This window comes from Actinoallomurus purpureus (assembly GCF_024055795.1).
Taxonomy (GTDB): domain Bacteria; phylum Actinomycetota; class Actinomycetes; order Streptosporangiales; family Streptosporangiaceae; genus Actinoallomurus; species Actinoallomurus purpureus.
On sequence record NZ_JAMXMY010000022.1, the window covers coordinates 56,196 to 171,538 of the forward strand.

General features: G+C 70.5%; 99 protein-coding genes and 1 tRNA gene. 32 read left to right on the top strand and 68 right to left on the bottom strand.

Translation table 11 applies throughout. From position 1 onward, the window contains the following. The first annotated feature begins 165 nt into the window (after positions 1-165). The 4 genes from NE236_RS33035 (at position 166) to NE236_RS45300 (ending at position 4,128) form a co-directional block, all read left to right on the top strand. Positions 166-1,308, top strand: coding sequence for an FAD-dependent monooxygenase (locus NE236_RS33035; RefSeq protein ID WP_252846149.1), 1,143 nt, complete (start codon positions 166-168; stop codon positions 1,306-1,308). After that, entirely contained in the window at positions 1,308-2,876 is a 1,569-nt protein-coding gene (locus tag NE236_RS33040; RefSeq protein ID WP_252846150.1) for a hypothetical protein, read from the top strand. Before NE236_RS33035 ends, NE236_RS33040 begins: the two co-directional genes overlap by 1 nt. Before the next feature lie 32 nt (positions 2,877-2,908). Next, entirely contained in the window at positions 2,909-3,835 is a 927-nt protein-coding gene (locus NE236_RS33045; protein WP_252846151.1) for a carbohydrate kinase family protein, read from the top strand. A 170-nt stretch (positions 3,836-4,005) separates the two neighbouring features. Continuing rightward, positions 4,006-4,128 (top strand): FAD-linked oxidase C-terminal domain-containing protein, encoded by a 123-nt coding sequence (locus tag NE236_RS45300; protein ID WP_372494471.1) that lies wholly within the window; start codon positions 4,006-4,008, stop codon positions 4,126-4,128. Positions 4,129-4,168: 40 nt separating this feature from the next. Here NE236_RS45300 and NE236_RS33050 read toward each other — a convergent pair whose 3' ends face one another. The 3 genes from NE236_RS33050 to NE236_RS33060 all read right to left on the bottom strand — a co-directional run bounded on the left by NE236_RS33050 (position 4,169) and on the right by NE236_RS33060 (position 6,010). Further along, on the bottom strand, positions 4,169-5,134 hold the full coding sequence (locus tag NE236_RS33050; RefSeq protein ID WP_252846152.1) for a DUF8094 domain-containing protein: 966 nt from the start codon (positions 5,132-5,134) through the stop codon (positions 4,169-4,171). 151 nt (positions 5,135-5,285) lie between these two features. Beyond that, complete coding sequence (locus NE236_RS33055) at positions 5,286-5,468, bottom strand: hypothetical protein (RefSeq protein WP_252846153.1); 183 nt, start codon at positions 5,466-5,468, stop codon at positions 5,286-5,288. Between the two features lie 92 nt (positions 5,469-5,560). Then, on the bottom strand, positions 5,561-6,010 hold the full coding sequence (locus NE236_RS33060; protein WP_252846154.1) for a carboxymuconolactone decarboxylase family protein: 450 nt from the start codon (positions 6,008-6,010) through the stop codon (positions 5,561-5,563). Positions 6,011-6,093: 83 nt separating this feature from the next. On the opposite strand from NE236_RS33060, the gene NE236_RS33065 reads away from it, so the two are divergent. After that, positions 6,094-6,972, top strand: a complete 879-nt coding sequence (locus tag NE236_RS33065) for a sigma-70 family RNA polymerase sigma factor (protein ID WP_252846155.1) — start codon at positions 6,094-6,096, stop codon at positions 6,970-6,972. Here the strand turns inward: NE236_RS33065 and NE236_RS33070 are convergent. After that, complete coding sequence (locus NE236_RS33070) at positions 6,955-7,182, bottom strand: hypothetical protein (RefSeq protein ID WP_252846156.1); 228 nt, start codon at positions 7,180-7,182, stop codon at positions 6,955-6,957. The genes NE236_RS33065 and NE236_RS33070 overlap by 18 nt on opposite strands. A gap of 2 nt (positions 7,183-7,184) precedes the next feature. Next, positions 7,185-7,448, bottom strand: a complete 264-nt coding sequence (locus NE236_RS33075) for a hypothetical protein (RefSeq protein WP_252846157.1) — start codon at positions 7,446-7,448, stop codon at positions 7,185-7,187. Between the two features lie 189 nt (positions 7,449-7,637). Here NE236_RS33075 and NE236_RS33080 point away from each other — a divergent pair, with 189 nt between their 5' ends. The 4 genes from NE236_RS33080 to NE236_RS33090 all read left to right on the top strand — a co-directional run bounded on the left by NE236_RS33080 (position 7,638) and on the right by NE236_RS33090 (position 10,491). Further along, positions 7,638-8,465: a helix-turn-helix domain-containing protein gene (locus tag NE236_RS33080; protein WP_252846158.1), complete on the top strand. Its 828-nt coding sequence runs from the start codon at positions 7,638-7,640 to the stop codon at positions 8,463-8,465. 2 nt (positions 8,466-8,467) lie between these two features. Continuing rightward, positions 8,468-8,602 carry a DUF397 domain-containing protein gene (locus tag NE236_RS45305; RefSeq protein WP_372494472.1) on the top strand — a complete coding sequence of 45 codons (135 nt, stop codon included), beginning with the start codon at positions 8,468-8,470 and terminating at the stop codon, positions 8,600-8,602. A 217-nt stretch (positions 8,603-8,819) separates the two neighbouring features. After that, positions 8,820-9,398, top strand: a complete 579-nt coding sequence (locus NE236_RS33085) for a DUF6879 family protein (RefSeq protein ID WP_372494469.1) — start codon at positions 8,820-8,822, stop codon at positions 9,396-9,398. Positions 9,399-9,750: 352 nt separating this feature from the next. Next, positions 9,751-10,491, top strand: coding sequence for a methionyl-tRNA formyltransferase (locus tag NE236_RS33090; RefSeq protein ID WP_252846160.1), 741 nt, complete (start codon positions 9,751-9,753; stop codon positions 10,489-10,491). Here NE236_RS33090 and NE236_RS33095 read toward each other — a convergent pair. The 18 genes from NE236_RS33095 to NE236_RS33180 form a co-directional block, all read right to left on the bottom strand. After that, positions 10,488-11,540: a tetratricopeptide repeat protein gene (locus NE236_RS33095; RefSeq protein WP_252846161.1), complete on the bottom strand. Its 1,053-nt coding sequence runs from the start codon at positions 11,538-11,540 to the stop codon at positions 10,488-10,490. The genes NE236_RS33090 and NE236_RS33095 overlap by 4 nt on opposite strands. A gap of 25 nt (positions 11,541-11,565) precedes the next feature. Further along, a complete protein-coding gene (locus NE236_RS33100) occupies positions 11,566-12,750 on the bottom strand; it encodes an NB-ARC domain-containing protein (RefSeq protein ID WP_252846162.1) in 1,185 nt (394 codons plus the stop codon). Positions 12,751-12,898: 148 nt separating this feature from the next. Continuing rightward, positions 12,899-13,564: a DUF6879 family protein gene (locus NE236_RS33105; protein ID WP_252846163.1), complete on the bottom strand. Its 666-nt coding sequence runs from the start codon at positions 13,562-13,564 to the stop codon at positions 12,899-12,901. Next, on the bottom strand, positions 13,557-13,826 hold the full coding sequence (locus NE236_RS33110) for a hypothetical protein (RefSeq protein ID WP_252846164.1): 270 nt from the start codon (positions 13,824-13,826) through the stop codon (positions 13,557-13,559). The genes NE236_RS33105 and NE236_RS33110 overlap by 8 nt, the downstream gene beginning before the upstream one ends. A gap of 665 nt (positions 13,827-14,491) precedes the next feature. Then, positions 14,492-17,161 (bottom strand): family 78 glycoside hydrolase catalytic domain, encoded by a 2,670-nt coding sequence (locus NE236_RS33115; RefSeq protein WP_252846165.1) that lies wholly within the window; start codon positions 17,159-17,161, stop codon positions 14,492-14,494. A gap of 11 nt (positions 17,162-17,172) precedes the next feature. Further along, a complete protein-coding gene (locus tag NE236_RS45310) occupies positions 17,173-17,388 on the bottom strand; it encodes an alpha-L-rhamnosidase C-terminal domain-containing protein (protein WP_372494473.1) in 216 nt (71 codons plus the stop codon). Then, a complete protein-coding gene (locus NE236_RS33125) occupies positions 17,360-20,287 on the bottom strand; it encodes a family 78 glycoside hydrolase catalytic domain (RefSeq protein ID WP_252846167.1) in 2,928 nt (975 codons plus the stop codon). The genes NE236_RS45310 and NE236_RS33125 overlap by 29 nt, the downstream gene beginning before the upstream one ends. A 14-nt stretch (positions 20,288-20,301) precedes the next feature. Continuing rightward, entirely contained in the window at positions 20,302-22,806 is a 2,505-nt protein-coding gene (locus NE236_RS33130) for a beta-L-arabinofuranosidase domain-containing protein (RefSeq protein ID WP_252846168.1), read from the bottom strand. Then, positions 22,803-24,848 (bottom strand): alpha-L-rhamnosidase-related protein, encoded by a 2,046-nt coding sequence (locus tag NE236_RS33135; RefSeq protein ID WP_252846169.1) that lies wholly within the window; start codon positions 24,846-24,848, stop codon positions 22,803-22,805. The genes NE236_RS33130 and NE236_RS33135 overlap by 4 nt, the downstream gene beginning before the upstream one ends. Positions 24,849-25,143: 295 nt before the next feature. Further along, positions 25,144-26,553 (bottom strand): L-fucose/L-arabinose isomerase family protein, encoded by a 1,410-nt coding sequence (locus NE236_RS33140; RefSeq protein ID WP_252846170.1) that lies wholly within the window; start codon positions 26,551-26,553, stop codon positions 25,144-25,146. A gap of 66 nt (positions 26,554-26,619) precedes the next feature. After that, entirely contained in the window at positions 26,620-29,814 is a 3,195-nt protein-coding gene (locus NE236_RS33145) for a family 78 glycoside hydrolase catalytic domain (RefSeq protein ID WP_252846171.1), read from the bottom strand. 99 nt (positions 29,815-29,913) lie between these two features. Beyond that, a complete protein-coding gene (locus NE236_RS33150) occupies positions 29,914-31,953 on the bottom strand; it encodes a bifunctional aldolase/short-chain dehydrogenase (protein WP_252846172.1) in 2,040 nt (679 codons plus the stop codon). A 1-nt stretch (position 31,954) separates the two neighbouring features. Continuing rightward, positions 31,955-33,118 (bottom strand): L-rhamnose isomerase, encoded by a 1,164-nt coding sequence (rhaI, locus tag NE236_RS33155; protein ID WP_252846173.1) that lies wholly within the window; start codon positions 33,116-33,118, stop codon positions 31,955-31,957. Between the two features lie 20 nt (positions 33,119-33,138). Beyond that, positions 33,139-33,459: an L-rhamnose mutarotase gene (locus tag NE236_RS33160; protein WP_252846174.1), complete on the bottom strand. Its 321-nt coding sequence runs from the start codon at positions 33,457-33,459 to the stop codon at positions 33,139-33,141. A 58-nt stretch (positions 33,460-33,517) separates the two neighbouring features. Beyond that, on the bottom strand, positions 33,518-34,588 hold the full coding sequence (rhaS, locus tag NE236_RS33165) for a rhamnose ABC transporter substrate-binding protein (RefSeq protein WP_252846175.1): 1,071 nt from the start codon (positions 34,586-34,588) through the stop codon (positions 33,518-33,520). Between the two features lie 25 nt (positions 34,589-34,613). After that, positions 34,614-35,657: an ABC transporter permease gene (locus tag NE236_RS33170; protein WP_252846176.1), complete on the bottom strand. Its 1,044-nt coding sequence runs from the start codon at positions 35,655-35,657 to the stop codon at positions 34,614-34,616. After that, positions 35,647-36,666 (bottom strand): ABC transporter permease, encoded by a 1,020-nt coding sequence (locus tag NE236_RS33175; RefSeq protein WP_252846177.1) that lies wholly within the window; start codon positions 36,664-36,666, stop codon positions 35,647-35,649. Before NE236_RS33175 ends, NE236_RS33170 begins: the two co-directional genes overlap by 11 nt. Further along, positions 36,667-38,178, bottom strand: a complete 1,512-nt coding sequence (locus NE236_RS33180; RefSeq protein WP_252846178.1) for a sugar ABC transporter ATP-binding protein — start codon at positions 38,176-38,178, stop codon at positions 36,667-36,669. Between the two features lie 230 nt (positions 38,179-38,408). Here NE236_RS33180 and NE236_RS33185 point away from each other — a divergent pair, with 230 nt between their 5' ends. From NE236_RS33185 to NE236_RS33200, 3 genes are all read left to right on the top strand, one after another. Continuing rightward, positions 38,409-39,443 carry a LacI family DNA-binding transcriptional regulator gene (locus NE236_RS33185; RefSeq protein ID WP_252846179.1) on the top strand — a complete coding sequence of 345 codons (1,035 nt, stop codon included), beginning with the start codon at positions 38,409-38,411 and terminating at the stop codon, positions 39,441-39,443. A gap of 166 nt (positions 39,444-39,609) precedes the next feature. Beyond that, complete coding sequence (locus NE236_RS33195; protein ID WP_252846180.1) at positions 39,610-41,037, top strand: rhamnulokinase; 1,428 nt, start codon at positions 39,610-39,612, stop codon at positions 41,035-41,037. A 199-nt stretch (positions 41,038-41,236) separates the two neighbouring features. Continuing rightward, positions 41,237-42,001, top strand: a complete 765-nt coding sequence (locus tag NE236_RS33200) for a S1 family peptidase (RefSeq protein ID WP_252846181.1) — start codon at positions 41,237-41,239, stop codon at positions 41,999-42,001. Here the strand turns inward: NE236_RS33200 and NE236_RS33205 are convergent. From NE236_RS33205 to NE236_RS33250, 10 genes are all read right to left on the bottom strand, one after another. Then, a complete protein-coding gene (locus tag NE236_RS33205) occupies positions 41,988-43,292 on the bottom strand; it encodes a cytochrome P450 (protein WP_252846182.1) in 1,305 nt (434 codons plus the stop codon). The two genes, NE236_RS33200 and NE236_RS33205, sit on opposite strands and share 14 nt — an antisense overlap. Before the next feature lie 518 nt (positions 43,293-43,810). Then, complete coding sequence (locus NE236_RS33210; protein WP_252846183.1) at positions 43,811-44,152, bottom strand: cupin domain-containing protein; 342 nt, start codon at positions 44,150-44,152, stop codon at positions 43,811-43,813. Between the two features lie 35 nt (positions 44,153-44,187). After that, the gene (locus tag NE236_RS33215; RefSeq protein WP_252846184.1) at positions 44,188-44,793 is read right to left on the bottom strand and encodes a TetR/AcrR family transcriptional regulator; all 606 of its coding nucleotides are present in this window, start codon (positions 44,791-44,793) and stop codon (positions 44,188-44,190) included. Then, entirely contained in the window at positions 44,793-46,010 is a 1,218-nt protein-coding gene (locus NE236_RS33220; protein ID WP_252846185.1) for an acyl-CoA dehydrogenase family protein, read from the bottom strand. Before NE236_RS33220 ends, NE236_RS33215 begins: the two co-directional genes overlap by 1 nt. 902 nt (positions 46,011-46,912) lie before the next feature. Then, positions 46,913-48,232, bottom strand: a complete 1,320-nt coding sequence (locus NE236_RS33225) for an alanine racemase (RefSeq protein ID WP_252846186.1) — start codon at positions 48,230-48,232, stop codon at positions 46,913-46,915. A gap of 77 nt (positions 48,233-48,309) precedes the next feature. Continuing rightward, positions 48,310-48,717, bottom strand: coding sequence for a RidA family protein (locus NE236_RS33230; RefSeq protein WP_252846187.1), 408 nt, complete (start codon positions 48,715-48,717; stop codon positions 48,310-48,312). Positions 48,718-48,815: 98 nt separating this feature from the next. Next, positions 48,816-49,418 carry a GTP-binding protein gene (locus NE236_RS33235; protein WP_252846188.1) on the bottom strand — a complete coding sequence of 201 codons (603 nt, stop codon included), beginning with the start codon at positions 49,416-49,418 and terminating at the stop codon, positions 48,816-48,818. Beyond that, the gene (locus tag NE236_RS33240) at positions 49,399-49,773 is read right to left on the bottom strand and encodes a DUF742 domain-containing protein (RefSeq protein WP_252846189.1); all 375 of its coding nucleotides are present in this window, start codon (positions 49,771-49,773) and stop codon (positions 49,399-49,401) included. Before NE236_RS33240 ends, NE236_RS33235 begins: the two co-directional genes overlap by 20 nt. Before the next feature lie 6 nt (positions 49,774-49,779). Continuing rightward, on the bottom strand, positions 49,780-50,202 hold the full coding sequence (locus NE236_RS33245; protein ID WP_252846190.1) for a roadblock/LC7 domain-containing protein: 423 nt from the start codon (positions 50,200-50,202) through the stop codon (positions 49,780-49,782). A 19-nt stretch (positions 50,203-50,221) separates the two neighbouring features. After that, entirely contained in the window at positions 50,222-52,642 is a 2,421-nt protein-coding gene (locus NE236_RS33250; RefSeq protein ID WP_252846191.1) for a sensor histidine kinase, read from the bottom strand. 388 nt (positions 52,643-53,030) lie between these two features. On the opposite strand from NE236_RS33250, the gene NE236_RS33255 reads away from it, so the two are divergent. From NE236_RS33255 to NE236_RS33275, 5 genes are all read left to right on the top strand, one after another. Then, positions 53,031-54,062 (top strand): glycoside hydrolase family 6 protein, encoded by a 1,032-nt coding sequence (locus tag NE236_RS33255; protein WP_252846192.1) that lies wholly within the window; start codon positions 53,031-53,033, stop codon positions 54,060-54,062. Positions 54,063-54,353: 291 nt separating this feature from the next. Then, positions 54,354-55,652 (top strand): class F sortase, encoded by a 1,299-nt coding sequence (locus NE236_RS33260; RefSeq protein ID WP_252846193.1) that lies wholly within the window; start codon positions 54,354-54,356, stop codon positions 55,650-55,652. A 104-nt stretch (positions 55,653-55,756) separates the two neighbouring features. Beyond that, the gene (locus NE236_RS33265) at positions 55,757-57,733 is read left to right on the top strand and encodes a WD40 repeat domain-containing serine/threonine protein kinase (RefSeq protein ID WP_252846194.1); all 1,977 of its coding nucleotides are present in this window, start codon (positions 55,757-55,759) and stop codon (positions 57,731-57,733) included. 106 nt (positions 57,734-57,839) lie between these two features. Further along, positions 57,840-58,634 carry an IclR family transcriptional regulator gene (locus NE236_RS33270; RefSeq protein ID WP_252846195.1) on the top strand — a complete coding sequence of 265 codons (795 nt, stop codon included), beginning with the start codon at positions 57,840-57,842 and terminating at the stop codon, positions 58,632-58,634. A gap of 183 nt (positions 58,635-58,817) precedes the next feature. After that, a complete protein-coding gene (locus NE236_RS33275; RefSeq protein ID WP_252846196.1) occupies positions 58,818-60,854 on the top strand; it encodes a beta-galactosidase in 2,037 nt (678 codons plus the stop codon). A 71-nt stretch (positions 60,855-60,925) separates the two neighbouring features. Here the strand turns inward: NE236_RS33275 and NE236_RS33280 are convergent, their stop codons facing one another. The 3 genes from NE236_RS33280 to NE236_RS33290 are packed head-to-tail and all read right to left on the bottom strand — an operon-like array spanning position 60,926 to position 64,184. Continuing rightward, positions 60,926-62,281, bottom strand: a complete 1,356-nt coding sequence (locus tag NE236_RS33280) for an ABC transporter substrate-binding protein (RefSeq protein ID WP_252846197.1) — start codon at positions 62,279-62,281, stop codon at positions 60,926-60,928. Between the two features lie 43 nt (positions 62,282-62,324). Continuing rightward, positions 62,325-63,269: a carbohydrate ABC transporter permease gene (locus NE236_RS33285; RefSeq protein WP_252846198.1), complete on the bottom strand. Its 945-nt coding sequence runs from the start codon at positions 63,267-63,269 to the stop codon at positions 62,325-62,327. Between the two features lie 3 nt (positions 63,270-63,272). Continuing rightward, positions 63,273-64,184: a carbohydrate ABC transporter permease gene (locus tag NE236_RS33290; RefSeq protein WP_252846199.1), complete on the bottom strand. Its 912-nt coding sequence runs from the start codon at positions 64,182-64,184 to the stop codon at positions 63,273-63,275. Positions 64,185-64,430: 246 nt separating this feature from the next. On the opposite strand from NE236_RS33290, the gene NE236_RS33295 reads away from it, so the two are divergent. Then, on the top strand, positions 64,431-65,519 hold the full coding sequence (locus NE236_RS33295; protein ID WP_252846200.1) for a LacI family DNA-binding transcriptional regulator: 1,089 nt from the start codon (positions 64,431-64,433) through the stop codon (positions 65,517-65,519). A 38-nt stretch (positions 65,520-65,557) separates the two neighbouring features. On the opposite strand, the gene NE236_RS33300 is transcribed toward NE236_RS33295, so the two are convergent. Together NE236_RS33300 and NE236_RS33305 are read right to left on the bottom strand one after the other, a co-directional pair. Further along, complete coding sequence (locus NE236_RS33300; RefSeq protein ID WP_252846201.1) at positions 65,558-66,748, bottom strand: methyltransferase domain-containing protein; 1,191 nt, start codon at positions 66,746-66,748, stop codon at positions 65,558-65,560. Continuing rightward, complete coding sequence (locus NE236_RS33305; protein ID WP_252846202.1) at positions 66,721-66,858, bottom strand: hypothetical protein; 138 nt, start codon at positions 66,856-66,858, stop codon at positions 66,721-66,723. Before NE236_RS33305 ends, NE236_RS33300 begins: the two co-directional genes overlap by 28 nt. 158 nt (positions 66,859-67,016) lie before the next feature. Between NE236_RS33305 and NE236_RS33310 the strand changes: the two genes are divergently transcribed. Then, positions 67,017-67,772, top strand: a complete 756-nt coding sequence (locus tag NE236_RS33310) for a phospholipase D-like domain-containing protein (RefSeq protein WP_252846203.1) — start codon at positions 67,017-67,019, stop codon at positions 67,770-67,772. Between the two features lie 101 nt (positions 67,773-67,873). Here the strand turns inward: NE236_RS33310 and NE236_RS33315 are convergent. The 9 genes from NE236_RS33315 to iolC all read right to left on the bottom strand — a co-directional run bounded on the left by NE236_RS33315 (position 67,874) and on the right by iolC (position 76,916). Continuing rightward, positions 67,874-67,947 (bottom strand) — tRNA-Pro (locus NE236_RS33315). Positions 67,948-68,022: 75 nt separating this feature from the next. Next, the gene (locus NE236_RS33320) at positions 68,023-69,183 is read right to left on the bottom strand and encodes a Gfo/Idh/MocA family protein (protein WP_252846204.1); all 1,161 of its coding nucleotides are present in this window, start codon (positions 69,181-69,183) and stop codon (positions 68,023-68,025) included. A gap of 97 nt (positions 69,184-69,280) precedes the next feature. Beyond that, positions 69,281-70,168 (bottom strand): ATP-binding cassette domain-containing protein, encoded by an 888-nt coding sequence (locus NE236_RS33325; protein ID WP_252846205.1) that lies wholly within the window; start codon positions 70,166-70,168, stop codon positions 69,281-69,283. Beyond that, on the bottom strand, positions 70,165-71,220 hold the full coding sequence (locus tag NE236_RS33330) for an ABC transporter permease (RefSeq protein WP_252846206.1): 1,056 nt from the start codon (positions 71,218-71,220) through the stop codon (positions 70,165-70,167). Before NE236_RS33330 ends, NE236_RS33325 begins: the two co-directional genes overlap by 4 nt. Positions 71,221-71,280: 60 nt before the next feature. Beyond that, positions 71,281-72,273: a sugar ABC transporter substrate-binding protein gene (locus NE236_RS33335; RefSeq protein WP_252846207.1), complete on the bottom strand. Its 993-nt coding sequence runs from the start codon at positions 72,271-72,273 to the stop codon at positions 71,281-71,283. A 15-nt stretch (positions 72,274-72,288) separates the two neighbouring features. After that, the gene (gene iolD / locus NE236_RS33340; RefSeq protein WP_252846208.1) at positions 72,289-74,181 is read right to left on the bottom strand and encodes a 3D-(3,5/4)-trihydroxycyclohexane-1,2-dione acylhydrolase (decyclizing); all 1,893 of its coding nucleotides are present in this window, start codon (positions 74,179-74,181) and stop codon (positions 72,289-72,291) included. Beyond that, on the bottom strand, positions 74,178-75,035 hold the full coding sequence (iolB, locus tag NE236_RS33345) for a 5-deoxy-glucuronate isomerase (RefSeq protein WP_252846209.1): 858 nt from the start codon (positions 75,033-75,035) through the stop codon (positions 74,178-74,180). Before iolB ends, iolD begins: the two co-directional genes overlap by 4 nt. Continuing rightward, positions 75,032-75,922, bottom strand: a complete 891-nt coding sequence (locus NE236_RS33350) for a Cgl0159 family (beta/alpha)8-fold protein (RefSeq protein ID WP_252846210.1) — start codon at positions 75,920-75,922, stop codon at positions 75,032-75,034. The genes iolB and NE236_RS33350 overlap by 4 nt, the downstream gene beginning before the upstream one ends. Further along, a complete protein-coding gene (iolC, locus tag NE236_RS33355; protein ID WP_372494474.1) occupies positions 75,912-76,916 on the bottom strand; it encodes a 5-dehydro-2-deoxygluconokinase in 1,005 nt (334 codons plus the stop codon). Before iolC ends, NE236_RS33350 begins: the two co-directional genes overlap by 11 nt. 279 nt (positions 76,917-77,195) lie before the next feature. Between iolC and NE236_RS33360 the strand changes: the two genes are divergently transcribed. From NE236_RS33360 to fumC, 3 genes are all read left to right on the top strand, one after another. After that, on the top strand, positions 77,196-77,948 hold the full coding sequence (locus NE236_RS33360) for a GntR family transcriptional regulator (RefSeq protein WP_252846211.1): 753 nt from the start codon (positions 77,196-77,198) through the stop codon (positions 77,946-77,948). A gap of 122 nt (positions 77,949-78,070) precedes the next feature. Continuing rightward, the gene (locus NE236_RS33365) at positions 78,071-79,825 is read left to right on the top strand and encodes an NAD-dependent malic enzyme (RefSeq protein WP_289851191.1); all 1,755 of its coding nucleotides are present in this window, start codon (positions 78,071-78,073) and stop codon (positions 79,823-79,825) included. Continuing rightward, entirely contained in the window at positions 79,822-81,318 is a 1,497-nt protein-coding gene (fumC, locus tag NE236_RS33370; protein WP_252846212.1) for a class II fumarate hydratase, read from the top strand. The genes NE236_RS33365 and fumC overlap by 4 nt, the downstream gene beginning before the upstream one ends. A gap of 114 nt (positions 81,319-81,432) precedes the next feature. On the opposite strand, the gene NE236_RS33375 is transcribed toward fumC, so the two are convergent. Further along, the gene (locus tag NE236_RS33375) at positions 81,433-81,714 is read right to left on the bottom strand and encodes a hypothetical protein (RefSeq protein ID WP_252846213.1); all 282 of its coding nucleotides are present in this window, start codon (positions 81,712-81,714) and stop codon (positions 81,433-81,435) included. A gap of 579 nt (positions 81,715-82,293) precedes the next feature. Between NE236_RS33375 and NE236_RS33380 the strand changes: the two genes are divergently transcribed. Together NE236_RS33380 and NE236_RS33385 are read left to right on the top strand one after the other, a co-directional pair. Beyond that, positions 82,294-83,517: a helix-turn-helix domain-containing protein gene (locus NE236_RS33380; protein WP_252846214.1), complete on the top strand. Its 1,224-nt coding sequence runs from the start codon at positions 82,294-82,296 to the stop codon at positions 83,515-83,517. A 67-nt stretch (positions 83,518-83,584) separates the two neighbouring features. Then, positions 83,585-84,136 carry a P-loop NTPase family protein gene (locus NE236_RS33385; protein WP_252846215.1) on the top strand — a complete coding sequence of 184 codons (552 nt, stop codon included), beginning with the start codon at positions 83,585-83,587 and terminating at the stop codon, positions 84,134-84,136. Here NE236_RS33385 and NE236_RS33390 read toward each other — a convergent pair. The 7 genes from NE236_RS33390 to NE236_RS33420 all read right to left on the bottom strand — a co-directional run bounded on the left by NE236_RS33390 (position 84,088) and on the right by NE236_RS33420 (position 91,004). After that, positions 84,088-84,762, bottom strand: coding sequence for a M15 family metallopeptidase (locus tag NE236_RS33390; protein ID WP_252846216.1), 675 nt, complete (start codon positions 84,760-84,762; stop codon positions 84,088-84,090). The genes NE236_RS33385 and NE236_RS33390 overlap by 49 nt on opposite strands. 218 nt (positions 84,763-84,980) lie before the next feature. Continuing rightward, the gene (locus NE236_RS33395) at positions 84,981-85,346 is read right to left on the bottom strand and encodes a GntR family transcriptional regulator (protein WP_252846217.1); all 366 of its coding nucleotides are present in this window, start codon (positions 85,344-85,346) and stop codon (positions 84,981-84,983) included. A gap of 188 nt (positions 85,347-85,534) precedes the next feature. Further along, the gene (locus NE236_RS33400; RefSeq protein WP_252846218.1) at positions 85,535-86,122 is read right to left on the bottom strand and encodes a GNAT family N-acetyltransferase; all 588 of its coding nucleotides are present in this window, start codon (positions 86,120-86,122) and stop codon (positions 85,535-85,537) included. A gap of 450 nt (positions 86,123-86,572) precedes the next feature. Beyond that, positions 86,573-87,034 (bottom strand): hypothetical protein, encoded by a 462-nt coding sequence (locus NE236_RS33405; protein ID WP_252846219.1) that lies wholly within the window; start codon positions 87,032-87,034, stop codon positions 86,573-86,575. A 125-nt stretch (positions 87,035-87,159) separates the two neighbouring features. Further along, on the bottom strand, positions 87,160-88,614 hold the full coding sequence (locus NE236_RS33410; RefSeq protein WP_252846220.1) for a GntP family permease: 1,455 nt from the start codon (positions 88,612-88,614) through the stop codon (positions 87,160-87,162). Positions 88,615-88,765: 151 nt separating this feature from the next. Further along, entirely contained in the window at positions 88,766-90,058 is a 1,293-nt protein-coding gene (locus NE236_RS33415) for an enolase C-terminal domain-like protein (RefSeq protein WP_252846221.1), read from the bottom strand. A 13-nt stretch (positions 90,059-90,071) separates the two neighbouring features. Beyond that, the gene (locus NE236_RS33420; protein ID WP_252846254.1) at positions 90,072-91,004 is read right to left on the bottom strand and encodes a 5-dehydro-4-deoxyglucarate dehydratase; all 933 of its coding nucleotides are present in this window, start codon (positions 91,002-91,004) and stop codon (positions 90,072-90,074) included. 141 nt (positions 91,005-91,145) lie between these two features. Between NE236_RS33420 and NE236_RS33425 the strand changes: the two genes are divergently transcribed. Continuing rightward, a complete protein-coding gene (locus tag NE236_RS33425) occupies positions 91,146-91,943 on the top strand; it encodes an IclR family transcriptional regulator (RefSeq protein ID WP_252846222.1) in 798 nt (265 codons plus the stop codon). 33 nt (positions 91,944-91,976) lie between these two features. Here the strand turns inward: NE236_RS33425 and NE236_RS33430 are convergent, their stop codons facing one another. From NE236_RS33430 to NE236_RS33445, 4 genes are read right to left on the bottom strand one after another with little or no spacing between them, the layout of a single operon-like run. Then, positions 91,977-93,281, bottom strand: coding sequence for a pyridoxal phosphate-dependent aminotransferase (locus NE236_RS33430; RefSeq protein WP_252846223.1), 1,305 nt, complete (start codon positions 93,279-93,281; stop codon positions 91,977-91,979). Positions 93,282-93,289: 8 nt separating this feature from the next. Continuing rightward, entirely contained in the window at positions 93,290-94,708 is a 1,419-nt protein-coding gene (gene iaaH, locus NE236_RS33435) for an indoleacetamide hydrolase (RefSeq protein WP_252846224.1), read from the bottom strand. Next, positions 94,705-96,138: an aspartate aminotransferase family protein gene (locus tag NE236_RS33440; protein ID WP_252846225.1), complete on the bottom strand. Its 1,434-nt coding sequence runs from the start codon at positions 96,136-96,138 to the stop codon at positions 94,705-94,707. Before NE236_RS33440 ends, iaaH begins: the two co-directional genes overlap by 4 nt. Positions 96,139-96,169: 31 nt before the next feature. After that, positions 96,170-97,519, bottom strand: a complete 1,350-nt coding sequence (locus NE236_RS33445; protein ID WP_252846226.1) for a GNAT family N-acetyltransferase — start codon at positions 97,517-97,519, stop codon at positions 96,170-96,172. 226 nt (positions 97,520-97,745) lie between these two features. Here NE236_RS33445 and NE236_RS33450 point away from each other — a divergent pair, with 226 nt between their 5' ends. Then, positions 97,746-98,957, top strand: coding sequence for an RNA-guided endonuclease InsQ/TnpB family protein (locus NE236_RS33450; protein ID WP_252846227.1), 1,212 nt, complete (start codon positions 97,746-97,748; stop codon positions 98,955-98,957). A 321-nt stretch (positions 98,958-99,278) separates the two neighbouring features. Here NE236_RS33450 and NE236_RS33455 read toward each other — a convergent pair whose 3' ends face one another. Then, complete coding sequence (locus NE236_RS33455) at positions 99,279-99,866, bottom strand: TetR/AcrR family transcriptional regulator (RefSeq protein ID WP_252846228.1); 588 nt, start codon at positions 99,864-99,866, stop codon at positions 99,279-99,281. A gap of 144 nt (positions 99,867-100,010) precedes the next feature. On the opposite strand from NE236_RS33455, the gene NE236_RS33460 reads away from it, so the two are divergent. The 4 genes from NE236_RS33460 to NE236_RS33475 all read left to right on the top strand — a co-directional run bounded on the left by NE236_RS33460 (position 100,011) and on the right by NE236_RS33475 (position 104,059). Beyond that, entirely contained in the window at positions 100,011-101,027 is a 1,017-nt protein-coding gene (locus NE236_RS33460) for an alcohol dehydrogenase catalytic domain-containing protein (protein ID WP_252846229.1), read from the top strand. Between the two features lie 58 nt (positions 101,028-101,085). Then, complete coding sequence (locus NE236_RS33465; protein WP_252846230.1) at positions 101,086-101,766, top strand: SDR family oxidoreductase; 681 nt, start codon at positions 101,086-101,088, stop codon at positions 101,764-101,766. Positions 101,767-101,816: 50 nt separating this feature from the next. Continuing rightward, positions 101,817-102,809, top strand: a complete 993-nt coding sequence (locus tag NE236_RS33470) for a pyridoxal-phosphate dependent enzyme (protein ID WP_252846231.1) — start codon at positions 101,817-101,819, stop codon at positions 102,807-102,809. A gap of 317 nt (positions 102,810-103,126) precedes the next feature. Next, entirely contained in the window at positions 103,127-104,059 is a 933-nt protein-coding gene (locus tag NE236_RS33475) for a trypsin-like serine peptidase (RefSeq protein WP_252846232.1), read from the top strand. Positions 104,060-104,091: 32 nt separating this feature from the next. Here the strand turns inward: NE236_RS33475 and NE236_RS33480 are convergent, their stop codons facing one another. The 4 genes from NE236_RS33480 to cmk all read right to left on the bottom strand — a co-directional run bounded on the left by NE236_RS33480 (position 104,092) and on the right by cmk (position 108,145). Next, positions 104,092-104,724 (bottom strand): MBL fold metallo-hydrolase, encoded by a 633-nt coding sequence (locus NE236_RS33480; RefSeq protein ID WP_252846233.1) that lies wholly within the window; start codon positions 104,722-104,724, stop codon positions 104,092-104,094. Beyond that, positions 104,721-105,806, bottom strand: coding sequence for an S-(hydroxymethyl)mycothiol dehydrogenase (locus NE236_RS33485; protein WP_252846234.1), 1,086 nt, complete (start codon positions 105,804-105,806; stop codon positions 104,721-104,723). Before NE236_RS33485 ends, NE236_RS33480 begins: the two co-directional genes overlap by 4 nt. A 256-nt stretch (positions 105,807-106,062) precedes the next feature. Further along, entirely contained in the window at positions 106,063-107,439 is a 1,377-nt protein-coding gene (gene der, locus NE236_RS33490; RefSeq protein ID WP_372494470.1) for a ribosome biogenesis GTPase Der, read from the bottom strand. Beyond that, positions 107,432-108,145 (bottom strand): (d)CMP kinase, encoded by a 714-nt coding sequence (gene cmk / locus NE236_RS33495; RefSeq protein ID WP_252846256.1) that lies wholly within the window; start codon positions 108,143-108,145, stop codon positions 107,432-107,434. The genes der and cmk overlap by 8 nt, the downstream gene beginning before the upstream one ends. A gap of 190 nt (positions 108,146-108,335) precedes the next feature. On the opposite strand from cmk, the gene NE236_RS33500 reads away from it, so the two are divergent. Together NE236_RS33500 and NE236_RS33505 are read left to right on the top strand one after the other, a co-directional pair. Then, on the top strand, positions 108,336-108,959 hold the full coding sequence (locus NE236_RS33500; protein ID WP_252846235.1) for a GntR family transcriptional regulator: 624 nt from the start codon (positions 108,336-108,338) through the stop codon (positions 108,957-108,959). A 205-nt stretch (positions 108,960-109,164) separates the two neighbouring features. Then, the gene (locus NE236_RS33505; protein WP_308209185.1) at positions 109,165-110,427 is read left to right on the top strand and encodes an MFS transporter; all 1,263 of its coding nucleotides are present in this window, start codon (positions 109,165-109,167) and stop codon (positions 110,425-110,427) included. Here the strand turns inward: NE236_RS33505 and NE236_RS33510 are convergent. The 4 genes from NE236_RS33510 to NE236_RS33525 are packed head-to-tail and all read right to left on the bottom strand — an operon-like array spanning position 110,360 to position 115,184. After that, positions 110,360-111,427: a prephenate dehydrogenase gene (locus tag NE236_RS33510; protein ID WP_252846258.1), complete on the bottom strand. Its 1,068-nt coding sequence runs from the start codon at positions 111,425-111,427 to the stop codon at positions 110,360-110,362. The genes NE236_RS33505 and NE236_RS33510 overlap by 68 nt on opposite strands. 58 nt (positions 111,428-111,485) lie before the next feature. Further along, the gene (locus tag NE236_RS33515; protein WP_252846236.1) at positions 111,486-112,628 is read right to left on the bottom strand and encodes a substrate-binding domain-containing protein; all 1,143 of its coding nucleotides are present in this window, start codon (positions 112,626-112,628) and stop codon (positions 111,486-111,488) included. Continuing rightward, positions 112,612-113,721 carry an ABC transporter permease gene (locus tag NE236_RS33520; protein WP_252846237.1) on the bottom strand — a complete coding sequence of 370 codons (1,110 nt, stop codon included), beginning with the start codon at positions 113,719-113,721 and terminating at the stop codon, positions 112,612-112,614. The genes NE236_RS33515 and NE236_RS33520 overlap by 17 nt, the downstream gene beginning before the upstream one ends. Further along, complete coding sequence (locus tag NE236_RS33525) at positions 113,721-115,184, bottom strand: sugar ABC transporter ATP-binding protein (protein WP_252846238.1); 1,464 nt, start codon at positions 115,182-115,184, stop codon at positions 113,721-113,723. The genes NE236_RS33520 and NE236_RS33525 overlap by 1 nt, the downstream gene beginning before the upstream one ends. Between the last annotated feature and the right edge of the window lie 159 nt (positions 115,185-115,343).

Below are 115,343 nucleotides of genomic sequence, written 5' to 3' on the forward strand. Positions count from 1 at the left end.
GCGATCTCCCAGCTCGCCCGACCTTCACGCCAGGCGCTGACCGCTCCCCGAACTGCGGCCGACACACATGGACGTATTGGATCTTTCGCCAATAATGGGAGATCCTGCGCAAGCGCCCGAGCGCCGGGGCATACGGTGACGCCGGCGTGCGGGGAAGGGGGCGTCATGACGGGACGTACCGCGGTGGTCGTCGGCGGCGGGATCGGCGGGCTGGCGACGGCGCTGGCCCTGCGCCGCCAGGGCTGGCGGGTCGAGGTCTGCGAGCGGGCCCCGGAGTTCACCGAGATCGGCGCCGGCCTGTCCCTGTGGCCCAACGCGCTACGGGCCCTCGCGGTGCTGGGCCTGGCCGACCGCGTCAGGGAACTGGGGGCGGTCGAGAGCGGCGGCGGCGTGCGCGACCGGGCAGGCCGCTGGCTGGCGCGGACGGACAACGCGGAGATCGAGCGCCGGTTCGGGCTGCCGCTGATCGTGGTGCACCGCGCCGACCTGGTGCGCGTCCTGGTCGAGGCGCTGCCGGAACGGACGCTCCGGCCGTCGGCCACGGTCACCGCACTCCACGATGACGGCGACGCGGTGCTGGTCGAACACGACCGCGGGAGCGTCTCGGCGGAGCTGGTGGTCGGCGCGGACGGCCTGCGCAGCACCGTACGCTCGCTTCGATGGCCCGAGGCGAGGCCGCCCCGGTACGCCGGGTACACCGCCTGGCGCATGATCACGGAGCCGCTGCCCGCCCCGCTCAGCAGTGGCGCCTCGATCTGGGGCCGTGGGGAGCGCTTCGGCTTCACCTCGATGCCGGGCGTCCGGGTCTACTGCTTCGCCACCGCCACCGTCCCCGCCGATGAGAACTCCCCGGACGGGGAGTGGGCGGAGCTGCACCGCCGGTTCGGCGCCTGGGCCGAACCGATCCCGGCCCTGCTGGCGGCGGTGCCCGAGGACGGCGTACTCCGGCACGACATCTACGATCTGCCGCCGCTGCCCGGCTATGCCGCCGGCCGGGTGGCACTGCTCGGCGACGCGGCCCACGCGATGACGCCCAACCTGGGGCAGGGCGCCTGCCAGGCGCTGGAGGACGCCGTCGTTCTCGCCGCCTGCCTCGACCGTACGCCGGACGTCGCCTCGGCACTGGCCGACTACGACCGGCGGCGCAGGTCACGGACCCAGAACGTCGTACGCCGGTCCGCCCGCCTGGGGGCGGTCGGCCAGTGGTCGTGGCCGCCGGCCGCGCTGGCCCGCGACCTGACCGCCCGGCTGACACCGAGCGGGGCGAGCCTGCGGTCCATGGCACCGATTCTGGGCTGGAGGCCCTGATGCCCGACTGGACCTACCAACCGCTGCGCGGAGTCGCGGGCGCCCTGTTCGGCGTGCGGCGATCGCAACGGGCCGCCCTGCGGACGCTGGCGACGCTGAGTTCGCTGCCCGGCGGCCGCCGGCTGATCGTCGGCGCGTTCGGTCACACGCCGCCCCCAGCGGTGCTGGCCGGAACCGTCGCGGGCGTCGAGGTGGCGACACGACTGGGCGCGGTGGTGCCGCCGGAGACGGCACATGACGCCGTCCGCGCGCTCCCGACGCAGGGTGCGGGCCTGATCGTGGTGGCGCCGGTCCGCCGGGACGACGTCGGCCTGGTGCGTGAGGCGGCGGCCGGCCGACGGTGCCCGGTGCTCGTACGGACGGCCGATCCCGAGGTGGCGGCCGCGCTCTCCTCCGACGTCGACGCGGTGCTGACCGACGACGCGGACCTGGTGCGCCCGGCCACCCCGGCCATCGCCGATGCCCTGGCCGCGCTGGGCGATGACACCAAGGCCGTCCTGGCGACCCCGGCGACGCTGGTGGAGGCGGGACCCGGCTGGTTCCAGCGGGTGACCGAGGCGGCCACGCCGACGTACCCGCCGCCGAGCGTGCGCGAGGTCGGCCGCGACCCTCGCCGGTGGCCCGCCTGGTGGTGGGGGCTCTGCGTGGGGATCGGGATGATCTGCGCCGGCCTGGGCGCGGCCGCCATCACCCTCGGCCCGGTCCTGCTCTGGTACGACCGGGACTTCCTCGGCATGGACCTGCACCGGCTGCACGCCATCGACCACCACCTGGTGCACTTCCTGCAGCACGACAGGATCACCATGGCCAGCACGATGGTGGCGATCGGGGTGCTCTACACCGGGCTGGCCGTCGGCGGGATCCGGCGCGGGTGGCCCTGGGCCCGGAACGCCTACCTGGCCTCCGGCGCCATCGGGTTCCCCACCCTGTTCTACTTCCTCGGATTCGGGTTCGTGGAGCCGCTGCACACCGCGGTCGCCGTCGGGCTGTTCCCGATGTTCGTGCTCGCCACCCGCCGGCGCCCCGCCCGCCCTCGGTGGACGCTCACGCCGGAGGGCCCGGAAGCCCAGCGGCGGAGGGCGCTTCTGGGCCAGCTCCTGCTCATCGTCACCGGGCTGGGCCTGTTCGCCGGTGGTGCCATCGTGTCCGTCACTGGGCTCACCCACGTGTTCGTCCCCAGCGACCTGGTCTTCCTCCACACCACCGCCGGCGACCTCCGCGCCGCGAGCCCGCATCTGCTGCCGTTCATCGCCCACGACCGGGCGGGGTTCGGTGGCGCGCTGATGGCCGCCGCCGTGGCCATCACGCTGCTGACCGCCTGGGGGTGGCGTCGTGGCGAGGCGTGGGTCTGGTGGACGCTGACGCTCGCCGCGATCACCGGCTATGTCCCCGCCGTCCTGGTGCACTCCGAGATCGGCTACACCGACTTCTGGCACCTGGCACCCGTCTACGTCGGGATCTGCCTGACCGCGCTCGCGCTGGCCCTGGCCCGCCCGTATCTGTGCGCGGCCCGCGCTGAGGACTCCGCCCCCGCGGACGTGAAAGAGCGTTCCGTCCCGACGCGATAATGGGACACCGCTCGAGCGGGGAGGCGGAACCGGTGGTCCCACAGCAGGCGGAGTACGACGTCGTGGTGGTCGGAGGCAGCGGGGTGGACACCATCGTCCGCGTCGGCTCCCTGCCGGTCCCCCTCGCCGATTCGGTCCACGTCGACCCGATCGAGGAATGGCCCGGCCACACCGGCGGGAACGTCGCCCTCGGCGCCCGGGCACTCGGCCTGTCGGTCGCGCTGCTCGACTACATCGGCGACGACTGGATCGGCGCGCAGGTGCGCGAGCGGCTGGCCGAAGGTGACGTGGAGTTCGCCCCGCTGATCTCCCTCGCCGGCACCCGCCGCGCGGTGAACCTGGTGGACGCGACCGGCCGCCGAATGTCCTTCTACGACGGCCGCGACCCGGCGGACCTGCGGATGCCCCGGGACCACTACCTTCCCTGGCTGCGCCGGGCCCGCCACGTCCACCTGTCCATCATGGGCTTCGCGCGCTTCCTCTACGACGACATCGAAGAGCTCGGCGTGCCCGTCTCCACGGATCTGCACGACTGGGACGGACTGGCCGACCATCACCGGGAGTTCGCCCTCCGCTCCGACCTCGTCTTCCTCAGCGCCGCGGGCGCGGGCGAGGGCATCACCGCGCTGATGCGCGAGATCCTCCGCGAGGGCCGTGCGGAGACCGTGGTCGCCACGGCCGGCGCGGACGGCGCCTACCTCCTCACCCGAGACGGCGGCCCCACCCCGCGGCACGTTCCGACGGCCGTCCCGCCCGCACCGGTCGTGGATTCCAACGGCGCGGGCGACGCGTTCGTCTGCGGCTTCCTGTACGGCAGGCTCGCCGGCCGAGACGTGGAGGACTGCGCGCGCCTGGGCGCGGTCGCGGGCGCCTACGCCTGCACGGCCCCGGGCTCGACCGCCCTGATTTCGGCGGAGGGCCTGCGCACGGCGGATCCCATCGGCGACGACGTGGCATAACCCCTGGGGCGACGTGAGCCATCCGACCGGTCGGGTGCCCCGTGCGGCGGTCGGCGGTCGCCGACGTCGACGGCCGGCACCCGGGCGGGGGGCGCCGCCACGGCGGCCGCTCTTGCGGCAACGGTCACTCGACGTGACCGACCGATGCGATCGACACAGCGCACCGCTTCCTGGCTACCCCGACCTCACAGAATTTCGGAAATCAATTCCGTATAGAAGAATCTGCCGTGCACCGGGCGATCCGGAGCGCCCTCGACCCGGCGGGCATTCTCAACCCGGGCAAGGCCCTCTGAGCGTCCGACCCGAAGGCCGGTCCCTGACGAACGTGTGACGTCAGCTCCCGGTCGCGCTGATCGCGTGTACGCCACTGGCCACGACGGATGCCCGGCCCTGGGGCGGCACATAGGTCGCGAACGTCCACAGCCACTCGCCCCTGAAGCGGTTGTAGTAGCGCTTCGGCCCCAGGCCGTAGAAGTCCGAAGGGGGCTGGTACCACACGTGCGGCTGTATCGCCGTGTAGACCAACGCCTGGACCGCGGGGCTCAGGACCAGCGCGCCGCCGTCGGTGGTCTTCAACGCGTAGACGGGCTGCGTCCGGGCCGCCCACTCGGAACGGCCCCGCCACCGATTGGCGCTGTTGATCTTGTAAACGTCCTTGGCCCAGCGCTGACCGAGCTTCAAGGTCAGCGGACCGGGAGCGAACCCTTCCGGAGCCTTCTGGCGGGCCGCGACGTACGACAGGTACGAGGAGAGCCGGGTGCCGACGCCGAGGGCCGGCCCGGTCGTCACGGCCGTCGCGGAGCCGTCCGCGCCGCGCGCGATCGACGGGAACTTCTGCCCCTTCGCGAGCCAGGATCCCGTGGCCGCCTTGTACTTGCCGCCGCCGGTGTCGGCGAAGACGACGTACTCCTTATCGCTGCTGCTCACCGGCGCGAAGGCGGCGAACCAGGCAGGGCTCACGTCACGCGGGATGAAGAACTGAGCGCTCTTGTAGTGGAACGGCTTGATCTTCGATTCCTGCTTGGCCCGGATGCGCTTGTTGCCGGCCAGGTCGACCTCGAGCATCGGCCCGGTCTCGTTCTGGCGCAGCAGCGCGTCGGAGACCTTCGCGTTCGCCTCGTTGTTCACCTTCTCGTAGTTGGCAAAAATCGCTCGTGCCTGCGCCTCGGTCAGCGCGGCGGCCGCGTGCGACCTGCTCGGTGACGACTGGTGCGCAGAGGTGTTCTTGGTCCCGCCGCCGCCACATCCGGCGACGAGCGAGCCGACGGCGACGGCCCCGATGACGATCCGGTATCGCACTCCAACTCCAGTAAAGAGGCGGCAAAGTGCCCCAGATCATACTGAAAACGCAGGTCATCACCGCACCTGGGGTCCGATCCGGCCGCGGCTTCGCCACTCCGCTTACCAAGGTGACGGCCCGCCGCCGACGCCAGTCAGGTGATCATCACCATCAACGCGACCCAGCCGACGGCGTAGCCGAGCACACCGAGCACCGCCACAGCGCGATGCGCACGGGGCTGGTGAACCCCACCGGGAGTCTCAGGCCGGGGAACCGCGCGCGGGCGACGTCGACCGGGATCTGCTGCTCTGCGTGCTGCCGCCCGTACGGTAGGGCTCGCGTTCTCGTGGTCATCTACCTCGCGCTACTCGGCGCCTCGGTCGGCGGGGCGTCATCCCTTGACTGCGGGGAGGCGCGGCCTCCGGGCGGATGACGCCCCGCCCAGCTCACCAGGTCTTGCCGGCCTGCTCCCGGATCGTGCGGTTGATCCGGTTGAAGAAGTTGGTCAGTGCGATATCCAGGATGATCGCGGACAGCTGCTTCTCGTCGAAGTGGGCGGCGGCGGCGTCCCAGATCTCGTCGGTCACGCCCGGCGCGCCGTCCTGGATCCGGGTGGCGGCCTCGGTCAGCGCGAGCGCTGCCCGCTCCTCCTCGGTGAAGAAGGGCGTCTCGCGCCACGTGACCACGTTGTGCAGCCGCTCCTCGGTCTCTCCGCGCTTCTTCGCCGACGCGACCCCGGCGAACACGCACGGGCTACAGCCGTTGATCTGGCTGGCCCGCAGGTGGACCAGCTCGAGCACGAGCGGGTCGACGCCACCGGCGTAAATCGCCTTGTTGAGCTGCTGGATCGCTGCGATCACCTCGGGATTCCCCGAGCTCTTCATGCGTGCTTCCATCGGTCCCGCTCCTTCGTCGGTTACCTGTGCCCATCCGGGCCCGTCATCACCCATGACGGGACAGATCAAAGGAAGGTAACGACATGTCCGACACCAGCCCGACGGACCCGGTGGCCGAGGCGTTCGAGGCCCAGCGCGACCGGCTGCGCGCGGTCGCCTATCGCATGCTCGGCTCGCACGCCGACGCCGAGGACGTCGTCCAGGAGGCCTGGCTGCGGCTCTCCCGCCAGGACGAGGCGACCATCCACAACCTCGCCGGCTGGCTGACCACGGTGGTCGGCCGGATCAGCCTCGACGTCCTGCGATCGCGCCAGGCCCACCCTGAGGCGTCCTACGACGACCGGCTGCTCGAACTCGTAGTGACGGTCGACGACGGCCCTGCGCCAGAGGACGACGTGGCGCTCGCCGACTCGGTCGGGCTCGCGCTCCTCGTCGTCCTCGAGTCGCTCGGGCCGAGCGAGCGGCTGGCGTTCGTGCTGCACGACCTGTTCGCGGTGCCGTTCGACGAGATCGGCCAGATCCTCGGCAAGTCCACCGACGCCACCAAGATGCTCGCCAGCCGCGCCCGCCGAAAGGTGCAGGCGACCGACCGGCCGACGGTCGTCGGACGGGAGCAGCGAGAGGTGGTCCAGGCCTTCCTGGCGGCGGCTCGCCGCGGCGACTTCGAGGGGTTGCTGCGCGTGCTCGACCCCGAGGTGAGGCTGACCGTCGCCACCCCCGATGGTGTGGTCGTCACCCTCGGCGCCACCGCGGTCGCCTCTGGCGCGCAGTTGTCCGCAGGCGCAGCGGCGCGGGGGCGAGCAGTGCTCGTCAACGGCCTTCCCGGGATCGCGTCCTGGCGCGAGGACGGCGCCCCACTCTCGGTCATCGCGTTCACCGTCGTCGACGGCCGGATCGCCCGTATCGCGGCCGTGATCGACCCGGCCAGGCTCGCGTCGATGGACCTACCGGCTCCGGGGTGAGCCGCTGCCGAGGCGGTCGCCGGGCTCCGCCGGATCCGGTTGAGCCCGTTGTCGGCGCTGCAGGCTCATCCGTGCGGCGGCTGGATACCTCCGGATGAGGAAGTCGAGCTGAAGGAGATCCCTCGCCTCCGACGGCGATCGTGCCGCCAGCGAGTCGACGAGGGCGCGCAGCACCGCAAGCGACCGCAGGAGCTGCTGTTCGGGAGTCATCGTCACATCCCGGTTCGGCGCAGCGGAACGCAAACGACCTTGCTGATCGACCGGATCAGGTCCTGGATGTCGTCGACGCCGAGGAGCCGGGACGAGTCGTCGAGGCGGCCGATCGGCACTCCCCACGACCAGTGCCACCTGAGATGGCCCTGTGCGTCCGGCTTGCAGATGATTCGCTCGCTGAGGTGGTGACTCGCTCCATGAATGAAGATCTCGGCGCCGTACTGCTCGGCGTTCAGCCCCGCCGCCTGACATTCCTGGGTCAACCACTTCGCATATGCGTAGACGTCTTCTGATGTGTACCGATTCATTCCCGGCTCCCGTTGATGTGCCATCCGGATTTCCGATGACCACAATCACAGGATCGGTTACGGTGAGCTACGAACCACCATCCCCCCATACAACACCCATGACAGAAATCATGATCGGTGGGTGTTGAAACTAGGAGACACCCAATGTCACTTCAAGGCGATCGTGACCGCGATCCTCTCCTCGAGACCTTCGCCGATGAGCTGCGCTTTCGACGCGAGACCGCAGACCTGTCCCGAAACAAGCTCGCAGAAGCGCTGGGCTGCACTCCGCAGTGGATCGGAAAGGTCGAGGCCTGCGAGAAGCCGCCCTCCGAGGCCTTCGCTCAGGACCTCGATACCTGCTTCGCCACCGAAGGACTCTTCCACCGCCAGTGGAAGAAGATCAAGAAATACCGTCGCAGCAAGGTACTTCTGCCCGGGTTTCCCCAGTTCGCCGAGCTGGAAGCGCAGGCAGAAATCATTCGAGCGTTCAGCGCGCAGGTCATTCCCGGCCTGCTGCAGACGGAGGACTACATGCGAGCACTCATGAGTACCAGTCAGGGTCCGCGCGCGCTGGACGAGAGGGTGGCAGGCCGCATAGAGAGACAGACAGCAGTCTTTGATCGCGAGACACCGGCGCAGGCATGGTTCGTCATCGACGAGGCGGCGCTGCATCGCAACATCGGTGGACGCGACGCCATGCGCACACAGTTGGCAAAACTCACCCATCTAGCCAGCTCACCGAACGTTCACGTACGGGTACTGCCGTTCGAATCCGTGACCTACGCCGGTCTCGATGGGATGTTCATCTCTCTAACCCTCCCCGACGGTACGGAGATCGCCTATCATGAGGGACCGGGTGTCAATCAGCTCACCCAGGAGTTGACGACGATAAACGAGTACCGCGTGCGCTTCGACCTCGTCATGGGTGAGTCTTATCCGCGGAGCGAATCCCTCAAAATGATCAGCAAAACGTTGGAGAACCTGGGGTGACCATGTTGGACGTGTCGCTTACTGCACTGTGGCGCAAAAGCACCTACACCGGCCAAGGTGGTGCGGATTGTGTCGAGGTAGCCGCACTGTCCCACACGATCAGCACACGGGACGCCCGCTCGGCAGACGACGCGTAGGCGGCCGACTGCCCGCGTTCTGTGCTGTACCGTCACACGAGAGTTTTCCCGCCTGGCGGGACAGCAGAAAACGAGATTCCCGACGGTCCCGGTTGATTCGCGAGCGATGTCTAGTTTTGCCGACTGTCGCCGTAGAAACACGTATGGCCGCCGACGCGGAGAGGGCCCTCCAGATTTCCGGAGCTACGGCAGGAGTCGACTTTCCGGAAGGGTGAATGTGCCACCAACATGGGCACTCGAAGGAAGCACGCGGCTTGATCTTGACGGCTTTGGCGTCGCGTTCGCGAGCGCCTGGTCACGCATCGAGTCGCGATTTTTGAAGCTCGAATGCTGGCAGGCCTACCGGGAGCGGGAAGCAAGCGAGTCGCAAGCAGCGTACGAGCGGGGCGACATCGAGGCCGCCCGCAAGCTGCTGCACCATGAGGCGCAGGCCGACCGTCCCTTGTACGAGGACGTCAAGAAGCGGGAGATCGAGTATGCACGAGTACGCCTCATCCAGGAGCCGCTGACCGCCTACCTGGGGTACGAGCTGCTGAGTTACCGGATCCGCGCCGACATGGGTGAGAACATCGAAGTCGTCGTCTGCGATCCGGCGCTACATCTGCCAGATGAGCGGCGTTTCGACTTCCTTCTCTTCGACCGGCACACCGCCCTCATCCACGACTACGGCTCCAGCGAGGTCGGCCTGCAGACCGGCGGCTGGGTCACGCACGACCCGAAGGTCATCGCCGCACTGGAAAAGACCATCGGAACACTCCGCCAGAAGGCCATCCCGCTCCGCGACTATCTGGTGTAGCGCAGCTCGGTCAGTCCACCTCATCACCTGCCGGCGACAGACGTCCCCGCCATCCGGACTGCTAGCATCATTTCGGCGGTCGATATAGACGGTTATGGCCGCAATCCCCGAGTCGGCCAGCCGGAAAGGCTCTGAGCACCGTCGGGTAGCGGGAGCGCACCTCCCTCGGCAAAACCGCAGCTACATCGGCATTCTCGACATCACAGATTGATCCTGCCGCCACTAAAGCGTGCTCTATACTTCGGGCATGAGCAGAGCCGTGCGGGTGGCGATAGCATCTTCCGGCTCGGACCAGTTCGCCTACCTCGATCAGACTCTGCGAGCAATGGGACATAATCCCATTGTTTATCTTATGAGTCGTTCGATGCGGCCGAATACGCCTCCCGAGCCTGATCTCCTGGAGGGCCTGACGGCAACCGTCGCGCGGCTTCCCGGGGAGGTGGGCCTCCTCCTTCCCGGTGGCCCGGCGGATTTGCGCCCGATGCTCGACGGTTACGCTCCCGAGCTGCTGGTGGTGTTCGGATTCAACTGGAAGATCCCACGCGACATCCTCGACTCCCTGCGATACGGCGCCCTCAATATCCATCCTTCCCTACTGCCGAAGTACCGAGGCCCGTCCCCGATACCCTGGGCCATCCGGAACGGCGACAGAGATCTCGGAATGACGATTCACCGCATGACCGAGAAGATCGACGCGGGTCCGATCCTCGCGCAGGGGACGGTCGGACGAATACCAGAGATGCCCACTCACTCGCACCTGTGGGACCTGATGAAGGGGGATCTTGGAAGGCTGCTCACCCAGGCCGTCTCCGATGTCCTCGCCGGAGCCGAGGGCTCGCTCCAGCCAGAGGAGGAGGCGACCTACGCGGGCTTCCCGCCAGCCGAGTGGAACAAGATCACCTGGAAGCAGCGCCGAGAGGACGCACACAACCAGGTCCGGGTCTTCCGCTTCCTGAACAACGGTTCGGGCCCTGTGGTCGACCTGGACGGCCGGCAAGTGAGAATCCTCCGAACGAGCCCGCGTGAGCACGGCGATCTGACCGTGGAGTGTTCGGACGGCCTCTTGTGGATCACCGAGTACGAATTCGTCTAAGGTCCATCCGCGAGAAGAGCGAGGCGCTCGCGAAGCGCCGCCGCCCGCATGTCGCGGAAAGGCTCGATCAGCTCTAGGGTCCTCGCCGAAAGAGCACAAGAACTCGCATGGTCGCCACGAGACTTCTCGCAGTCGGCCAGGTTCGCCAACGCGAGCGCCGACTGCCAGGCGTCACCGACCGACTCCTGCATTCGCAGAGCCTGACGGTGGAATGAAAACGCGCCGTCGAGATTTCCCAGAGCCTGCAGCACCTCGCCCGCACAGGCCAAAGCGAGGGCTTCTCTTCCCGTGTCACCGATCTGCCGTTGCAGGGACGCGGCCATCGAAGAGCAGCTCATAGCGTCGTCGAGCGCGCCCTCGGCCAGATGGACGCGAGCCGCCTCGATCAGCCAGAACGCCTCCCACATCCGATTGCTGGCCTCTTCCGCGAGGGTAATAGCAGAATGGATCGCCGCCGAAGCCGCGCTGAGATCGCCCCGAAGCCGCTGCCCCCACGCGATCAGCCAGAGCGCGTTCCCCTGCATGGCGGGGTCCCCGAGCCGTTGGAACACGGTCGGGAGTTCACCGACCAGCTCAAGGGCCCGCTCCGCGTCCCCTCCCTCCAGGTAGGCTTCCGCGACGTTCGACAATGCCAAGGACTCCCAGCGGAGATCCCCCAGATCGCGGAATCCGGACGCGGCTCGGCGGAAGAGTCCGGCCGCCTCGTCCAGTTCCCTCGCCCATAGGTGAACCAGGCCCAACGCGTTGAGGGACTCACAGACCGCGCGCTCGTCGTCGTGGTCTTCTCTGATGCGGAGCGCCTCGCCGAGGACCTCGCGCGCCTTATCCAGGCGCCGTCGGCGCAAGAGGTACTTGCCTCTGTTGTCCAGAGCCGTCGCAAGACGGGCGGGGTCCCCCAGCGCCCGAGCCGCATCGACCGCTGCTTCACTCAAAACGTCCCAGTCGTCGAAGACGAAGTGCTGCATGTGGATCGGCTGCGCGGTCATCGCGAGAGACCATGCGCTGTCGAACTGCTCGTCGTCCAGCGTGGCCCGAACGGTCGCGACCACGTTGGGGCGTTCGAGCTCGAACCATTCAAGGGCCGCCAGGGAATCGGCGAACGAACAAGGGAGGCGGTACGTCCGGCTCGTCGATCGGCACCGGTGACACGTCTCCGGGAGTGAGCAGCCGCGCCGCCTCCCTGATCGTCGCGGCGTACCACGCGGTCAGGCGGCGAAGGGCCTGCCGCAGTTCGTCGGACGAGTCTGTCGCGCGCGCCTCGGCGAGCGCGTACGCCTTGAGCAGGTCGTGCAGCCGGAACCGGCCTGGAGCCGACGACTCCATCATGAACGCGCCGACCAGCAGGTCGAGAGAGCGGCGTGTCGTACGAATCGGGGCGCCGGCGAGCGCGGCGGCCCCTGACAGACTGATGTCGCCGCCGGGATTCGCGCCCAGCAGGCGGAAGAGCCGTGCGGCCTCCGCCGAGAGCGCTCGATATGACCAGGTGAAGACCGTGCGCACCGCGTCCGAAGACGAGTCGTCGTCGAGACTCAATGCGTCCCACAGGAGCGAGTCGTCCCTGAGATCTTCGATGAGCTCGGTCAGCCGCATCATCGGCCGGGAGGCCGCACGTTCACCGGCTATCCTCAGCGCGAGCGGGAGCCGGGCGCACAGGCTCGCGAGTTCCCGCAGGTCCCCGTCGCTGTCACGCCGCGTTCCCTGACTCACGGCTTTCAACAGGGCCAGCGCGTCACTTTCCCGCAAGATGTCCAATTGGACCCGGCGTGCGCCGTCCCGGGCCACCAGCGCGGGCAGCGTGCTGCGGCTCGTCACGATGACCAGCGGCCGGGCCGAACCCGGCAGAAGCGGCCTCACCTGGTTCGTTGAAACGGCGTTATCAAGGAAGAGGAGGATTTCGCGGTCGGCCACGATGCTTCTGAGCGCAGCGGAACGATCTTCCGCGTCGGGCGGTATCGCCGTCCCGGGGACACCGAGGGCGCGAAGCATCCGGTCGAGGACGACCGCAGGATCCTGCGGCGGCCCGTCGTCATAGCCGCGGAGGTTGACGTAGAGCTCGCCCGCCGGAAAGCGTGAACGGATGGCGTGGGCCCAGCGAAGGCCCAGGGCGGTCTTGCCGACTCCGGCGGATCCCGAGATGACGATGAGCTTCGCGGAGTGCGAACCTTGCTCGCCCGCGGACTCCAGGAATTCCGCCAGCGCCGTCAACTCGGGCTCCCGGTTGACGAAGTTCGAGACGTCGCCGGGGAGCTGACGGGGCACGGCGTGCTCATGCGCGGCAGGAGGCGAGCCGTAGATACTGATTCCGCCAACGTCGCGAGCCTGGACTATATTGCCCTTGACTCGTTCGGTGTCGGCTCGATTCGAATGGTCCCCGGACTCGTTTTCAGGCGGCTGCATGGGGGCGCGATTACGATCGAATCGGGCCCGGACGTCCTCTCTCCTGGAGATAATCCGGAGGGATCGCCGGACGCGCGGGGCGGGCGGGATGCAGTTGAGTGACCTCCCGAGAAAAGAATTCCCCGATCGGCTCACCCCGCCGATAAAGATCAGCGATGAATTCGCGGCAACGCCGGATTAGAGGCTGATCGTCGAACCGGCGCGCGGCCTCCAGGACGCCCCTCTCATCATAAACCGCCTGGTACATGACCTTGTCGTCCATCGTGTAGATCTCGGGTAGCGGGCCTTGGTCTTCGAGGTCGCGCACACCGTCGGCGGAGAGCACGCGGATGGGGCCGCCGGTCTCGTCCCGTATCTTCAGTAGGTTGAGCTCCCACTGGAGATAGGGCGTGAGAGGAAGGCTCACGATCCGGATCCGGTAGGTGCGCGTCCCGGCGGCCACTGCCTCCCGGTGGTAGTCGATGAGGTCGGCGCGGCGCTTTTCGAGGAGGCGCATCGACTCGTCCCAGTCGCCGCGGTCGAACGCCTCCCAGCTGGCGTCCCCGGGCTCGGCGAACTCCTGGCCGCGCTCAAGCTTCCAGAATTCCCTGGTGGTCGCGAAGTTTCGCTCGAAGTCGGCGTAGTAATCTTCGAGGGACATAGTGCTGCCGACGGCGCCACCCAAGGGCCTACTCATCCGGGATATCCGCCTTCGCCGCCACGATGGTGCTGCGCGGAATCACTACAAGGCTCTCGCCTGGATCCACCGAAACCCCCTCGGGTAGCCGTTCCCGGTATGCCGCCGAGAGTTCCGTGCCGATCACGGCGATGTCGCCATTGTCTAACTCCCAGATGTCGGGACAACTGGCGTTCCCGCCGGTCGTACCCAGTTCATGCGCGGATTTTCCAAGTCGACGTTTGAAGTCGACCGTCGGATCGGCTTTCCATTTATGCGCCATTAAGGAACTCCTGTCCCGTGCCGCTCAACTCGGAGGACAATACTCGGCACCACAGGATAGATCCGAGTTCCGACTACAGTCAACGGCGAGCAGCCCAGACGAATCACACCGATCACCTTGCGTCAGCAGGAGATATGGCAACGTATAACCCTTTTTTGATCAGCTAAACGCCGGTCGTTCCAATCGTCACATCTGCGCCGTGAGCACCGAATCGGGTGCCGATCCACCTACGTCAAGCCGGTTTCTACTGCATTCCTGGACTCAATACGATGTTCCATCCAGCAACGTCGTGGACCGTCTCATCTGACTTCTCGACGCCGAGCCCGCTAGGTTCTTGGGGCTGATCGCGCTGCTCGTTCAGTCGGCGACAATCCGGCCACCGCGGCTTCCGGCACGAAGCCTGCTTCCAGTGTTCCTCGGCCCGGCGTCGATCGTCGTCACGACGCGTTACCGTCGAGGGTTTTCGTCCTTATAACGCCGAAGATCCTCGATGATCAAGGGCCTGCGGCGATCGCACCGATCAGTGAACCGGCGTGATCGGACAGACGCGATCCCGGCTCGAATGGGTCCGGAGGCGAGCGCGGCCGGTGCTCGGCCTCGCGGGCCGGCGGTACGGGACACGCTGGGCGTGCTCCGCACCGCCGGGCCGGCGGAGATGATGAAACTCAGTCCTGCGTGGTGAAGGTGACGCGGCCGGAGCCGGTCTCGTACACCGTGTGGCCGTCGCGTTGGCCTGCGTACGTCGCGTCGCCCTTCACGTTGGCCTTGCGGGTGGTGGGCAGGTCGATCTCGGCCTTCACGTTGACCGGGACGTCGACGGACAGCGTCATTCTGCCGCCCGTCCGGTGCCAGGACACGTGGACGTCGCCGCGCTGGGTCGGCACGGTGCCTGAGGCCAAGGTCAGGCCGGACGCCGGCGGGCGTACGCGGATCTGGGCCGCGCCCGGGGCGGTGACGGTGACGCCGAGCAGGGTCTGCTGAACGTCGATCACCGGGGACGCGCCCCAGCCGTGCGACATGCTGGCGCCGGTCTCCGACGCCTCCCACGACTCCCAGGTGAACGTGCCGCCGGAAGCCAGGATCTTGGCGTAGCCGATGCCGTTCGGGTCGGTCAGCCGGGTGACGAAGTCGGCCGGGCGGGTGGCCAGGGCGGTCATCAGCCAGTGGACGGTCATCGGGCTCATCTGCAGGCCGAGGCTCGCGACGTAGTCGGTCACCTTGGCGTCGGAGGTGAGGCCGTACGCGACGGCGAAGGCGTTGGCGACCTGGGAGGCGTGCGTGCTCTGTGAGCCGTCGGCCTCCAGGCCGTCGATGTAGACGCCGTCCGCGCGGCGCAGCTTGCTGTTGATCGCCGAGGACAGGGTCGCGGCGTCGCGCTGGAAGGCGCTGCCGTCCTTGCCGAGGGTCTGGGCGGCGCGGGCGGTGGCGTTCAGGACGTCGACCGCGAGGATGTTGACGGTCGTCCGGGCGACCGTGCCGGTGTCGTAGCCGTAGCGGTTCGGCCAGTCGATGATGCCGTACTGGTACGCCCCGGAGCCGCCGGCCAGCTTGGTGACCAGGCCGGTGGACGGGTCGATGTAGCGGCGTACGTAGTCGGCGACGGCCGTCAGCACCGGGTAGGCGTCGCCCAGAGTGGCCGCGTCGCCGGACTGCAGGTAGTACTCCCAGACCCAGCCGGGGAACATCTCGGTGTAGTCGGGTATGTCGCGCTTGCCGTCGCCGTTCGGGTAGACCGCGTTGAGGCGGCCGTCCGGCCAGTAGCGCGCCTGGGAGTTGATGAACTCACGGATGGCCTTCCGGGTGAGGCGGCGCTCGCCCCAGCCGGACATGGTGGCCAGGGAGACGTCGACCGAGTCGCCGAGGAACTGCCCCTTCTCCCGCGTCGGGGTGTCGAGGAACTGCTCCTGCGAGTCGTACAGCGCCGACCGCTGCATCAGGTCGTACGCGGCGTCCACGCCGGAGTTCGACGTGTGCAGCCGGGCCCGGGACGGGACGTCGGTGTGCTGCACGACCGCGGCGATGTCGTCGGCGGGCGCGCTGATCTGCAGGTACCGGAAGCCCTCGTACGTGAAGGCGCGGAAGCTCTGGTCGCCGTCCCGTTCGGTGTAGCGGTAGGTGAGGTCGGTCTCCTGGTTGTCGTGCTTGGAGTTGGACACCGTGCCGTCGGCGTTCAGCAGGTAGCCGGCGGCCATGGTCACCGCCGTGCCCTTCGTGCCGTTCCGGAACCGCACGAGCGGCACCGCCGGGATGATCTTGCCGAAGTCGGCGACGACCGCGCCGGAGGCCAGCTTGGTCACCTTGACCGGGCGCGCCGTCTCGTAGGCGAGCGCGGACTCCTGGCCCTGCAGGTGGGTGAAGACGCCCGCCGGGTGGACGCCGACGACCTGCGGCGCCGTCCAGGACGCGTCGTCGAAGCCGGGCCGGTCCCAGCCCAGCGGTTCGGCGGTGGCGTCGACGTCCTCGATGTAGTCGCGGCCGTCGCCGTTGCGGTACGACGCGGCCTTCCACGGGCCGCGGGCGACCTTCCAGGAGCCGTCGGTGACGACGACCTGGTGGGTGCCGTCGGCATGGTCGACGACGACGCGCATCAGCAGGCCGGGCTCGCCTGCCGGGCGTCCCTGGCCGGGGCCGTACCAGTGGTAGAGCGCACCGACGGCGACCGGGCGGCCCGGCCGGAGCAGGCGGGTGACGTCGACCGCCTTGTAGTAGCCCTCGCCCGGGTAGGAGTAGGCGGCGCCCCGGTCGGCGACATGGCCGCCGACGTGCAGTTCGTACTGCTGGTTCCCGGCGACATAGACGCGGGCGCGGACGACCGGGCTGCGGCCGACCGTGAACTCCTTGCGGGCGTAGGTGTAGTCGTCCTTCTCCGCCGTGGTGCGGCGGATCCAGCTCGCCTGCCAGTCGGCGTCGGCCAGGCCGGTGTCGAACGCGGCGGGCCGGGACCACGGCGACGCCTTGCCCGCGCGGTCCCAGGTGCGGACGGTCCAGGTGAAGCCCGCACCGTGCGCGAGGTCACCCGGACCGGGCACGTACGACTGCTGCGACGAGGCGACCTTGCCGCTGTCCCACAAGGTCTTACGGCCGTCGGACACCGTGATCTGGTACGCGGTCTGCACCTCGCCCGGGTCGACGTCGCGGGGCAGCCAGCCGAACGCCGGTCTCCCCTCGACGTTCAGGGGACGGGTCTGGTCGCCGACGGTCAGGCCCGCCGGCGCGAGCGGGGCGTGGTCCACCCCGGCCCACGCCGGGGCGGCCCCTGGCGTCGACAGCAGCGCGGCCACCGCGGTGGTCGCGGCTCCGGCGGCCGTCAGGGCCGCGAGGAGACGGTTTCTCATGAGGGATCCCTTCACTTCGAACGGAACGTCCAGGTGCCGGAACCGACCTGGTGCACCCGGCCGGAACCAGGGACATGCACCTCGGCGGTGCTGCCGGGCGGCACGGTGACCTTCAGGCGGATGCCGTCGGACGTCTTCGTCCAGGACGTACGGGCCTCGCCGTACGGGGTGCGGTAGGTGGTGGAGGCGTGGGTCAGGTCACCGACGACGGCAGGGGCGATGAGCAGCTTGCGGTAGCCGACCGAGTCGGGGGGCCTGCTGGAGGCCGGCGAGCCGCCCGGTGAACCACGAGTCGATCGAGCCGAGCATGAAGTGGTCCTGCGACTGGCCGCTGCCGCCGTCCCAGCCCTCGCCGAGCGTGGTGTTGCCGTGCACGACCTGGTAGCCGTAGCTGGGGCTCTCCGTCTGCGTGGCGATCTTGTAGATGACGTCGTCGGGCAGCACGCGGAACGCGCTGGGCAGCGAGATCTCGCCGAGCTGCAGGTGATACCCGGCCGCCGTGACGCTGCCGACCAGGTGGTCGAGGAGCCGCTGCCGCTGGTCGGCCGGGACGGCGCCCATGTCGAGGGCGATCGCCTCGGCGCCCTGGCCGCCGCCCGCGAACGTGCCCGTGTTCGGGTCGTAGTACTTGTCGGACAGGGCCTTGGCGCCGGCGTCGGCCTTGGCCCGGTAGGCCGCTGCCTCGTCCTTCTCCCCCAGCGCGCCGGCGATCTTGGACATGGTGTCCAGGACTCGCCAGTAGCCGTACGTCCCGGAGACGAATCTCGGGAACGTCCGGTCCGGTGTGATCCAGTCGCCGAGGCTGTAGTCGGTCAGGCCGTTCACCGCCCGGGCTTCCAAATAGGAGGCGTACTTCTGCATCGCCGGGTAGTAGGCGCGCATGGTGTCGGCGTCGCCGTAGGTCAGGTACAGGTCCCAGGGCACGACGACGAACGCGCCGCCCCAGTTCGGGTCGTCGCGGTACGCCCCGGCCAGCACCGTGTAGTCCGGCACCGTGGACGGGATCAGACCGGTGTCGGTCTGCGCCTCGGCCATGTCCCGTACGACCTTGCGGAGCTGGGCCGCCATGTCGTAGTTCGCGGCGAGGCCGCCGAAGACGAGGTGGTCCTGTTCGAGCCAGCCGAGCTTCTCCCGGCTCGGGCAGTCGGTGAGGATGCTCTGCATGTTGTTCTCGATCGCCCGGCGGATCAGGGTGTGGATCCCGTCGATGAGGTCGTTGGACGAGGAGAACGAACCGGCCGAGGGGTTGTCGGCGCGCAGCGCCAGGCCGCGGACGGAGACGGTCGCGCCGGCGGGCAGGCCGCGGACCTCGACGTAGCGGACCGCGTGGTAGGAGAAGTGCGGATGCCAGGTCTCGGCGGCGTCGGTGCGCGTCGTGTACTGGTCCCAGATCGGCGCGCCGACGTTGCTGGTCAGCTGGTACGCCCGGCCGTTCTGCAGGCTCTCGGACGGGTACATCCGCACGGTCGTCCCGGCGGGGGCCGTGATGGTCAGCTCGGGCCAGCCGGCGATGTTCCGGCCGAGGTCGAAGACCTGGTAGCCGTCGCCGGAGCCGATCTGGGCGCCCTGGAGGGTCTCCTGGACGCGGACCGGTTCCTCGATGCGGCCGGCCAACGCGCCGCCGGGGGCGGTCACGGCGGTCGCCTGCTGCCAGTCCTGACGCTTCGCGCCGGGGCTGTCCCAGGCCTGCGGCTCACGGCGTGCGTCGAAGTCCTCCCCGCCGTACCAGTTGGAGAAGGTCGTGCCGCCGAGCGTGGTCCGCCAGTCGGTGCCGCTGACGACGCGGCGCACGCTGCCGTCGGCGAGGGTGACCTCGAGCTGGGCGATCAGCTCCGGGTCGCTCTGGGTGCCGCTGAACTTGCGGTACCGGTCGGCGGTGGAGATGACGTTGGCGGTGCCGTTGCCGAGCCGGACGCTGATGCTGTTGTCACCCCTGCGCAGCAGCCGCGTGACGTCGTACGTCGCGTACGGCACCTGGTCGGTGACGTCGGTGTTGCCCGGTTCGAGCACGGCGTCGCCGACCTTGCGGCCGTTCAGCCCGGCCTCGTAGACGTCGGCGCCGCCGACGTACAGGCGGGCGGAGCGGATGCCGGAGGGCAGCGCGAAGTCCTTCGCGAAGATCGGCATCGCCTCCGGGACCGGTGACCCCGGAGGCTCCTGGCCGGTCACGGTCTGCCGCGTCGTAAACGGCCCGCCGACGTCGTCGGCCGTCGAGACCGAGTAGTCGACGGGCGCGTACGGAACCTTGTCCCCGGCCGCCGGCACGTCGGTGCGCGGGAACAGCAGGACCTGGTCGAACGCCTTGGCGGACTTCAGGTCGATGGTCAGAGTGATCGGCTTCGCGGAGACGTCGTCGGAGGTGTACGCCGAGCTGGACCAGCCGGCGAGCTCCTGGTTCGTCGTCTCGGTGCCGTCCGTCAGGTAGCGCGGGAGCCACTTGTGGTTGACCTGGTTGCCGGTGTCGGAACTGGTCACGGTCGTGTTCGCGGCCAGGTTCGTCCCGGCCTCGTCGCGGACCTCCAGCTCGGCCAGTTGCAGCCGCCACGTCTGGTCCGGCAGGTTCTCCACGAGCGGCAGGCCGAGCCTGGTCACGTTGAGCCGGACGTACCGGGCGGTCGTCTCGGGCAGCTTCACCACGATCGGCGTGGGCTGCTTCTCCTTGAACCGCCAGTCCGGATGGGTGATCCACTGGCCGGACCAGTCCTTGGCCGACGTCAGGCCGGTCTCGAACCACGCCGGGTCGCTCCAGCCGGACGCGCCGCCGGGCGTGGTCCACACGCGCACCCGCCAGTAGACGCGGGTACGGCTGCCGAGCGCCTTCCCCGCGTAGTCGACGCGCTGGCCGGCGGAGGCGACCCGGCCGGTGTCCCACAGGTCGGGCCGTTTGAATTCGTCCGGGCCGGTCGCAGCCTGGATCTGGTAGGCGGCCTGGGCGACGTTCTGCCCGCCGTCACGCAGCCGCCAGGTCAGCGGCGGGGTGGTGTCCTCGATGCCGAGCGGCTCGGTGAGGTCGGCGGCGCGCAGGCCGGTGACGGCGGGGCGTTCGCCGGCGTGCGCGGGTACGGCGGTGCCGAACGCCACGACGAGCGCGGCGACCGGTGCGGCCATCCGTCGCAGCGGACTCATGCGGCCTCCGTCGCTCATGCGGTCCTTCCCTGGGTGTGCAGGGCCGCGACGTCGGCGGCGGTGAGGGCGTGGTTGTAGACGCGGAAGTCGTCGACCTGGCCGTGCAGGTACGGGTGGGTGGGGTTCTGGGAGCGGCCGAGGTAGTTCTGCGTGGTCGCGCCGAGCAGCAGCGGGCTCATCACGAACGCGTCGTTGCGGCCGGACTCGGCGCCGTCAAGGTAGAGGACGCCCTTTCCGCCGACGATGGTCACCGCCACGTGGCTCCAGGTCCCCGCCGGGATGGGGCCGGCGGCGTCGATGAAGTCCTCCCCGTCCATTCCGGCGATCTTCATGGCGAAGCGTGCCTTGCCCGTGCCGGTCCGTACGGCCAGGAACAGGTACGTCATCTTGTGGAAGCCCAGGTCGAAGACGCGGGCGGAGTTGGCGAGCTCCTCCGGCCGCACCCAGGCGGTGAGGGTGAGGGCGTCCAATCCGCTGATCAGCCCGGCGGGCAGGGCGACGTGGCCGTCCTTGCCGTCGAGCGCGACCGCGCCGTCGCCGGTCCAGGTCGCGCCGCCGGTGAGCGTCGCGGCGGGCCAGGTCCTGGTCACGTCGGCCGCCGTCGTGCCGCTCCCCTCGTCGAAGGAGTAGCGGGCGGTCAGACGCGGCCGGGAGTGGTCCGGCGGCGTCGCCCAGTAGACCGAGTAGTGCTGGTGCTGGATCTCCGAGAACGGCATGAGGGTGACGTCGGCGCCGTCCGCCGTCGCGGTGAACCGCAGCGGCGCGCTCGGATCGGCGCGCACGGAGTGGGGCTCGATCGCCGGGATCGTCGTCGGCTTCCGGTCGCCGTACCCGCCGGCCAGCACGACCGGGCCGTAGCCGACCGCCTGCACCTTGGGGTTGTCCGGGGCCTTCCGCCAGGTCAGCGCCATCGGCATCGTGACCTCGACGGTGTCGCCGTCACGCCAGCGCCGCTCGATCGTCGCGTACGTGCCGGGCCGGGCCCGGCCCGCCTCGTGGCCGTTGATCCTGATCCGGGGGTGCCGGGTCCAGCCGGGGATGCGGACCTTCATGGTGAAGCGCCCGTCACCGCGCACGGTCAGCCGGGTGGTGTCCTCCTGCGGGTAGCGCGTCTCCTGGCGGATGTGGACGCCGCGCTCGGCCCAGGTGACCTCCGACGGGATGAACAGGTTGACGTACAGCGTGCCGCCGGTGCGGAAGTAGATGGAGTCGGCGAACTTCGTGTGTGTCTCCATGCCCGTGCCGTGGTCGCAGGAGAAGTTCGTGTAGTCGCTGCTGTAGCTGCCCGGGTCGGCGCCGAGGCCGCCCTTCACCTGCCGCTGCGTGCCGGGCCACAGGCCGGTGTAGTAGGTGCAGAACCCGTGGGCGGAGTCGGGGTCCTGCTCGCCGAGCATCTGGTTGTACAGGGTCCACTCGTAGTAATCCATGTACGCCGGGCTCGGGCGGTGGAAGAACAGCAGCCGCGACAGCTTGAGCATGTTGTAGCTGTTGCAGTTCTCGCAGGTGTTCTCGCCGAGCTGGGAGACGATCTGGTCCGGCGGGCAGAACATCTCCGCGTTGCTGTTGCCGCCGATGGCGTACGTGTGGTGGCGGACGACCGTCTCCCAGAAGAACGCCGCGATGTCGAGGTAGCGCGGGTCACCGGTGGCCTCGTACTCGCGGACCGTGCCAACGATCTTGGGGATCTGGGTGTTGGCGTGCAGGCCGGCCAGCTGGTCCTGCCGGTCGGCGAGCGGCCCGAAGACCGCCTCGTGGTCGAAGCGCTGGGCGGTACGCAGGTGCGCGGGATCGCGGGTCTCGAGGTAGAGGGCGGCGAGCACGTCGTTCATGCCGCCGAACTCCACGTTGAGCAGCGACTGCATCTGCTCGTGGGTCAGCTTGGACGTGCGCGCGTCGGCCCAGGCGGCCATGGCGCGCAGCACGTCGAGGGCCTGGCGGTTGCCGCTCAGCTGGTACTGGTCGAGCAGCCCCGCCATGATCTTGTGGAGGGTGTAGTACGGCGCCCAGGGCCTGCCGCCCGCCTCCAGCTGCTCGAAAACCTTTTCCTCGAACGCCGACAGATATCCGGCCGTGTAGCCCGCTCCCGGCGCCGCCGCCTGGCACTTGGCCAGCTCGCCGACGAGGTGGCGCGCCTTGGCGGCGTAGGCGTCGTCGCCGGTGTTCGCGTGCGCCTGGGCGAGGGCGGACAGCAGGTGCCCGGTGGAGTGGCCGCGCAACTGGACATTCGGGGCCTCCCAGCCACCGCAGGCCTCCGCCGCGGAGGGCAGCCCGACGTTGAGCCGGAAGGTGTGCAGCAGCCGGTCCGTGTCGACGAACTTCAAATAGGAGCAGGTCCGCGCCATGTTGTCGCGGAACCGGCTCTCCAGGAGGGTGACGCCGCGCAACGGGAACGACGCGACGGCCGGGCCTTCGCCGGTCGTGGCGGCGGCCGCCCGGTCCGGCAGGTCCAGCAGGCCGATGGCCGCGGCCGCGCCGCCCGCCACGCCGAGGAACCCGCGCCGGCTGAATGGTGTGCTCATCGCTCCCCCACTCGCTCACTCGTGATCGTGTAGTGGCCCCCGCGCAGGCCCTCGAGGTAGACGTAGTCGCCGTCGGCGTGCGCGCCGTACGCCGTGGCACGGGTGCCGGTCCAGGCGAGCCGTCGGTTGACGAGGACCCGGACCTTGCCGCCGAACGTGGGCACGCCGGCCCGGCCGGTCGTGCCGCGCGGCGCGGTAAGCCGCGCCCGGAACTTCCCGTGGTCGACGCGCCAGGACGCGTCGACGGGTCCGTACTCGGTGGTGATCCGGCCCTCGGTGAACGTCAGGTCCGCCGGGTGCGGGACGAAGTGGAAGGTGCGCCCGCCCGGCGAGTCCGGGGCGACGCCGAGGACGTAGAAGGTCAGCGCGGGGGTCGGGCCGGTCGCCCAGCCGTGCGCGAGGCTGACGTACGTGCTGCAGAACACGCACGACTCACCGGCCCGGTAGGACTCCCAGAAGGTGCTCTGGGTGCCGTGCGGGCTGGTCAGCATGTAGCCCCACTGGCGGCGGATGAGGTCCACGCCGGCCTGGTCGGCCGCCGAGCCGCCCGCGGCGAAGTGCGCGTTGACCTCCATGGAGCCGGAGAAGACGCCCGGGTTGCCCTTGTTCTCCGGAGCGGTGGAGCCGACGTCGTTCCAGTTGCCGGTCAGCGTCTTGCTGATCCGCAGTGCCTTGTCCTGACCCGCCAGGCCGTACCAGACCGCGAGGGCGTTGCCGTCCTGCGGGTGGATCGTCGAGGTCGGGTAGAACTTGTACGCCCCGGCCGCGTCGTCCCAGAAATTCGCGTCGATGGCGGTGCGCAGGGCGGCCGCCCGGCTCGCGTACGACGCGGCGAGCGCCGTGTCGCCGCGCGTCGTGGCCAGTTCCGAACCGGTGCTGAGCACCCGCCACAGCAGGACGTTGGCGATGAGGTTCTCGCCCTTGGCGAGGATGCGCACCGAGTCGGCGGTGCCGGTGATGGACAGCAGCCCGTTGGCGTCGACCTTCGCGCTGCTGTAGTCGACTCCGTGCTTGTAGGCGTCCCACACGCTCGCCAGCCAGGCCGTGTCGCCGGTGTAGCGGTAGTAGTCGTAGGTGGCCGACAGACTCCACAGGTGGTAGGTGTCGGAGCCGTACTTGCTCAGCATCGGCCCCGCGTAGGGCAGCTCACCGGTGTCCCTCTGATGCTGGTAGACCGTGGTGAGGGCGTTGCGCGCCGACACGGTGTCGCCGAAGGCCGCGTACGCCGCGGGGATCTCGATGCCGAGGTCGCCCGGCCACACGGTGCGGTCGCGCTTGGCACCGTCCACCAGGATCGTGTCGCCCACGCCGACGTCGCCGGTGTTGTCCCACAGGTCGGCGGGCGGCTCCCAGACCCGGCCCGTCTTCGGGTCGATCGTGTTGAGCTGCATCGTGTACGCGCCCGCGTACCAGATGCGGTTGAGCAGCGGGTCGCTGGAGTAGAAGTGGTTCGCGTAGTCGGCCGGGTGCTTCATCGCCGGGGCGGCGGTGAAGTGCAGGGACGCGCCGTCCAGGTCGACGCTCCCGGCGGAGTCCAGGAAGACCGTCAGGTAGCGGAACCCGCCGCGCAGGTACTTGGCGGGCATCGTGTAGGTCGTCGGGCCGTCGACGTCGACGTACAGGACACCGTCGCGGCTGCGCGGGCCGCCGGTCGAGGTGTCGGAGTTGGTCCCCACGTAGTCCGGGGACTCGTTGAACGCCAGACCGACCCGCTGCGGACCGTCGGAGCCGGCGAAGTGCAGCGTGACCAGGCCGCTGACGTCCTTGCCGAAGTCCAGCGTGACGTATGACCCGGCGCCGCTGAGCCGGGTGCGCCCGTCGGTGAGCACGGCGGACGGGTCGGTCACGGTGCCGTTCGTGTTGTAGATCGCCACGGGCCGTACGGTCCGGGTCCGGGGCGAGAGGTTGTAGGCGTCCCACGGCCGGGCGGTGCGCCGGGACGGCACGGGGCCCGCGGTGGCGGGTGGGACGGACAGGACCGGCGCCACCAGGGCGGCCAGTCCGACCGCGGTGAGAGGGAGACGTCGCTTCCAGGGGCTCATGCGACCTCGAATCGGGGCTGGGGAGTGCACGTGGATCTCGGGAGTAAGGGCAGGCGGGGCGGGGGAAGGAGGGGCCGGGCCGTGCGCGGGGAGACGGAGGGTCCCCGCGACCGGCCCGGCCGGTCAGGAGGCGGGCGGGTCGGTGGACTCGGTTCGGTGGGATGGCACGCCGGATCCCGGGCAGGGCATCATCCGGCGATCACGGCCTGGGCGTACGGGACGAGGCGGACGGGGCCGATCAGCCCGTACGCCTGGCGGGCGGCACCGCCGTAGACGGTCGGGTCGGACACGGCCCCTACGGGCGTACGTCGATCAGTTCGACCTCCAGGAGGTCCGCGAGGGCGCGTAGGTCGGCGATCCGGTGGCCGGTGCCGAGGGCCCAGTGGTGGGAGATTCCCGTGGCGCTCCAGGCGTCGGTCCACTCCCCCGGGTCGCAGCCGAAGTCGACGCGCGAGGTCGTGTTGCCGATCTGCAGGAGCGGCCCGCCGACGACCTCGCCCTCGGAGGCGACGAACGCGAACCGGCCGTCCCGTCCCTGGCGGATGCCGAACGCCGTCACCGGTCCGTGCTTGACGTCGAACTCGACGGAGACGCCCCAGCCGCGCTTGCCGTGGTAGACGCCGAGGCCGCGCAGGAGCGGCTTGGAATCGCTGATGGCCAGGTGGGCCGGGCCGTCGTGGCCCATCTCCACGTGGCCCCGGTGGAAGTCGAGCGCCTGCAGTTCGGTGAACGAGCCTCCCGCGCCGAGCCGGTCCATGATCAGCATGGCCAGCGAGGTGCGCAGCTCGTACTCGCCGGCGGCCGGGACACCGCGTGCGGTCAGCAGCGACGCGCCGAGGATCATGCCCGCGCCGAGGCGTTCGTGGATCTCACCGTCCAGGCCCCGGTGGTAGTAGGCGAGGCTGTCCAGCGCGAAGTCCTCGACGAGCCGGTCGAGGCCGGCCGCGACCCGCGCGGCCCAGGAGAAGTCCTCGCCGTTGACCGAGTCGGCCAGCTCGAAGATCTCCCCGGCCTCCTTCTTCTTGGCCTCGGCCTCGGCGTCGGTGACCTTCTCGACACGGACCCGCAGGTCGTCGAACTCCAGCACCTCCATGTGGCCGCCGAAGTTGGCGGGCACCAGGGTCAGGTCGGTGGAGACGTCGAGCATGCCCGGGTACAGGTGGCCCATGAGGCCGTGCCGCCCCCGGCGCAGCGCCGCCCGTACGCCCGCCGCCCGCACCCAGCGGCCGATCTTCGCCCACGCCCGCTCGTCCTCGACGTACCCGGACACCGAGCGGAACGGGATGCCGCAGCGCTGGAACGCGTTCGCCATCTCCGGCAGCGGGCAGGCGCCGCAGTAGGCCAGCCACTGGCCGGTGTCGAAGGTCGCGTGGTCCATCGACTCGGTCGGCTGCAGGTTGATCAGGAGCACGGGGGCGCCGCTGCGCTGGGCGATCGGCACCAGCATCGTCGCGGTCATGTACGTCGTGAGGAAGCCGACGATGAGGTCGCAGCCCGCGACCCGCAGCTTCTCCGCGGCCGCGGCGCCCTCCTGGGCGTCGGAGATGAAGCCGACGTCCACGACCTCCGCCCCGAGCCCGCGCATCCGTTCGGACACGCGTTCGGCGGACCGCTTGAGCTGCGGCAGCAGGTCGGGGAACTGCGGCCAGTAGGCGCCAAGCCCACCCGCGACGAGGCCCACCCGGACCTTCGTGTCGACGGTCATCTTCCAACCTCCTTTGGAGACGGCGGGCCCGCGGCGGCCGGTGCCGCGAGCCCACCGTCGGCTTTTTCAGGCTCGGGTGCCGAAGTGCCAGCGGCCCGAGCCGACGTTGAACACGGCGTAGCCGTCCTGCGCGCGCACGAGCTTCGCGCCGTCCTGCGCGACACGGCTCGGGTCCTTCGCGGGCACCCACACCTCGGCGGTCGTGTTCACCGGCACGGTGACGTCCAGGGTGAAGCGCCCCCCGGCCTGCTTCCACCGGGTGACGATGTCGCCGTAGCCGGACCGGTAGCGCGCCGACGCGGACGTCAGCGGCCCGCCCGGACGCGGGCGGATGACCGTCCGCTGGTAGCCGGGTGCGGCCGGGGCGATGCCGCCGACGGTCTGGTACAGCCAGTCGCCGACCGCGCCGAGCCCGTAGTGGTTGAAGGAGTTCATGCCGGGGTCGTTGAAGGTGCCGTCCGGCTTGATGCCGTCCCAGCGTTCCCAGATGGTCGTCGCGCCCCGGTCGATCTCGTAGCCCCAGGACGGGAAGGTCTTCTGGCCCAGGATGCGGTAGGCCACGTCGGTGTGCCCGGTCGCGGTGAGCGTGGGCAGGAGTTCGGCGGTGCCCACGAATCCGGTGGTCAGGTGCCCGTCGTGGGCCTCGACGCCTGCCACGAGCTTGTCGGCTGCGGGCTTGACCTGGTCGTCGGGCAGCAGCTTGAAGGCGAGCGCCAGCACGTACGCCGTCTGGCTGCCCGTACCGACGGTGCCGTCGGCCTTGACGAACCTCTGCTCGAAGGCGTCCCGGATCCGGCCGGCCAGCGTCCGGTAGGACGCCGCCTGGTCGTGGTCGCCGAGGGCGTCCGCCATCTGCGCGACCATGTCGGTCGAGTGCGCGAAGTAGGCCGTGCCGATCAGGTCGAGCGGGGTCCCGTCGTCGACGTTGAGCCAGTCGCCGTAGCCCTGGTTCGGCCGGATCAGGCCGGTGCTGTGGCTCTGGAGGTAGGCGATCCAGGACTTCATCGCCGGGTAGGCGTTCCGGGCCGGCTGCAGGTCGCCGTACCGCTGCCACAGCGTGAAGGGGACGATGACGCCCGCGTCGCCCCAGGCCGCCGTGCCCGAGCCGAGGCTCGCCACGTCCGGCGCGACGTCGGTGAACGATCCGTCGGGCCGCTGCGCGTCGGTGAGGTCGGTGGTGAACTTCGCCAGGAACGTGTCGGCGTCCATGTTGAACGTCGACGTCGGCGCGAAGGCCGCGATGTCCCCGGTCCAGCCGAGCCGTTCGTCCCGCTGCGGGCAGTCGGTGGGGACGCTGAAGAAGTTCCCCTTCTGCGACCACACGATGTTGTGCTGGATCTGGTTCACGAGGGGGTCGGAGGTGGTCAGCTCGCCGCTCGCGGGGGCGCCGGCGTGCGCGACCACGCCCGCGACGGCGCTCTTGTCCGGCGTGCCGGGGTATCCGGTCAGCTCGACGTACCGGTAGCCGCGGTAGGTGAATCGCGACTCATGCGTCTCGGTGCCGCCGCCCCCCAGCGTGTAGTGGTCCGTGTCGGGGGCCCCGCGCATGTTGGTGGTGTAGAGCGTGCCGTCGGGGTTCAGCACCTCGCCGTTTCGGATGGTCACGGTCGTGCCGGCGGGGCCGGAGACCTTCAACCGGTTCCAGCCGACCATGTTCTGGCCGAGGTCGAAGAGGTACACGCCCGGCTTCGGCTCGGTCATCTTCACCGGGTGCAGCACGGAGTCGACCCGGACCGGCGGACCGGACTGGGCGACGAGGTTCGGCTTCAGCCCGGTGCCGACCTTGACCGGCGACCAGGTGCGGTCGTCGAACCCGGCCCGGTCCCAGCCGGTCTGCTCGCCCCGCGCGTCGTAGGTCTCCCCGGCGTAGATGCCGGAGGCGAGGATCGGGCTCGCGGCCGTCTTCCAGGAGTCATCGGTGCCGACGGTCTGGGAGGTGCCGTCGGAATAGTCGACGCGCAGCTGGGCGAGGAGCCAGGGCTGATCGCCGTACACGTGGGACCCGGCGAACGGGATCTGCCCCGCGTACCAGCCATCGTTCAGCAGCGCCCCGATCGCGTTGCCGCCCCGGTGCAGCAGGGAGGTCACGTCATAGGTCTGGTACTGCACGCGCTTGCGGTAGTCGGTCCAGCCGGGCGCGAAGTAGTCCTTGCCGACCCGGCGGCCGTTGATCCGCGCCTCGTACAGGCCGAGGGCGGTGACGTACAGGCGGGCCGCGGCGATCCGCTTGGTCACCGTGAACTCGTGCCGCAGGTACGGCACCGGCGGCGACGGCAGGCCGACCTGGGTCCCCCAGGGGCCGGAGCCGTAGGCGGCCGCGTCCTTGGCGGCGGGCCAGGACGCGTCGTCGAAGCCGGGCTTCTCCCACCCGTCCGGCGCCGTCTGTGCGGCCTTGAACGACCCGTCGGTGATGACGTCGAGCGGGTCCGCGCCGGACCGCTCGACGTGCAGCCGCCCGACGATCCCCGCGGGGCTCTGCGTCGTGTTCACCGCCTTGATCGCGATCGTGTTCGCGCCGGAGTGCAGCGCGGCGGTGACGTCCGCGAGCTGACCCTGTTTCCAGGAGTCCGTGACCTCGGGCGACGAGGCGATCCGCTGCCCGTTGACGTACAGGGTGAAGCCGTCGTCGGCGGTGAGCGTGAACAGCGCACGGGTGATCGCGCCGCCGCCCAGGTCGACGGTGCGGCGGAAGTACCGCGTCGACACCGGCTCGGTGGAGGTCGGGTCGCCCTCGGGGTACCAGATCCAGTGGGCTCCGCTCAGGCTCGGCGTGGTGGCGGGGCTGCCGACCCACGACGCCTTCCAGTCTCCGGCCGCCAGGCCCGTCTCGAAGGACGACACCTTGCTCCAGGCCGTGGCCCGGCCCTGCCCGTCCCAGACGCGGACGCGCCAGTAGTACCGCCGGCCGGGCGCGAGCGCCGACCCGCCGTAGGGCACGTCCAGGGACTGAGGGCTCACGACGCGGCCGCTGTCCCAGAGGCCGGCCGCGCGCGGGGTCGAGCCCACCGTGACCTCGTACGCCTGCTGGAACTGCCCGCGCGCGGTGGAGTCGAGCCGCCAGCCGAGGCGGGGCTTCGCCGCGTCGATGCCGATCGGGTTCGTCTCACGTTCGGTGGTCGTGGCCGTCACCCGCACGGGCGAGGACGCCTGTGCCGCGGACGCCGGCACGACGCCCGTCGTCGTGGTGGCCAGGAGGGTTCCGGTGACGGTCAGGACGGAGATGGGCAGCGGTCGTCGCCGAAAGGCGGGTATCAGTCGCATCCCTGGGCTCTCCCTTTCTGGGATCCGGCGGAATGAGCAACCCCGATGTGGCACGCGTGCGGGCGGGGCGGCGCGTGGCGGCGCGCCGCCCCCCGAGGATCAGCGGAGGAAGGCGGCGGCCACCCCCGCGTCGACCGGGACGTGCAGCCCGGTGGTGTGGGTCAGGTCGCCGCCGGTGAGGGCGAAGACGGCGTTCGCGACGTGCTCGGGCAGCACCTCGCGCTTGAGCAGGGTGCGCTGGGCGTAGTACTCGCCGAGCTTCTCCTCCGGCACGCCGTACACGGCGGCGCGCTTGGCGCCCCAGCCACCGGCGAAGATCCCGGAGCCGCGCACGACGCCGTCGGGGTTGATGCCGTTGACGCGGACACCGTGCTCGCCGAGCTCGGCGGCCAGCAGGCGCACCTGGTGCGCCTGGTCGGCCTTTGCCGCGCTGTAGGCGATGTTGTTCGGCCCGGCGAAGATGGCGTTCTTCGAGGCGATGTAGACGATGTCGCCGCCCATGGCCTGCTCGATCATGACGCGGGCGGCCTCGCGTGAGACGAGGAACGACCCGCGGGCCATGACGTCGTGCTGCAGGTCCCAGTCCGCGACGGTTGTCTCCAGCAGCGGCTTGGACAGCGACAGGCCGGCGTTGTTCACCACGAGGTCGACGCCGCCGAAGGCGAGCACCGCCTCCCGCAGCGCGGCGGTGATCCCCGCCTCGTCGGTGACGTCCACGGCCACCGCGACCGCAACGTCGGAGGCCCGCAGCGCCGACGCGCCGAGTTCGGCCGCGACCTTCTCGGCCGCGGCGGCGTCCCGGTCGGCGACCACGACGCAGGCGCCCTCGGCGGCCAGCCGGCGCGCGGTGGCCGCGCCGATGCCGGAGCCGCCGCCGGTCACGAACGCGACGCGGGTGGCGAGGGGCTTGGGCTTCGGCATGCGCCGCAGCTTGGCCTCCTCCAGCTCCCAGTATTCGATCCGGAACTTCTCCGACTCGGGGATCGGGGCGTAGGAGGACAGTGCCTCGGCGCCGCGCATCACGTTGATGGCGTTGACGTAGAACTCGCCGGCGACGCGGGCGGTCTGCTTGTCCTTGCCGAAGCTGAACATGCCGACGCCGGGCACGAGGACGATCGCCGGGTCCGCGCCGCGCATCGCCGGGGAGTCCTCGGTGGCGTACCGCTCGTAGTAGCCGCGGTACTCCTCCCGGTACGCCTCGTGCAGCTCGCGGAGCCGGGCCTGGACGTCCTCCAGCGGGGCGGTCGGCGGCAGGTCCAGCACGAGCGGGCGGACCTTGGTGCGCAGGAAGTGGTCCGGGCAGGAGGTGCCGAGGGCCGCGAGCCGCGGGTGCTCGGCCCGCGCCAGGAAGTCCAGGACCTCCGGCGCGTCGGTGTAGTGGCCGACCTGCGGCCGGTCGGTCGAGGCGAGCCCGCGGACCAGCGGGAACAGCGCGGCCGCGCGCTCGCGCCGCGCGGCCTCCGGCAGCGCCTCGTGGATCACCGCGCCGAACGGGTCGGGCCGGCCGTGCTCGGCGATGTACGCCTCGGCAGCGGCGATGATCTCCAGCGAGTTGGCCTGGCACTCCTCGCTCGTGTCGCCCCACGCGGTGACGCCGTGGCCGCCGAGAATGGTGCCGATGGCCTGCGGGTTGTCCTTCTTGATCGCCGCGATGTCGAGGCCGAGCTGGAAGCCGGGACGCCGCCACGGCACCCACACGACCCGGTCGCCGAAGACACGGCGGGTGAGCTCCTCGCCGTCGGCGGCGGTCGCGATCGCGATGCCGGAGTCCGGGTGCAGGTGGTCGACGTGCACCGCGTCGACCAGGCCGTGCATGGCCGTGTCGATCGACGGCGCCGCGCCGGCCCTGCCGAACGCGCAGTGGTCGAACGCCGCGACCATCTCGTCCTCGCGCTCCACGCCCGGGTACACGTTCACCAGCGCGCGCAGCCGGTCGAGGCGCAGCACCGCCAGGCCGGACTCCTTCAGCGTGCCGAGGTCGCCGCCCGAGCCCTTCACCCACATGAGCTCGACGTCGCCGCCGGTCACCGGGTCCTCCGTGACGCCCTTGGCGGAGGCGTTGCCGCCCGCATAGTTCGTGTTACGCGGGTCCGAGCCCAGCTCGTGGCAGCGTTTCAGCAGGTCGTCGACGATTCCCAACTCAAGCCCCCCAACCGGCCGCCTGGCCGTCCTTGCGTTCGTCGCGGATCTTCTCGAAGTAACCGGACCGGGCGTAGGCCGCCATCGGGTCCGGGTCCAGGCCCATCTCCTCGCGCAGCTCGGCGAGCAGCGGCCGGACGTCGGTGTTGTAGGCGTCCATGAAGACGGCGTTCGCGCCGAGCACGTCACACGCCCGCTGGGCCGCGCGCAGTGCCTCGACGTCGATCAGGAGCGCCTTGGCCGTGGCCTCCTGCACGTTCATCACCGAGCGGATCTGGCCGGGGATCTTCGGCTCGATGTTGTGGCACTGGTCGAGCATGAACGCGACCTCGTCGGTGTACCCACCGCCCTGGACGACCTCGTGCATGATCCGGAACAGCTGGAACGGGTCGGCGGCGCCGACCATCAGGTCGTCGTCGGCGTAGAAGCGGGAGTTGAAGTCGAAGCCGCCGAGCTTCCCCTCGCGCAGCAGGAACGCCACGATGAACTCGATGTTGGTGCCCGGCGCGTGGTGTCCGGTGTCGACGACCACCTGGGCCTTCGGACCGAGCTTCAGGCAGTGCGCGTACGACGTGCCCCAGTCCGGCAGGTCGGTGGTGTAGAACGCCGGCTCGAACAGCTTGTACTCCAGCAGGAACCGCTGGTCGTCGCCGAGCCGCTCGTACACCGCGGCCAGGGCCTCGGCGAGGCGGTCCTGCCGGGCGCGGATGTCGTCCTGGCCGGGGTAGTTCGTGCCGTCGGAGAACCACAGCTTCAGGTCGCGCGAGCCCGTCTCGTCCATGATGTCGACGCACCCGAGCAGGTGGTTCAGCGCCTTCTTGCGCACCGCCGGGTCGGGGTGGGTGACGCTGCCCAGCATGTAGTCGTCGTCCTGGAAGACGTTCGAGTTGATCGTGCCGACCCGGACCCCCCGCTCGCGGGCGTACTCGGCCAGCGCGGCGTAGTCGTCCACCTTGTCCCAGGGGATGTGCAGCGCGACGGTCGGCGCGATGCCGGTGTGGTGGTGCACCTGCGCCGCGTCGTCGATCTTCTCCTGCGGCGTGCGCGGCACGCCCTGCTGGGCGAAGACCTTGAAGCGGGTGCCGGAGTTGCCGTACGCCCACGACGGCGTCTCGATGCGCTGGGTCCGCAGCGCCGCCTTGACCTGGTCTCTGTCCGTTGTCATCGTTCGGTATCCCCGATCCGTCAGTCGAGATGGAAGACTTCGTCGAGCGTCAGCAGGCCCTCGTCGGGGCGCCGTCCCTCGAGGTCCTCGAAGAAGGGCGCCATCTCCGCCTGCCAGCGGGCGTTCACCTCGGTGCCCTCCATGGCCGCGCGCGCCGCGTCGAAGTCGTCGGTCTCCAGGTAGCCGACGAGTAGCCCGTCGTCGCGCAGGAAGAGGCTGTAGTCACGCCAGCCCGCGGCGCGCAGGGCGGTCAGCATGTCGGGCCACACCGCCCGGTGCCGTTCGCGGTACTCCTCCAACCGGTCCTGCCTGACCCTCAGCAGGAAACAGACGCGCTGCACGGGGGCTCCTCCCGCGACGGCGCGGGGCCGCTCCCGGCTGCCCCGCGCCACCGGTCGACTAGAAGTTGTAGTTGTCGATGTTGCTCTTGTCGAAGACCGTCGGCGGGCCGAGGATGACCTCGCCGTCCTTGCCGATGGTGCGCTCGCCGAGCTTGCCGGCCTTGAACTTCTCACCCTCGGCGCCGGTGATCTGCCCGGAGGCGAGGGCCGCGGCGGCGTACGACGCGAGGTAGCCGAGGTTCTTCGGGTCCCACAGCTCGAACTTGCCGACCGTGCCGTCCTTGACGAACTTGCGCATCTGGTTCGGCGTGCCGAGGCCGGAGACGGCGACCTTGCCCTTGTACTTGGAGCCGGAGATGTAGCGGGCCGCGGCGGCGATGCCGACCGTGGTCGGGGCGATGATGCCCTTCAGGTCCGGGTACGCCTGCAGCAGACCCTGCGTCTGCTGGAAGGACTTCTGGTCGTCGTCGTCACCGTAGGCGACCTTGACGAGCTGGAGGCCGGAGTACTCCGGCTTCTTCAGCTCGTCCTTCATGAAGCCGATCCAGGTGTTCTGGTTCGTGGCGTTGGCGGTCGCCGACAGGATGGCGATCTTGCCCTTGCCGCCGATCAGGTCGGAGATGACCTTGATCTCGCTGCGGCCGATCTCCTCGGAGCTGGCCTGGTTGATGAAGACGTTCCGGCAGTCCTTGGACGCGTCGGAGTCGTACGACACCACCTTGATCTTGTGGGACATCGCCTGCTTGAGCGGTCCGCAGACGGCGTTCGGGTCGTTGGCTGCGATGAGGATCGCGTCCATCCGCTGCTGGATCAGCGTGTTGATGTACGAGATCTGTGAGGAGGCCGAGGCGTCGGACGGGCCGACCTCCTTCGCCTCGCCGCCGTACTCCTTGGCCCCGGCGATGCCCGCGTTGTCGACGATCGTCTCGTACGGGTTGTTCACCTGCTTGGGCAGGAAGGCGACCTTCAGGCCCTTCTTGAGGGGCGCGTTCGGGTCTGCCTTCGCGCTGCTCGCCGCGCCGGCCTTGCTGTCGTTGCTCGAGGAGTTCTTCGTCGTACCGCCGCAGGCGGCGGCGCCGATGGAGAGCGCGGCGGCGATGGCCACGGCCGCCAGGGGACGCATGGTCATGAGGGTGTTCCTTTTCGTCGGTCGGTCAGGAGGAAGCGGACGGGTTGGCGCGGTGATGTCGTCGCGTCTCGCGCACCTTGGCCGCGATCCGCGGCGTGAGCACGGAGACGATGAGGAGGAGGCCGGTGACGATCGACTGGATCTCGGTCGCGACGTCACGGAGCATGAGCAGGTTGCGGAGCAGGCCGATCAGCAGCACCCCGGCGACGACGCCGCCGAGCGTGCCCTTACCGCCGTCGAAGTCGACGCCGCCGAGCAGCACCGAGGCGATGACGGCCAGCTCCAGGCCAAGGCCGTTGTCGGCGCGGGCGCTGCCGTACCGCAACGTGTAGACCGCGCCGGCGAACGACGCGACGATCCCGGAGACCACGAACAGCAGCAGCTTGATGCGCTTGACCCGGATCCCGGCGAAGAACGCGGCCTCCTCCTGGGCACCGATGGCGAACAGTGCGCGGCCCAGACCGGTCGCGTGCAGCACGATCGCGGTGACGATGGCCAGCAGGATGAACAGCGCGAAGGGGTACGGGATCGGCGTGCCGGGCACGGTCTTGGTGGCCATGTCGGCGTAGTTCTGCGGGAACTGCGCCACCGCCTTCGTGCCCAGCACGACGTACGCGAGCCCGCGGTAGAGGGTCAGCGTGCCGATCGTGACGGCCAGCGACGGCAGCCCCAGCCGGGTGACCAGCAGGCCGTTGACCAGGCCGGCCACCGCGCCGACCACCAGGAGCAGCGGGACGATCGTCTCGATCGCCCACCCGGCGTCCCACAGCGCGCCGAACAGCGCGCTGCACAGGCCCAGCACCGAGGCCACGGACAGGTCGACCTCGGCGGCCACGACCAGCAGCGTCATCGGCAGGGCGATCAGCGCGATCTCGCTCAGGTCGTCCAGGGCGAAGGCCAGGTTGTCGCTCGTGGCGAAGTCCGAGGTGCCCAGGGCGCCGCCGGCGAAGACGACGATCAGCAGGGCGGTGACGATGACGTCCCAGCGGATGAACCGGGTCAGCGGCCGGGGGGCCTCGGCGCGCGCCTGCACGGGGCGGGCCTCGGCGGCGGGGGCTTCAGGCGCCATGACGGGCGTTCCTCTTTCGCAGGGCGCGGGTGACGCGCAGGCCGAGCAGGCGGTCGACGCTGATCGCGAGGAGCAGCAGCAGACCGGCGATGGCGTCCTGCCAGAAGGAGTTCACCTTCAGCACCACGAGGACGCTGCCGATCGTGGTGAGCAGGAGGGCGCCGAGCGCGGCGCCGTACACGCTGCCGAGGCCGCCGACGATGGCCACACCGCCGACGACGACGGCGGCGACCACCCGCAGCTCCCAGCCGTGCGCGGCGTCCGCGACGACCGTGCCGAAGCGGGCGAGCCACAGCACCCCGGCCAGCCCGGCGAGGACGCCGCTGACGAGGTAGGCCGTGAGGATCCGCTTGCGGATCGCGATGCCGGCGAGCCGCGCGGCGTCGGGGTTGGAGCCGATGGCGTAGAACTCCCGGCCCGACGGGTAGGACCGCAGGTAGTGGCCGACGGCCAGCATCACGACCACCGTGATCAGCGGCAGGTACGGGATCCCGGCGACGCTTCCGTTGCCCAGGTCGAGCAGGGACGCGGGCACGTCCGCGGCGTTGATCTGCTGGCCGTGCGCCCAGTAGTAGTCCAGGCCCTGGATGACGTACAGCGTGCCGAGTGTCACCACCAGCGCCGGGACCTTGAAGAAGCTGACGAGCACGCCGTTGACCAGGCCGCAGACCGCGCCGATGGCCATCCCGACGAGGAGGACCAGCAGGACGTTACGGTCGTGCCCGGCGACGAACTTGCCGGAGGCGAACGCCACCAGGCCGACCACCGACCCGACCGACAGGTCGATGTTGCGGGTGACGACCACCATCGTCTGGCCGACGGCCAGCAGCGCCAGGATCGACGCGTTGAGGAAGATGTCCTTGATGCCCTGCGACGACAGGAACGAGGAGTTCACCGCCGTCGTGACGACGACGAGGACGATCAGTGCGGCGAGGATGCTCAGCTCGCGCGCCCGCAGGACGGTGTCGACGAGTCTGCGCCCGCCGGCGTCGGCCGTTACGGCTGCCATTTACGCGGCCTCCTGTCGGGTACGGCCGGTCGCGGCGGCCATGACGGTCTCCTCGGTGGCCTCGGCCCTGGGGATCTCGGCGGCGAGCCGGCCCTCGTGCATGACCAGCACCCGGTCGGCCATGCCGAGCACCTCCGGCAGGTCGGAGGAGATCATCAGGACCGCGAGGCCCTGGCCGGCCAGTTCGGAAAGCAGGCGGTGCACCTCGGCCTTGGTGCCGACGTCGATGCCGCGCGTGGGCTCGTCGACGATCAGCACCGAGGGGTCAGTCGACAGCCACTTGGCGAGGACGACCTTCTGCTGGTTGCCGCCGGAGAGCACGCCCACGGTGTCGCTGAGGCGCGCGTACTTCAGCTGCAGCCGGATCGCCCAGTCGGCGGCCCGGTCGCGTTCGACCTTCCGGGAGATGATCGGCCCGCGGCGCAGCGACCGCAGCTGCGTCAGGCCGATGTTCCGCTCGATCGAGCCGTCCATGACGAGCCCCTGCTGGCGCCGGTCCTCCGGGACCAGCGCGATCCCGGCGGACATCGCTGCGGTGGGGCTCCCGGCCGGCAGCTTCGCGGCGGCGACCTCGACCCCGCCCGCGTCGTACCGGTCGACCCCGAAGATCGCGCGGGCGACCTCGCTGCGCCCGGCGCCGACGAGGCCGGCCAGTGCGACGATCTCCCCGGCGCGCACCTCGAAGGACACGTCGGTGAAGACGCCCTCGCGAGTCAGCCGGGAGACCTTGAGCACCGTCTCGCCCGGCGTCGTCTCCTGCTTGGGATACAGCGTGTCGAGCTCGCGGCCGACCATGCGCTGCACGAGGTCGTCGGGGGTGAGCCCGTCCAGCTCCTCGGTGGAGATGTAGCGGCCGTCGCGCAGGGTCGTCACCCGCTGGCAGAGGTCGAAGATCTCCTCGAGCCGGTGGGAGATGAACAGCAGCGCGCAGCCCTGCTCCTGGAGGGTGCGGGCGACGGCGAACAGCCGCGCGACCTCGTTTCCGGACAGTGCCGCCGTCGGCTCGTCCATGATGAGGACGCGGGCGTCCCGCGAGATCGCCTTGGCGATCTCCACGAGCTGCTGGTCGGCGATGGACAGACCCCGCGCGGGGCGGTCCGGGTCGAGCGCGACGCCCAGCCGCTCGAACAGTTTCGCGGTCTCCGCCCGGAGGGCGCGGCGGTCGATGCGGCCGAAGCGTGCGCGTGGCTGGCGGCCCATGAAGATGTTCTCCGCGACCGACAGGTCGGGGAAGAGCGTGGGCTCCTGGTAGATCACGGCGACGCCCGCGTGCTGCGCGTCGCCGGGTCCGTGGAACTCGTGGGGGCGGCCGTCCAGCAGCACCCCGCCCTCGTCGGGCCGGTGGACCCCCGCCAGAATCTTGACCAGCGTGGACTTGCCCGCCCCGTTCTCGCCGGCGAGCGCGTGGATCTCTCCGCCCCGCAGCTCCAGGGAGACGTCCTGCAGAGCCCGCACCGCGCCGAACGCCTTGCTGACGCTCGCCAAGGCGAGGATCGGAGGCGACTCGCTCATGCTTCCTCCGGAAGTGAACGGAATAAAAACGTTTTAACGCGATTGACCCGGGACGCTAGGTCTGTGAGCGCGGTCACGTCAATAGTGAGTTTCGGCCGACTCCCCGCTGACGACGATCAATATGCACGATGACCTGCGAAGATATAGCTGAGATAACGACCCGGTCACCGCGATGTCTCGCTGGCGGCCCTCCGCAGGGCTTGTTGACACGTTTTAATTCAGTCGTCACAGTGAACGGCATCACACTCTGGGAAGAGGTACCGGCGTTGGGGACCGTGGGGATCAAGGAGGTCGCGCGGCGCGCGGGCGTGTCGCCGGGCACGGTCTCGAACGTGCTGAACCGGCCCGAACGCGTCGCCGCGGCGACGCGCGCCCGGGTCGAGGAGGCCATCCGTGAGATGGGCTTCGTCCGCAACGGCTCGGCCGCGACCCTGCGCGCCGGGCAGAGCCGGGCCATCGGCCTGGTCGTGCTCGACGTCGGCAACCCCTTCTTCGTCGCGGTGGCGCGCGGGGTCGAGGACGTCGTCAGCGATCGGGACCACGCGGTCATCCTGTGCAACTCCGGCGAGTCGCCCGAGCGTGAGGCCCGTAACCTCCGGGTTCTGGCCGAGCAGCGGGTCCGCGGGCTCCTGATCACACCGACCGACGAGGACCTGTCCCGCCTGGATCTGCTGCGGGAGCGCGGGGTCGCGGTCGTCCTGGTCGACCACTTCGCGACAGGGGACGTGTGCTCGGTGGCCGTCGACGACGTCGCCGGCGGAAACCTGGCGGTCGCCCACCTCCTGGACCGGGGCGCGCGGCGGCTCGCGTACGTCACCGGCCCCCTGGCCATCCGGCAGTGCGCGGACCGGCGCAAGGGCGCCCGGCGGGCGCTGCGCGCGGCGGGGCTGCCGGCCCGCGCCCTCGAGGACATCGTCGTGCCGGAGATGAACGCGAACGGTGGCGGGCTCGCCGCCGAGAAGCTGCTGGCCGGCGACCTGCCCGACGCGATCTTCTGCGCGAACGACCTGCTCGCGCTCGGCGTGCTGCGCGCGCTGTCCCAGGCGGGAGTGCGCGTGCCGGACGACGTGGCGCTCATCGGCTACGACGACATCGAGTTCTCCTCTGCGGCCGCGGTCCCGCTGAGCTCGATCCGCCAGCCGACCTACCAGCTCGGCAAGATCGCCACCGAGCTCCTGCTGGACGAGTGCGACGACCCCGGAGGGCACGCGCACCAGCAGATCATGTTCCAGCCCGAACTCGTCGTCCGCGAATCGAGCCGCTGACATGCGGGAGTGCGGGCCGCTCGTCAGAGATTTCGTTAAAACGTTCCAATCGTTCGACGCGGTGGTCGTCCCGTCCGCGTCCTGCGCGGGCATGATCCGGGAGAACCACGCGCGCGTGGGCCGCGCCGGCCGACCATTGTGATCACGGACTGAGGAGCAAGCAGCCATGACCCCGCGTTCATTCGCCGCCGTGGACCTGGGCGCCTCGAGCGGGCGCGTGATGGTCGCCCGGGTGGGCGACGACGAGCTGACGCTCCGCGAGGCGCACCGCTTCCCGAACCGGCCCGTGCGCGCGGCCGGCACCCTCCACTGGGACGTCCTTGGCCTGTACGGGCAGGTGCTGGACGGGTTGCGGGCCACCGAGGGGATCACCTCGATCGGCGTGGACTCCTGGGCGGTCGACTACGGGCTACTCGACTCCGCCGGAGCCCTCATCGGCAATCCCGTCCACTACCGGGACGGCCGCACCGACGGCGTGATGGACAAGGTCGTCGCCGATCTCGGCGCGGAGGCGCTGTACGACGTCGGCGGCCTGCAGTTCCTGCCGTTCAACACGATCTACCAGCTGCTCTCCGGTCCCGTACCGGACCGGGCCCGCACGCTGCTGATGATCCCCGACCTGCTGGCGTACTGGCTGACGGGCGAGGCCGGCGCGGAGATGACCAACGCGTCGACGACCGGGCTGTACGACGTGCGCACCGGCGACTGGGCGCGGTCCTTCATCGAACGTCTCGGCCTGCCGCAGGCGATCTTCCCGCCGCTGCGCCGGCCCGGTGACGTCATCGGCACGCTGCGGCCGGACGTCGCGGCCGAGACCGGGCTGCCGGAGTCGACCCCGGTCACCGCGGTCGGATCGCACGACACCGCCTCCGCCGTCCTGGCCGTACCGGCCGAGCACGACCGCTTCGGCTACGTCTCCTGCGGCACCTGGTCGCTGGCCGGCATCGAGCTGGACGCGCCCGTGCTGACCGAGGAGAGCCGGGTCGCCGGGTTCACCAACGAGGTCGGTGTCGGCGGCACGATCCGCTACCTGCGCAACGTCATGGGGCTGTGGCTCCTCCAGGAGTCGCTGCGCGCCTGGCGGGCCGAGGCGTCGCTGCCCGCCCTGCTGGCCGCCGCCGCGGACGCCCCGCCGTTCGCCGCGCTCGTCGACCCGGGCGACCAGGCGTTCCTCCCGCCCGGCGACATGCCCGCGCGGATCACGGCGTACTGCGAGCGCACCGGCCAGCGGCCGCCGACGGGCCGGGCGGAGGTCGTCCGGTGCGTCCTGGAGAGCCTCGCGCTCGGGCACCGCGCCGCGATCCGGGACGCCGCCCGGCTGTCCGGGCGGTCCGTCGAGGTCGTGCACGTCGTCGGCGGCGGGGCGCGGGGCGCCCTGCTGTGCCAGCTGACCGCCGACGCCTGCGGTCTGCCCGTCGTCGCCGGGCCGGTGGAGGCGACCGCCATCGGCAACGCGCTCGCGCAGGCGCAGGCGCACGGCCTGGCCGCCCACCCGCGCGAGCTCGTGCGCCGGACCCAGGACCTCACCGTGTACCGGCCGCGCGGCGACGAGGCCGCCTGGGACCGCGCCGCCACGCGCATCGGCCTTTCGTGATCCACGATCATTCGCACCACGTACCAACGCGACGGATTCTCCGTCCCAGGACGTGAATCGCCCCCACCGGCGACCCCGCGAGACCGCCGTAACCCGGGCCACGAACCCACCTCTCCGCAGGTCAAGTGGATAGTGCCATTAGTAGATCTTTTCCTGATCCTTTTGGAGAATGGGGGTTTGTGAGCTTAAAGTCTGCTCCATGCGTTTTGCTACCCCCCTCGCCTTTTGCGCGCTATTGACGGTCGCTTGGGCTTCTCCCGCATACGCGATCACTAATGGCACCGACGACGGCAACGATCACCCGTCGGTCGGCGCGCTCCTCTCCGACAAGCCGTACGACGACGGCACCTTCGCTTACTGCACCGGCACGCTGATCTCGCCGACGGTCTTCCTCACCGCCGCCCACTGCGGGCACCACCGGCAGAAGACGGCGCAGGTCACCTTCTCCAGCCACTACCGGCACGGCGACGCCGTCTACACGGGCCGCTACATCCCGGACGAGCGGTACTCCTCCAAGGAGGACGCGTACGACATGGCCGTCGTCGTGTTCAACGCGCCGGTCGCCGGCATCAAGCCCGCGCGCCTGCCCGCGGCCGGCTTCCTCTCGCACCTCCGCGCCGAGGGAACCCTGCCGAACACCAAGTTCACCCCGGTCGGGTACGGATCGCTCAACCCGAGCAAGGGCGCGCACAAGACGAAGTTCGTCTACACCGACACCCGCAGCCGGACGACGATCTCCTACGACGGCCTCAGCCACATGTGGCTGAAGCTCTCCCTCAACCGGGGCGACGGCGGCACCTGCTACGGCGACTCGGGCGGTCCCAACTTCCTCGGCAACTCCGACCTGCTCGTCGCCACCACGATCAGCGGGGACGACGACGACTGCAAGGCCACGAACTACGACTACCGGCTGGACAGCGCGCCGGCCCGTAAGTTCCTCGCCCGGTTCGTCACGCTTCCCTAGAGGCTGTGGCGGTGAAGGTGCAGGGCAGGCGTTTGTAGCCGTTGATGAAGCCGGACAGCAGGCGGTCCGGCTCGCCGGCGGCGCGGATGTCCGGGACCCGCGTGAACAGCTCCCGGAGCATCACGGTGAGCTCCCGGCGGGCGAGGTTCGCGCCGAGGCAGAAGTGGGGACCCGGGCCGCCGAAGCCGAGGTGGGGGTTGGGATCCCGCGTGATGTCGAAGACGTCCGGGCGCTCGAACACCGTCTCGTCGCGGTTGGCCGCGTTGTAGAACAGCAGGACCTTGTCGCCGGCCTTGTAGGTGTGGCCGTTCATCTCGTGGTCGCGGGTGAGGTTGCGCCGCATGAAGATCACGGGCGTGGAGTAGCGCACGATCTCCTCGACGGCTCCGCCGATCCGGCCCTCGAAGTCCTCCAGGAGCAGGGCCCGCTGGTCGGGGAAGTCGGTGAACAGCTTCAGCGCGTGGCTGAGGGCGGTTCGCGTGGTCTCGTTGCCCGCCACGACGAGCAGCAGGAAGAACGATCCGAGCTCGCGGGTGGTCAGGTGCTCGCCGTCGACGTTGGCGTTGACCAGGGCCGAGGTCAGGTCGCCGGTCGGGTTCTTGACCCGCTCCCGGCCCAGGCCGGTGGCGAGCCGGTGCAGGTCGCGCGCCGCCCAGATGATTTTGAAGAGCGCGCGGCCCGTGGAGAGGCGGCTCACCTGCCCCGGCGTGATGCCGGTGTACTCCGGGTCCGAGTTGCCGAGGATGACGTTCGTGCGCTGGATGACCCGGGGGTAGTACCGCTCGGGGATGCCGAGCATGTCGCAGATGACCTCGACGGGCAGGCGTACGGCGACCTTCGCGACGAAGTCTCCTGGGCCCGTCTCGATCAGTTCGTCGACGATGCGCGCGGCACGCCGCCGGATGTCGTCCTCGGTCTTGGCGAGCATCTTGGGCGTGAAGGCGCGGGACACGATCCGGCGGATCTTGGCATGCCGCGGGTCGTCCATGTTGATCAGTGAGCCGAAGAACCGCTCCATGTACCCGGGGAAGTCCGGGATGCTGGTCGCGCTCGGCTCACTGCTGAAGACGTCCGGGTGACGGCTCGCCTCGGAGACGTCCGCGTGCCGGACGAGCGCATGGAAGCCCTTTCCCGACCGTACGAACGGGACGGGGACCTCGGGGAAGAACGCCGGATGCTCCCGCGCCCGAAGTTCCGCGAAGGCGGCCTCCCGCTCCGCGACGGGCAGCGCCCAGAACTCCAGCGCGGCAGGACCGAACGTCGATGGAGCCGGGCCGGACCGGATCGTCATCACGCCACCGCCTTCCGGATCGACCTCCATGCTCAGGTAAGTGAGCGGTTACGGTCAAGTGGCGGGTCGGACGAGATCGATTCGGGCGCGCCATCGCCGAATAGACCGACCGGCGACCTGCGGTGCTGATGGACTCGTGACGATATGCGCCGGCAGCGGATCGGCCGGTCGTAGGGCGATCGGCGGCGAGGCTTTTCAACGACGGAGTCCGCCGCGACGGCCGGAGCGAGACCCGGCGTACCGCCTGAATGTCGCCGACGGGCGAAGGCCTCTCGTTCCGCGGTGTACCCTCAGGCGGCAAAATTCCCGTGTGGCGGGACAGCGCAGAACGAGGGCAGCCACCCCGGACGAAAAAACGCCCGAATTCCGCCTCGGTGAGGCCTTTCACCGACCACCTTCCGAGGGCACGCTCGGAAGTGGCCACGCCCTCCTCGACGCCTGGGGTGCGTGACGCGTGAAACCGCGCAGACGTCGGCCGTGGCATACGGGACCGGAGCGCCGGGGGGTCGGAGGGCTCATCAGGTCCCCTCGCGCAGCTTGACGACAGTGAGGAGGAACACCGAGTCCTCGAGCGCCTCGACGCTGTGCCGGGCGTCCGGCACGGCGATCAGGTCACCGGTCCGGCCCTCCCAGGAGTCGCCCCCGGCGACGAGCCGTACGCGGCCGCGCAGGACGTGCACGGTCGCCTCCCCCGGGCTGACGTGCTCGTCCATCGTCGTGTCGGCCGCCAGCGCGATGAGGGTCTGCCGCAGCGCGTGCTCGTGGCCTCCGTAGACGGTGGTGGCGCTGCGGCCGGCCGTGTCGCTCAGGGCCTTGTCGAGCTGCTCACGGGCCGATGCTTCCAGTGACAGTTTCCGCATGTCCTCCATCTACCGCAGCGGCGGCGAAAGATTCATCATCCCTGCGACCCGTCGGGATCCGTCCGCAGTCCGTCGAGGAAGAGGCCGACGTAGTAGTCGCCCACGCTTCCGGCGTCGAGCGGTCCGTCGGGGTGCCACCAGGTGCTGATCTGGTGCACCGCGCCGAAGAAGAAGTTGACCGCCAGGTCCGCGGGAACCCCGGCGCGGAACGTCCCCTCCCGCTGGCCCTCCTCCACCAGCGTGCGGAAGGTCTCGTGGTAGCGGCGTCGCTCCGCGCGTACCGCCTTCTGCTTCTCGACCGGCAGCAGGTGCATGGAGCGGAAGAAGACCGTCACCTCGTCCAGGTGGGCGAGGCTCGTCTCGATCACGTCGATGGCGGCGGCGCGCAGGCGCTCCTCCGCCGGGCCCGCTCCGGCCGCGAAGAGCCGCAGGCGCTCGGTCTGCAGCGCCAGCAGGCGGTGGTAGATCTCGTACAGCAGATCGTCCTTGGCGGCGAAGTAGTGGTACATCGCGCCCTTGGTCACGCCGGCGGACTCGACGATCTCCTGGACGGAGGTGCCCTCGTAGCCGTTCTCGGCGAACAGCCGGGTGGCCACCGCCAGCAGTCGCTCCGGCAGTGGGCGCTCGCCGCCGGGAGCCATCATCTCGCCCGGTAGGCGGCGAGCTCACGGCGGGCGATCGACCGCCTGTGCACCTCGTCGGGACCGTCGGCCAGGTGCAGGGTCCGCACACCGGCCCACAGCTCCGCGAGCGGGTAGTCCTGCGAGACGCCGGCGCCGCCGTGGGCCTGGATCGCCCGGTCGATCACCCAGCCCGCCATCTCCGGCACCGCCGCCTTGATCGCCGAGATCTCCACGCGGGCGCCCTTGTTGCCGGCGGTGTCCATGAGCCAGGCGGTCTTGAGGACCAGCAGACGGGCCTGCTCGATCCGGATGCGCGCCTCGGCGATCCAGTCCTGCACGACGCCCTGGTCGGCGATGGGGCCGCCGAAGGCGACCCGGGACACGGCCCGCTCGCACATGAGCTCCAGGGCGCGCTCGGCCATGCCGATGGCGCGCATGCAGTGGTGGATCCGCCCGGGGCCCAGGCGCTCCTGCGCGATGCGGAAGCCCTCGCCCTCACCGAGCAGGATGCCCGCCGCGGGGACGCGGACGTCCTCGAAGTCGATCTCGGCGTGACCGCCGTGCGTGCCGTCGTCGTACCCGAACACGTTCAGGCCGCGCTTGAGGGTGACGCCGGGGGTGTCCTTCGGCACGAGCACCATGCTCTGCCGCCGGTACGGCGGGGCGTCCGGGTCGGTCACGCCCATCACGATCAGGATCTCGCACTCCGGGCTGAGGGCTCCGGACGACCACCACTTGCGGCCGTTGAGGACGTAGGTGTCGCCCTCCCGCTCGATGCGCAGGGAGATGTTGGTGGCGTCGGAGGACGCGACGGCCGGCTCGGTCATGCAGAAGGCCGAGCGGATCGCGCCGTCCAGCAGCGGCACCAGCCACCGCTCCTTCTGCTCCGGGGTGCCGAACAGGGCGAGGATCTCCATGTTCCCGGTGTCGGGGGCCGCGCAGTTGAGAGCGACCGGCGCGATCTTCGGGGACCGGCCGGTGATCTCGGCGAGTGGCGCGTACTGCAGGTTGGTCAGCCCGGCGCCGTGCTCCTTGTCGGGCAGGAAGAGGTTCCACAGGCCGTGCCTGCGCGCCTCGGTCTTGAGCCCCTCGATGACCGGGGGCGTGGCCCACGTGCCGGCGAGCTCGGCGGCCTGTGCCGCGTAGACGGGCTCGGCGGGCTGGACGTGGGCGTCCATGAAATCGAGCAGCCGGTCGCGGTACTCGGTGGTGGTCTGGTCGAATGCGAAGTCCATCGCGGTCCCCTCGCGAACGCGGCCCGCAGGCCGCCCGTTGCCCGGATCCCAGCATACCGACTGGTCGGTATGACGACCGTAGGCAGACTCCGCCCGGCACGTCAACGTCCGCCGCGAAACGACGCAACCGGGCCCCCGCCGTCGCGGCGCGGGCCCGGCGTCGCTCACTGGTGGAGACCGTGCCCGGTCTCCTCGTCTCCGTGGTCCACGTCGAGCCCCACGACGGAGGTGCACCGGCGGCAGAGCCACTCGGCGACGACGGACTCGGTGTCCATGTCACGGGTACGGTAGGGCTTCGAGATCTTTCTACGGCGCATTCCGTGACCACACGTCGAATGCACCAAAAGACCACAATTCGGGCACGGCCAGACATCGTCACCCGGGCGTTCACACCCGGGACACACAGGCCCATCATGATCGGAATGTACGGCGATCGACGCCAGTTCGGCGCGCCAGTCGCGTTCTAGATCAAGGTATTCGTCACTGGGCCAATGATGATCGGCCAGCCAGGCGAGATATTCCTCGTCTCCCGGAGGCAGGACGGCGGTCATCGACTCGGGGTACCCGTTCGGATCAGGGTCGGGCTCGGACGTCACGGACCGGCGACGGCCCCTCACGGCGAGGGTCAGGGACAGGAGGACCAGCAGGGGGATCCAGAGGAAGACGTTCACATTCCCACATCCGCGGAGGCACTCATGGCGGCGGTCACATGGCGGGGCGGCAGCGTGCGGGGGAACACCGCTGTACCCACGGTGGCGTCCTTTCATGAGTCGCTGTCGGGGGGCGCAAGCGATCATGCATGCGGGCCATAAAACGGTAGAACAGTACCGAATCCTGCTCGGCCATGGAAATCGATCAAACAATTTTGATCGTCACGACGGCGATGTTCAAATAGTGAATCTTCAGAAGAAGGTGCGGACCAGATCCACCACCACCGGCCGGTCCGCCTCGGCGTCGTCGACGACCGGGATGAGCGCCCACTTGTCGAACGCCGTGCAGGGATGGGAGAGGCCCAGACGGACGACGTCGCCCACGGACACGCCGGCGTCCCGGAGGAACGCGTGCTGGTCGTTCATGGCGCTGACGTGGGCCCCGCCGGGAAGCGGCCCGCGGCACCGCACGAGCTGCGGCTCCGGCAGACCCTCGTCGTAGGGGAAGTCGCGCTTACCCCCGTCCAGCAGGGCCAGCGCCGGCTCCGGACGCGAGACGACCCGCGCCCACCCGTGCATCGCACTGCGCAGCGGCACCGCTGCCCCGTCGCGGGCGAAGGGCGAGATGCCGCGGTAGAACCCGTCGTCGTGGATCAGGTACGCCCCGGACCGCACCACGACGCGGGTGCCGGCGTCCGACGCGGGGGCGAGAACGCGGGCCACCGCGTCGAAGTAGGCACTCCCACCGGCCGTGATCACGGCGTCGCCGGTCTCATCCGCCGCGTCGAGCAGCCCGCGGTCCCGGATCCGGTCGTGCAGCGCCAGCAGGTCGCGCAGGTAGGCCTCGACCGCGGCCACGGACTCCGGGGCGGCGTCGTGGGCGAGCGCGCCCTCGTAGCCGCTGACGCCGACGAGCCGGAGGCGGCCCGCCGACACGACGGCGTCCGCGACGGTCAGCGCCTCGTCGAGAGTACGGGCGCCGGTACGGCCGCCCACGCGGCCGAGCTCGACGCACACGTCGATGGGACGCGCCCCCGGCAGGCCCGGGCCGCCGCCGAGCGCCTCCTCGATCAGCTCGACGGCACGGACGGAGTCGACCCAGCAGGTGAGGGAGAAGTCCGGGTCACGGTCGAGCTCGGCGGCGATCCAGCGCAGCCCCGCCGGATCCAGAACGGTGTTGGCGAGGTGGACGCGCCGGACGCCGAAGGCGCGGGCGACCCTGACCTGCGGGAGGTTCGCGAGGGTGATGGCACGGGCCCCGGCCGCCAGCTGCCGCTCCCACAGGGCCGGGGCCATCGTGGTCTTCCCGTGCGGCGCCAGGTCCACGCCCACCGCCGCGCACCACCCGGCCATCGTCCGCAGGTTGTGCGCCAGCGCGCTCTCGTCCAGCGTGAGCAACGGCGTGCCGAAGTCCTCCAGCGAGGGCCCGCCCGCCACGAAGCCGGCGACCGTGGTCCCCCACGCCGAGGCGGGGACGGCCTTGAATCGCCAGTCCAGACGCTCGGCCGCGAGCTCGGCGACCCGTTCGGAGTCGATCCCGCCGGAGGACACGCGGGTCTCGGTCTGATCCATCGTCATCTCCTGCCTTCCGGGCGCACCGCGCCCAACGGCGCCCGGCCGCCGGGCGGGCGTCCCGGCGGCCCGCGCAGTCAGCCCACGACCGCCTGTGCGTCGATCTCGACGAGCATCGCCTCGTTCGGCAGCTCGACGAAGACCGTGGTCCGGCACGGCTTCACGCCGTCCTTCACGTGCTCCTCGATGAACGCGGCGTACTCCTCGTTCATCGGCGCGAAGTGGGCGCGTTCGGTGAGGTAGACGCGGAACATCACGACGTCCTCGACGGAGGCTCCGCCCGCCTCCAGGACGGCGCGGACGTTCTCCAGCGTACGGCGGGTCTGCGCCTTGACGTCCCCGGGATGGAGGTACTCCCCCGTCACCGGGTCCTGCGGGCCCTGGCCGGACACCTGAAGGATCGGGCCCTTGCGCACGCCCTGGGAGAACACCCAGGCCGGCGCGGGCGCCCCGTCGGTGCGGATCTCGGTCTTCCGGTCGCTCATGCGCTGACTCCTCGCTCTGTTCGATGACGCTCGTGTGGAGCGTTCCATCATGGCCGGTCACCGCAGCGCGGGTCTCCCCTCCCCGGCTGAGCGCGTGCCTAACCGGCGTGCGAATGCCGGCCGACGAGTCGCAACGCGTGCTCGACGATGGACACGAGGACCAGTTTCGCCGACTCGCGGCGCCGCACGTCGCACAGGACGATCGGCACGTCCGGGCCGACGTCGAGGGCCGCGCGGACCCGGTGCACGTCGTACCGCGGCGCGCTGTCGAAGCAGTTGACCGCCACGACGAACGGCGTGCCGCGCTGCTCGAAGTAGTCGATCGCCGCGAAGCTGTCGGACAGCCGCCGGGTGTCGGCGACGACCACCGCGCCGACCGCGCCTTGGGCGAGTTCGTCCCACATGAACCAGAAGCGCCGCTGGCCCGGGGTCCCGAACAGGTACAGCGCCACGCCGTTCCGGAAGGTGATGCGCCCGAAGTCCATGGCCACCGTCGTGGTGTCCTTGGTCTCCACTCCGAAGGTGTCGTCGACTTCCGTCCCCACGCTCGTGAGGGTCTCTTCGGTGCGCAGTGGCCGGATCTCGCTGACCGTGCCGACCAGCGTGGTCTTGCCCGCCCCGAACCCTCCGGCGATGAGGATCTTGATCGCCAGCGGCGAGTCCTCGACGGCGACGGCCGGCTCAAAGTGTGTATAGCTCATTCAGCACTATCCTGAGTATCCGTTCGTCGTGCACGTACGCACGCGTCTGCGGAGGCCGCACGCTGATCAGGCCCCAGTATTGAAGATCTCCTAGCAGGACACGGACGACGCCGAGGGGAAGCTCCAGCTCGGACGCGAGATCGGCGACCGTCATCGGCCGCCGGCAGAGGCTGAGGAGCCGCAGGTGCTCCGGGTCCAGCCACCGCCGGTCCGAGCGCGCCGGCACCTTGCCGACGATGACCGCCAGTAGGTCCAGCGTCTCCCCGTACGACCGGGTCCGGCCACGGCTCACCGCGTACGGGCGGACGATCGGGCCCGCCGAGTCGTCGAACCACCGGCGCTTGGGCGCGGTCACGGAGGATCACGCTCCCCCCGGTGTTCCATCCGGCCGGCCGGCCGACCGCGTGGACGTGGCCAGATGGCGACGGACGCGTTTGACCAGCCGTGCCATCTCGTACGCGATCAGTCCGATGTTGGCGTCGCCCTCGCTGACGACCGCGAGGCACGTGCCGTCGCCCGCCGCCACCACGAACAGGAACGCCTTCTCCAGCTCGATCACCGTCTGGCGGATGTCCCCTCCCTCGACGCGCTCGCTGACCGTACGCGCCAGTCCGTGGCACCCGGCCGCCAGCGCCGCGAACCGCTCGGCCTCCGACGTTTCCATCCCTCGCGACGTGCCCATCGGCAGGCCGTCGCCGGTAAGGATCATCGCCTGACGTACGCGAGCAATGCGCCCGACGAGATCGTCGAGCAACCAGTTCAGCTCACCGGTCGTGTCCAGCATCCGCCCCTCACCTTCGCGGCTATTCGTCGAGGTCCGGGGCTTGGCGGCCGCGCTGCCAGCCCCGTTGAAGCGATGCCATCAGCGACCGGGTCTCCTCCGGCGGACGAGTGGTGGCCGAGTCGTCGCCGGCCGCCGGTTCCGGCCGGGCCGACTCGTCGCGAAGCTGCGGGGCCATGTTCGCCTGGCGGACGCGCCTCGGCAGTTCGGGGGCGTCGTCGTCGGTCCAGCCCTCGTACGGCGTCTGGATGTCCTCACCCGCCCAGCCTGAGGCGGCCCAGTCCGGGGCGGTCCAGGCGGTCTGGATGGTCTGGGCGGTCTGGTCGGCGTGCCAGGTCCGGTCGTCCTGCCACGTCTGGTCGTCCTGCCACTGCGGGGCGTCCGCCCACTCGCCGCCGCCCACCGGAGCGGCGATCTCACGCGGCGCGGACAGGGACGGCGGAAGCGGATCGGAGGCCTCCACCTGCACGGCGGAATGCCAGGCCTGATCGGCGATGGGCTCGTCGGACCAGGTGTTCTCGTACTCGAACCCGGCGTCACCGGCGACGAGCTCCGGCGGGACCAGTACGACCGCCCGGACACCGCCGTAGGGCGACCTGCCGAGCGTGACGCGTATCCCCTGCCGGGCGGCGAGCCTGCCGACGATGAACAGGCCGAGCCGATCGCTGTCGAGCAGGTCGAACTCCGGAGGGTTCGACACCCGCTCGTTGGCCTCGGCGAGTTCCTCGTCGTCCAGCCCGATGCCGCGGTCCTCGATCTCGATGGCGTAGCCGTGGGCCACGAGCTCACCGCGAACCTGTACCTGCGTCGTGGGCGGCGAGAACGCCGTGGCGTTCTCCATCAGCTCGGCCAGCAGGTGCGTCGTGTCGGCGACGATGGCGCCGTCGAGCGCCGCCGGCGTGGCGGCCTCCACCGTCACGCGGGTGTAGTCCTCGACCTCGGCGATCGCCGCCCGCAGGATGTCGCGGATGCCCACCGGGTTGTGCCAGCCGCGGGCGGGCGCCGCGCCCGACAGGATCGCCAGGCCCTCGGCGTGGCGGCGCATGCGCGTGGTGAGGTGGTCGAGGGCGAACAGGTCGTCGAGGACGTCCGGGTCGCGGGCCTGCTTCTCCATCGTGTCGAGCATCGCGAGCTGGCGGTGCAGCAGTGACTGGTTGCGCCACGCCAGGTTGAGGAAGACCTGGTTGATCCCTTTCCTCAGCCGCGCCTCGCCCACCGCGGCCTCGACGGCGGTCCGTTGCAGGGTGCCCAGGGCGTCCGCGACGCGGGAGACCTCCTTGCTGCTGCCGACCTTCACCGGAGGACTCTCGGCCTCGACGTCGACCTCCTCGCCACCGCGCAGCCGCTTGATGACCTGCGGCAGGCGGACCTCGGCGAGGTCGAGGGCGGCCCGCTGCAGGCCGGACATCTCCCGCGCCAGCGTACGGCCGAACAGGACCGACACCGTGATCGACAGCGCCAGGGCGACCAGCCCGATCCCCGCGGTCAGGTAGAGGAACAGGACGATCCGGTCGCCGATCGGCTTGGCCTCGGTGGTCAGCGCCGTACCGGTGCCGATGGTGGCCTGTGCCCACGAGCCCATCAGAGGCTCGACGGTGGCCGGCCAGGAGGCGGTCTCCGCCGGCAGCCGGCCGCCGGGGCGCGTCCCGATGATCGCATCCTCGAGCGCGCGGAAGGCGGTGAAGCTCGCCGAGCCGGCCACGTTGTCCCACGGGGCGCGCAGGGAGGGCTTCAGCTGCGCGCGCGCCGAGTCGAAGAGGTAGCGCTCGTTGTACGCGCTCTGCGCGAACATGGCGTACGCCGGGGCCGAGATCCGGTGGCCCCTGCTCACGAGCGCCGAGGTGACCACGGCGTCCTCGCGCATCACCAGCTCGCGCGCCATGGCCGAGGAGACCAGCGCCGAGCCCTGCTGGTAGATCTCGGAGTCGTTGATCACGATCATGGTGCTGAACACCCGGATCACGGACTCGATCAGGGTGTTGTAGTCACCGATCGCGCGCAGGGGGTCCACCGAGCCGGCGTCGATCCGCCCGCGCAGGGTGGCGAGCCCGTCGAGCTGCTCCCACAGCTCATTGAGCCGCTGGTGCGTCGTCGGGCTGATGGAGCTGCGGGCGTCGCCCGACAGCGCCGACCCGCGGAACGCCGCCTGCGCGGCGTCGGCGGCGGCCCGGCCCGCGGCGACGTCCTGCCCGCCCTCCCTGCCCTTCGTGCTCAGCAGGACGGCCGACGCCCCGCGTTCGCGTTGCAGCATGGCCGCGAGGTTCGCACCCGGCAGGGCGACCTTCTCGTACGCGGTCGACGCCTCGTACTTGCCGATGGCGTCGCGCGAGGCGAGGAACGCGGCGAACCCCCACACCCCGGCAAGGCAGATGAGGGGTACGAGGACCAGCACCAACAGCCTCGTCCGCAGGGACCACCTGCCGGAACGCTTGGGGGAACGCATGAGGCCACCGTCTCCGTGGGCATTTCTGAAACATATTCAAGATCCCTAAGGGCTCAAATGGCACCACAGATCCCGCACGGGTGGCAATAGCCCCCCTGGGCCATCCCGGTACCCCTCTCTTCGGCCCCCGTGACCTCGCCGGAACCGTCTGTGACGGGTGTGACGGCGACGGCAACCTTTCTCCGCCCCCGGGCGACTGGAAGGGCGCACCGGTCCGCCGAGGTCGCCGCCCGGCCGCGGCGGAGTCGCGTTCCGCCGCCCGCCCCCTGCCCCCGCGGGGGCGGGCGGTCCTTGCGGCGATTTCCCGGACCGCGGCCGACGCGGCCGACGCGGCCGCTAAGGTCCTCGAAGATCAAGATCGTCGGGGGCACCGATGAGGAGGAAACGTATGACACGCGTGTTCCGGCGTGACGGCATCGTCGCGCTCGCGGCCTTGGCCGCTCTCGCGACGTCCTGTTCGTCCGGTCACCCGGCCGGCGCCACCGCCGAACACGACCGTGGCACCGGCACCTCCGCCGGGGTCTCGGCCGCCGGTAACCCGCTCACGTCGACCAAGGGCTTCTACGTCGACCCGGGTTCCAATCCGGCGGCATGGGTCAACGGCCACCGCGGGGACGCGCGCGCGGCGCGCATCAAGGCCTCCATCGCCTCCCGGCCGATGGCGCGGTGGTTCGGCAACTGGAGCGGCGACATCACCAAGGCCGTGTCCGGTTACACCGCGGCGGCCAAGTCCAAGGGCAAGCTGCCGATCCTGGTCGCCTACAACGTTCCGGGACGTGACTGCGGCGGGCAGTCCTCGGGCGGCGCCGGGAGCGCGGCGGCGTACCGGACGTGGATCTCGAAGTTCGCCGCGGGCATCGGCAAGCGGCCCGCCGTCGTGGTCATCGAGCCGGACGCCGTGGCGCAGGTCGACTGCCTGCCGAACGACGGCGAGCGCAAGACGCGCCTGGCGCTGCTGAGCTACGCGGCCGGCCAGTTCAAGGCGAAGGCGCCGAACACCTGGGCCTACCTCGACGCCGGCAACGCCAAGTGGATCCCGGCGGCGACGATGGCGCAGCGGCTGCGGTCCGCGGGAGTCGGCAGCGCACGCGGGTTCGCGGTCAACGTCTCCAACTACTACACGACCGCCCAGTCGGTCGCGTACGCCAAGGCCGTGAACACGGCGCTCAAGGCGAAGTACGGCTACACGCGCCACTTCGTCGTCGACACCAGCCGCAACGGCAAGGGCGCGAAGAACGGCGAGTGGTGCAACCCGGCGGGCCGCAAGCTCGGCACGCCGTCCCGCTCGGGCGGCGGCGCGGACCTGCTGCTGTGGGTCAAGGTCCCCGGTGACTCCGACGGGTCCTGCGGGATCGGCAACGGCATCCCGGCGGGCCAGTTCAGCCCGAACCTCGCCATGCGGCTCATCAACGGCACCTGAGCAGCCCGAAGGCCGTGTTGACTTTGGGGTTATCGCCGTTTGCCGGGGGCCCGGAAGGGCGATTTTCCCAAAGTCAACGGCTCGGGCGAACCCGGCCGTGGCACACGCCCGCGGCCGGGAGCGGCCAGCGTGGGACGGGGGGCATCGGCCCGGATTACGGGACATGACGGCGCTGCGTGAGAAAGACTTCACACAGCGGCAGATCGGCCGGGTCGCTCCGGTCGGCGCCGTTCCGCGTCGATGCCATCGCCCGCGCCGGTCGCGGGCGCGAGCCCTGTCAGGAGACCGTCCATGACCACCCGCCCCCCGTGGTCCACCTGCCGGAGCCGCAGCGTGCGCGGCTCCGTCCTCGCCGCCGTCGTCGTCTTAGGAGTCGTCCTCCCGGGCGGGTCCTCCGCCCTCGCCGCGCCGGGCGACGGCTATCTCCGGCTCGCGCACCTGTCACCGGACACGCCCGCCGTCGACGTCTACCTGTACGCCGCGGGGCGGAGCACTCCGCGCCTGGTGCTGAAACACGTGGGCTACGGCACGCTCTCGCCGTACCAGCGGCTCAGGAGCGGCGCCTACACGGTCGCGATGCGCCCCGCCGACGCGGCCGCGTCCAGCCCGCCGGTGTTGTCGGCCAGCGTCCGCGTCCACGCGCGGGAGGCCTACACGGTCGCCGGCCTCGGCCCGTACAAGGGGATCCGGCTCAGGGTCCTGGAGGACGCCCTCACCGTGCCGGCCGGCCGCGCGGCGCTGCGCGTCGTCCAGGCGTCGCTCAAGCGGCCGGCGGTGCGCGTCACCGCCGATGGCCGCACGCTCGCCGGCGACCTCCGGTTTCCCACCGTCACCGCGTACCGCTCGATACGGGCGGGCGCGACCACGGTACGCGTCACGGGCGGGACCGGGGCCCCCGTGACGGCGCGGCTGACGTTTCCGCCCGGGTCCGTCCACACGCTCGTGGTGCTCGACGGGGCGTCGGGGCCCCGGCTGCTCGACCTGCGCGACGCCGCGACGCCTCGCCGGACACCGCGCGGCGGCGTCGACACCGGGCTCGGCGGGCTGGCCGGTCCGGTTCCCCCGCCGCGGTGGGCGGCCTCCGCCCGGCTGATCCCGCTGCCCGTGACGCCGCCAGCCGGCCGACCCGCCCACCGGACGGAGGCGTACGCCGACCCGGTGGCGCTGCGCATTCCCGCCATCGGCGTGCGGACCGCCCTGGAGCGGCTCTCGACGGACGCACACGGGCGGCTCCGTCCGCCTCGCGACCCCGCCCGCGCCGGGTGGTTCGGCGACGGCATCCGGCCCGGGGCCGCCGGGCCGGCCGTGATCGCCGGACACGTCGACTCCCGTACGGGCCCGGCCGTCTTCACCGGCCTGGGGGCTCTGCGACCGGGCGCCCGGATCCTGGTGACCGACGCACGGGGCCGGGTGGCGGTCTTCACCGTCGACCGCGTGCGGTCCTACCCGAAGACGCGGTTCCCGAGCGAGGACGTCTACGGGGCGACCCCCGATCCGCAGCTGCGCCTCATCACCTGCGGCGGCGCGTTCGACCCGGCGTCCGGGCACTACCGGCGCGACCTGGTCGTGTACGCGAGCCTCACCCCGTGAGGCCGGGTGACCGCCGATCGCCGCCGGGGCGGTCGGCGGCCATCCGGGGACGAGAGACCGAAGGGCCCTACCTGACAGGGCCGGCCGGCGGTTATCGTCCTGCCATGCCGGAAGGCCGAGGGCGGCTGATCGCCGGGCAGTACCGCCTCATCGAGGAGATCGGCCGGGGCGGTTTCGCGGTGGTGTGGCGGGCCCGTGACGAACGCCTGCACCGTGACGTCGCCGCCAAACGACTGTTCCTCCCCGCGCACTTCACCGAGGAGCAACGCACCGAACAGCGCCGGCGGACCCTCCAGGAGGCGCGCTCGGCGGCCCGGCTCGACCATCACGGCGTCGTCACCGTTCACGACGTGGTGGAGGACGGCGACGATCCGTGGATCATCATGGAGTACGTCGATGGGCGGTCGCTGGGCGAGCTGGTACGCACGCACGGCCCGCTCCCTCCGGAGCGCGTGGCCGACATCGGCCTGCAGTTACTCGACGCCCTCCGCGCCGCGCACCGGGCGGGGGTGCTGCACCGCGACGTCAAGCCCGGCAACGTCCTCATCGCCGGTCGGCGCGTGGTGCTCGGGGACTTCGGGCTCGCGACCGTCGAGGGCGATCCGGGCCTCACTCGGTCCGACGTGGTCATGGGCGCCCCCGCCTACCTGGCCCCCGAGCGTGCCCGTGGCGAGCCCGCCGTCGCGGCCTCCGACCTGTGGTCGCTCGGCGCCACGATGTTCTACGCCGTCGAGGGCCGGCGGCCCTTCCCCGGGGCGAACCCGAACGCGATGCTGCACGCGATCCTGACCGGCGAGCCGGCGCCCGCAGCGCACGCCGGACCGCTCCGGCCCGTCCTGGACGGCCTGCTCCGCAAGAACCTCACCGAGCGCATCGGCGCCGCCACGGCCGCCGAGCTCCTCTCCGCCGTCGCCGACCCGGCACGACCCTCCGGGGGGCGCCTCGAGGGCTCGGACCCGCGCCGTGCCGTTCCCCGTCCGGCCGCAGCGGACGGGAAAGAGCGCGGCGGGACGCGGCCGTGGAACGCGTTCGCCGAGACGACCCGGCCGGGCCGCGCCACACCCGGCGCACGGCCCTGGCACGGGCGCCACCTCACCGTGCTGCTCGCCACTCCGGTGGTGGCCCTCGCGCTGGCCCTGGTGACCATCCCGGACCACACGGACGACGTCGCGCGGCGGCCGCAGCGGCCGTCCCGTCCGGCGAGCACCGCTCCGCGCCTCGTCGCCGCCCTGTCCGCCGGCCCGGGCGAGATCTACACCGTGGCCTTCAGCCCGGACGGGCGCACCCTCGCCACCGGAGGTGCGGACCACACCGTGCGCCTCTGGAACCTCACCGACCGGCGGCTGACGGCGACCCTCAACGGCCACGCGTACGACGTGTTCTCGGCGGCGTTCAGCCCGGACGGCCGGACCCTCGCCACCGCGGGATACGACGGCAAGGTGCTGCTGTGGAGCGGCGACGGGCGGACACGGCTCGCGACCCTGGACACGCGCGGCAACAGCGTCGGCGCCCTGAGCTTCAGCCCCGACGGCGGCATCCTCGCGAGCGCCGGCGACGCCGTACGCCTGTGGAGCGTCTCCGGCCGCCGCCTCGCCGACACGCTCCCCGTCCGTGGCGAGAGTATGTTCACCGCCGCGTTCGCGCCACGCGGCAGCACCCTGGCCACCGCCGGCACCTGGGCGATCCGGCTGTGGGACACCGCCCGTCCCGGCCGGCCGGTCACCGTGACCCGGCTCACCTCGCTGATCGTCGGCATGGCGTTCAGCCCGGACGGCCGGACCCTCGCGGCGGGCGGTTACGACGGACACGTCCGCCTGTGGGACGTCGCCACCCACCGGCTCGTGGCGTCCCTGCCCGGCCTGCCCGGCCGTGTCAACGGCGTGACGTTCAGCCCGGACGGCCGGACCCTCGCCTGTGCCGGGGGTGACACCGTGCTGCTGTGGAACACCGTGACGCGAAGACCCGCCGCCACCCTCACGACGCGGACGGGCGTCGTCGACACCGTCGCGTTCGCCCCCGACGGGAAGATGCTCGCGACGGGCGGTGACGACGCGACCGTACGCCTCTGGCGCGTCGCCTGAACGTGCCGCCGCCCAGAGCCCCCCCGCTCCGACAGGTCGTTGACATCAGGTGACGCCGGTTTTTAAGCTGTCCGGCATTTCGTACGGCGTTCGGAAGGTGGCTGTGATGGGGCGTGCGGTGCCCGCGGTGACTCGCGCCCTCGACATCCTCGAGCTCTTCCTCGACCGCCCCTCCCTCTCGGCGCCGGAGATCACCGAGCGCCTCGGGCTCCCGCGTACGACGGTCCACGAGCTGGTCACCACGCTCACCGAACGGGCCTACCTCATCCCGATGTCCGGCCAGCCGACGCGCTACCGCCTGGGCATGCGGCTGTTCCAGCTCGGCAGCGTCTTCGCCGATCAGCTCGACCTCGCCCACGAGGCACGGGAGGCCGCCCAGCGGGTCGCCGCCGATTGCGACGAGACGGTCCACGTGGCGATCCTCGACGGCACCCACGTCGTCTACATCGCCAAGGTGGACAGCACCCACCCCGTCCGGATGGTCTCCGCCGTGGGACGCCGCCTGCCGGCGCACTGCACCGGTGTCGGCAAGATGCTGCTATCCGGCCTGACGCCCCGGGCCCTCGACGCCGCGTACCCGCTCGACGGCGAGCCGACCGGGATGACGGACCGTAGCATCACCTCGCCCGTCCGGCTCCGGGACCACCTGGAGGAGGTCCGGCGCGCGGGCCTGTCGTACGACGAGTGCGAGTCGAACGACGCGGTGTTCTGCGTCGCCGCCCCCGTCTACGACCACACGGGCGAGATGGTCGCCGGGATGAGCATCTCGGCGCCGAGCATCCGCTGGGACGCGCGGCGCCGTGAGGAGTGGAGCGCCCTGATCCGCCGGGGCGCGGCAGCGCTCTCCCAGCGGCTCGGCCACCGTCCTCCCCCGAGCCCGGAGTCCACCCCGGCGCCCTGACGGACCGGGGCCGGGCGGCCGACCCGCCGACGGCAGGACCGTCGGCGCCCCGCCCCATCGCGAGTCCTCCGGCTCGCCGTATCTTGACGGTATTCGGATGAGCTGCCAACATGCCGATGTTTACGTAAACATTCCCTTCTCCGCCGGTCGTGAGGCGACCGGCCCCGGTGCGAGGAGTGACACGTGGTCAACGACCCATCGCCCCGGTGGTTGCGGTCGCCCGTCGACGGCGCCCGTCCCGGGCTGGCGTTCGGCGCCGACTACAACCCCGAGCAGTGGCCTCGGGAGGTCTGGCGGGAGGACGTGCGGGCGATGAACGCCGCCGGCGTCACCGTCGTCGCGTTGGCGATCTTCTCGTGGGCCCGCATCCAGCCCGCCGAGGACGAGTGGAACTTCGCCTGGCTCGACGAGGTCATGGACCTGCTGCACGAGCACGGCATCGCCGTGAACCTGGCCACCGCCACGGCCTCACCCCCGCCGTGGCTGACCACCGCGCGCCCCGACATCCTCCCGGTCGACCAGGAGGGGCGCACCCGGTGGCCGGGGGCGCGGCAGCACTGGCGGCCGACGTCCCCGGTCTTCCGCGAGCACGCGCTCGTTCTCGTACGGGCGATGGCGGAACGGTACAAGGATCACCCGGCCCTGGCCGCCTGGCACGTGTCGAACGAACTGGGCTGCCACAACATCTACGACTACTCCGACGACGCGGCGCGAGCCTTCCGCGCGTGGCTGCGGCGGCGGTACGGCACGCTCGACGCGCTGAACGCCGCCTGGGCGACGACGTTCTGGTCGCAGCACTACAGCGCCTGGGAGCAGATCCTCCCGCCCCGCCTGGCGGCCGCCTCCTCCTATCCGAACCCGGCCCAGCAGCTGGATTTCAAGCGGTTCTCCTCCGACGCGTTGAAGGATCACCTGCGCGCGGAACGTGACATCCTGCGCGAGCTGACGCCCGATGTCCCGGTGACGACGAACTTCATGGTCATGGACGGCATCAGCGGCATGGACTACGCCGACTGGGCCGCCGAGGTGGACTTCGTCTCCAACGACCACTACGTGGTGCCCGGGCCGCAGGCGCAGGACGACCTGTCGTTCTCGGCCAACCTCACCGGCAACCTGGCACCGGACCGGCCCTGGTACCTGATGGAGCACTCCACCAGCGCGGTGAACTGGCAGCCGGTCAACCTCGCCAAGCCGGACGGGGCCATGGCGCGCGACTCACTGACGCACGTCGCCCACGGCGCCGACGCGGTCTGCTTCTTTCAGTGGCGGCAGTCCGCGGGCGGTGCGGAGAAGTACCACTCGGCGATGCTGCCGCACGCCGGGGAGGACAGCGCGGTGTTCCGCGCGGTCTGCGACCTGGGCGCCGCGCTGCGAGACCTGGCCCCGGTGGCGGGTGCGCCGCGCAAGCCGGCGCGCGCGGCGATCCTGTTCGACTGGCAGTCCTGGTGGACCGCCGAGCTGGACTCCCATCCGTCGTCGCTGCTGCGCTACCGCCAGGAGGCGCTGGACTGGTACTCGGCGTTCCTGGCCGAAGGCGTACGGGCCGACGTCGTTCCGGCCGGACACGCGCTCGACGGCTACGACCTGGTGGTGGCCCCGATCCTCCATGTGGTGCCCGAGGCCCTGGCGCGGCGGCTGCGCGCGTACGTGAACGGCGGCGGGCATCTCGTCACCACGTACTTCTCCGGGATCGTGGACGAGAACGACCGGGTGTGGCTGGGCGGCTACCCGGGTGCGCTGCGCGACCTGCTGGGCATCCGGATCGAGGAGTTCGGGCCGTTGCCGGCCGACCAGACCGTGGAGCTCGAGGGCGGCTCCGTCGGCACACTGTGGACCGACCGGATCGACCTCACCGACCCCGCCGTCCAGGTGCTGGCCACGTACAAGTCCGGCGAGCAGGCGGGCCGGCCGGCGATCACACTCCGGCGTACGGCCGCGGGCTCGGCGGCGTACGTGTCGACCAGGCTCGGGCCCGAGGGGCTGCGGCCGGTGCTCGCCGGCCTGTTGGAGATCGGCGGCCTGCGCAGCGAACTTCCCGCGCGGTTCCGAGGGCGTGTCGAACTGGCGGTGCGCGCCACCGACGACGCGGAGTTCTGGTTCCTGATCAACCGGACCGCAGACGCCGTCGACCTCGGAGGCGTCGACGGACAGGTGCTGTACGGCGGTGACGACCAAGTGCTCGGACCCCGCGGGGTCCGCATCCTGCGCCGTCCCCGATGACCGATGGCCCCGTATCCGCCGGCGCTCGGCGGATACGGGGCCACCGGGTCACGTCCGGCCGACCGGCCGGGTCACTTGATCGTGAAGCCCTGCTGCTGCCCGTACTTGATCGACCCCTCCTGCCACGCCTTCAGGCCGTCCTGGAGCGTCGTGCCGCTGATGTAGGCCTTGCCGACGGTGTCGTTGAAGGTGCTGTTGGCGTAGACCTGGAAGGGCAGGTACGACCAACCCGGGGCGACGTTCTTCGCGGACTGCGCCAGGACCTCGTTGATCTTCTGTCCGCCGAAGTAGGCCGGTGCGGCGCCCAGGAAGTCCGGCGACTGCAGGGTGGCGGTGGTGGCGGGGAAGGCTCCGCCGTCCACCCGCAGCTTCACCCCGTCGTCGATGTCGGCGAACTTCAGGAAGCCGTAGGCCAGCTTCTTCTGCTGGCTGGCGGCGGTGACGGCCAGCGAGCTGCCGCCGTTCTCGGCGGTGGCCGTTCCGCCGGCCTGCCACTGGGGCATGGGGGCGACCCGCCACTTGCCCTTGCCGGCCTTCACCCCGGTCTCGAGGTTGGCCGGCATCCAGGCCCCGATGGTCAGGCTGGCGATGGTGCCGTCGCCGAGGCCCTTGAACCAGGCGTCGCTCCACGACTCGAACGGCGCGACCAGTTTCTTGCTGATGAGCTGCTGCCAGGCCGTGGTGAACTTCTGCGTTCCCGCGTCGCCGAAGTTGATGGCGACCTTGGTGCCGTCGACCTGGTAGGGCTTGCCGCCGGCCTGCCAGATCATGCTGGTCGTGAACCCGGCGTCCCCGACGTCGTTGGTGATGTACTTCTTGGGATCGGCCGCGTGCAGCTTCTCCGCCGCCTGGATGTACTCGTCCCAGGTGGTGGGCACGTTGATCTTGTACTTGTCGAAGACCTCTTTGTTGTAGAACAGCGCCATCGGGCCGGAGTCCATCGGCAGGCCGTAGATTCCCTTGCCCTCGTGCACCGAGTTCCACGGGCCTGGAGAGAACGTCCCGGTCAGTTTGTCGGCGCCGTAGCCGGTCAGGTCCGCCAGGGACTTGCCGAGCGCGAACTGCGGCAGCGCGAAGTACTCGATCTGCGCGACGTCCGGGATGCCGGACCCGGCGCTGATGGCGTTCTGCAGGGCGGTGTACTGGTCCTTGCTCGAACCGGCGTTGACCAGCTTGACCTTCACCTTCGGGTACTTGCTCTCGAACGCGGGGACGACCTGCTTGAGCGTCGGCTCCCACGCCCACACCGTGATGGAGCCGCCGGCGTTCAGCGCGGCCTGCACGTCGGCGTCGGAGACGGATGCGGACTTGCCGGACGTATCGGACTTGGAACCGCCTCCGGAGGAGCCGCAGCCTGACGCGCCGAGCGCAAGACTGGCGGCCATCGCGATTCCGGACAGGAGCAGACGGCGGCGACCGAATGTCATGAAGGACGTCCTTTCAACGAGGGCGATGAGGAGAGGCGGTCGGTCAGCCCTTGACGCTTCCCGCCGCAAGACCGGACTGCCAATACCGCTGGAGAAGCAGGAACGCGGCGATCAGCGGCAAGATCATGAGCAGCGAACCCGTGATGACCAGGTTGAAGACGGCCGCCGCGCCCGCGGTGTGGGCCTGCGCGTTCCACCTGTCCAGGCCGAGGGTGAGCGGATACCAGTCGGGGTTCTTGAGCATGATCAGCGGCAGGAAGTAGTTGTTCCAGGTCGCGACCACGGTGAAGAGCAGGACGGTGACGATCCCCGGGCCCAGCAGCGGCAGGGCCACGGAGAAGAACGTACGGAACTCGCCGGCGCCGTCCACCCGCGCCGACTCCAGCAGTTCGCGCGGGATCGCCTCGGTGGCGAACGTCCACATCAGGTAGAGGCCGAACGGCGAGACCAGCGACGGGATGATGATCGCCCACGGCGTGTCGGTCAGGCCCAGCCTGGCGAACATCAGGAAGGTCGGTACCGCCAGCGCGGTGGTGGGCACGGCGACTGCGCCGAGCACGACGACGAACACCAGGCGCTTGCCCGGGAAGGCGAACTTGGCCAGACCGTACCCGCCCAGCGTGGCCAGGACGGTCGCGCCTCCGGCGCCGACCACCACGTACAGCAGGGTGTTGAGCAGCCACCGGCCGAAGATCCCTCCGTCGTAGGTGAAGGTCTGCCGGATGTTGCTCCACAGCGCGAAGTCGCCGGAGAACCACAGGCCGAACGAGTGGAACAGGCCCTCCTGGCTCTTCGTCGCGTTGATCACCAGCCACAGGAGCGGGACCAGGCTGTAGAGCAGCACGATCGAGGTCATCGCGGTGAGCAGGGGACTGCGTCTGCGGCGGGGCGACGCCTGCCGCCGGACGATCAGCGGCCGTCGTCCGGGCCGGTCGGGCCGGGACCGGGTTCGCGGGGCCGTCGGTGTCGTGGTTCCGGTGGTGGCCATCGGTCAGACCGCCTTCCGTGCGCCGCGCACCTGCACGAGGTAGGCGATGACCATGGTGATCACGCCCATCACGATGGCCACGGTCGCCGAGTAGTTCTGCTGCTGCCCCGAGAACGACAGCTGATAGGCGTAGTAGTTGGGGGTGTAATACGTCGTGATCACGTTCAGCGCCAGGTGCTTGAGGATCGCCGGCTCGGTGAACAGCTGGAAGCTGCCGATGATCGAGAAGATCGTGGCGATGAGCAGCGCGCCCCGCAGTGCCGGGATCTTGATGGCCCACACGATCCGCAGCTGTCCCGCCCCGTCGATCTCGGCCGCCTCATAGAGCGAGGTCGGTATGACCTTGAGTGCCGAGTAGAAGATCAGCATGTTGTAGCCCGCGAACTCCCAGGTGACGATGTTGCCGATCGACGCCAGGAGCAGCCGGGCGGACAGCGGATCCGGCAGGGAGAGGCCGAAGGCGTCGTTGATGTCGCCGATCAGCCCGAACTGGGAGCCGTACATGAAGCCCCACATCAGCGTGGCGACCACGGCGGGCACGGCGTAGGGCAGGAACACCGACACCCGGAAGAACGCCTTGCCGTACAGGCGTCCGCTGTCGATGGCCAGGGCGACCAGCAGGGCGATGCACAACATGATCGGCACCTGCACGGCCAGGAACAGCGCCACCCGGCCGAAGCTGGACCAGAACTGCGGATCCGACAGCGCGGTCCGGTAGTTGTCGACCCCGACGAACGAGGTTCCCCCGATCAGCTTCGTCTGGAAGAGGCTCAGGTAGATCGAGTAGCCGATCGGGGCGAGAAAGACCAGGGTGAACACGGCCATGAAAGGCCCGACGAACTGCCATCCGCGCCAGGAGCGACGGCCGGCGGATCGTCGGACCTGGGGCGTCGCCACCGCTTGCGCTTCCGCCATGGTGAACCTCCTGCGCCAGGTAACCCGCGACCGTGAAATGTTTGCGTTAACATTCGTGGCCGCCCGCAGCGCCGGCGGCGGACGGTGAAAGTGAGGGATGACGACGTAATAGCGATGTTTACGTAAACTTCATCGCGGTATCGTGGCACCCGTCCCAGCGGTCGTCAAGGGTCCGAGAGGCCACCCCCGGGCTCCCGCACCCTGGCTTCGGCGGTGCCTGAAGCGGTCCGGAAGGAGCGGCCGACGATGACTTCGTCGAATCCCGGCGACGGCGAGACCCGGCAGGACGATCCTCCGGTGTCCGTCGGCGGACGGCGCAAGCAGCGCGTGTCCATGGCCGACGTGGCGCGGCTCGCGGGCGTCTCCTCCCAGACGGTCTCCCGGGTCGCCAACGGCCATCCGAGCGTGGTCGGGGCGACACGGGACCAGGTCCTGGCGGCCATGCGCACGCTGGGCTACCGGCCCAACAGCGCGGCGCGGGCGCTGCGGTACGGCGAGTTCCGCACGATCGGCGTGATCCTGTTCAGCCTCAGCTCGACCGGCAACTCGAGGACCCTGGAGGCCATCGCCGCGCACGCGGCCGCGGAAGGGTACGCGATCACGTTGATCCCGGTCGCGGCCCGGACCCAGGACCACGTCATGGGAGCCTTCACCCGGATGGGCGAGCTCGCCGTCGACGCGGTGATCGTCATCATGGAGGCGCACCTGCTCGACAGCGTGTCGTTCACCCTCCCACCGGGCGTCCACGTCGTCATGGTCGACTCCGACGCCGGCGACAGGTACCGCGTGGTCGACACCGACCAGGCCGACGGCGCCCGCCAGGCGGTCGAGCACCTGCTGGATCTCGGGCACCGGACGGTATGGCACGTCGCCGGCCCGGCGGAGTCGTTCGCCGGCGAGCGCCGTGCGGCGGCCTGGCGGAAGGCCCTGGAGGACGCCGGACGGGCAGTGCCTCCCGTACGGCGCGGCGACTGGTCAGCAGAGTCGGGGTACCGGATCGGGCTGGAGCTCGCCGAGGAACCGGCGTGCACCGCGGTGTTCGCCGCCAACGACCAGATGGCCCTCGGTCTGCTGCACGCCTTCGGCGAGAAGGGCAGACGCGTGCCCGCCGACGTCAGCGTGGTGGGCTTCGACGACGTCCCCGGCACCGCCGCCTGGTTCGTCCCGCCGCTGACCACGGTGCACCAGGACTTCGCCGAGGTCGGCCGCCGCTGCGTCCAGGGCGTCCTCGACCAGATCCGCGGCGCCCACCACTCGACCCCCGGCACCACTCTGGTCCCCACCCGCCTGGTCGTCCGCCAGAGCACAGCGCCGCCTCCCGCAGACCGCGCATGACGCACCGGACCTACCGGGCAGGGGGCGTTCTGCCGGCGTCACGCGTGGCGAAGGACGTGATCCGGGGAGTCGAGCCATACCGCCTGATCGCCGTCCGCACCGACCGTCAACCCGAACCGGGTGAGCGCCGGACGACCCGCGCCATCCCACCAGCGGCAGGCCGCTTCCACCTCATCCCACAGGCGCCGCGGACCGTGTTGCGACACCTCGAAGACGTCCGTGCCGGGCACGTAGTCCGCTGCCGCCCACGACCCAGAGGCGCTGTCGAGCAGCCAAAGCGTGAACTCCTCCGAAGCCGGATCAGACCGGCCGATGTACTGCCGGGCATTCACCAGCAGCCCGATCGCGAATTCCGCGTCCTCCTCGAACGCCGCGACACGGGGACTGAGTTTGGTGGCCGAGTCTTCCGCCTGGTCCTCGTCGTGCACGTCCCGGTGAACATCCACGGGAGCGAGGCGCTGCGCCCGCAATGTCATGAATGCCGCCGGTCCCACCAGCGGGCCGCTCGCCGTCCCATCGGGAGAGACGGTGAGGCGCGCCAGCGCGCCGCCCTCCGCGTAGGTCGTGTGCCACGGGACGACGATGACCCCACCGGGCCGGGTCTGCGCCACCCAGCTGTACGGCACGTCCCTCACGGAACAGGTTGCGATCACCCTGTCGAACGGCGCCGCGCCCGGGTAGCCGTCTGCACCATCCCCGGTGATCACCTGTGGGAAGAACCCGGCAGCCGCCAGATTCGCCAGCCCGTCCGCCGCCAACCCGGCATCTATCTCGACGGTCGTGACATTCCCGTCACCGACACGGCAGCACAGCAGCGCCGCGTTGTAGCCGGTCGCCGTACCGACCTCCAACACCCGCATCCCGTCACCCACGTCCAGATGGTGGAGCATCCCGAACACCATCGACGGCATGCTCGCCGAACTCGTCAGCACATCCCCCGTACCGTCCGGGCCTGCCGGGGCCCCGTCATCGACCTGGGTGACGAGGAAATGGTCGGAGTAGCAGGCGTCCAGCCACAAGTCCGGGTCGTCGCTGCGGGACACCGGGACGTAGTAGCCGTCGCCGCGGTCGGTCCAGATCGTCTCCGGGATGAACAGGTGCCGCGGAACGGCGTCATGGCAGCGGGCCCACGCCGGATCCTGTAGGGCGCCGACGGCGGCAAGGTGGTCCCGTAGCCGCCGCTGCGCCTGCCGATAGTCGGTCACTTCTTCGGCTTCGGGTTGTTCCACTTCGGCGCCTTGATGCCTTGGTCGCCGCCGTGCTTGGTGGGTTTGTCGCCGTCGCCGCTCGACGGGGTTTTCTTGCCGTCGCTGTTGCCCTTGTCGCGTTTGGTACTCACATCGCCTCCGCCCCTGACGAGACGTCACCGGAACGGTACGCCTGAGCGGAGATCGCCAGTCGGATCTGCGGAAACACGCCCGGTTCCGGACGGCCGGAAGCAAGATCAACGCCAAGTGGGGCACGGACACGATCGCCCCCGGCCTGCAGCGCAACCAGATGTGCGTCATCGACATCAGCGACCAGCACTACCAGCCCATCCCGAGCGAGGGCCACCACTGGACGACGGGCAAGATGCTGTCGCTCGGACGGGGCGGCCTCCTGGGCGGCAACGCCAGCGATGTCGCCAAAGAGGCTCTCATCAAAGGCGCCCAGCACAGCTTGAAGATCTGCCAGCAGGACCTCGCGTTCACCGGTTTCACCGCCGAGAAAGACCACAAGGTCTGTCACTGGATCGCCGAGGCCCTCCTCCAGAATCAGCTCCTCAAGGTCGACATCGTCGTCTCCCCGATCGGCGGCGCGACCCACGGCGCCCAGTACTCCTGGGGCTTCGGTGCCTCCGGCACCTACGCCCTCATCAAAAGCATCATCGAGGACAAGCTCCCCAAGCTTCGCGACGAGGCCGCTTTCCAGCGTGTCCTCGCCCGCCTCCAGGTAGCCCCGTTCTGCTTCACCCAGGTGCAGTTCACCAAGGAGGGCGAGGACTACCTCTGGCCCACCCCGCCGGACACGGCCGTCATCGGCCGCTTCGAGAAGGGCTCCAAGATCCCGTCAGGGAAGTACAACCCGGCCCCCGGCAACCACGCCAAGGTCTACATCGTCGACGACGCCTGCTTCTACATCGGCAGCGACAACCTGTACCCCCACGACCTCGCCGAGTTCGGCTACCTCATCGAGGGCCCCGCCGTGGCCGACATCCTGGCTCGCTACTGGACCTCGGTCTGGCAGTACAGCTCCCCGCACAAAATCACCTAGACAGGGCAACCAGCCCGGTCCCCCCACCCGAGCCAAAACGCAACAGACCCCGAACCCTCATCGGGTTCGGGGTCATTCCGATGTCCTGAGACATCACAGAGTCGGGACGGCGGGATTTGAACCCACGATCTTCTGACCCCCAGTCAGACGCCCTACCAAGCTAGGCCACGTCCCGATGCCCGCCGCAGCGAGCGAGTCAACTCTAGCGTAGACCGCGACCGCTTCGCGCATCGTGGATCCGCCTCGGCGATCACAGTTCGACCCAGGCGGCGGTGGTCGCGGAGCGCTCCATGGCCTCCAGGGCCTCGGCGCTGCGGACGGCGTCCTCGATCGTGGCGCCGTGGGGCGTGGCCTCGACTACGCTCCGCAGGAACGCGGCGGCCTCGATCACCTTGGTGTCGTCGTAGCTCATCGCGATGCCGGCGCCGGGCTGGAACCGCGCGTACTCCCCATCGCCGGGGCCGGCGAGCACCGTGGTCGCCGACTGGTTCTGGTAGTCCCCGCCCGCGGAGACCACCAGCTCCCCCGGGCGCCGGAAGTCCCAGCCGACCAGGCCCCCGGTGCCGTGGACGGCGAAGCCGTAGGTGTTCTGCTCCCCCACCTCCGTACGTCCCGCCTCGAAGGTCACCCGGACCCCGCTGCGCGTACGCAGCAGGGCGCAGACGTAGTCCTCGTTCTCGACGGCGCCGGTGGGCCCGCCCGGCGCGTCGACGACCGCGTAGTGGCTGCCGCCGGGGGCCGAGAGCGGGCGCTCGGGCACGAAGACGGCGGTGTCGGAGACGAGTCGTTCGAGGTCGCCGAGGAGGAAGCGGACGAGGTCGACGCCGTGGGAGGCCAGGTCGCCGAGCACGCCCGAGCCCCCCTGCGCGCGGAGGAACCGCCAGGTGAGCGCGCCGGCGGGGTGTGCGGCGTAGTCGGTGAGCAGGTGGACACGGGCGTGGGTGGGCGTGCCGATGGCACCCTCGGCGATCAGGCGGCGGGCGCGGGCGACGGCGGGGACGTTGCGGTAGTTGAACCCGACGCTCGCCTGGACCTCCGCCCGGGCCACGGCCTCGGCGACCGCGCGGGCGTCCCCGGCCGTGAGGCCGACGGGCTTCTCGATCCACAGGTGCCGGCCCGACTCCGCGACCGCCACGCCGATCTCGCGGTGGAGGGCGTTCGGGGCGGTCACGCTCACCGCCTCGACCTCCGGGTCGGCGAGGAGGTCCCGCCAGTCGGCGTAGCGGCGGTCGGGGGCGTACCGGGACGCGAAGTCCGCCAGCTGTGCGGGCACGGTCTCGGCCACGGCGACCAGGCGCGGCCGTACGGGCAGCTCCGGATAGTGGTGGGGCAGCCTGGCGTACGCGCGGGCGTGCGTGTGTCCCATCCAGCCGGCGCCGATCACCCCGACGCCGAGTACGCGCTCCTCCAACGCTCCTCCTCCGGCGACGGGCGCCGTTGATCTTGGGAGAATCGCCGTTCCGGCACGCGACGAAACGGCGATTCTCCCGAACTCGACGATGGATTTGTCAGGCGGGCGGCTCGGGGGGCGTCTTCCGGATCGACAGTTCGGCGACCTCGTGCTCGAACTCCTCCGCGACCCGGCCGAGCGCGGTGTCGGTGGCCGCGGCCCCCTCCAGCTCGTGGCTGAGCTGCTCGAGCTCCTCGCCGCCGGCCATCAGCGCGGTGAGCCGCTCCCGGGTGATCTCGTCCCTGGCGAAGTCGCCGAGCGGGCGGCCGCGGTTGAGGATCAGGAAGCGGTCTCCGACCGGATACGCGTGGTGCGGGTTGTGGGTGATGAACACGACGCCGAGCCCGCGTTCCTTGGCCCGCATGATGTAGCGGAGCACGACCCCGGCCTGCTTGACTCCCAGCGCGGCGGTGGGCTCGTCCAGGATGAGCACCTTCGCGCCGAAGTAGACGGCACGGGCGATGGCGACGCACTGGCGCTCGCCGCCGGACAGCGTGCCGATCGGCTGGTCGACGTCGCGCAGGTCGATGCCCATGTTGTGCAGTTCCGTACGGGTCGTCTCCCGCATGAACCGGATGTCGAGCCGACTGAGCGGGCCCACGCCCTTGCGGACCTCCGAGCCGAGGAAGAAGTTGCGCCAGACCGGCATGAGCGAGACGACGGCGAGGTCCTGGTACACCGTCGCGATGCCGCGTTCGAGGGCCTCGCGCGGGGAGGCGAAGCGCACCCGCTCGCCCTCGACCTCGTAGACGCCGGCGTCGCAATGGTGCATCCCGGCGATGACCTTGATCAGTGTGGACTTGCCGGCGCCGTTGTCGCCGAGCACGCAGGTCACCTCCCCGGCGTGGACCTCCAGCGACACGCCGGTCAGCGCGATGATGGTGCCGTACCGCTTCTCGCAGTCGGTGAGACGCACCAGGGGCGCCTCCGTCATCGTGTCGCTCATCGTGCGGCCTCCGTTCGCCGGCGGACCCAGAGGTTGAGGAGGGTCGCGCCGAGCAGCATCGCGCCGAGGAAGAACTTGAACCAGTCGGGGTTCCAGCCCGCGTACACGATGCCCTGGGTGGTCATCCCGAAGATGAACGCCCCGGTCGCGGCGCCGACGGCCGAGCCGTACCCGCCGGTGAGCAGGCAGCCGCCGATGACCGCCGCGATGATGTACAGGAACTCGTTGCCGACGCCCTCTCCGGACTGGATGGAGTTGAAGGAGAACAGCAGGTTCATGCCGGTGAACCACGCCAGGAAGCCCACCGTCATGAACAGGCCGATCTTCACCCGCCGGACCGGGACGCCGACCGCCCGCGCGCTGGACTGCGCTCCCCCGACCGCGAAGATCCAGTTGCCGACGCGCGTCCGCAGGAGCGTCCAGGTGGCGATCGCGGTGAACAGCAGCCACCACAGGACGCTGATCCGCAGGGACAGGCCGCCGACGTCCCACTCGGCCGCGAAGATCTTCTGCGCCGACCCGAAGCCGTCCATATCGGAGATGTCCGGGCTGGCGACGGTGCCGGTGATCAGCTTGGTGATGGCGAGGTTCAGGCCCTGCAGCATCAGGAACGTCGCCAGCGTCACGAGGAAGCTGGGGATGCCGGTCTTCATGACGAGGTAGCCGTTGAGCGCGCCGACGCCCAGGGCCAGCAGCAGCGCCAGGGCGACCCCGACCCACACGTTCATCGTCAGCTGGAAGCTCAGCATCGAGGCGACCAGCGACGCGCTCGTCACGGCCACGCCCGCGGACAGGTCGAACTCACCACCGATCATCAGCAGCGCGACCGCCACCGCCGGAATGCCGATCGTCGAGCTGGCGTACAGGATCGTGGCCAGGGCGTCCAGCCCGCGGAACGGCGGGGCGACGGCGTAGAAGAAGACATAGATGACGACCGCACCGGCCAGCGAACCGGTCTCGGGCCGCGCCAGCAGGCGGGCGAGCGGCGACCGCCGGGCGATCCGCTCGTCAGGCACGGACGGCGGGGCCGCGGCCTGCACTGCGTGACTCATGAGTACCTCCCGGACTCGGAGGCGCCGGGGACGGGTGTCGGCCGGTCCCCGGCACCGTCGCTATCGCGTTCCGCGCGAGGCGTACTGGGCGACCGCGGCGACGTTGGTCTTGTCGACGAAGTACGGGCCGGTGGGCGTCGCCTTTCCGCCGCCGAGGACGTTGCCGTTCGTCTTGTACAGCCACAGGGAGTCGACCGCGAGGTAACCCTGCAGGTAGGGCTGCTGGTCGACGGCCCACTCGACCTGGCCCTCCTGGACCGCCTTGACCATGGCCGGGTTCATGTCGAACGTCGCGACCTTCGCCGAGCTGCCGGCGTCCTTGACCGACTGCAGCGCGGTCAGCGCGAACGGGGCGCCGAGTGCGACGACCCGGTCGACGCTCTTGTCCTGCTTGAGCTTGGCGGCGATGGTGGACCGCACGGACGGCATGTTCGTCCCCTGGACGTACACCTTGTCGGTCTTGCCGGAGAAGGCCTTGGCCAGGCCGCCGCACCGCGCCTCCAAGGACACCGAGCCCTGCTCGTGCAGGACGCACAGGACGTGCTTGGCCCCCTCCGCGGCGAGCCGCCGACCGGCGCTCTCCCCGGCGAGGCTCTCGTCGGAGCCGAAGAACTCCAGCGCGCCGAGCCGCTGCCAGGCGTCCGCACCGGCGTTGAGCGCGACCGTCGGGATCCCGCCGGCGACGGCCTTCCTGACCGCGCCGGCCATCGCGTCGGGGTGCGAGAGAGTGACCGCGATGCCGTCGACCTTGCTGTCGATCGCGTTCTGCACCAGGGTGGCCTGCTTGTCGCCGTCCGGGTCATTGGAGTAGATCAGCTGCACGTTGTCCTTGGCGGCGGCGGCCTGGGCGCCCTTGCGGACGATGTCCCAGAACGTGTCGCCGGGTGGCTGGTGAGTGATCATGGCGATCTTCATCCGGGGGGTGTTGGCATGGCCGGCGGCGGGGTTCTCCTCCGACTCCTGTGCCTTCTTGCCGCCGTGGCTGCTGCACGCGCTCAGGGCGAGGGCGAGCGCCGCGACGAGGATGCCCGCCCGTCTGTCTGGTCTGAACATCGCGTCTCTCCGTCTTCACTGTGTCGGGGCGTCGTCGGTTCCGAGGTGGTGGCGCTGCGCGGCCTTGGCGGCCTCGTAGTCGGCCCGCGCCTTGCGGGTGCTGTCCAGGGCGGAGACCTCGGCCACCGGAACGTCCCACCAGGCGTCCGAAGAGGGGGCGGGCGCCAGCGGGTCGGTCTCGACGTGGACCACCGTCGTGACCTTCGAGTCCCGCGCGCGTCGCAGCGCGGCACCGAACTCCTCCACGGTCGTGGCGCGCAGCACGTCCGCCCCGAGGCTCGCGGCGTTCGCCGCGAGATCGACGGGAAGGGGATCGCCGTCGAGCAGGCCGGTCTCCGGGTTGCGGTACCGGTAGCGCGTGCCGAACCGCTGGGATCCCAGCGACTCGGACAGCGCGCCGATCGAGGCGAAGCCGTGGTTCTGGACGAGCACGATCGTGAGCTTGATCCCCTCGGAGACCGCCGTGACGATCTCCTGGGCCATCATCAGGTACGACCCGTCGCCGACGAGGACGAACACCTCCCGGTCGGGCTCGGCCATCTTGATCCCCAGGCCGCCGGCGATCTCGTAGCCCATGCAGGAGTAGCCGTACTCGACGTGGTACTGGCGCGGGTCGCGGGCCCGCCAGAGCCGGTGCAGATCGCCGGGCATGCTGCCGGCGGCGTTCACCACGACGTCGCGCGGGCCGGCGACCTCATTGAGGGTGCCGAGGATCTCGGTCTGCGCCGGCAGGGGCCGGTGCCCGAGGTGGTACGCCCGGTCGGTGACCCGCCGCCAGTCCTCGGCGAGCCGCCGCACGCGCTCGGCGTACGCCGCGTCGACGCGGTGGCCCGCCAGGGCCTCGCCGAGCGCCCGCAGGCCGGCCCGCGCGTCGGCGACCAGGGGGACGGCGGAGTGCTTCAGGGCGTCGAACCGTGCGACGTTGAGGTTGACGAAGCGCACGTCCGGGTGGGCGAAGACCGTACGGGACGCGGTGGTGAAGTCGCTGTACCGGGTGCCGACGCCCAGGACGACGTCGGCCTCCCGGGCGAGGGCGCCTGCGGCCGTCGTGCCCGTGGCCCCGACGCCGCCCACCGCGCAGGGGTGATCCCACGGCAGCGAGCCCTTGCCCGCCTGGGTCTCGGCGACCGGGATGCCGGTGGCGTCGGCGAAGGCCAGCAGGTCACCGGCGGCGTCGGAGTAGGTCACGCCGCCGCCCGCGACGATCAGCGGCCGCTCGGCGCCACGCAGCAGCGCGGCCGCGCGGGCCAGCTGCGCGGGCTCGGGGACCGGCCGTGGGACGTGCCAGACGCGCCGGGCGAACAGTTCCTCCGGCCAGTCGTACGCCTCGGCCTGGACGTCCTGCGGCAGGGCGAGCGTGACCGCGCCCGTCTCGGCGGGGTCGGTGAGCACCCGCATCGCGGCGAGCAGCGCCGACGGGAGCTGCTCGGGGCGGTTGATCCGGTCCCAGTACCGCGAGACCGGCTTGAACGCGTCGTTGACCGACACGTCCGAGGACCCGGGGTCCTCGAGCTGTTGCAGGACCGGGTCGGCGGCGCGGGTGGCGAAGATGTCGCCGGGCAGCAGCAGCACCGGGATCCGGTTGATCGTGGCCAGTGCGGCGCCGGTCACCATGTTGGTCGCGCCCGGGCCGATCGAGGAGGTGCACGCGAAGGTCTGCAGCCGGTCCTTCATCCGCGCGAAGCCGACCGAGGCGTGCACCATCGCCTGCTCGTTGCGGGCCATGTAGTACGGCAGCCCGGGGCCGCCCGTGTGGTGCGCCTCGAGCAGGGCCTGCCCGACACCGGCCACGTTGCCGTGCCCGAAGATCCCGAAGCAGCCCGCGAAGAACCGCTGCTCGGCGCCGTCCCGCTCCGACCACTGTTCGGCGAGGAACCGGACGATCGCCTGTCCTACGGTGAGCCTCATGTCTCCCTCTCGGTGGTCGAGGTGAGGGGCAGCCGGGGGTCGGTCTCCCGGCCCACCCAGGTGCCGCGCACCCAGGCGTGGGCGGGGTCGTCGCAGATCAGCCACGCGCGTTCCGGGGAGGGCCCGCCCATCACGTTGAGGTAGTACAGGTCGTACCCCGGCACCGCCATCGACGGGCCGTGCCAGCCGTGCGGGATCAGCACCGTGTCACCGGCGCGCACCTCCTCGAGCACGTCGATGGGCCGGTCCGCGGTCCCGTACACCCGCTGGTACGCCATGGCCGCCGGTCCCCCGCGGACCTCGAAGTAGTAAATCTCCTCCAGCACGCTCTCGCCGGGGCGGTCCTCGTCGTGCTTGTGCGGCGGGTACGACGACCAGTTCCCACCGGGCGTGATGACCTCGCAGGCGATCAGCTTGTCGGCCTCGAAGGCCTCCGGCGTGCAGAAGTTGTTGACCTGCCGTGACGCCTGGCCCGCCCCGCGCAGTTCGACCGGGACGTCCTCGGCCGGGCCGTACCGCGCGCTGAGGCGGTTCTCGCACCGGGCGGCGGGCAGCGCGAAGCGCCCGCGGCCGGTGACCGTGACCGACGCGTCGCGCGGGACGTAGGCGAAGTCGGTGACGCGGGAGAAGACGTCGCGGCGCCCTTGGAGCTCGAACGTCTCCCCGTCGCAGGCGACGCGGCACGACCCGGACAGCGGCAGCACCAGCGTCTCGTACGCTCCGGTGTCGAACGTGTGCGAGCCGTCGAGTTCGAGGACCCGCAGCGCCGAGTACGTCCAGCCGGCGGTCTCCGGGGTGACCTCCACGGTGTACGGCCGGGCGCCGGTGCTGCCCGCGGGCAGGTAGTGCTTCATCCCAGGACCTCCACTGCGGCGTCGACGGCGCCGGCGACGTCGTCGTCCGGCGGGTACAGGAGGCTGCGGCCGACGACCAGGCCCTTGACGGTGGGCAGCCGCAGGGCGCGCTGCCAGCCGGCGAGGGCGGCGTCGGGGTCGTCGGGCACCTCGCCGCCGAGCAGCAGGGCGGGCAGCGTCGAGGCGGCCATCACGCGCTCCATGTCCTCGACGACGGGCACCTTCAGCCAGGTGTACGCCGAGGTGGCCCCCAGCCCGGAGGCGATCGCGATCGCGCGGGTCATGGCCTCGGGCGTGAGGACGTTGCGCACCCGGCCGTCGACGCGGTGGGAGATGAACGGCTCGACCATGGCCATGAGCCGGCCGGCGGCCAGCTCCGAGACGGCGCGGGCGCAGGCCTCCAGCGTGCGGGCGGTCGCGGGGTCGGCGTCGTCGATGCGCAACAGCATCTTCCCGCCGTCCAGGCCGTGGCCGGCGATGGCCCGCGTGTCGTAGGCGGTGAACCGGTCGTCGATCTCGAACGCCGATCCGGCGAGGCCGCCGCGGTTCATCGAGCCGATCACGACCTTCTCGTCGAGCGCGCCGAGCAGCAGCAGGTCCTCGATGACGTCCGGGGTGCCGAGGACTCCGTCGACCCCGGGACGGCCGAGGGCAAGGCAGAGCCGTTCGAGGAGGTCCCGCCGGTCGGCCATGGCCAGCGGCCTGCCGCCGGCACCGAGGGACCCGCGCGCCGGGTGGTCGGCGGCCACGATCATGAGGCGGCCGTTCGGGCCCAGGAGGGACCCGCGTCGTACCCGCCGTACGGCCGCCTCGGCGACCGCCTCCGGCCGGGACGCCCGGATCTCGGGCAGCGCCGCGACCCGGTCGGCGAACGCCTCAATGATCATCCGTTGCCCCTTCCGGGACCGTGGGCAGGGACCCGCCCGCGACGAGCCGCTCGACCTCGGCGGTGGTGGGCATCGCCGGCGAACAGGCGAGGCGGGAGGCGACGATCGCCCCCGCGGCGTTCGCGAACCGCACGGTCCGCTCGACGTCCCAGCCGGCGAGCAGGCCGTGGCACAGCGCCCCGCCGAACGCGTCGCCGGCGCCCAGCCCGTTCACGACCTCCACCTCGACCGGCGGCACCTCGACCACGCGCGTCTCGCCCGACTCGGAGCGGCTCGCGGCCAGCACGCCCTTGGGCCCGCGCTTGACGATCGCCAGCCGGACCCCGCGGGCCAGCAGCGCCTCCGCCGCCGCGTACGGCTCCCGCTCCCCGACCGCGACCTCGCACTCCTCGACGTTGCCGACCGCGACGGTGGCGTGCTCCAGGGCCCGGCCGACCCAGCCGCCCGCCTCCTCCGGCGACGGCCAGAACATCGGCCGATAGTCCAGGTCGAGCACGGTGTCGCGCCGCCGGGAGCGGGCGGCCAGCGCGGCGAGCGTCGCCGCGCGGCTGGGCTCCTCGCACAGGCCGGTGACCGTCGCCCAGAACACCCGCGCCGCGCGGATCGCCGGCAGGTCCAGCTCTTCGGCACGGATCTCCAGGTCGGGGGCCTTCGGGTGGCGATAGAAGTACAGCGGGAAGTCGTCCGGCGGGAAGATCTCGCAGAACGCGAGCGGGGTCGGCAGCCCCGGCACGGCGGTGACGAAACCGTCGTCCACGCCGTACCCCCGCAGCGCCTTGTGGATGTACCGGCCGAACGGATCCGCACCGGTCCGGGTGATCACCGCCGTACGACGGCCGTGCCGCGCGGCCGCGACCGCGACGTTCGTGGGGCTGCCGCCGAGGTACTTACCGAACGTCTCGACGTCCTCCAGGCGGACGCCCACCTGGAGCGGATAGACGTCCACGCTGACCCGTCCCATCGTGATCAGATCGTGCGGACTCACGGAGCGGATCCACCTCCGGAACGTCGGCCCCGGCGCCGCGCCGGGCGTCCCCGGCGTGTCGACGGTGTTTCGGGTTGTTCACCGGCCCATCCAGCGTGTGCAGGTATTCATCCCATGTCAAGAGTTTGTCCTGACATCAGGAGGTAATAGCTTTGACGAGAGAACGGCCTTCGCGGAGGGTGATGTGCGACGCGACCCCGGTGACGGCTACTTTGTCCGGACATTCTGATGTCACAGCTTCACGGCGCTGCCGGTGAACAGACTCGGTAGGGATTCCGGAGGCGCACCATGGACAGAACGGCCGTGCACCGGCCGGCGGTGGCGGTGGACCGCACCAGCCCCGTCCCCCTGTACTTCCAGGTGGCCCAGCAACTCGAGGCGGCCATCCACGACGGCCGGATGCCCCCCGGAAGCCGCCTGGAGAACGAGATCCAGCTGGCCGACCGCTACGGCCTGTCCCGGCCGACGATCCGCCAGGCGATCCAGCATCTCGTCGACAAGGGCCTGCTCGTCCGCAAGCGCGGCGTCGGCACCCAGGTCGTCCAGGCCCAGGTGCGCCGCTCGATCGAGCTGACCAGCCTGTACGACGACCTTCTCGCCTCGGGACGCAGCCCCTCGACCCGCGTGCTGGAGCTCGGCACGCTGCCCGCCGACGACGAGGTGGCCCGGCGGCTGGACGTGCCGCCCGGCACGGAGGTGGTGCGGCTGCGTCGCCTCCGGCTCACCGGCGACGAGCCGCTGGCCCTGCTCACCAACTACCTGCCGGTCGGCCTCGTCGCCCTGACCACCGACGACCTCGGCGCGCACGGGCTGTACGAGATGCTGCGCACCGCCGGGGTCAACCTGCGCATCGCCAACCAGACGATCGGGGCGCGCGGCGCCACCGCCACCGAGGCGCGCCTGCTCGACGAACGCCGGGGCGTCCCGCTGCTGACCATGACCCGCATCGCGTACGACGACAAGGGCCGCCCCGTGGAGTACGGCTGCCACGTCTACCGCGCCAGCCGCTACTCCTTCGCCCTCACCCTCGTCGAACGCTGACCTCCGATATCCCGCAAACGAAGACATAGAAGAAGTTGCGGAAGGCTTGAGACGCCTGGCGTTTCGGGCGGGCAGACCTGTACCCGTAGCCGAGCGGCGCGACAGGCCGAGGAGGGGTGACCATGCTTCGGGGGGCGAAAGAGGCGGGCGAGGGAAACGAGCGGTCGGCCGGGAATCTGCGGATCTTCAAGGAGACGGACGACGGCTACGTCACGTTCGCGCGCGGGTTGGAGGTCCTGCGCGAGCCGCTCCTGAACAAAGGGACGGCGTTCACCGCCGAGGAACGCGACGAACTCGGGCTGCACGGCCTGCTTCCGCCGGCGGTCGAGACGATCGATCAACAGGTCCGCCGGGCGTACGCGCAGTATCAGGCACAGTCGACCGACCTGCTGAAGAACGTCTACCTCGAGGCGCTGCGCGACCGGAACGAGGTCCTGTACTACCGGCTGCTGTCCGATCATCTGCGGGAGATGCTGCCGGTCGTCTACGACCCCACGGTCGCCCAGGCCATCGAGACCTACAGCCATGAGTACCGTCGGCCGCGCGGCGTCTACCTGTCCGTCGACGACGTCGACGGCATCGAGCGTGCCTTCACGAACCTGGGGCTGGGCCCGGACGACGTCGATCTGGTGGTGGCCTCCGACGCCGAGGAGATCCTGGGCATCGGCGACTGGGGCGTCGGCGGTGGCATCGGGATCGCGGCCGGCAAGCTTGCCGTCTACACCGCCGCCGCCGGGATCGACCCCACCCGCGTCATTCCCGTGGCGCTGGACGTGGGCACCGCCAACGAGGCGCTGTTGAACGACCCGGGATATGTCGGCAACCGGCACGCGCGGGTACGCGGGCAGCGCTACGACGACTTCATCGACGCGTACGTGACCACGGCCACCCGGATGTTCCCGGGCGCCATGCTGCACTGGGAGGACTTCGGCCCGTCCAACGCCCGGCGGATCCTGGAGAAGTACACCGGCCGGATCCCCACCTTCAACGACGACATGCAGGGCACCGGCGCGATCGTACTGGCCGCGATGCTCGGTGCCGTACGGGTGTCCGGCACGCCGATGCGGGACCAGCGGATCGTCGTCTTCGGCGCCGGCACCGCGGGCATCGGGATCGCCGACCAGTTGCGCGCCGCGATGGTCCGGGACGGACTGGACGACGACGCCGCGACTCGGCGGATCTGGCCGGTCGACAAACAGGGTCTCCTGATCGACGACATGACCGATCTGCGGGACTTCCAGCAGCCGTACGCCCGTCCGGCCTCCGAGGTCGCCGGCTGGAAGAAGGACGACGCCGGCATCGGCCTGCTCGAGGTCGTCGAACGGGTCAGGCCGACGATGCTGCTGGGGACCTCGACGGCGCACGGGGCCTTCACCGAACAGGTCGTCCGCGCGATGGCCGACGCCGTCGACCGGCCCGTCATCTTCCCGATCTCCAACCCGACCGAGCGGATCGAGGCGATGCCCGGCGACCTGCTGCGCTGGACGGACGGCCGTGCGCTGGTCGCCACCGGAATCCCGGTCGACCCGATCACGTACGGCCGCGTCACGTACGCCATCGCGCAGGCGAACAACGCGCTGCTGTACCCCGGCCTGGGGCTGGGCGCGATCGTCTCCCGCGCGCGGCGGATCAGCGACGGCATGCTGCAGGCCGCGGCCGAGGCCGTCGGCGGCATGGTCGACGTGGGCACTCCGGGTGCCTCGTTGCTTCCCCAGGTCGAGAACCTCCGGGAGGTCTCGGCGACCGTCGCGGTCGCCGTCGCCGAGCAGGCCGCGCGGGAGAACCTGGCCCGCGCCGACCTCAAGGAACCGGTCCAGCAGGTCCAGGACGCGATGTGGCAGCCGGCGTACAAGCCGGTCAAAGGACGGCAAGCATGACCGCCGGCAACCGGGACACCGCCAACGCGCCGCAGGTGAATGACCTGCCCATCGGGCTCACCGCCTCCGGTACCCGGACCGAGACGGACTCCATCGGCGAGATCGAGGTGCCGGCCGGCCACTACTGGGGCGCGCAGACCCAGCGATCCCTGATCCACTTCGATATCGGCGACGACCGCATGCCCAAGGAGATCTACCACGCCTACGGCCACATCAAGAAGGCCGCCGCGATCGTCAACGCCGCGGCCGATCGGCTCCCCCGGTGGAAGGCCGATCTCATCGCCCGCGTCGCCGACGAGGTGATCAGTGGAGACCTCGACGAGGAGTTCCCGCTGTACGTCTGGCAGACCGGCTCGGGCACCCAGTCGAACATGAACGTCAACGAGGTGATCTCCAACCGGGCGATCCAACTGATCGACGGGCGGCTCGGCAGCAAGGACCCCGTGCATCCGAACGACCACGTGAACATGGGCCAGTCCTCCAACGACACCTTCGTCACCGCGATGCACATCGCAGCCGTCCAGATGGTCGAATCGAGGCTGCTGCCCGCCCTGGACCGGCTCCGGGAGGCGGCCGACGCCAAGAGCCGCGAGTGGGAACATGTCGTGAAGATCGGCCGAACGCACCTGGAGGACGCCACCCCGCTCACGGTCGGCCAGGAGTGGTCCGGTTACGTCGCCCAGCTCGCCGACGCCGCCGACCACCTGCGGCAGGTCACGCGCGGGCTGTACCGGCTGGCGATCGGCGGCACCGCCGTCGGCACCGGACTGAACGCCCCGCCCGGCTTCGGCGACCAGGTCGCCACGAAGATCGCCGAGCTTACCGGCCGGCCGTTCACCAGCGCGCCCAACAAGTTCGCCGCCCAAGCCTCCTGCGACGCCCTCGTACGCGTGTCCGCGGCCATCCGCGCCCTGACCGCGCCACTGTTCAAGTTCGCCAACGACATGCGCTGGCTGGGATCCGGGCCGCGAACCGGCCTGAACGAGCTCGTCCTTCCGTCCAACGAGCCGGGGTCGTCGATCATGCCGGGCAAGGTCAACCCCACCCAGGCCGAGGCGATGCTGATGGTCGCCATCCAGGTGATCGGTAACGACACCGCCGTATCGATCGCCGGCGGGGAAGGGAACTTCGAGCTCAACGCCTTCCGCCCCGTCATCATCAACAACGTCCTGCACTCGGCGCGGATCCTCGCGGACATGATCGAGCACTTCCGCCTCTACCTCGTCGAAGGCGCCAAACTCAACACCGGCAGGCTCACCGACAACCTCGAGCGCTCCATCATGATGGTCACCGCGCTCAGCCCGGTCATCGGCTACGACAAGGCCGCTCGGATCGCCCACCGCGCCCTCGACGAGGACCTGTCCCTGAAGGACGCCGCGCTGAAGTCCGGAGTCAGCAGGGAGCTGTACGACCGCGTCGTCATCCCCGAACGCCTCACCCGGCCCGGAGTCGCCGGCCCCGATCACAAGCACACCAAAGGCCGCCCTGACTGACCGTGGCCGTCTCCCCGACCGCTCCGTCACGTGCCCACCAAACGCCCGTGTGCCTGCCGAACCAGAACACCAAGCCGGGAAAGCGACGCCGCAAAACCGCGACCGGCTCGGGAGTCATGGCTTCTGACCCGGCCCCGCGTCACGGATCTTCAGGTACTCGGCGATGCACGCCGCAGCACTTGCCGGGTCGTCCACCGAGTGATGCGCTCGATCGTCACGACGCCATACGAATGACTCACCCGAAGCGTCGATCTGGATCCAGACCCTCCGGCCGGTCAGGCCACCCCGCACCGACACTGCCGGACGCGCGTCGCTCATACCGACATGTATTCCGAACTTGATCAGTTCCCGGCACAGTTGAACCAGGAAAGCGAGATCTCGCTGATGGTCGGCCACGTCTACATTGCCCCCTTGTGAGAACCGGCAGGCCTTGAGACCAGGCCGACCGTGTGTTTGCTGAGCGCCACCTGTCTGAACACGCTCATCACCTACGGGGGTTGATCAGGGCGCGGCCGGCGATCCGGCGGCGCGGTGTTCGCGGGGAACGATGGGCCCTGCAGACGCCTGCACAACTCAAAGAGGCGCTCCGCCGCCCCCGCAACGTCACTGTCGGCGTGATCACATCTCTCGAGGCCCTCAATCCAGTGGTATCGGCCGTCGCGATGTCGCACCACGACGTTGACCGTCACGCTGAGGACACGGCCCTTCGGCCACTCCCGAACACCTTTGACGTCGATGCCGTGCTGTCCAAGACGTGAAGAGAGCCGTCTCAGCGCTCCCTCTGACCTGCTTTCGCCCATTACTCCTCCCCTCTGGTCACTGAACGTGTCAGAGTGATTGCAGTCGGAACCTATGAAGGCGCAAGAGGTCCGACTTTCACATTCAGTGAAAGTCCGGGCTTGCCGCAGCACGCAGACTGGGGTCGTGAAGTCAGGCAGGCCGACCACCGCTAGTGACCACCGCAGGAGGTCATATATGCGCGAAGAACAATCAGCAGGTGGGCGTATCGCGACATTCCGCAAGCTCAGGGGCTGGTCACAGCGCAAGCTCGCTGATCGGGCGGGTGTGTCTTACAGCCTGCTCACGAAGGTCGAGGCCGGGCATAAACCAGCGACACCGGCGCTGATCAGTGCGACCGCAAGAGCGCTTGACCTTGACGTCTCCCAGATCACGGGCCAGCCGTACGCTCCGGACACCCCGACCGACGAAGAGGTCTTTCAGCACATCGCCGTTCTGCGGCGAGAACTCAGCGCGTACGATCTACCACCGACGCATGACGGTCAGCCCAAGCCACTTCCGTACCTGCGTGCCGCCGTGAGCGAGTTGGCACAGCTCCGGCATGGCGTCAACCTGCTCAAACTCGGAGAGAAGCTCCCCTCCGTCCTGCAAGATCTACGCCTCGCCGCACACGTTCTTCAGAACAACGAAAGAGAGCAGATCTACGGGCTCCTGGCCGAGACCTACGCCGCAGCCGGCCAGCTCGCCTACAAGATGGGCTACACCGATCTGTCCTCCATCAGCACAGACCGTTATCAATGGGCTGCCGCACAGTCCGGCGACGCCCTCGCCATCCATATCGGCGAGTACCTCCGGGCCGGCGAACTCATGGTCGCCGGCGACCTATCCTCTGCCGCCGCCCTGATGGATGCGTCACTCGGCCGCCTCGAGCCTCAACTCGCTGATCGGCGCGGTGACGGCTGGGAACGGAGCTGGGCAGTATGGGGGAATCTACACCTTAAGGCCGCATTGGTCGTCGCTCGATCTGGACGGCCGGACGCAAAACTGAGCACCTGGCAACACTTCGAGCAAGCGAAAGACGCTGCCGATCAAATCGGCTACGACCGCGATGACTATCGACTGTTCTTCGGACCCACCAATGTCGACATCTGGAGCGTCGGTCTGGCCGTCGAACTATGCGACGATGCAGTTGCCATCGAAAAAGCGAAGAGGATCAACCTTTCGGACGAAGCGCCGAAGGAACGCCGCTCACACCACTTCATCGACCTGGCCCGTGCTCACGTTTGGCGCAACGATCCCGAAGGCGCTCTACGATGCCTCTTCCAGGCCCGCGACATTTCCCCTCAACACACGCGCTTCCATCCGCAGGTACGTGAAACAACTCATGCACTCGGCAGACTCGAACGGCGCAGCACCGCGTCGTTGAGATCGTTCGCGAGGTGGCTCGGTATGGATGATTAACGCATGAGCATTCGTCACCTGCGCGTCCGACCACCCCGATAGCGATCCCTCAGTAGCCTACGAAAGCATGGACAGGGTCGCGATCATCGGCTGCGGTGGCAGCGGCAAGACGACCATCGCGCGCAGGCTCGGGGCCGCGCTCAACGCGCCGGTCACCCACCTCGACGCCGTCTACTACGACAGCGAGTGGAACACCCTGCCGAAGCAGAAGTTCACCGCGTTGCAGGAAGAGATCGTTGCCGCAGAGCGGTGGGTGCTCGATGGCAATTACGCCGCGACCCTTCCGATCCGGCTCAAGCGTGCCGACACGGTCGTCTTCCTCGACCTGTCGCCGATCTCCTGCCTGCGCGGCGTCGCCCAGCGTCGCCTACGACACGGTGGCGGCCAGGATGATGAGACCGGCGTGTACGACCGAATCACCTGGAACTTCATCAAGTACGTCTGGGGCTACCGCCGCACCATGGCCCCGCGCGTCCGCGCGTTGATCTCCGAGCACGCCGATCACACCCAGGTGCACATCATCAAGTCCCGCCGTGCAGCCAACGCGCTCGCCGCACGCTTCGAGAGTCTTCAGCCATGGACGGGAGCGCCCGCCGGCAGCGAGGGGCAGGGCCCATAGAGCGCGGCGGCCGCTTCGGTGGTCAGGGCCCAGTAGCGGTCGCCGAAGGACCAGTGCCACCATTCCGTCGGGTAGTTCACCAGGCCCGCAGCCGTCAGGGCCGCCGACAGGATCTCCCTGTTGGCGCGCGCCTCATCGCTGATGTTGGCAGCGGCGGTGTAGCAGGCACCAGCGCTTTCTTCGGGGCTGGCGTCGATCGGGGTGCCGAGGTCGAGCTCACGGCCGTCCGCGTCGACGAGGGTGAGATCGATGGCCGCTCCCGCGCTGTGCGGCGCGATCTCCGGCGGGGAGACGAAGCGGCTTGCGGCCTTAATGATCTGCTCATCGGACCAGTCAGGATTTTCGGCATGAAGCTGGTCGGCGTATCCCTTGAAGTACTGCTGTTGCAGTGACAAGGGCCGGTAGCCTTCGACGAGCAGCAGGCGTGTATCTGCGGGCAACGACGCCTGCGCCTTGAGCAGCCGGTCAAAAACGCCTTCTCGCACGAAATACGCCGCTGGCTCATCTTCTGGCCACACACCGGTCAGCAGCGAGGCATCGCGTCGAACGTCCATGAGGCTCTCACCGCACTCCCGCACCGGCACGGCGGCGACTCTGGCATCCGACATCAAGATGATCTCGTCCATCCAACGATGATCCCAGGCTTCAGCCGACCACGGTCGAGCGCAGACCATCCAGGCCCGACCGCTGGTCTCCCCTGCCTTTGGTCGCAGCTCGGCCGCTTAAGAAGCTCGCATGAGCCATGTGGCCAATGGCCGACGTACGGGCGGGCCGCCTAAGAGGCCGCCCAACCCGGCGGTCCCCCACGAACCTCGGCGAACCTCGCTGGGGTGCTCGGTCCCGGTCACAGGCTGCGTGTGCAGGTCGCTAGCCGTGGGTGCTTGTCGGCGAGTGTTTCGTGAGACGGGAAATTTCCCGTCTCACGAAACACCAGAGAACGCGACGGCCATCTGCCGCGTGTCGGTGATCGGCGCTTCCTTGGCCTTGGAGTGATGTGGTGATCCACAGCCCTCCGCTCCCGGCTGCGGGAAACGACTAACCGCCCGCGATCGGCCAGTCCCACGATAGCTCGTGCGACGGTGTTCCCAGATACGCCGTAGTGCCGCGCGAGGTCTTCCATGTGCGGGAGCGTCTCACCTGCAGCCCGCTCGCCTGCATCGATGCGCGACTCAAGCTTGCGCTCGATGTCGCGGTACGGCGGGTCCGCCACGGCGCCTGGGAAATCACGGACGCCTAGCCCACCAGATCTTCCGAATTAAGAGAACCGGCCCGCCCAGTGAGGGCGGGCCGGTCTTAGTACTCGCCTGGTCAGTTCATCGCGGATGCCCAATGGGCACTCATGATGATCGCTTCATGGTCTCCAGCAGCCCGCTCGTCGCGGTCCGCTGCCGGTGACCCTCAGTTCATCGACTCGGCGATGATCGCCCAGCGCTCGAAGTCGCGCCAGACCCCGCCGATCCTGATCAGACCGGGGGAGAACCCCTCCCGGCGCAGCCCGACGTTCTCGGCCAGATTCTGGGCCACCATGTTCTCCGGTTCGATGTCGGCCTCCAGCCGGTGGAGCCCAAGCCTCTCGAAGCCATAACGGACCGCCAGGGCGACGCCCTCGGTCATGTACCCGCGGCCGTGCCAGGGCACGAACGCCCCGTACCCCAGCACGCCCTTCCAGTACGGGGCGTACTCGATCCGCTTGATGGTGACGAACCCCACTAGATCGGTGGGGTTTCCCCGCAGACATACCACGAAGCCCACCGCCGTGTCCTGGTCGAACCTGGCCAGGTAGCGGTCGAAGCCGTCGGGCGTGATCGGCAGGGAGATCCACGGCCGGTGCAGTTCGGAGCTGGCGGCGGCCAGCTCGGTGAACCTGCACCTGTCCTCGGCGGAGATCCTCCGCAGGTCGACCCGGCCACCCGGCAGAGAGACACCGTTGGCCCGAGCGCAGGCATCGCCGGAGGGCGGGGAGTATGTTTTAGGGATCTCGGACATGCGAGATTTCCTCACTTTCAGAGTTTTGTTTGTTCCGTGCTTCCAGGCCCTATAGTCCGGGAGCGAGCAGCCGCGGCAAGCCGCTTCCACCCGAGACCACCGACCACACCCTGGGCTGATCAGCAGGAATCGCCTGACCGCAGACCGTCATTGCCGTCGGATCGCAGGCAGCAGATCAGGAGATGAGACGGACGGCTGCCGCTATTGATCTAGTGCCGCATCAAGCAACATTTGCCCTTTATGTACAGTCAGGGCATGGATGCCGGCAGTCGGCCGACTCTTGATGAAATCGAAGATCGATTCGTTGAGCTTGTCGCGGATCGGCCGACTCGGGACGAGGCTGACCGCTGGGCGGCGAGGTGGGTGGCACTTTCGCTCGCATTTCGCGCCCGTGGTCTTGCGGACCCACCCGCATCGGTGGCGGCGGGACGTCGTCGCCGCGTTTAGGACTCACGGAGCGGACACCTCTCCGTGATCCTCTCTCGGAAGCCGCGTGGTGAGCCGCGCCGTCAGCTCCGGATCTGCGAGGATCCTGGCGGTGGCACGCCACTCCACGATGACGCGATGCAGGTTGGAGTGCACGTCAAGGTCGGTGGCGTCACGGATCGCGTCGACGAGGTCGACGACGAACTCGCGCGCTTCGGCGGCGGAAAGGTGTCGAACCCAGGGAAAGACCTGGGGAAGAGCCAGCAGGGCCGCTCGAGCACCTTCGTCGCTACTGATCAGCGCGGTGAAGAGGCGGGTGGTGATGTCGGCGGTCTCTTCGCGCTGGCGATCATGACGCTCGGTGGTGAGGTACAGATCCTCTCCATCGCGGCGTGTGACATGCACCCGCTGAGCACGTTCAACGGTTTCGGCGACCCGCTTTGAGTTCTTCGACAGTTCGGAGAACGACACGGTGGGGCTGGGCATGGCGACAACGTTAGTTCGGAATACATTCCGAAGTAGAACGTTTCCCTGCGGAATTGGACTACGTTCCAACTCGACCGAGGGCGCGCGGCACGCGGGGGCCGGTCGACGGCCCCCGCGTGCGGCTGTTAGAGGAACAGGCTGATGACCAGGGCGATCAGGAAGGCGGTCACGCCCATCAGCGTCTCCATCACCGTCCAGGACTTCAGCGTCTGCGGGATGGTCAGCCGGAAGTAGCGGTTCATCAGCCAGAACCCCGCGTCGTTCACGTGCGACAGCACCGTTCCTCCGGCGGCGATCGCGATGACGACGAGGGCCAACTGCGCCTGACCGAAGTGGGACTGGGCGGCGAGCGGCGCGACGATGGGCGCGGTGGTGACGATCGCGACCGTCTTGGACCCGAGGGCCACCCGCAGCGCGGCGGCGAGCACGAACGCCAGGACGAGCGTCGGCACCCCGGCGTTGCCGAGCAGGTGCGCCAGGGCACTGCCCACGCCGGTCTTCTTCAGCACGGCCGCGAACATCCCGCCCGCCCCGATGACGAGCGTCACCGACGCGATCGGCCCGAGGGAGGCGTTGGCCGCCTGTTCGAGGTGCTTGCCGCTCAGCCCGCGCCGTACGCCGAAGATGTAGAGCGCGCCGAGCACCGTGATCCCCAGTGCGATGATCGGGTCGCCGACGAACTCCAGGACGTTCTGTGCGGTGGAGCCCTCCTTCAGGAGCACGGTGGAGAAGGTGTTGAGCATGATCAACACCATCGGCAGCAGGACGACCGCGAGCACGCTCGCCAGCGACGGCGGGTTCTCGACGGCACGGGAGGCCACTGCCGTCGTCCGCTTGCCGGCCACGGCGGCCTCGCCGCCGCCCGCGCCGTTTCCGGAGCCGTGTCCGTCGTCGGCCGGCTCGCCCTCACCGGCGATCGACAGGTCCTCCGGGACCGTGACCTCGCTCATCCGCGGGCCGATCCACAGGCCGTACGCGTAGCTCCCCAAGAGCCAGGCGGGCAGCCCGCACACGATGCCGAAGACCGTCACCCAGCCGAGGCTGACGTGCAGCAGGCCGGCGGCGGTCACCGGACCGGGGTGCGGGGGCAGCACCGCGTTGGTCATCGCAAGGGCGCCGACGGCGGGCAACGCCACGGCGATCAGCGGCTTGCGCGACGTACGGGTGACGGCGAACATCAGCGGCAGCAGCACGATCCACGCCGCGTCGACGAACATCGGGATGCCGAAGATGAGGGCGGTCACGCCCATCGCGAGCGGCGCGCGGTCCTCGCCGAAACGGCGGATCATGGCACGTGACAGCACCTCGGCACCGTTGGCCATCTCCAGCATCCGGCCGAGCATCGCGCCGAGGGTGATGATGATGGCGACGGAGCCGAGCGTGTCGCCGAAGCCGCCGGCGAGGACATCGGGGATGTCCTTGACCGGCATCCCCGCCGCCATCGCCACACCGACGCTGACGATGAGCAGGGCGAGGACGGCGTGCAGGCGGATCTTGATGACGAGGAGGAGCAGGGCGGCGATGCCGGCGAGGGCCAGCAGGGCGAGGCCCCAGTCCGGCAGGTGGGTGGTGGTGTGCATCGGCAGTCCCGGAAGGTAGGGGGAGTGGGCGAGCCGTCGACCGGCACGCCCGGGAACGCCAGGAGGAGGGGAAGGGGAGGGAGAGGGCCCATCGGGACGGGCCCGGCCCGGTCGGCCGGCGGCGGGGCCGGCCGACCGGGAGACGGGGGTGCTACCAGCGCGGGATCGACGCGGCGGTCCAGCCGGAGTCGACGACCCGCATCGCGGCGACGTCGTCGCGGGATCGCACATCACTGGCGCGCCAGCGCTCGTGGTAGCGGGCGAGCGCGGCACGGTCGAGCTCGACGCCCAGGCCGGGCGCGTCCGAGACGGTCAGCGCGCCGTCGCGGAACACGTGAGGCTCCGTGATGACGTCCTCGGTCTGCCACGGCCGGTGCGTGTCGCAGGCGTGCAGGTGGCCTGGGGCGCAGGCGGCCGCCTGGGTCATCGCCGCCAGACTGATGCCCAGGTGGGTGTTGGAGTGCATGGACAGGCCGACGCCGAACGTCGCGCAGATCCGCGCCAGGGCCTGGGTGGCGCGCAGGCCGCCCCAGAAGTGGTGGTCGCACAGGACGACCTGCACGGCGTCGGCGCGGAACGCCGCAGGGATCTCCCGCATCGAGGTGACGCACATGTTGGTCGCGAGGGGCACTCCGGTACGGCGGTGGACCTCGGCCATGGCCTCGACGCCCGTGCAGGGGTCCTCGAGGTACTCGACCGTGTCGCTCAGGGCCTCGGCGACCCTTGTGCCGGTGTCCACGGACCAGGCGCCGTTCGGGTCCAGGCGCAGCGGGACGCCCGGGAACGCGTCGTGCAGCGCCCGGGTCGCGGCGATCTCCTCGTCGGGCGGGAAGACGCCGCCCTTGAGCTTCAGCGAGGCGAAGCCGTACTCGTCGATCATCCGCCGCGCCTGGGCGACGACGCCGTCCGGGTCGAGGGCCGGGCCCCAGTCGTCGACGGGCGCGTCGGCGACCGGGTGCTTCTCCCACTTGTAGAAGAGGTAGCCCGCGAAGTCGACGTGGTCGCGCACCTTGCCGCCGAGCAGTTGGTGCACGGGCAGCCCCAAGGACCGGCCCATCGCGTCCAGGAAGGCGACCTCGAACGCCGACACGACGATCGCGTGCAGCTTGGTGAGGTTCTGCCGGCCGAACAGCCGCCGGGCCTGCAGGTCGTCGGTGAGCGAACCGCTCACCGCGCTCTCGTCGAGCGCGCCGGCCACGATCTCCCACAGGCTCTCGGAGGACGCGACCGAACGGCCGGGCAGCAGCGCTGCCACCGTCCGCAGCGGCTCGAGATACTCGTCGTCGCCGTAGGTCTCCCCCAGGCCCACGACGCCGTCCTCGGTCTCCACCTCGACGATCGCGCGTGGGGTGTACGGCTGGTGTACGCCCTGCAGGTTCAGCAGCGGCGGGTCCTCGACGAGGACAGGGGTGACGCGCACATCGGCGATGCGCAGGTCGCTCATCGGTGCTCCCAACTCAGATCAGCTCGAGGCCTGCGGTGAGGACGCGCTCGAGGTCGGCCAGGTCCTCGGGTCCAGGGTCGGCGAGTGGCGGGCGCACGGGGCCGGCCGGCAGGCCGCGCAGCCGGGCTCCGGCCTTGACGAGCGACACCGCGTACCCGGCCGTCCGGTCGCGGATCCGGGCCAGTGGCAGGTAGAAGCCGGACAGCAGGCGGTCGGCGGTCGCATCGTCGCCCGCGCGCAGCGCGGCGTGGAACGCCCCGGCGATCTCGGGGGCGAAGGCGTGCACGGCCGAGGAGTACGCGGGGATGCCGATCGCCGCGTAGGCGCGGGCCTGAAGCTCGGCGGTCGGCACGCCGTTGAAGAACAGGAACTCCGGCGGCATCGCCAGCCGCAGCGCCTGGAGGTGTTCGATGTCGCCGGTGCCGTCCTTGAGCCCGGCGAGGTTGGGCACCTCCGCCGCCAGGGCCGTGACCGTGTCCACCGCGTACCGGGCCTGGCCTCGGTGATAGATGATCACCGGCAGGGTGGTCGCCCCGGCGACCCTCCGTACGTGCTCGGCGAGCCCCGCCTGCGGGGCCTCGGTCAGGTAGTGCGGCAGGAGAAGGACCGCCCCGGCCCCGGCCTCCTCGGCGGCCTTGACGAACCGGGTGGCCAGCGCGACGCCGTACCCGGCACCCGCGACGACGGGGATCTCCGGCGGCGCGAGCCCGACCGCCGCCCGCACGCAGGCGGTGTACTCCTCCACGTCGAGGCTGAAGAACTCGCCCGTCCCGCAGCAGACGAACAGCGCGCCCGGCGATGCGGCGAGCTGATGCTCCAGGAGAGCACGGTACGCGCCGAGGTCCAGGTCGCCGCTCCCGGAGAACGCCGTCAGCGGAAAGGACAACACCGCGCGCCCCATTCCGGCACGGAGCGCGGCCGTGCGCACGGCGGCGACCGAGTCCATATCTCGCACGTCATCTCCATATGTAGACAGCAGTTATGGTGGGAGACTATGCATGGGAGCGTGCCAGGACGTCAAGAGCTCGCAATTCATCCGCAACATGGACGTGACAGGATGACGGACAGGACGGCGGGAAGGAGATCTGTGAGCACGGAGCAACGGCGGGGCGTGCGCGACGTGAAGTCGGCCGGGCGGACCGTCGAGGTCCTCGAGGTGCTCGCGGCGCTCCAGGGCAGGGTGGTGACGCTCCGCGACCTCGCCGAACGGATCGACATCCCCCGCAGTAGTCTCTACGCCTTGCTGCAGACCCTCGTCAACCGCGGCTGGGTGCGCACCGACGCCACCGGGTCGCTGTACTCCATCGGCATCCGCGCCCTCCTGGTCGGCACGGCCTACCTCGACGACGACCCCCGCCTCGCGATGCTCAAGCCGCACATGGACGCGCTCGCGGCCGAACTCGGGGAGACGCTGCACTTCGCCCGGCTCGACGGCACGGACATGGTCTACCTCGCCACCCGCGAGTCCAAGCACTACCGGCGCCCGTTCAGCCGCGTCGGCCGGCGGCTTCCCGTGCACGCCACGTCCCTGGGCAAGGCGACCCTCGCCGAGCGTACGGACGAGGAGGTCGGCGCCCTGCTCCCCGCCGAGCCGGAGCGGCTCACCCCGAACACCCTGTGCGACCGCGACGCCCTGCTCGCCGACCTCGCGGAGACCCGCCGCCGCGGCTACGCCATCGACGACGGCGAGAACACCGCCGGCCTGCACTGCATCGGTGTCGCCCTCCGCTACGACCCGGTCGTCACCGACGCCCTCAGCTGCTCGATCCCGAAGTCACGCCTCACCCCGGAGTTGGAGAGCGACGTCATCGCCGCACTCGAGGAGGTACGCTCCGCGATCGAGACCGCCACCGCCTCTCCGGCCCTCTCCGTCGTCTGGCGCTGACCGGACGACGACCTCAGAGTGAGGGGACACCGCTCAGGTCCAGCGGTAGCCGGCCTTGGCGAGGCGGGTGAGGGCCTCGGCGATGACCGGGAGGGGCGGACCGAGGAACAGGCGGAACCACGCCGTCTCCTCGTCGGCCCCGGTGCTCCAGCGGTCGACGCCCACCAGGACCCCCGTACGCCGGAGGCACTCCTCACGGAACTCGCGCACCGCGTCCGGCTTCCCCTGCCACGCGGGCGGGACCTGCATCCGCGCGTACGGAGCGAACTCCCCCAGCTGGAACGCGTCCTGCGGGTAGCCGTGCTCCGACGTCAGGACGTCCCGGACGACGGCGCGTTTTCGCGAGTATTCGCGGCCGAGGTCGTCCAGGTAGTGCTGTGACTCCTCGTCGGTCAGCCAGGTCGCCATCGCCTCCTGCAGGGGTATCGCGCTCGCGAAGGAGCGCTGGAACTGCAGGGTGTTGACGAGGGCGTCGAGCGTCTGGGGGTGGGCGGTCATCGCGCCGATGCCCCAGCCGTTGCAGTGGAACTGCTTGCCGAGCGACCGTACCGCCAGCCAGCGTCGCCGCGCCTCCGGTGGGGCCGTGGCCATTTCCTCCAGGAGCACGCGGAGGGCGGACGTGGGGGTCAGCCGTGGATCGTGGACCCCGTAGTAGGCGTCGTCGAGCAGGATCGCGGCGCCCGCGGAGAGCGCCTGGCGGACCATGTCCCGTACGGTGTCGGCGGGCCAGTTCGCGCCGGTCGGGTTGTGCTGGGCGTTGATGACGATGAGCGCCGCCTGCTCGGCGGGGTCGGCGGCGACGTCGCCGAGCAACTCCGCGAGGTCACCGGGTTCGGGGCCGCCGTCGGCCCTCAGCCGTAGGTACCGCATGCGGTAGCCGAGGGGTTCGAGGACCCCCGCGTAGTCCCAGCCGGGCATCGGGGCGACGGCGACCGGGATCCGGCCCACGGCCGGACCGTATCCGGGGTCGGCCCGCAGCAGCCGCGCGAAGTCGAACATCGCGTTGCGGGTGCCACCGCCGATCGCGGCGACCTCGTAGTCGCGGCCGGCCTGGACGTCCTCGGGGAGCCGATGCGTCATGGGGATGTACGAGCGCAGTGTGCGCTGGAGCCGGGGCAGGCCGTACTGGGAGATGACGTACCCGTGGGAGTGCCGTGGCAGCTCGGCCAGCGCCGCCATCAGGCCGGGCGCGGCCTGGGTCCACGTCTCGCCGAACCCCAGATAGATGAGGTCGCCCGCCGGGCTTCCGGCGTCGAGGTAACCCGAGACCAGGGCCGTGTCGGGAAAGCGCGTCGACAGTTCGGGGCCGGCGATGACCTCGGGGTAGGGAACGGACATGGGTCTCCTCACCGTCCCGCGGGCTCGGGGAGCGGCCCGAAGACGTGCTCGCACGCCTCCGCGACGCGAAGCAGCGCGGGGTCGCTTCCGGGGAGGCCGTCCAGTGCGAACCCGATCGGCAGGCCGGCGTCGTCGAGTCCGGCCGGGACGCTCACTCCGGGCCAGCCGACGATGCTGCCCAGGTTGGTGGTGCGCGTGTAGGCGAGGAAGGCGGAGACGCGCTCGCCGCCCAGGCTCACCTCCTCCGAGCCGATCGGGGCGGCCGTGAGCGGCGTGGTCGGCCAGACGAGCGCGGTGAGCCCGTTCTCGGCGAAGACCTCGCGCACCATCGCGTCCAGGGCGGGCCGGTGGACGGTCAGGGCCTCCCGGTAGTCGGCGGGCGCCACGGCGGCATCGCCGAGCAGGCCGGCGAGGATCCCCCGGACGTCGGCGCTGCCGCACCGCTCGACGACCTCGGCCAGGGACAGACCCGTACCGCTCTCCTCCAGGTAACGGGGCAGGTCGAGGGTGGTCTCGTGGAAGGCGATGGGGAACCCGGCCTTCGCGATGAGGTCGCCCGCGTGCGCGGGGAACGCCACGTCGACGACGTCGGCTCCGCACGCGGTGAGCTCGGCGAGGCGCCGCTCGAAGATCCGGGCGAGGTCGGGGGCGAGGCCTTCGGCGAACGGGTGCCGTACGACCCCGAGGCGCACCCCGGTGAGCGCGTCGGCGACGGTTCCCGTGTCCTCGTCGGCGCCGCTCAGCACGGTGTCGAGCAGCCGGACGTCCGCGACCGTGCGGGCCAGCGGGCCGATGGTGTCGCGGGTGCGCGACACCAGCATGATCCCCCGCTGTGGGTACCGGCCCATGGTCGGCCGCAGCCCGGCGACGCCGCACAGGCTCGCCGGCATGCGCACCGACCCGCCGGTGTCCGTGCCGAGCCCCGCAGCCGCCAGTCGCGCGGCGACGGCGGCGGCGGTTCCGCCGCTGCTTCCCCCCGCGATACGGCCGGTGTCGTACGGGTTGGCCACCGGGCCGAACGCGCCGTTGCCGCTCGTGACCCCGTACGCGAGCTCGTGGAGGTTGGTCTTGCCGAGGACGAGCGCGCCGGCCTGCCGCAGGAGTCGTACCGCGTCGGCGTCCGCGGCGGGCCGGTGGGTCCGCAGCGCGGGCGTGCCGCCGGTCGTCGGCAGGTCGACGGTGTCGATGTTGTCCTTGACGGCGATCGGCACTCCGTGCAGCACGCCGAGGGGCTCTCCGCCGGCCTGGGCCTGATCGGCGTTCTTGGCCGCGGAGAGCAGCGCGTCGGCGTCGACCGTGATGAAGGCGTTCAGGTGGGCGTGGTCCTCGACCCGCTCCAGCAGCGCCGTCGCGTACTCCACGGCGGACAGGTCGCCGCGCCGGATGTGGGCGGCGACCTCGGTCAGGGGCAGTTCGGAGGGGTTCACCGCAGGCTCCCCGTTCCGGAGGCGGCAGGAGCCTCGTGCAGGAGATGCGGCGCCTGCTCGGCGACGTGGGGGCGAAGCTGGGTGAGCGCGTCGCGGACGGCGGTCACGAAGGTGTCCAGATGCTCGTCGGTCATCGGCGTGGACAGCGCGAACAGGCCGCGGCGGGACACGTACACCCCGCGGTTCATCAGCTCGAGGTGGAGCAGTTCCGGCAGATCGCCCAGGCCCGCCGCGCGGGCGGCCACGTCCTGCGGACTCCGGATCGGCCCGTCTCCCCAGTGCAGGTTCGCCAGGGAGCCGACGCCCGTCACCTGCATCATTACTCCCGCCTCGCGGGCCGCCACCGGGATGTCGCGGATCAGCCGCTCCCCCATCGCGTTCAGCCGGGTGACCTCGTCGGCGCCGTAGGTGTCGAGGGCGGCCAGCCCGACGGCGAGGCTGAGGTTGTTCCCGGCGAAGGCCCCGGCGTGGTAGACGGGGTTGGGGCGGGTGGGGTCGAACTGCGCCATGATGTCGGCGCGCCCGCCGAACGCCCCGAGCGGCAGGCCGCCGCCGATGATCTTGCTCAGCGAGGTGAGGTCCGGCGTGATGCCGTAGCGCGCCTGCAACGGCCCCATCCGGAACGTCGCGCACTCGTCGAAGATCAGCAGTACGCCGCGGTCCGCGGTGAGCCTCCGCAGACCGCGCAGGTAGTCGACGTCGCCGGGGATGCAGCCGGCCGCCCCCATCATGGGCTCCACGATCAGCGCCGCGATGTCCTGGCCGCGGCGGTCCAGGAGTTCCTCGGCCGCGGCCAGGTCGTTGTACGGGAGGAGGAGAACATCGCGCGTCCGGCCGACCGGCACTCCTCGCGCCGGCTGCGCGAGGGGAAAGGACTCGGGCAGCCCGGCCTGCGGATACCGCGGCTCGGTCATCCCGGTGAACATGTTGATCTCGGCGTCGTCGTGCAGCCCGTGATAGCCGCCGTCGATCTTGACGATGACGTCCCGGCCGGTGAACGCCCGCGCGGCGCGCAGCGCCATCATCGTCGCCTCGGTGCCCGAATTGCAGTACCGCACGCTTTCGACCGACGGGACCCGCCGGCAGACGGCCTCCGCGTGACGCACCTGCACCTCGGCCACCGTGCCCAGCGCGGTACCCAGGGAGATCTGCTCGGCCGCCGCCTGGACCAGGACGGGATGGGCGTGGCCGTGCACGATCGCGCTCATGTTGTTGCAGAAGTCGAGGTACTCGTTGCCGTCGACGTCGGTCAGGACGCAGCCGGCGCCATGGGACATGAAGACCGGGTACGGCGAGAAATGGTTGATGGTCCGGGTGTCCCCGCCCGGCAGCCATTTCTTCGCCTCTTCGTGGAGCTTCGACGAGGTCGGCGTACGGGAGACGTAGCGGTCGAGTACGTGACGCGCCGCGTCTTCGGCGAGGTGGGCCATCGGGTCTGTCTCGATTCCGGTCGGGGCTGGGTCAGACGAAGGGCCAGATGTGCGACGGCCGCTTCGGGAAGAGAACGGGGAGGAGGGCCGCCGCCCGGTCGTTCTGCAGGCGGAAGTCGGGGAATGCCGGCGCGATCTCGGGGATCTCCGCATGGCCGAAAAGGAGCTGGAGGAACATCTGCGTCGGCATGGACGCGTCGGATCCCCGGCGGCTGTGGTCCGGCCACGGCTCGACCTGCACGAGGGCGCCCTCCCGGAACCGGAGCAGCAGCCCGTGGGTGTAGAAGTGCAGGCGCAGTGCTCCCGTGAACCCGGCGGCGCCGGAAGCGGACAGCCGCTCCTCGAGCACCGGCCGCACCGTGCGGAGGAACCGGACAAGGTCCGGGACCCGGAGGAACCAGCCCATGTGCGGCGGCCGCCTGACCAGCAGGTCGCCCAGCACGTCGTACGCCGGATGCTCGCGGCCCAGCCACAGCATGTATCCGGCCTCGCCGGTCAGCTGCCGGACGACACTCGGCGCAGTGTCCTGCCAGGAGACCTCGGGCATCAGCTCGAACCCGGCGATCGACACCACCTGCTCGGGGCACGGCAGGCCGGGCAGCCAGTGCGGGATCGGGAAGCTGGGTATGCCGCCGTACCCGAGCAGGACGTATCCCGCCGGTGCACCCGCCCGTTCGACCATGAGCAGCTCGTCGTACAACATGTTCTGGCGGCTGCGGCCGGTCAGCTCGTGCCGCCAGTGCTCTTCGTCCCGCGGGCAGGCGAGCAGCGATCTGGCACGGGCGTGACGGTCGATGGCGATGAGGGCCGGGACGTCGGCCGGTGTGGCCGGGCGGAGGGTGACCGGCTCGCCCTCCTCCGGCGCGGGCGGGAGCTCATGGGTACGGCCGCCGCGGCCCGCCCGCTGCGTCAGCGCCATGTGGTACCCGAACTCCTCATGGAAGAACATGAGGTCGGTGATGGCCTGCACCAGGTCTCCGCGTTCGGCGCTCCGCTCGTGCAGCGCGCGCAACTGCCGGGTGATCAGGCCCCGGCGGCGGTAGTCCGGATGCGTCGCCACGAGCTCCAGGCGCCCCACGCCGAACGGCACACCGGCGTACGACCAGGTCTGCCGCACCAACGTCAGGCTCGACACGACGGCGCCGGTACGCGGGTCCTCGACCACGGTGATGTCGGCGAGGTCCATGGTCGGATGCTCGAAATCGAAGAGATCGCTCGTCCAGGTGCCGACCGCGACGCTGGGCGTGCCGCCCGGTCCGGCGTGCACCATGGCCTGAAGCCCGGTGAGGGCGTCCCGGTCCCGCCCCGTCGCCTGCCGCACCACGAGACCGTCCGCCAATGGGATCCGCATCTCTCCCGTGACCGGGACATCCGCCGTCATCAAACCCCCACCAGCGGTCGATCGCAGGAGCGGCGAGTGAGGACCGCCGACGGCGAAGGCGCCGCTTTCACCTAAGTCCTCCGGAGGATGCTCCGGCCTTCAGCCGGGGAGGAATCCGGGCTCCGTCAGGAGCGGCCCGGCGTAGCCGGGACGGCCTGAGAACGGAGTCCGCCGACGTTCGGTCATTCGCCTTACAAGTGCATGCGCCATGTGTAAGGTTCCGGTCATGCGGACGGCGTACAAGTGCCGGGCCTACCCCGGCCCCGAACAAGCGGCGGTGTTCAGCCGCACGTTCGGGTGTGTGCGCCTGGTGTGGAACAAGACCCTCGCCGAACGCCACGCCGCGTACCACCAGCGAGGCCAGAAGACCTCCTACAAGCAGACCGACGCCGCTTTGACCGGATGGAAGAAGACCGAAGACCTGGCGTTCCTCTCGGAGGTGTCGTCGGTTCCGTTGCAGCAGACGCTGCGGCATCAGCATGCGGCGTTCGCGAACTTCTTCGCCGGCCGCGCGAAGTACCCGCGGTTCAAGAACCGCAACTCCCGGCAGACCGCGCACTACACCCGCTCGGCGTTCCGGATGAACAACGGCGAGTTGTCCATGGCCAAAACCACGGCACCGCTGCGGTTCGTGTGGTCCTTCGACGACGTCGAGGTCTCCACGCTCAACCCCACCATGGTCGTCATCTCCCGGGATCCGGACGGCCGCTGGTACGTCACGTTCGCCATCGACACCGACGCCCCCGACCCCATCGATGAGGCCGGGCACGCCATCGGTATCGATCTGGGGATCAAGGACTTCGCGGTCACCTCCGACGCCGAACGCATCGCCAACCCCCGCCACCTGGAGCGCAAGGCCCGCAACCTCGCCCGCTACCAGCGGCGGATGGCCCGCTGCCAGCGCGGGAGCGCCAACCGGCGCAAGGCCAAGGCCAAGGTCGCCCGCGCTCACCGCAAGGTCCGTAACGCCCGCGCCGACTTCCTGCATCGCACCAGCGCCAACCTGGTGCGCAGAGCGGATGTCATCGTGATCGAAGACCTCGCGGTCAAGAACATGGTGAAGAACCGCAGGCTGGCGCGGGTGATCAGTGATGCGGGGTGGGGGGAGTTCCGCCGGCAGTTGGAGTACAAGGCCGAACGGACCGGGCGCACGCTCGTGGTGATCGATCGCTGGTATCCGTCTTCCAAGACCTGCTCGGCTTGCGGGTACCTGCTCGCGGAGCTGAGTCTTTCCACCCGGCACTGGACGTGTCCGGGCTGCCGCACCCGGCATGACCGGGACATCAACGCGGCCAAGAACATCGTTGCGGCTGGTCAAGCCGTAGCCAGGGAGAGATCCTCTGGTGATGCCTGTGGAGCTGATGTCAGACGGCAAGGGTCCTCCCTTCCGCAGCCGGCGCTGAAGCAGGAAACCCGCGCCGTGAGGCGCCCGGCCTAAAGGCCGGATCGGCCACAAGGCCGATGGGAATCCCCCTTCTTCACTTCAGAAGGGGGAGGAAGTCAATCCGGCCTCTCTTACCTCACCACCGATTTCCGGAAGCTACCACGCGAGCCCGGAGCACCACGGGAATTCGGACGTTTCGCTTGGTCGACGATGCGCGTCCGGAACGGCCTACCGGCCATACCCTCGCCTTCCCGCCTCCTGGAAGATCCGCACCCACCGCCTCACCGGTTCAGGGACTCACGGGGCGGGCACCTCTCCGTGGTCCTCGCCCGGAAGCGGCGTCACTCCGACGTCAGGAGGCGCGGGCGACGGCGATCACGGCGCCCCGCCTTGCGGGAGGAGAGTTCCGAAGACCAGGGCGAAGAAGGACTCGAAGGCGTCGGCCGAGCGGTCGGCGCGCGCTCTGATGAGGGAGCCCTCCCAGGCGTCGACGAGAAACCCGGCCGTGGCCCGCGGGTCGAGGCCGGCGCGGAGGGCCCCGGCCTCCCGGGCCTCGGTGAGCACCACGGCGATCGCCTCGGTCCACTGGGCAAGACACTGGCGGACCGCATCGCGGATGACGTCGCTGTGGTCGGCGATCTCCGCGCCGAAGTTGCCCATCAGACAGCCGCGCGTGAACTCATGCCGCACGACGTAGTCGCGGAGCGACTCGAAGTGCGCGCGTAGCCGGGCCAGCGGCTCGCCGTCTCCCCCGGCCAACTCCTGCACGGGGTGCCGGTCGCCGTACCGCTGCAGGGCCACGACGGCGAGCGCCTCCTTGCTGTCGAAGTGGTTGTAGAACGACCCCTTCGGCACGCCCGCCGCATCGGTGATCACCTTCACGCCGGCCGCGTTGTACCCCTGAACGTGGAAGCGCTCCAGAGCCGCCTCGACGATCTCCTCGCGTACGCCCCGCCTGCCCACACCGACCCACCTCCGCCGCCAATATGGCCGGTCGTCTCAATCCTGTCAACCGGCGGTAGGCCTGCTTGACAGAGCTAAGACGACCGGTCATATTGGCCGAGTCGGTCGAACATGTCCGGCGTCGTAGCGACATGAGGAGACGGCATGACCGGATATCGGGCCTTCGAGGTGACGGGGGCACACGACTTCGCACTCGTGGAGCGGGAGCCACCGGAGCCTCCGCCGGGTCATGTGCGTATCCGGGTCGAGGCCTGCGGCATCTGCCACACCGACGTCCTCACCGTCGAAGGGGTCCGCTCCGACCCTGAGCGTCCCGTCGTCCCCGGCCACGAGGTCGTCGGGGTCATCGACGCGGTCGGACCGGGTGTCCGGGCCTGGCACGTCGGCGAACGTGTCGGGGTCGGTTTTCTCGGCGGCCACTGCGGCGAGTGCGATCGCTGCCGGCGCGGTGACTTCGTCAACTGCACCGACCAGCCACAGACGGGCACCACCGTCGACGGCGGATACGCCGAGATGATCCTGGCCAGGAGCAGTGGACTGGTCCGCGTCCCGGACGGCATCAGCTCGGTCGAGGCCGCACCGCTGCTGTGCGCCGGTCTGACGACCTTCAAGGCGTTGCAGCAGGTGGAGGGTCGTCCGGGAGCGCTCGTGGCGATCCAGGGCATCGGTGGTCTCGGCCACCTGGGCCTGCAGTACGCCCGCCACCTGGGCTACCGGGTGGCCGCCATCGCCCGGGGGGCCGCCAAGGCCGAACTCGCCCGGCGGTTCGGCGCCGATCACTACATCGACGCTTCGGCCAGCGACGCGGGCGCGGAGTTGCAGCGGCTCGGCGGCGCGGCGGGGATCATCGCGACGGCCGCCGACGGCGCGTCGATGTCGGGGCTGATCTCCGGACTGGAACCGCAGGGCCGGATGGTGGTCGTGGGGGCCGGCACCTCCCCGATCACGGTCGGCACCGCGGATCTGATCTTCGGCACCCGCACCGTCACCGGGAGCCTGACCGGGTCGCCGATCGAGAACGAGGACAACCTGGCCTTCGGCCTGCGCCACGGGATCCACCCCATGACCGAGGTCATGCCGCTGACGGACGCGCCGCGGGCCTACGCCCGCATGCTGTCCGGCGAGGCCCGGTTCCGCGTGGTCCTGGACATGGCGGCCTGAGCCCGGTGCCAGGGCCGACACGAGTGTCAACCATGATGGTTCGAAAGAGGGAGAAGGCATGAAGATCGAAGGTTCGGTGGCGATCGTGACCGGCGGGAATCGGGGGTTCGGCCGGCACCTCGTCACCCAGCTCATCGAACGCGGAGCCAAGGTGTACGCCGCCGCCCGGCGGCCCGAGACGGTGGACGTGCCCGGCGCCGTGCCGCTGCGGCTGGACATCACGGATCCGGCGTCGATACGGGAGGCGGCCGCCGTGGCGACGGACGCCACCCTGTTGATCAACAACGCCGGCATCTCCACCAAATCGTCGCTGATCGACGGTGACGTCGAGAACGCCAGGCGCGAGATGGACACGCACTACTTCGGCACGCTGGGCGTGATCCGCGCGTTCGCGCCGATCATCGAGGCCAACGGCGGCGGCACCATCTTGAATGTTCTGTCCGTGCTCTCCTGGGTGCACATCCCGGCCTCCGGCGCGTACTCCGCGGCCAAGGCCGCGGAATGGGCGATGACCAACGCCGTACGCCAGGAGCTCGCGCCCAAGGGGATCCACGTCGCGGGCCTGCACGTCGGCTACATGGACACCGACATGACCTCCGGCATCACGGCCGACAAGTCCGATCCCGCGGTGATCGCCGCGTTCGCGCTCGACGAGCTCGCCGGGGGATCCGCGGAGATCATCGCCGATGAGCTGAGCCGGAACGTCAAGCAGAACCTGGCCGCACCCATCACGGGCTGAGCGCTCCCCACCGGAGACGTCGCCGCAGGGGTGCCGAGGGAAGGAGAACGATGGCCGACGCCGGAGCCGGGCCGACGTTCCCGCTGGGGAGCTGGCCGACGCCGCTGGAGGAGGCCCCGCGCCTGGCGGCGGCGATCGGCCTGGCGCCGGGCGACCTGTGGATCAAGCGCGACGACCTCAGTGGCCTCGGCGGAGGCGGCAACAAGGTACGCAAACTGGAGTGGACGATCGGCGACGCGATCGCCCAGGGCGCCGACACCGTCGTCACCACGGGCGCTCCGCAGAGCAACCACGCCCGCCTGACGGCTGCGGCGGCCGCTCGGGCGGGCCTGGACGCGGTGCTGGTCCTCGCGGGCCGGCCCGAGCGGGCCGGCTCCGGGAACCTGGCGCTGGCCGGCCTGTTCGGCGCGCGGGTCGTCTGGGCCGGGGACGTCACCCATGAGGACCTGGCCGAGGCCGCCCGGGAGGTCGCCGGCGACCTGCGGGCCGCGGGCGCCGTGCCCGCGCTGATCCCGTTCGGCGGCTCCAGTGTTCTGAGCGCCCGAGGTTACGTGGAGTGCGGGCGCGAGCTGCTGCGGCAGGCCCCGGACCTGCACGACGTCGTGGTCGCGGTGGGATCGGGCGGGACCATGGCCGGTCTCGTGGCCGCCCTGGGCGCCGAGCGTGTGCTCGGCGTGGACTGTGGCGCGCTCGACGACCCTGCTCCGGTGGTCGCCGCGTTGGCCGCACCGGTCGGCCCGGTCGCCGTCGAGGCCGGCCGCCTCAGGATCCGGCGCGAGCAGGTGGGGGCCGGCTACGGGGAGCTCACCGAGCCGGTCGCCCGTGCGCTGGACATCGCCGGTCATACGGAGGGCATCCCGCTCGATCCGATCTACACGGGCCGCGCGCTGGCCGGTCTGATCGCCGCGGTGGCCGACGGCAGCGTGGCGCCGGGCCGCAAGACGATCTTCTTGCACAGCGGCGGACTGCCCGGCCTCTTCGGTCATCCCGGGGCGGTCGCCCATGCCGAAGCGGGCCTGCACGCGATGCCGCCTCGCTCCTGACCCACGGCCGGAAGCGGAGCATCTCGCGCAGCGACGCCGGACGGCGATCACGGCTCCGCCGACCGGAAGCGGCCAGTCGGAGGACCGGTCCCGCGACGGGGCATGTCCCCGCGGGCCTGGTCGAGACCGCATCACTCTTGGAACATCTCTGCGCCCCGCCCCCTCATGTGATTCAGCTCACCCGGGCAATCGATCATCTGGACAGGGGCCAATGCGGTAGAAACAGCCATGCATCGCCGCGTGGTCGACCCGCCGTTCCGGTGACCCGCCGAGCAGCCGATGCGTCTCCCCCCGCTGATCCGACCGAGAAATCGATAGTGCACATCAACCGAAGAATCACCATCGCCACGTCGGCGTGTACGGTGCTCGCCGCGGGCTGCGCGTTCGCCCTGAGCAGTGGCCACCACTCCCCGGCGGCAGCGGTCGCCCAGAGCGTTTCGAGCGACGACTCCCGGGCCACGAAGTCCTACTGGACGGCGGCGCGGATGAAGGCGGCCACCCCGCTGGACCGGCGAGAGGCGCCGAGGCCGACGACGTACCAGGCCAGGACCGGGATCCCCCGCGGCACGCAGTTCACCGGCATTCCCACGGTGGGCAGGCTGTTCTCGCACAGTAAGACGGGCGACCACTACTGCACCGCGAGCGTCGTCTACAGCACGAAGCACAACCTCGCCCTCACGGCCGCTCATTGCATCTACAGCTACAACGCGAGCACGAAGACCGGCTACTACCGCGACAAGATCGCCTTCGTCCCGCAGTACGACGCCGGAAACGCGCCGTACGGCGTCTGGTCGGCCAAGTCCCTTCTCGTCCACAACGGATGGAAGGCGCGCGCCGATCCCGACCTCGACTTCGGATTCATCATTCTCGCCAAGGACCCGGCGACCGGAAAGAACGTCGCGGACGTCACCGGGTCCAACCGCCTGACGCCGAACACCGCGCTCCCCGAAGCCGTGCACGTCGTCGGCTATCCGGCCAGCGGCACCTCGTCCAACGACCGGGCGATCCAGTGCGACACGACGGCCATCCACCGTTTCAAGTACCAGCTCGCCTTCGACTGCGACGGCTTCACGGGCGGCACCAGCGGCAGCCCGTGGCTCTGGAAGTACGACCCGGTGAAACGGCAGGGCAAGGTCGTCGGCGTCCTCGGCGGATACCACCAGGGCGGTGACACGTCGCGGCGGTCGTATTCGTCGCTGCTCGACGGCGATATCGCCGGACTCCGCGACCAGGCCGAAAAGGCCGGCTGACACGGCGGTCGGTCAGCCGACACGGCGGCCGGTCAGTGGCCGCGGGCGATCCACTCCTCCAGACGCGGGGCCTCCGCGCCGATCGTGGTGTCGTCGCCGTGGCCGGTGTGGACGACCGTCTCCGGCGACAGCGCCAGCAGGCGGTCGCGGATCGAGTCGATGATGGTCGGGAAGTCGGAGAACGACCGGCCGGTGGCTCCGGGTCCGCCCTGGAAGAGGGTGTCGCCGGAGAACAGCGCGCCGAGTGCCGGCGCGTGCAGGCAGACCGCGCCGGGGCTGTGACCGGGCGTGTGGAGCACCGTCAACTCGACGTCCGCGACGCGCAGGGTCTCCCCGTCGGCGAGCGGCGCGTCGGGGGCGCGGTCCGGATGGGTGAGGTCCCACAGCGGCCGGTCGGCCGGGTGTAGCAGGATCGGCGCTCCGGTGCGGTCGGCCAGGGCCGGGGCCGCGTCGATGTGGTCGTCATGGGCGTGGGTGCAGATGATCGCGGCCAGGCGGCGGTCCCCCACCGCCTCGGCGATGGCGGCGGCGTCGTGCGCCGCGTCGATCACCACGGCCTCGGTGTCGTCGCCGAGGATCCAGACGTTGTTGTCGACCTCCCAGGTGCCGCCGTCGAGGGAGAAGGTGCCGGAGGTGACGATGTGGTCGAGGCGCGCGGTCGTCACAGGATCACCACCGAACGCAGGACCTCGCCCCGCCCCATGCGCTCGAACGCGCCCTCGACGTCGTCGAGCGGGATCGTCTCGGAGACGAAGGCGTCCAGGTCCAGCCGGCCCTGGAGGTACAGGTCGATGAGCACCGGAAAGTCCCGTGAGGGCAGGCAGTCGCCGTACCAGGAGGATTTCAGCGCGCCGCCGCGCCCGAAGACGTCCAGCAGCGGCAGCTCCAGGCGCATCTCGGGCGTGGGAACGCCGACGAGGACGACGGTGCCGGCGAGGTCGCGCGCGTAGAAGGCCTGTTCGTACGTCTCGGGGCGGCCGACGGCGTCGATGACGACGTCGGCGCCGAAGCCGCCGGTGAGGTCGCGGATGGCCGTCACGGCGTCCTCACGGGAGGAGTCGACGGTGTGCGTGGCGCCCAGTCTCTTCGCCTGCTCGAGCTTACGGTCGTCGAGGTCCACCGCGATGATCTTCGCGGCGCCGGCCAGCCGGGCGCCGGCGATGGCCGCGTTGCCCACGCCGCCGCAGCCGATGACCGCCACCGAGTCGCCCCGCCCGACCCCGCCGGTGTTGATCGCGGCGCCGATCCCCGCCATCACCCCGCAGCCGAGCAGCCCCGCCGCGGCCGGTGACGCCGCCGGGTCGACCTTCGTGCACTGGCCCGCGGCGACCAGGGTCTTGTCGGCGAACGCGCCGATGCCCAGGGCGGGCGAGAGTTCGGTGCCGTCGGTCAGGGTCATCTTCTGGGTGGCGTTGTGCGTGTCGAAGCAGTACCACGGACGGCCGCGCCGGCACGCGCGGCACCGGCCGCAGACCGCCCGCCAGTTGAGGATCACGAAGTCGCCGGGGGCGACGTCGGTGACGCCGTCACCGACGGACTCCACGACGCCTGCGGCCTCGTGGCCGAGCAGGAAGGGGAAGTCGTCGTTGATCCCGCCCTCCCGGTAGTGCAGGTCCGTATGGCAGACCCCGCAGGCCTGGACCTTCACGACGGCCTCACCGGGGCCGGGGTCCGGCACCAGGATCGTCGTCGTCTCCACCGGCGCGCCTTTGGCTCGGGCGATGACTCCGCGTACTTCCTGCGCCATGCGAGACGTCCTTCCGCTGTCGGGGACCGTGGTACGGCCGGTCGGCCCGGCCGTGCGCCGATCGTACGCGCGGGCCGGCCGGGCGGTCACCCGCCGAAGAGCGCGGCGGCCGTCTCGGTCCGTAGTTCCTCGGCGGTGTCTGCCTGACGCCTCTCGTTGAACGCGTTCCGCCCTTTCCCGGCACCCGGGAAAGGGCGGCAGGCCCGCGGTCAACGAGAGGGATGGACCTACCCGCGATCGCCTGAGCGGGCGTGGGTCACTTGTGCTGGCGCTTCTCCCGGATCTTCATGGTGATCTCGATCGGGGTGCCCTCGAATCCGAAGTCCTCGCGCAGCCGCCGCTCGACGAACCGGCGGTATCCGGCCTCGAGGAACCCGCTCGTGAACAGCACGAACTTCGGCGGCTGCACGCTCGCCTGGGTGGCGAACATGATCTTGGGCTGCTTGCCGCCGCGTACGGGGTGCGGCCGGGCGGCGACCAGGTCGGTCATGAAGGAGTTCAGCCGGCCCGTCGGCACCCGCTCACCCCAGCCCGCCAGGGCCGTCTCGATCGCCGGAACGAGCTTCTCCACATGCCGGCCCGTGCGAGCGGAGATGTTGACGCGCGGCGCCCAGCGGGCGTGGTGCAGCTGCCGGTCGATCTCCCGGTCGAGGTAGTGCCGGCGCTCTTCGTCCACGAGGTCCCACTTGTTGAATGCGAGGACGAGCGAACGGCCGGACTCGATCACCATGGAGATGATCCGCAGATCCTGCTCGGTGAGGGGTTCGCTCGCGTCCACGAGCACGACCGCGACCTCGGAGCGCTCCAGGGCCGACCGGGTGCGCAGCGTGGCGTAGAAGTCGGCGCCCTGGTTCTCGCGGGCCCGCCGGCGGATGCCGGCGGTGTCGATGAACCGCCAGGTCTGCCCGCCCAGCTCGACGAGCTCGTCGACCGGGTCACGGGTGGTGCCGGCGACCGAGTCGACGACGACGCGGTTCTCCCCGGCCAGCTTGTTGAGCAGGCTCGACTTGCCGACGTTGGGCCGGCCGAGGAGCGCGATCCGGCGCGGGCCGCCCGCGGCGCCGAACGTCTCCGGCGGCGCCTCTTCGGGCAGGGCCGCCAGGACGGCGTCCAGCAGGTCACCGCTGCTCCGCCCGTGCAGCGCCGAGACGGTCAGCGGCTCACCCAGCCCCAGCGACCACAGCGCGGTCGCGTCCGCCTCGGCCCTGGCGTCGTCGACCTTGTTGGCGGCCAGCACGACCGGTTTCTTGGCGCGCCGCAGGACGTCGGCGACGGCCTCGTCGGTGTCGGTGGAGCCGACGGTGGCGTCGACGACGAAGAGGACCACGTCGGCGGCGTCGACGGCGAGCCGCGCCTGGTCGGCGACGGCGGCCGCTAGGCCCTCGGCGTTCGGCTCCCAGCCGCCGGTGTCGACGACCGTGAAGCGCCGCCCACTCCAGGTGGCGTCGTACGCGACCCGGTCACGGGTCACGCCGGGGACGTCCTCGACGACCGCTTCCCGGCGGCCCAGGATCCGGTTGACCAGGGTGGACTTGCCGACGTTCGGCCGCCCGACGACGGCCACGACCGGCGGCGGCGCGACGTCGTGCTCGATGGCGACGTCGATCGCCTCCGCGTGCTGAAATTCACTCACTCGTCTCGCTCCTCGTGGGCGACTCGCCGTCCCGGGAGCCCGCCTGTCGTGCCGGATCGCCGTCGGCGTCGGCGGTGTGCTTGTGCGCGATGCGCAGGACCTCCTCGATGACCTCGTCGAGGCCGAGGCTGGTCGTGTCGAGCTCGATCGCGTCGGTCGCCCGCGCGAGCGGGTCGACCTTGCGCGTGGAGTCGAGGCGGTCACGGCGGGCCATGTCGGCCTGCGTGGCGGTGACCGTCGCTCCGGTGAGCTCTGAGTTGCGGCGCCGGGCCCGTGCCTCGGCGCTCGCGGTGAGGTAGATCTTGACCTGGGCGCCGGGGGCGACGGCGGTGCCGATGTCGCGGCCCTCGACGACGATGCCGCCGGCGCCGATGATCTCCCGCTGCAGGGCGACCAGGCGCTCGCGGACGGCCGGGACCGCCGCGACGGCGCTGACCGCCCCGGTGACCTCGGGGCCACGGATCGGACCGGACACGTCGACGCCGTCAACGGTGATCGCCGGTGCGGCCGGGTCGGTTCCGGAGACCAGCTCGGGCTCACCCGCACGGGCGGCGACCGCAGCAGGGTCATCGACCGGGACGCCCTCGTGCAGCATCCACCAGGTCATGGCGCGGTACATCGCGCCCGTGTCGAGGTAGCGCAGCCCGAGGGCGCGCGCGACGCCTTTGGAGACGCTGGACTTACCCGACCCGGAGGGACCGTCCATGGCGATGACGAGCGTCACGTTCGCTTCCTTATCTGCATACCGACCGGCCAACGATTGAGGCTACCGGTCCCGCGGTCCCACCGAAGCCGCAGCGTCCCGGTCATACGGTCACGATCGACCCGCGTGCTCGGAGGGGACCTCGACCCCCCGATGGGGATCCCATACGACTTGTATGTAACATAGATACAAGATGACCTCCGCAACCTCCCGGGCCTACGACCACGTCAAGCAGGCCATCCTCGACCGCGCCTACCCCGGCGGCGCGCTGCTCAGCGAGGGTGAGATCGCGACGACGGTGGGGGTGTCCCGTACCCCCGTCCGTGAGGCACTGCTCCGCCTGGAGGCCGAGGGGCTGGTCCGGCTGTATCCCAAGCGCGGCGCGCTGGTGCTGCCCGTCTCGCCGCAGGAGATCGCGGACGTGTTCGAGGCGCGGGAGCTCGTCGAGACGTTCGCCGCCGGCAAGGCGACGCCGGGCCCCGAGCTGGTCGCCGAGCTCACGGGATTCCTCGAGGCGATGCGGGAGCACTCCGCGGCCGGGAACGCCCGGGAGTTCGCCCGCGCCGACCGCTGTTTCCACCGGGCGATCGTCGCGGCGGCGGGCAACGAGATCATCACCCAGCTGTACGACGCGCTGCGCGACCGCCAGCTGCGCATGGCCCGGCTCACCGCGGACGACCCGGATCGCACGGCGACCGCGATCCACGATCACAGCGAGATCCTCGAGGCCGTGCGGTCGGGCGACCGCCGGCGGATCCGCGGTGCGATCCACCGTCACCGACCTTCTTCCACCGGACCAGCGTCTCTGACTGGCTAAGCGATCCCTGAGAAACCTTCAGGGATCTTCCCGGCTTGGGTGCCGAGTATGCGCCAATCGCCTTCGTGCCCTGGTGTCGGCAGGCAGAGCCACCAACCCGCATGGCACGTCCCTCCGGACGCTATCGGTCCAGCCTGCACGGCTATCGGACCGAGGAGGGTGCCCCGCGTCGCCTGGGCACGGGGCGTGCTGATGACAGAACATTATCACAGGATCACCAAGAGCGACCAAAAAACGGAAGCGAGCCTGGGCGTCGCCTCGCTCCGCCACCCAGGCTCGCTTCGGCGTCGACGCGACCGCCCTGTCGACGTTCGCGATCCTGCAGCTCGGCGTCTACCTGCTCATGCAGATCCCGAGCGGGGTCATGGCCGACCGGTTCGGTCCCCGGCGGATGCTCGTGGCCGCCCTTCTCACGATGGCGCTCGGCGAGGCGCTGTTCGGGTTCGCGACCACCATGCCGCTGGCCGTCCTCGGCCGGGCGCTGGTCGGCCTGGGCGACGCCCTGACGTTCCTCAACGTCGTCCGGCTCATCGCCTCGTGGTTTCCCCGCCGGCGGTTCGCGCTGCTCACCGCGTTGACGGCGATGACCGGGGCGCTGGGGCAGATCGTCGGCACGGTGCCCCTGTCGGCCGCCCTGCGCGGGCTCGGCTGGACGCCGACCTTCCTCGGCGTGGGGCTGCTGAGCGGCCTGCTGTCGATCGTCGTGTGGTGGTGGGTCCGTGATCAACCGGACGCCTCTCGGGAACGTTCCACCTCTCCGGTGTCCGTTCTGGCCGACGTACGGACCGTGTTCGCCGCGCGGGGCACCCGCGCGGGGCTGTGGACGCACTTCGCCACGATGTCGTCGTTCATGGTGCTCGCCACGCTGTGGGGGTACCCGTACCTCGCCAAGGGGCTCGGGATGGCGCCCGCGTCGGCCCGGCTGGTGCTGACGCTCGGCGCGGCGACCCCCATGGTGGCCGCGCCCCTGCTGGGCCTGCTCGCCGGCCGCCGCCCCGACCTCCGCGGCCGACTGATCATCGGGGTCACGGGCACCCTCGCCGTCGCCTGGCTTCTCGCGATCACCTGGCCCGGCGGCCACCTGCCCGCGCCGCTGGCGGTGGCGCTGGTGCTGTTCAGCGTCGTCGGCAGCGCCGTGTCCATGCTCGCCTTCGACTTCGCGCGCGACGCCTGCCCGCCGGAACGCGGCGGCATGGCCTCGGGGATCGTCAACGTCGGCGGGTTCTCAGCCGCCATGACCGGCTCGCTCGGCGCCGGCGTACTGATCGACGCCACCGGCGGTCACTACGACGCCGGCTCCTTCCAGATCGCCTTCATCCCCATCACGGTCATGATCGCCATCGGGGCCGTGCGCGTCACGATGCTGCTGCGCCGCGGGCAGGCGGGCCCGCGCGGACCGGTCAGCCGGGGACGGACCATCCACGAGCACGCAGCTCCTCGGCCAGCCGCTGCGCCGCCGGGGGCTTGACGCTCAGCTCCACCACGCCGACCGGCCGGCCCGGGGAGTGCTCGATCGTGAAGTCTTCGATGTTGATCCCGGCGACGCCCGCCGCCTGGAACAGCAGCGCCAGCTCGCCGGGCCGGTCGGGAATGACGACGGACACGACGGTGTAGGCCCCCGGCCGCCCTCCGTGCTTGCCGGGCAGCCGGCGGCGGCCCGTCCCGCCGCGCTCGAGCAGATCGGAGACGCCCGGTCCGGCGCCGTCACGCAGGGCGGCGGCGACGGCCGTCAGGTCGGCGGCCACCTCGTCGATCACCTCCGCCACCGGCAGGGCGTTCGAACCGAGGATCCCGATCCACAGCTCCGGGTCGCCGGCCGCGATGCGGGTGACGTCGCGTACGCCCTGGCCGGCGAGGCCGAGCGCGACCTTCGGGGCGTCCTCCAGACGGGCGGCGACCGCGGCGGCGACGACGTGCGGCGCGTGCGAGACCAGCGCGACGGCCTGGTCGTGCTCGGCGGCGTCGACGACGACGGTCTGCGCGCCGCACTCCCGGGCCAGGGCGGTCACGGTCTCGACGGCCGCGGGGTCGGTGTCGGCCGTCGGGCACAGCGCCCAGGGCCGGCCGAGGAACAGGTCGCCCCGGGCGGCGGCGGGGCCGGACCGCTCGCTGCCGGCGAGCGGATGCCCGGCGACGAAACAGCTCAGGTCACAGCCCAGCTCGGCGGCCTCCCGGAGCGGCCGGGCCTTGACGCTCGCCACGTCGGTGTAGACCCGGGCCAGACCGCGTTTCTGCGCGTCCAGCAGGGTGGCCGCGACCGCCGCGGGCGGAACCGCGAGGACCGCCACGTCGGCCGGCTCGCCACCGTCGCGAAGCGGCGTCCCGGCCCCGAGCTCGGCCGCGAGGCGCATGGAGGCCGGGTCACGGTCGGCGAGCGACACCTCGGCGCCGTGCTCGCGCAGCGCGAGGGCCACGGACGTGCCGATCAGTCCGGTACCGATGACGACGATCCGCCGGAATCCGCCGATGAGTCTCACCTCCACAGGGGGCTACCAGCGTATCGACTCCCGTTCCGGCGCCCGTACGTCAGACGCCCCAGATCCGCCGGTACGCCTCCCAGTAGCCTCGCGGGTTCCAGGAGACCTCGCCGTCGATGTTGCCGGCGGTGGTCAGGTGCACCGGAGCGACGTAGCCGCTGGGAGGCCGCCCGGCGAACGCCCGGTTGAACTCGTCGATGATCTGGGTGCCCTGCTGGTGGAGCGGCTCGGGCACGGTCGCCGCCTGGTAATGCCGGTTCCGGATCCGCGCGAACGCCGAGGGATCACCGTCTCCCGCGCCGATCGCGAACGGCGGGCCGTCGCCTCTCCTGCCCTCCGCCCGCAGGGCCGGCGCCGCGTCGGCGAAGTAGAGGTCGTTGATGGCGACGGAGTGCGTCCACCGGTCGCCGAACCGGGCCAGGAGAGAGGCGACCTCCTGGGGCGTACGGATGGTCGCGTCGGGGACCGGGATGTTCTCGTAGGCGAGCACGGCGACACTGGAGCAGGATTCCAGCTGCTTCTTGATCAGTTGCGACTTGTGTTCCGCGAACGGGACCGAGGAGTCGGTGAAGACGACGACGCCGGCCTTCCCGTTCGACCTGGCGATGATCCAGCGGGCGCTGATCCCGGCGACCTCCTCGACCCTGGTCGTGATGTTGGTGAACAGCCGGGGAGCGGTGCTCGGTCCCGGCGAGGGGACGGCGTGCCAGCCGATGAGCTGAATGCCCGCCGCGTTCGCCCGGCCGACCTCCCCTGCCACGGACCCGGGATCGAACCCGACGATCACGATTCCGGACGGGCGCAGGGCGATCGCGTCGCCGAACGCCTCCTTGATCCCGGCGGGAGTGCCCTGGCCGTCGATGATCCGGACGTTCCAGCCGATGGAGCCTCCGGCCTCCTGAACGGCTCGGGCGACTCCCGCCTCCCCCGGGTTGGTCATGGTCTCCACGATCACCGCGATCCTCTTGCCCCGGGTCGCTCTCGGACCGGTCGTGGGACCGTCCCACACGGCCCCCGCCGCCTCGGCGCGGGCCACGACCTTCTTCGCCTCCCGCAGCACCGAGGCGCAGGCGGGGGGATCGCCGGGCCGGGACGTCGGCCCGGCCGGTTGCCGCAGGCATCCCCCGGCGAGCAGGATGGTCGCCAGCGGCACCGCCGCCGCCCGCAGGATCCGGTCATGGGTGTCGTTCATGCGCGTTCTCCTCTCCGGAGGGCGGCGACGGCTCGTCCGGCGACGCGGCCACGGCCGATTCGCGCCGCCCCGCGACCGGGTGCGGCGGCGCCGCCCGCCGCCGTACGTTCGCGCGCACCCGGCGGCGCGCGGAGTAGCCGGCCAGGCCGACGGCGATGAGCAGGGTCACGCCGTTGAACAGCGGGGTCACCCAGAAGTCCGCGCCGAGTTGCCCGATGCCCGCCAGACCGATCGCCAGGACCGCCACGGCGACCACGGTCCCGAGGGCGTTGGGCCGTCCCGGTCTGATCGCCGTCGAGCCCAGGAGGGCGGCGACGAAGGCGGGGACCAGGTAGTCGAGTCCGACGCTCGGATTGCCGACCTCCTGCTGCGCGGCGAGCAGGACGCCGGCACCCGCGGTGATCACTCCGGACCCGGCGAAGGCGTAGACGATGTACCGGCGGGTCGGGATGCCGACCAGCTCCGCCGCTCGCGGGTTCCCGCCGATGACGTACAGGTAGCGGCCGATGGGAAGACGCTCGAGGAAGAGCCAGAGCACCGCGGCGAGCGCCAGGACGTAGAACGCCGGCACGGGGACGCCGAGGAACTCGGTGTCGTACAGGCCGGTGAACGCCGGGGGAAGGCCGTCCGGGCCGGCGAGGATCCGTCCTCCGTGGGTCGTCCAGCCGGTGACGGCGTACATGACGCTGCCGGTGCCGAGGGTGGCGATGAAGGAGTCGATCCGCGCGAACTCGACGAGGAACCCGTTGATCGCCCCGATGAGCGCTCCCCCGGCGAGCACGGCCAGGCAGGCCGCCGCCCACGGCCAGCCATCGGCGATCATGAGCTGCAGGGTGAGCACGTGCCACAGCCCGAGGCCGTAGCCGATGGACAGGTCGAACCTGCCGGCGACGATGGGGATCGTCGCGCCCAGCGCGAGGATCGCGGGGATCGCGTGGCTGGACAGCATCGAGGTGAGGTTGGCCATCGTCGGAAAGGTCGTGGGCAGGGCGACCGTGAACACGGCGAACAGCGCGACGCCCAGGGCGAGCAGCCCGTAGCTGCCGACCCGGTGCGCGGCGGACCGGTCGCGGAAGCGGCTGCGCGCGGCCATCAGTGCCCCGTCGTGCCCTGGCCGGGCCCGGCCGACATGGCGTGGACGACGGCGGCGGCCGTCAGCTCCGCGCCGGACAGCTCAGCGGTCACGACGCCCCGGGCGAACACCAGGACCCGATGGCACAGGCGCACGACCTCGTCGACGTCGGTGGAGACCAGGAGGACGGCCAGGCCCTCGGCGACGGAGTCGTCGAGCAGGCGGTGGATCTCCGCGCGGGCGCCGACGTCGACGCCCGCGGTCGGCTCCTCCAGGACCAGTACGCGCCGGCGGATGCCGAGCCAGCGCCCGATCAGCACCTTCTGCTGATTGCCGCCCGACAACGCGGCGAACGGCGCCTCGGTGTCCGGAGGGCGTACGTCGAGCATGGCCAGGAGACGGCTCGCGGCGGCGCGCTCCCGGCCGGTACCGATCAACGCGACCGGCGGCAGGGCCCGGAGGCGCGGATTCGGCAGGAGATTCTCCCGGACGCTCAGGTGGGGCGCCGAGCCCTCCGCGGCCCGGTCGCTCGCCACGAGGCCCACGCCCGCGCGGACGGCCGCGAACACCGAGCCGCCGGCGACGGCCCGGCCGTCGAGGAGAACCCGCCCCCCGGCGAGGGGGCACGCCCCGGCCGCCGCGCGGCCGATGTCGGTGTGGCCGGCGCCCGTCAGGCCCACCAGGCCGAGGACCTCCCCGGCACGGAGCTCCAGGCTCACCGGACCGGCTCGCCCGGTTCGTACGCCCGTGAGCGTCAGCACGACCTCGCCGGCGCGGAGCGCCGAGCGGCGGCGGATTCCGGGGTGGTGGCCCACGACGTCACGTACGAGGTCCTCGGCGCCGCCGGCGACCGGCCCGTGCCGCACGAGGCGGCCGTCGCGGAGGACCGCGACGGTGTCGGCCACCTCGGCGACCTCGTGGAGCCGATGGGTGACGTACATGATCCCGCGCCCCTGGTCGCGGAGCGCGCGCAGCACGCCGAAGAGGCGGGCGCAGTCCGCCGCGGGCAGGCTCGCCGTCGGCTCGTCGAGGATGACGGCCTGGGCGTCGGTCGCCAGGGCACGGGCGACGGCGACGAGGGACCGCTCGGTGCGAGTGAGGTCGGCGATCGGCTGATCGGGGTCGATGCCGGTGGCCACGCTCCGCAGGGCGGAGATGCAGCGGTCCCGGGTCCGGTGCCAGGAGATCAGCCCGCAGCGTCGTGCGTAACCGGCACCGAGGGCGATGTTCTCGGCCACGGTCATCCACTCGAGGAGGCCGAGATCCTGGTGAATGAAGGACATCGCGCGGGAGGCGGCCTCGGTTCCGAAGGGATGACCCGCCACCGTGATCCTCCCCTCGTCGGCGGAGTGGACGCCGGCCAGGATCTTGATCAGCGTGGACTTGCCCGCGCCGTTCTCCCCGAGCAGCGCGAGGACGCTGCCGCGCCGGAGGTCGAGGTCGACTCCGGCCAGCGCGGCAGTGCCTCCGAACCTCTTGGACAACCCACGGATCCGGAGGAGGGGGTCCGAGGCCGCCTGTGACACCGGCCCCGGGAAACGGTCAACAGGAGTGCCGTACACCGACCTCTCCGCGGAACCCTCGTCCCGGCGGGCAACCCGCTCGCGCTCGCCAAACTCTCTTCATCGTACAAAGGTGCTGGT

Bases quoted from the DNA above. Each gene is read 5' to 3' on its own strand.
- NE236_RS33115 (WP_252846165.1), bottom strand. From the start codon at position 17,161: ATGAGAAACCGTCTCCTCGCGGCCCTGACGGCCGCCGGAGCCGCGACC.
- NE236_RS33290 (WP_252846199.1), bottom strand. From the start codon at position 64,184: ATGGCGGAAGCGCAAGCGGTGGCGACGCCCCAGGTCCGACGATCCGCC.
- NE236_RS33400 (WP_252846218.1), bottom strand. From the start codon at position 86,122: ATGTCCGAGATCCCTAAAACATACTCCCCGCCCTCCGGCGATGCCTGC.
- rhaS (WP_252846175.1), bottom strand. From the start codon at position 34,588: ATGACCATGCGTCCCCTGGCGGCCGTGGCCATCGCCGCCGCGCTCTCC.
- NE236_RS33070 (WP_252846156.1), bottom strand. From the start codon at position 7,182: ATGACTCCCGAACAGCAGCTCCTGCGGTCGCTTGCGGTGCTGCGCGCC.
- NE236_RS33325 (WP_252846205.1), bottom strand. From the start codon at position 70,168: ATGAGCGACACGATGACGGAGGCGCCCCTGGTGCGTCTCACCGACTGC.
- NE236_RS33280 (WP_252846197.1), bottom strand. From the start codon at position 62,281: ATGACATTCGGTCGCCGCCGTCTGCTCCTGTCCGGAATCGCGATGGCC.
- NE236_RS33385 (WP_252846215.1), top strand. From the start codon at position 83,585: ATGGACAGGGTCGCGATCATCGGCTGCGGTGGCAGCGGCAAGACGACC.
- NE236_RS33310 (WP_252846203.1), top strand. From the start codon at position 67,017: ATGTGCGTCATCGACATCAGCGACCAGCACTACCAGCCCATCCCGAGC.
- NE236_RS33460 (WP_252846229.1), top strand. From the start codon at position 100,011: ATGACCGGATATCGGGCCTTCGAGGTGACGGGGGCACACGACTTCGCA.
- NE236_RS33335 (WP_252846207.1), bottom strand. From the start codon at position 72,273: ATGTTCAGACCAGACAGACGGGCGGGCATCCTCGTCGCGGCGCTCGCC.
- NE236_RS33245 (WP_252846190.1), bottom strand. From the start codon at position 50,202: ATGCTGGACACGACCGGTGAGCTGAACTGGTTGCTCGACGATCTCGTC.
- cmk (WP_252846256.1), bottom strand. From the start codon at position 108,145: ATGGACGGTCCCTCCGGGTCGGGTAAGTCCAGCGTCTCCAAAGGCGTC.
- NE236_RS33110 (WP_252846164.1), bottom strand. From the start codon at position 13,826: ATGGCGCATAAATGGAAAGCCGATCCGACGGTCGACTTCAAACGTCGA.
- NE236_RS33125 (WP_252846167.1), bottom strand. From the start codon at position 20,287: ATGAGTCCGCTGCGACGGATGGCCGCACCGGTCGCCGCGCTCGTCGTG.
- NE236_RS33440 (WP_252846225.1), bottom strand. From the start codon at position 96,138: ATGGCCCACCTCGCCGAAGACGCGGCGCGTCACGTACTCGACCGCTAC.
- NE236_RS33500 (WP_252846235.1), top strand. From the start codon at position 108,336: ATGACCTCCGCAACCTCCCGGGCCTACGACCACGTCAAGCAGGCCATC.
- NE236_RS33415 (WP_252846221.1), bottom strand. From the start codon at position 90,058: ATGAGCGACCTGCGCATCGCCGATGTGCGCGTCACCCCTGTCCTCGTC.
- NE236_RS33200 (WP_252846181.1), top strand. From the start codon at position 41,237: ATGCGTTTTGCTACCCCCCTCGCCTTTTGCGCGCTATTGACGGTCGCT.
- NE236_RS33215 (WP_252846184.1), bottom strand. From the start codon at position 44,793: ATGGCTCCCGGCGGCGAGCGCCCACTGCCGGAGCGACTGCTGGCGGTG.
- NE236_RS33135 (WP_252846169.1), bottom strand. From the start codon at position 24,848: ATGAGCCCCTGGAAGCGACGTCTCCCTCTCACCGCGGTCGGACTGGCC.
- NE236_RS33065 (WP_252846155.1), top strand. From the start codon at position 6,094: ATGTCCGACACCAGCCCGACGGACCCGGTGGCCGAGGCGTTCGAGGCC.
- NE236_RS33230 (WP_252846187.1), bottom strand. From the start codon at position 48,717: ATGAGCGACCGGAAGACCGAGATCCGCACCGACGGGGCGCCCGCGCCG.
- NE236_RS33390 (WP_252846216.1), bottom strand. From the start codon at position 84,762: ATGGACGAGATCATCTTGATGTCGGATGCCAGAGTCGCCGCCGTGCCG.
- NE236_RS33360 (WP_252846211.1), top strand. From the start codon at position 77,196: ATGGACAGAACGGCCGTGCACCGGCCGGCGGTGGCGGTGGACCGCACC.
- NE236_RS33130 (WP_252846168.1), bottom strand. From the start codon at position 22,806: ATGAGCACACCATTCAGCCGGCGCGGGTTCCTCGGCGTGGCGGGCGGC.
- NE236_RS33515 (WP_252846236.1), bottom strand. From the start codon at position 112,628: ATGAACGACACCCATGACCGGATCCTGCGGGCGGCGGCGGTGCCGCTG.
- rhaI (WP_252846173.1), bottom strand. From the start codon at position 33,118: ATGACAACGGACAGAGACCAGGTCAAGGCGGCGCTGCGGACCCAGCGC.
- NE236_RS33265 (WP_252846194.1), top strand. From the start codon at position 55,757: ATGCCGGAAGGCCGAGGGCGGCTGATCGCCGGGCAGTACCGCCTCATC.
- NE236_RS33040 (WP_252846150.1), top strand. From the start codon at position 1,308: ATGCCCGACTGGACCTACCAACCGCTGCGCGGAGTCGCGGGCGCCCTG.
- NE236_RS33145 (WP_252846171.1), bottom strand. From the start codon at position 29,814: ATGCGACTGATACCCGCCTTTCGGCGACGACCGCTGCCCATCTCCGTC.
- NE236_RS33105 (WP_252846163.1), bottom strand. From the start codon at position 13,564: ATGAGTAGGCCCTTGGGTGGCGCCGTCGGCAGCACTATGTCCCTCGAA.
- NE236_RS33410 (WP_252846220.1), bottom strand. From the start codon at position 88,614: ATGCACACCACCACCCACCTGCCGGACTGGGGCCTCGCCCTGCTGGCC.
- NE236_RS33430 (WP_252846223.1), bottom strand. From the start codon at position 93,281: ATGTCCGTTCCCTACCCCGAGGTCATCGCCGGCCCCGAACTGTCGACG.
- NE236_RS33055 (WP_252846153.1), bottom strand. From the start codon at position 5,468: ATGACCACGAGAACGCGAGCCCTACCGTACGGGCGGCAGCACGCAGAG.
- NE236_RS33235 (WP_252846188.1), bottom strand. From the start codon at position 49,418: ATGAGCTATACACACTTTGAGCCGGCCGTCGCCGTCGAGGACTCGCCG.
- NE236_RS33205 (WP_252846182.1), bottom strand. From the start codon at position 43,292: ATGACGATCCGGTCCGGCCCGGCTCCATCGACGTTCGGTCCTGCCGCG.
- NE236_RS33485 (WP_252846234.1), bottom strand. From the start codon at position 105,806: ATGGCGCAGGAAGTACGCGGAGTCATCGCCCGAGCCAAAGGCGCGCCG.
- NE236_RS33405 (WP_252846219.1), bottom strand. From the start codon at position 87,034: ATGCCCAGCCCCACCGTGTCGTTCTCCGAACTGTCGAAGAACTCAAAG.
- NE236_RS33295 (WP_252846200.1), top strand. From the start codon at position 64,431: ATGACTTCGTCGAATCCCGGCGACGGCGAGACCCGGCAGGACGATCCT.
- NE236_RS33035 (WP_252846149.1), top strand. From the start codon at position 166: ATGACGGGACGTACCGCGGTGGTCGTCGGCGGCGGGATCGGCGGGCTG.
- NE236_RS33060 (WP_252846154.1), bottom strand. From the start codon at position 6,010: ATGGAAGCACGCATGAAGAGCTCGGGGAATCCCGAGGTGATCGCAGCG.
- iolB (WP_252846209.1), bottom strand. From the start codon at position 75,035: ATGAAGCACTACCTGCCCGCGGGCAGCACCGGCGCCCGGCCGTACACC.
- NE236_RS33260 (WP_252846193.1), top strand. From the start codon at position 54,354: ATGACCACCCGCCCCCCGTGGTCCACCTGCCGGAGCCGCAGCGTGCGC.
- NE236_RS33210 (WP_252846183.1), bottom strand. From the start codon at position 44,152: ATGCGGAAACTGTCACTGGAAGCATCGGCCCGTGAGCAGCTCGACAAG.
- NE236_RS33445 (WP_252846226.1), bottom strand. From the start codon at position 97,519: ATGACGGCGGATGTCCCGGTCACGGGAGAGATGCGGATCCCATTGGCG.
- NE236_RS33175 (WP_252846177.1), bottom strand. From the start codon at position 36,666: ATGGCAGCCGTAACGGCCGACGCCGGCGGGCGCAGACTCGTCGACACC.
- iolD (WP_252846208.1), bottom strand. From the start codon at position 74,181: ATGAGGCTCACCGTAGGACAGGCGATCGTCCGGTTCCTCGCCGAACAG.
- NE236_RS33470 (WP_252846231.1), top strand. From the start codon at position 101,817: ATGGCCGACGCCGGAGCCGGGCCGACGTTCCCGCTGGGGAGCTGGCCG.
- NE236_RS33220 (WP_252846185.1), bottom strand. From the start codon at position 46,010: ATGGACTTCGCATTCGACCAGACCACCACCGAGTACCGCGACCGGCTG.
- NE236_RS33450 (WP_252846227.1), top strand. From the start codon at position 97,746: ATGCGGACGGCGTACAAGTGCCGGGCCTACCCCGGCCCCGAACAAGCG.
- NE236_RS33365 (WP_289851191.1), top strand. From the start codon at position 78,071: ATGCTTCGGGGGGCGAAAGAGGCGGGCGAGGGAAACGAGCGGTCGGCC.
- NE236_RS33090 (WP_252846160.1), top strand. From the start codon at position 9,751: ATGAGTCGTTCGATGCGGCCGAATACGCCTCCCGAGCCTGATCTCCTG.
- NE236_RS33080 (WP_252846158.1), top strand. From the start codon at position 7,638: ATGTCACTTCAAGGCGATCGTGACCGCGATCCTCTCCTCGAGACCTTC.
- NE236_RS33350 (WP_252846210.1), bottom strand. From the start codon at position 75,922: ATGATCATTGAGGCGTTCGCCGACCGGGTCGCGGCGCTGCCCGAGATC.
- NE236_RS45305 (WP_372494472.1), top strand. From the start codon at position 8,468: ATGTTGGACGTGTCGCTTACTGCACTGTGGCGCAAAAGCACCTACACC.
- NE236_RS33140 (WP_252846170.1), bottom strand. From the start codon at position 26,553: ATGACCGTCGACACGAAGGTCCGGGTGGGCCTCGTCGCGGGTGGGCTT.
- NE236_RS33250 (WP_252846191.1), bottom strand. From the start codon at position 52,642: ATGCGTTCCCCCAAGCGTTCCGGCAGGTGGTCCCTGCGGACGAGGCTG.
- fumC (WP_252846212.1), top strand. From the start codon at position 79,822: ATGACCGCCGGCAACCGGGACACCGCCAACGCGCCGCAGGTGAATGAC.
- NE236_RS33270 (WP_252846195.1), top strand. From the start codon at position 57,840: ATGGGGCGTGCGGTGCCCGCGGTGACTCGCGCCCTCGACATCCTCGAG.
- NE236_RS33170 (WP_252846176.1), bottom strand. From the start codon at position 35,657: ATGGCGCCTGAAGCCCCCGCCGCCGAGGCCCGCCCCGTGCAGGCGCGC.
- NE236_RS33195 (WP_252846180.1), top strand. From the start codon at position 39,610: ATGACCCCGCGTTCATTCGCCGCCGTGGACCTGGGCGCCTCGAGCGGG.
- NE236_RS33420 (WP_252846254.1), bottom strand. From the start codon at position 91,004: ATGGACTCGGTCGCCGCCGTGCGCACGGCCGCGCTCCGTGCCGGAATG.
- NE236_RS33285 (WP_252846198.1), bottom strand. From the start codon at position 63,269: ATGGCCACCACCGGAACCACGACACCGACGGCCCCGCGAACCCGGTCC.
- NE236_RS33520 (WP_252846237.1), bottom strand. From the start codon at position 113,721: ATGGCCGCGCGCAGCCGCTTCCGCGACCGGTCCGCCGCGCACCGGGTC.
- NE236_RS33380 (WP_252846214.1), top strand. From the start codon at position 82,294: ATGCGCGAAGAACAATCAGCAGGTGGGCGTATCGCGACATTCCGCAAG.
- NE236_RS33255 (WP_252846192.1), top strand. From the start codon at position 53,031: ATGACACGCGTGTTCCGGCGTGACGGCATCGTCGCGCTCGCGGCCTTG.
- NE236_RS33330 (WP_252846206.1), bottom strand. From the start codon at position 71,220: ATGAGTCACGCAGTGCAGGCCGCGGCCCCGCCGTCCGTGCCTGACGAG.
- NE236_RS33180 (WP_252846178.1), bottom strand. From the start codon at position 38,178: ATGAGCGAGTCGCCTCCGATCCTCGCCTTGGCGAGCGTCAGCAAGGCG.
- NE236_RS33465 (WP_252846230.1), top strand. From the start codon at position 101,086: ATGAAGATCGAAGGTTCGGTGGCGATCGTGACCGGCGGGAATCGGGGG.
- NE236_RS33225 (WP_252846186.1), bottom strand. From the start codon at position 48,232: ATGGATCAGACCGAGACCCGCGTGTCCTCCGGCGGGATCGACTCCGAA.